This window comes from Glutamicibacter sp. AOP5-A2-18, assembly GCF_052446055.1.
GTDB lineage: Bacteria > Actinomycetota > Actinomycetes > Actinomycetales > Micrococcaceae > Glutamicibacter.
The window spans coordinates 398935-510496 of sequence record NZ_JBQSVW010000001.1; the positions used below are offsets into that span (position 1 = coordinate 398935).

At 56.3% G+C, this 111562-nt stretch carries 111 protein-coding genes, 3 tRNA genes and 2 pseudogenes (2 of these 116 running past the window's edge); 60 read left to right on the forward strand and 56 right to left on the reverse strand.

Translation table 11 applies throughout. The features are described 5' to 3' along the window. A protein-coding gene (locus tag ACT3RW_RS01935) for a glycoside hydrolase family 3 N-terminal domain-containing protein (RefSeq protein ID WP_444612641.1) crosses the window boundary here: on the forward strand, positions 1–25 show its end. It extends 1229 nt beyond the left edge of the window; only the last 25 of its 1254 coding nucleotides appear in the window; its start codon lies beyond the left edge, outside the window; it ends in the stop codon at positions 23–25. 89 nt (positions 26–114) lie between these two features. Here ACT3RW_RS01935 and ACT3RW_RS01940 read toward each other — a convergent pair whose 3' ends face one another. The 5 genes from ACT3RW_RS01940 to ACT3RW_RS01960 form a co-directional block, all read right to left on the reverse strand. Further along, positions 115–3402 carry a S8 family serine peptidase gene (locus tag ACT3RW_RS01940; RefSeq protein WP_444612642.1) on the reverse strand — a complete coding sequence of 1096 codons (3288 nt, stop codon included), beginning with the start codon at positions 3400–3402 and terminating at the stop codon, positions 115–117. Positions 3403–3771: 369 nt separating this feature from the next. After that, a complete protein-coding gene (locus tag ACT3RW_RS01945; protein ID WP_131090497.1) occupies positions 3772–4260 on the reverse strand; it encodes an FBP domain-containing protein in 489 nt (162 codons plus the stop codon). A gap of 372 nt (positions 4261–4632) precedes the next feature. Beyond that, positions 4633–5454, reverse strand: a complete 822-nt coding sequence (locus ACT3RW_RS01950; RefSeq protein ID WP_444612643.1) for a hydroxymethylpyrimidine/phosphomethylpyrimidine kinase — start codon at positions 5452–5454, stop codon at positions 4633–4635. Positions 5455–5488: 34 nt separating this feature from the next. Then, a complete protein-coding gene (locus ACT3RW_RS01955) occupies positions 5489–6103 on the reverse strand; it encodes a hypothetical protein (RefSeq protein WP_444612644.1) in 615 nt (204 codons plus the stop codon). 124 nt (positions 6104–6227) lie between these two features. Then, positions 6228–6884 carry a TetR/AcrR family transcriptional regulator gene (locus ACT3RW_RS01960; protein WP_165477392.1) on the reverse strand — a complete coding sequence of 219 codons (657 nt, stop codon included), beginning with the start codon at positions 6882–6884 and terminating at the stop codon, positions 6228–6230. 404 nt (positions 6885–7288) lie between these two features. On the opposite strand from ACT3RW_RS01960, the gene ACT3RW_RS01965 reads away from it, so the two are divergent. The 4 genes from ACT3RW_RS01965 (at position 7289) to ACT3RW_RS01980 (ending at position 10816) form a co-directional block, all read left to right on the forward strand. Beyond that, positions 7289–7999, forward strand: coding sequence for a queuosine precursor transporter (locus ACT3RW_RS01965; protein ID WP_444612645.1), 711 nt, complete (start codon positions 7289–7291; stop codon positions 7997–7999). A 65-nt stretch (positions 8000–8064) separates the two neighbouring features. Continuing rightward, positions 8065–8760, forward strand: a complete 696-nt coding sequence (locus ACT3RW_RS01970) for an ABC transporter ATP-binding protein (protein ID WP_131090492.1) — start codon at positions 8065–8067, stop codon at positions 8758–8760. Next, a complete protein-coding gene (locus ACT3RW_RS01975; protein ID WP_444612646.1) occupies positions 8750–10351 on the forward strand; it encodes a hypothetical protein in 1602 nt (533 codons plus the stop codon). The genes ACT3RW_RS01970 and ACT3RW_RS01975 overlap by 11 nt, the downstream gene beginning before the upstream one ends. Positions 10352–10360: 9 nt before the next feature. Further along, a complete protein-coding gene (locus tag ACT3RW_RS01980; protein WP_131090490.1) occupies positions 10361–10816 on the forward strand; it encodes a GNAT family N-acetyltransferase in 456 nt (151 codons plus the stop codon). Between the two features lie 72 nt (positions 10817–10888). Here ACT3RW_RS01980 and tgt read toward each other — a convergent pair whose 3' ends face one another. After that, complete coding sequence (gene tgt / locus ACT3RW_RS01985; protein WP_131090489.1) at positions 10889–12184, reverse strand: tRNA guanosine(34) transglycosylase Tgt; 1296 nt, start codon at positions 12182–12184, stop codon at positions 10889–10891. 133 nt (positions 12185–12317) lie between these two features. On the opposite strand from tgt, the gene ACT3RW_RS01990 reads away from it, so the two are divergent. Further along, a complete protein-coding gene (locus ACT3RW_RS01990) occupies positions 12318–13409 on the forward strand; it encodes an FUSC family protein (RefSeq protein WP_444612647.1) in 1092 nt (363 codons plus the stop codon). Between the two features lie 2 nt (positions 13410–13411). Here ACT3RW_RS01990 and ACT3RW_RS01995 read toward each other — a convergent pair whose 3' ends face one another. Next, positions 13412–13951, reverse strand: a complete 540-nt coding sequence (locus ACT3RW_RS01995; RefSeq protein WP_131090487.1) for an NUDIX hydrolase family protein — start codon at positions 13949–13951, stop codon at positions 13412–13414. A 208-nt stretch (positions 13952–14159) separates the two neighbouring features. On the opposite strand from ACT3RW_RS01995, the gene ACT3RW_RS02000 reads away from it, so the two are divergent. The 7 genes from ACT3RW_RS02000 to ACT3RW_RS02030 all read left to right on the forward strand — a co-directional run bounded on the left by ACT3RW_RS02000 (position 14160) and on the right by ACT3RW_RS02030 (position 19413). Next, positions 14160–15608, forward strand: coding sequence for an MDR family MFS transporter (locus ACT3RW_RS02000; RefSeq protein ID WP_444612648.1), 1449 nt, complete (start codon positions 14160–14162; stop codon positions 15606–15608). A 154-nt stretch (positions 15609–15762) separates the two neighbouring features. Continuing rightward, positions 15763–16539, forward strand: coding sequence for an SDR family NAD(P)-dependent oxidoreductase (locus ACT3RW_RS02005; protein WP_444612649.1), 777 nt, complete (start codon positions 15763–15765; stop codon positions 16537–16539). 369 nt (positions 16540–16908) lie between these two features. Beyond that, positions 16909–17340: a GNAT family N-acetyltransferase gene (locus tag ACT3RW_RS02010; RefSeq protein WP_131090484.1), complete on the forward strand. Its 432-nt coding sequence runs from the start codon at positions 16909–16911 to the stop codon at positions 17338–17340. Between the two features lie 63 nt (positions 17341–17403). Then, positions 17404–17838, forward strand: coding sequence for an NUDIX domain-containing protein (locus tag ACT3RW_RS02015; protein ID WP_444612650.1), 435 nt, complete (start codon positions 17404–17406; stop codon positions 17836–17838). Positions 17839–17953: 115 nt separating this feature from the next. Then, entirely contained in the window at positions 17954–18391 is a 438-nt protein-coding gene (locus ACT3RW_RS02020) for an NUDIX hydrolase (protein ID WP_444612651.1), read from the forward strand. 111 nt (positions 18392–18502) lie between these two features. Beyond that, positions 18503–18799 (forward strand): hypothetical protein, encoded by a 297-nt coding sequence (locus ACT3RW_RS02025; RefSeq protein WP_444612652.1) that lies wholly within the window; start codon positions 18503–18505, stop codon positions 18797–18799. Positions 18800–19128: 329 nt separating this feature from the next. Then, a complete protein-coding gene (locus ACT3RW_RS02030; RefSeq protein WP_131090481.1) occupies positions 19129–19413 on the forward strand; it encodes a hypothetical protein in 285 nt (94 codons plus the stop codon). Positions 19414–19462: 49 nt separating this feature from the next. On the opposite strand, the gene ACT3RW_RS02035 is transcribed toward ACT3RW_RS02030, so the two are convergent. From ACT3RW_RS02035 to ACT3RW_RS02045, 3 genes are read right to left on the reverse strand one after another with little or no spacing between them, the layout of a single operon-like run. Continuing rightward, positions 19463–20476: a pseudouridine synthase gene (locus ACT3RW_RS02035; protein WP_444614601.1), complete on the reverse strand. Its 1014-nt coding sequence runs from the start codon at positions 20474–20476 to the stop codon at positions 19463–19465. Positions 20477–20514: 38 nt separating this feature from the next. After that, positions 20515–21339, reverse strand: coding sequence for a DNA-formamidopyrimidine glycosylase family protein (locus ACT3RW_RS02040; protein ID WP_444612653.1), 825 nt, complete (start codon positions 21337–21339; stop codon positions 20515–20517). Between the two features lie 25 nt (positions 21340–21364). After that, on the reverse strand, positions 21365–26029 hold the full coding sequence (locus ACT3RW_RS02045; protein WP_444612654.1) for an ATP-dependent helicase: 4665 nt from the start codon (positions 26027–26029) through the stop codon (positions 21365–21367). A gap of 306 nt (positions 26030–26335) precedes the next feature. Here ACT3RW_RS02045 and ACT3RW_RS02050 point away from each other — a divergent pair, with 306 nt between their 5' ends. The 3 genes from ACT3RW_RS02050 to ACT3RW_RS02060 all read left to right on the forward strand — a co-directional run bounded on the left by ACT3RW_RS02050 (position 26336) and on the right by ACT3RW_RS02060 (position 28361). Then, positions 26336–26743, forward strand: coding sequence for an SRPBCC domain-containing protein (locus ACT3RW_RS02050; protein ID WP_444614602.1), 408 nt, complete (start codon positions 26336–26338; stop codon positions 26741–26743). Positions 26744–26956: 213 nt separating this feature from the next. After that, the gene (locus ACT3RW_RS02055; protein WP_444612655.1) at positions 26957–27646 is read left to right on the forward strand and encodes a M24 family metallopeptidase; all 690 of its coding nucleotides are present in this window, start codon (positions 26957–26959) and stop codon (positions 27644–27646) included. Positions 27647–27791: 145 nt separating this feature from the next. Further along, the gene (locus ACT3RW_RS02060; protein ID WP_444612656.1) at positions 27792–28361 is read left to right on the forward strand and encodes a GNAT family N-acetyltransferase; all 570 of its coding nucleotides are present in this window, start codon (positions 27792–27794) and stop codon (positions 28359–28361) included. 647 nt (positions 28362–29008) lie between these two features. Here ACT3RW_RS02060 and ACT3RW_RS02065 read toward each other — a convergent pair. After that, positions 29009–30316, reverse strand: a complete 1308-nt coding sequence (locus ACT3RW_RS02065; protein ID WP_441665189.1) for an ISL3 family transposase — start codon at positions 30314–30316, stop codon at positions 29009–29011. A gap of 102 nt (positions 30317–30418) precedes the next feature. Next, a complete protein-coding gene (locus ACT3RW_RS02070; protein ID WP_444612657.1) occupies positions 30419–31261 on the reverse strand; it encodes an MFS transporter in 843 nt (280 codons plus the stop codon). A 52-nt stretch (positions 31262–31313) separates the two neighbouring features. Between ACT3RW_RS02070 and ACT3RW_RS02075 the strand changes: the two genes are divergently transcribed. Beyond that, on the forward strand, positions 31314–32348 hold the full coding sequence (locus ACT3RW_RS02075) for a GlxA family transcriptional regulator (RefSeq protein ID WP_444612658.1): 1035 nt from the start codon (positions 31314–31316) through the stop codon (positions 32346–32348). A 99-nt stretch (positions 32349–32447) separates the two neighbouring features. Continuing rightward, positions 32448–32903, forward strand: a complete 456-nt coding sequence (locus ACT3RW_RS02080) for a GNAT family N-acetyltransferase (RefSeq protein WP_444612659.1) — start codon at positions 32448–32450, stop codon at positions 32901–32903. Positions 32904–32960: 57 nt separating this feature from the next. On the opposite strand, the gene ACT3RW_RS02085 is transcribed toward ACT3RW_RS02080, so the two are convergent. Continuing rightward, positions 32961–33440, reverse strand: coding sequence for a GNAT family N-acetyltransferase (locus ACT3RW_RS02085; RefSeq protein WP_444612660.1), 480 nt, complete (start codon positions 33438–33440; stop codon positions 32961–32963). 201 nt (positions 33441–33641) lie between these two features. After that, positions 33642–34016: a MerR family transcriptional regulator gene (locus tag ACT3RW_RS02090; protein WP_444612661.1), complete on the reverse strand. Its 375-nt coding sequence runs from the start codon at positions 34014–34016 to the stop codon at positions 33642–33644. A 193-nt stretch (positions 34017–34209) separates the two neighbouring features. On the opposite strand from ACT3RW_RS02090, the gene ACT3RW_RS02095 reads away from it, so the two are divergent. From ACT3RW_RS02095 to ACT3RW_RS02110, 4 genes and pseudogenes are all read left to right on the forward strand, one after another. Continuing rightward, entirely contained in the window at positions 34210–35151 is a 942-nt protein-coding gene (locus ACT3RW_RS02095; protein WP_444612662.1) for an aromatic alcohol reductase, read from the forward strand. Between the two features lie 147 nt (positions 35152–35298). Beyond that, positions 35299–36101, forward strand: a pseudogene (locus tag ACT3RW_RS02100) (IS5 family transposase). A 189-nt stretch (positions 36102–36290) separates the two neighbouring features. Next, complete coding sequence (locus ACT3RW_RS02105; RefSeq protein ID WP_181148610.1) at positions 36291–36689, forward strand: SgcJ/EcaC family oxidoreductase; 399 nt, start codon at positions 36291–36293, stop codon at positions 36687–36689. Next, entirely contained in the window at positions 36686–37120 is a 435-nt protein-coding gene (locus tag ACT3RW_RS02110; protein ID WP_444612663.1) for a MarR family transcriptional regulator, read from the forward strand. The genes ACT3RW_RS02105 and ACT3RW_RS02110 overlap by 4 nt, the downstream gene beginning before the upstream one ends. Positions 37121–37494: 374 nt before the next feature. Here the strand turns inward: ACT3RW_RS02110 and ACT3RW_RS02115 are convergent. From ACT3RW_RS02115 to rlmH, 6 genes and pseudogenes are all read right to left on the reverse strand, one after another. Beyond that, positions 37495–38094 (reverse strand): annotated as a pseudogene (locus tag ACT3RW_RS02115) (GNAT family N-acetyltransferase); the annotation flags it as partial. Beyond that, a complete protein-coding gene (locus ACT3RW_RS02120) occupies positions 38091–38618 on the reverse strand; it encodes a GNAT family N-acetyltransferase (RefSeq protein ID WP_444612664.1) in 528 nt (175 codons plus the stop codon). The pseudogene ACT3RW_RS02115 and the gene ACT3RW_RS02120, both read right to left, overlap by 4 nt. Positions 38619–38706: 88 nt before the next feature. Continuing rightward, complete coding sequence (locus tag ACT3RW_RS02125; protein WP_444612665.1) at positions 38707–39903, reverse strand: Fic family protein; 1197 nt, start codon at positions 39901–39903, stop codon at positions 38707–38709. 236 nt (positions 39904–40139) lie between these two features. Next, complete coding sequence (locus ACT3RW_RS02130) at positions 40140–40439, reverse strand: transcriptional regulator (RefSeq protein ID WP_444612666.1); 300 nt, start codon at positions 40437–40439, stop codon at positions 40140–40142. Further along, on the reverse strand, positions 40423–40896 hold the full coding sequence (locus ACT3RW_RS02135; RefSeq protein WP_444612667.1) for a hypothetical protein: 474 nt from the start codon (positions 40894–40896) through the stop codon (positions 40423–40425). The genes ACT3RW_RS02130 and ACT3RW_RS02135 overlap by 17 nt, the downstream gene beginning before the upstream one ends. A gap of 61 nt (positions 40897–40957) precedes the next feature. Beyond that, complete coding sequence (gene rlmH, locus ACT3RW_RS02140; protein ID WP_264276767.1) at positions 40958–41416, reverse strand: 23S rRNA (pseudouridine(1915)-N(3))-methyltransferase RlmH; 459 nt, start codon at positions 41414–41416, stop codon at positions 40958–40960. 63 nt (positions 41417–41479) lie between these two features. Here rlmH and ACT3RW_RS02145 point away from each other — a divergent pair, with 63 nt between their 5' ends. Next, positions 41480–42193 carry a phosphatase PAP2 family protein gene (locus tag ACT3RW_RS02145; protein WP_444612668.1) on the forward strand — a complete coding sequence of 238 codons (714 nt, stop codon included), beginning with the start codon at positions 41480–41482 and terminating at the stop codon, positions 42191–42193. On the opposite strand, the gene ACT3RW_RS02150 is transcribed toward ACT3RW_RS02145, so the two are convergent. After that, positions 42162–43133 carry a D-2-hydroxyacid dehydrogenase family protein gene (locus tag ACT3RW_RS02150; RefSeq protein WP_444612669.1) on the reverse strand — a complete coding sequence of 324 codons (972 nt, stop codon included), beginning with the start codon at positions 43131–43133 and terminating at the stop codon, positions 42162–42164. The two genes, ACT3RW_RS02145 and ACT3RW_RS02150, sit on opposite strands and share 32 nt — an antisense overlap. Positions 43134–43350: 217 nt before the next feature. On the opposite strand from ACT3RW_RS02150, the gene ACT3RW_RS02155 reads away from it, so the two are divergent. Together ACT3RW_RS02155 and ACT3RW_RS02160 are read left to right on the forward strand one after the other, a co-directional pair. Beyond that, entirely contained in the window at positions 43351–43647 is a 297-nt protein-coding gene (locus ACT3RW_RS02155) for a type II toxin-antitoxin system RelE/ParE family toxin (protein ID WP_444612670.1), read from the forward strand. A gap of 11 nt (positions 43648–43658) precedes the next feature. Next, the gene (locus ACT3RW_RS02160) at positions 43659–44756 is read left to right on the forward strand and encodes a HigA family addiction module antitoxin (protein WP_444612671.1); all 1098 of its coding nucleotides are present in this window, start codon (positions 43659–43661) and stop codon (positions 44754–44756) included. A 110-nt stretch (positions 44757–44866) separates the two neighbouring features. On the opposite strand, the gene ACT3RW_RS02165 is transcribed toward ACT3RW_RS02160, so the two are convergent. Together ACT3RW_RS02165 and ACT3RW_RS02170 are read right to left on the reverse strand one after the other, a co-directional pair. Then, a complete protein-coding gene (locus ACT3RW_RS02165) occupies positions 44867–45679 on the reverse strand; it encodes a GIY-YIG nuclease family protein (protein ID WP_444612672.1) in 813 nt (270 codons plus the stop codon). 188 nt (positions 45680–45867) lie between these two features. Beyond that, complete coding sequence (locus tag ACT3RW_RS02170; protein WP_444612673.1) at positions 45868–47715, reverse strand: calcineurin-like phosphoesterase C-terminal domain-containing protein; 1848 nt, start codon at positions 47713–47715, stop codon at positions 45868–45870. A 173-nt stretch (positions 47716–47888) separates the two neighbouring features. On the opposite strand from ACT3RW_RS02170, the gene ACT3RW_RS02175 reads away from it, so the two are divergent. Continuing rightward, positions 47889–49016, forward strand: a complete 1128-nt coding sequence (locus tag ACT3RW_RS02175) for a hypothetical protein (protein WP_444612674.1) — start codon at positions 47889–47891, stop codon at positions 49014–49016. A gap of 51 nt (positions 49017–49067) precedes the next feature. After that, positions 49068–49514 (forward strand): acyl-CoA thioesterase, encoded by a 447-nt coding sequence (locus ACT3RW_RS02180; protein WP_255165525.1) that lies wholly within the window; start codon positions 49068–49070, stop codon positions 49512–49514. Positions 49515–49576: 62 nt separating this feature from the next. Here ACT3RW_RS02180 and pcaC read toward each other — a convergent pair whose 3' ends face one another. The 8 genes from pcaC to ACT3RW_RS02220 all read right to left on the reverse strand — a co-directional run bounded on the left by pcaC (position 49577) and on the right by ACT3RW_RS02220 (position 56940). Then, positions 49577–49975, reverse strand: coding sequence for a 4-carboxymuconolactone decarboxylase (gene pcaC / locus ACT3RW_RS02185; protein ID WP_131090468.1), 399 nt, complete (start codon positions 49973–49975; stop codon positions 49577–49579). Between the two features lie 17 nt (positions 49976–49992). Further along, positions 49993–50790, reverse strand: coding sequence for an alpha/beta fold hydrolase (locus ACT3RW_RS02190; protein ID WP_444612675.1), 798 nt, complete (start codon positions 50788–50790; stop codon positions 49993–49995). Next, positions 50772–52178 carry a lyase family protein gene (locus ACT3RW_RS02195; protein WP_444612676.1) on the reverse strand — a complete coding sequence of 469 codons (1407 nt, stop codon included), beginning with the start codon at positions 52176–52178 and terminating at the stop codon, positions 50772–50774. The genes ACT3RW_RS02190 and ACT3RW_RS02195 overlap by 19 nt, the downstream gene beginning before the upstream one ends. Before the next feature lie 63 nt (positions 52179–52241). Continuing rightward, positions 52242–52820 (reverse strand): protocatechuate 3,4-dioxygenase subunit alpha, encoded by a 579-nt coding sequence (gene pcaG, locus ACT3RW_RS02200; RefSeq protein WP_444612677.1) that lies wholly within the window; start codon positions 52818–52820, stop codon positions 52242–52244. After that, a complete protein-coding gene (gene pcaH, locus ACT3RW_RS02205; protein ID WP_444612678.1) occupies positions 52820–53626 on the reverse strand; it encodes a protocatechuate 3,4-dioxygenase subunit beta in 807 nt (268 codons plus the stop codon). Before pcaH ends, pcaG begins: the two co-directional genes overlap by 1 nt. Positions 53627–53662: 36 nt before the next feature. Then, positions 53663–54859, reverse strand: coding sequence for a 4-hydroxybenzoate 3-monooxygenase (locus ACT3RW_RS02210; RefSeq protein WP_444612679.1), 1197 nt, complete (start codon positions 54857–54859; stop codon positions 53663–53665). Between the two features lie 128 nt (positions 54860–54987). Then, a complete protein-coding gene (locus ACT3RW_RS02215) occupies positions 54988–55737 on the reverse strand; it encodes an IclR family transcriptional regulator (RefSeq protein WP_131090462.1) in 750 nt (249 codons plus the stop codon). 9 nt (positions 55738–55746) lie between these two features. Continuing rightward, the gene (locus tag ACT3RW_RS02220) at positions 55747–56940 is read right to left on the reverse strand and encodes an MFS transporter (RefSeq protein ID WP_262198518.1); all 1194 of its coding nucleotides are present in this window, start codon (positions 56938–56940) and stop codon (positions 55747–55749) included. A gap of 209 nt (positions 56941–57149) precedes the next feature. Between ACT3RW_RS02220 and ACT3RW_RS02225 the strand changes: the two genes are divergently transcribed. From ACT3RW_RS02225 to ACT3RW_RS02240, 4 genes are all read left to right on the forward strand, one after another. After that, on the forward strand, positions 57150–58361 hold the full coding sequence (locus ACT3RW_RS02225; RefSeq protein ID WP_444612680.1) for a thiolase family protein: 1212 nt from the start codon (positions 57150–57152) through the stop codon (positions 58359–58361). An 18-nt stretch (positions 58362–58379) separates the two neighbouring features. Continuing rightward, positions 58380–59051 (forward strand): 3-oxoacid CoA-transferase subunit A, encoded by a 672-nt coding sequence (locus ACT3RW_RS02230; RefSeq protein WP_444612681.1) that lies wholly within the window; start codon positions 58380–58382, stop codon positions 59049–59051. Beyond that, entirely contained in the window at positions 59051–59707 is a 657-nt protein-coding gene (locus tag ACT3RW_RS02235; RefSeq protein WP_444612682.1) for a 3-oxoacid CoA-transferase subunit B, read from the forward strand. Before ACT3RW_RS02230 ends, ACT3RW_RS02235 begins: the two co-directional genes overlap by 1 nt. 75 nt (positions 59708–59782) lie before the next feature. Then, the gene (locus tag ACT3RW_RS02240) at positions 59783–60568 is read left to right on the forward strand and encodes an IclR family transcriptional regulator domain-containing protein (RefSeq protein WP_131090457.1); all 786 of its coding nucleotides are present in this window, start codon (positions 59783–59785) and stop codon (positions 60566–60568) included. Here ACT3RW_RS02240 and ACT3RW_RS02245 read toward each other — a convergent pair whose 3' ends face one another. After that, a complete protein-coding gene (locus ACT3RW_RS02245; RefSeq protein WP_444612683.1) occupies positions 60569–61456 on the reverse strand; it encodes an esterase/lipase family protein in 888 nt (295 codons plus the stop codon). A gap of 274 nt (positions 61457–61730) precedes the next feature. Between ACT3RW_RS02245 and ACT3RW_RS02250 the strand changes: the two genes are divergently transcribed. Next, entirely contained in the window at positions 61731–62369 is a 639-nt protein-coding gene (locus ACT3RW_RS02250) for an alpha/beta hydrolase (RefSeq protein WP_444612684.1), read from the forward strand. A gap of 61 nt (positions 62370–62430) precedes the next feature. Here ACT3RW_RS02250 and ACT3RW_RS02255 read toward each other — a convergent pair whose 3' ends face one another. Continuing rightward, positions 62431–63528 carry an ABC transporter permease gene (locus ACT3RW_RS02255; RefSeq protein WP_131090455.1) on the reverse strand — a complete coding sequence of 366 codons (1098 nt, stop codon included), beginning with the start codon at positions 63526–63528 and terminating at the stop codon, positions 62431–62433. 78 nt (positions 63529–63606) lie between these two features. Here ACT3RW_RS02255 and ACT3RW_RS02260 point away from each other — a divergent pair, with 78 nt between their 5' ends. Then, positions 63607–64038 (forward strand): MarR family winged helix-turn-helix transcriptional regulator, encoded by a 432-nt coding sequence (locus ACT3RW_RS02260; protein WP_131090454.1) that lies wholly within the window; start codon positions 63607–63609, stop codon positions 64036–64038. Position 64039: 1 nt separating this feature from the next. Here ACT3RW_RS02260 and ACT3RW_RS02265 read toward each other — a convergent pair whose 3' ends face one another. The 5 genes from ACT3RW_RS02265 to ACT3RW_RS02285 are packed head-to-tail and all read right to left on the reverse strand — an operon-like array spanning position 64040 to position 66721. Then, positions 64040–64249 (reverse strand): DUF1653 domain-containing protein, encoded by a 210-nt coding sequence (locus ACT3RW_RS02265; protein WP_131090453.1) that lies wholly within the window; start codon positions 64247–64249, stop codon positions 64040–64042. Positions 64250–64283: 34 nt separating this feature from the next. After that, the gene (locus tag ACT3RW_RS02270; RefSeq protein WP_444612685.1) at positions 64284–64775 is read right to left on the reverse strand and encodes a MogA/MoaB family molybdenum cofactor biosynthesis protein; all 492 of its coding nucleotides are present in this window, start codon (positions 64773–64775) and stop codon (positions 64284–64286) included. After that, entirely contained in the window at positions 64765–65241 is a 477-nt protein-coding gene (moaC, locus tag ACT3RW_RS02275) for a cyclic pyranopterin monophosphate synthase MoaC (RefSeq protein ID WP_131090451.1), read from the reverse strand. The genes ACT3RW_RS02270 and moaC overlap by 11 nt, the downstream gene beginning before the upstream one ends. Continuing rightward, positions 65234–66466 carry a molybdopterin molybdotransferase MoeA gene (locus tag ACT3RW_RS02280; protein WP_444612686.1) on the reverse strand — a complete coding sequence of 411 codons (1233 nt, stop codon included), beginning with the start codon at positions 66464–66466 and terminating at the stop codon, positions 65234–65236. Before ACT3RW_RS02280 ends, moaC begins: the two co-directional genes overlap by 8 nt. 3 nt (positions 66467–66469) lie before the next feature. Continuing rightward, positions 66470–66721, reverse strand: coding sequence for a MoaD/ThiS family protein (locus tag ACT3RW_RS02285; protein WP_131090449.1), 252 nt, complete (start codon positions 66719–66721; stop codon positions 66470–66472). Between the two features lie 37 nt (positions 66722–66758). Between ACT3RW_RS02285 and ACT3RW_RS02290 the strand changes: the two genes are divergently transcribed. Both ACT3RW_RS02290 and ACT3RW_RS02295 read left to right on the forward strand, forming a co-directional pair. Beyond that, a complete protein-coding gene (locus tag ACT3RW_RS02290) occupies positions 66759–67940 on the forward strand; it encodes a ThiF family adenylyltransferase (protein ID WP_444612687.1) in 1182 nt (393 codons plus the stop codon). Beyond that, positions 67937–68344 carry a molybdenum cofactor biosynthesis protein MoaE gene (locus ACT3RW_RS02295; RefSeq protein WP_022875540.1) on the forward strand — a complete coding sequence of 136 codons (408 nt, stop codon included), beginning with the start codon at positions 67937–67939 and terminating at the stop codon, positions 68342–68344. Before ACT3RW_RS02290 ends, ACT3RW_RS02295 begins: the two co-directional genes overlap by 4 nt. Positions 68345–68597: 253 nt before the next feature. On the opposite strand, the gene ACT3RW_RS02300 is transcribed toward ACT3RW_RS02295, so the two are convergent. Then, on the reverse strand, positions 68598–69146 hold the full coding sequence (locus ACT3RW_RS02300) for an HNH endonuclease (RefSeq protein ID WP_444612688.1): 549 nt from the start codon (positions 69144–69146) through the stop codon (positions 68598–68600). A 291-nt stretch (positions 69147–69437) separates the two neighbouring features. On the opposite strand from ACT3RW_RS02300, the gene ACT3RW_RS02305 reads away from it, so the two are divergent. Next, on the forward strand, positions 69438–70145 hold the full coding sequence (locus ACT3RW_RS02305; RefSeq protein ID WP_444612689.1) for a GNAT family N-acetyltransferase: 708 nt from the start codon (positions 69438–69440) through the stop codon (positions 70143–70145). A gap of 16 nt (positions 70146–70161) precedes the next feature. Here ACT3RW_RS02305 and ACT3RW_RS02310 read toward each other — a convergent pair whose 3' ends face one another. Together ACT3RW_RS02310 and ACT3RW_RS02315 are read right to left on the reverse strand one after the other, a co-directional pair. Next, on the reverse strand, positions 70162–71355 hold the full coding sequence (locus ACT3RW_RS02310) for a M20 metallopeptidase family protein (protein ID WP_444612690.1): 1194 nt from the start codon (positions 71353–71355) through the stop codon (positions 70162–70164). A gap of 226 nt (positions 71356–71581) precedes the next feature. Then, the gene (locus ACT3RW_RS02315) at positions 71582–72526 is read right to left on the reverse strand and encodes a helix-turn-helix transcriptional regulator (protein WP_444612691.1); all 945 of its coding nucleotides are present in this window, start codon (positions 72524–72526) and stop codon (positions 71582–71584) included. Between the two features lie 104 nt (positions 72527–72630). On the opposite strand from ACT3RW_RS02315, the gene ACT3RW_RS02320 reads away from it, so the two are divergent. Further along, positions 72631–73176 (forward strand): DinB family protein, encoded by a 546-nt coding sequence (locus ACT3RW_RS02320; protein WP_444612692.1) that lies wholly within the window; start codon positions 72631–72633, stop codon positions 73174–73176. On the opposite strand, the gene moaA is transcribed toward ACT3RW_RS02320, so the two are convergent. Continuing rightward, positions 73173–74213 carry a GTP 3',8-cyclase MoaA gene (moaA, locus tag ACT3RW_RS02325; RefSeq protein WP_444612693.1) on the reverse strand — a complete coding sequence of 347 codons (1041 nt, stop codon included), beginning with the start codon at positions 74211–74213 and terminating at the stop codon, positions 73173–73175. The genes ACT3RW_RS02320 and moaA overlap by 4 nt on opposite strands. Positions 74214–74345: 132 nt before the next feature. Between moaA and modA the strand changes: the two genes are divergently transcribed. The 9 genes from modA to ACT3RW_RS02370 all read left to right on the forward strand — a co-directional run bounded on the left by modA (position 74346) and on the right by ACT3RW_RS02370 (position 82204). Next, positions 74346–75116 carry a molybdate ABC transporter substrate-binding protein gene (gene modA / locus ACT3RW_RS02330; RefSeq protein WP_131090443.1) on the forward strand — a complete coding sequence of 257 codons (771 nt, stop codon included), beginning with the start codon at positions 74346–74348 and terminating at the stop codon, positions 75114–75116. Continuing rightward, complete coding sequence (locus ACT3RW_RS02335) at positions 75109–75915, forward strand: ABC transporter permease (protein WP_444612694.1); 807 nt, start codon at positions 75109–75111, stop codon at positions 75913–75915. The genes modA and ACT3RW_RS02335 overlap by 8 nt, the downstream gene beginning before the upstream one ends. Then, entirely contained in the window at positions 75912–76652 is a 741-nt protein-coding gene (locus tag ACT3RW_RS02340) for an ATP-binding cassette domain-containing protein (protein WP_444612695.1), read from the forward strand. Before ACT3RW_RS02335 ends, ACT3RW_RS02340 begins: the two co-directional genes overlap by 4 nt. Then, the gene (locus tag ACT3RW_RS02345; RefSeq protein ID WP_444612696.1) at positions 76649–77902 is read left to right on the forward strand and encodes a molybdopterin molybdotransferase MoeA; all 1254 of its coding nucleotides are present in this window, start codon (positions 76649–76651) and stop codon (positions 77900–77902) included. Before ACT3RW_RS02340 ends, ACT3RW_RS02345 begins: the two co-directional genes overlap by 4 nt. Beyond that, positions 77899–78480, forward strand: coding sequence for a molybdenum cofactor guanylyltransferase (mobA, locus tag ACT3RW_RS02350; RefSeq protein ID WP_444612697.1), 582 nt, complete (start codon positions 77899–77901; stop codon positions 78478–78480). The genes ACT3RW_RS02345 and mobA overlap by 4 nt, the downstream gene beginning before the upstream one ends. A gap of 1 nt (position 78481) precedes the next feature. Next, a complete protein-coding gene (locus ACT3RW_RS02355) occupies positions 78482–78754 on the forward strand; it encodes a DUF6457 domain-containing protein (protein ID WP_444612698.1) in 273 nt (90 codons plus the stop codon). A 94-nt stretch (positions 78755–78848) separates the two neighbouring features. After that, positions 78849–80303 (forward strand): hypothetical protein, encoded by a 1455-nt coding sequence (locus ACT3RW_RS02360; protein WP_444612699.1) that lies wholly within the window; start codon positions 78849–78851, stop codon positions 80301–80303. Positions 80304–80361: 58 nt separating this feature from the next. Then, on the forward strand, positions 80362–80904 hold the full coding sequence (locus ACT3RW_RS02365; protein WP_131090436.1) for a YaeQ family protein: 543 nt from the start codon (positions 80362–80364) through the stop codon (positions 80902–80904). 97 nt (positions 80905–81001) lie between these two features. After that, entirely contained in the window at positions 81002–82204 is a 1203-nt protein-coding gene (locus ACT3RW_RS02370) for a glycerophosphodiester phosphodiesterase family protein (protein ID WP_444612700.1), read from the forward strand. Positions 82205–82266: 62 nt separating this feature from the next. On the opposite strand, the gene ACT3RW_RS02375 is transcribed toward ACT3RW_RS02370, so the two are convergent. After that, a tRNA-Ser gene (locus tag ACT3RW_RS02375) sits at positions 82267–82357 on the reverse strand. Between the two features lie 94 nt (positions 82358–82451). Then, entirely contained in the window at positions 82452–82928 is a 477-nt protein-coding gene (gene tadA, locus ACT3RW_RS02380) for a tRNA adenosine(34) deaminase TadA (RefSeq protein WP_444612701.1), read from the reverse strand. A gap of 124 nt (positions 82929–83052) precedes the next feature. On the opposite strand from tadA, the gene upp reads away from it, so the two are divergent. Further along, a complete protein-coding gene (gene upp / locus ACT3RW_RS02385) occupies positions 83053–83700 on the forward strand; it encodes a uracil phosphoribosyltransferase (protein ID WP_131090433.1) in 648 nt (215 codons plus the stop codon). Positions 83701–83734: 34 nt separating this feature from the next. On the opposite strand, the gene ACT3RW_RS02390 is transcribed toward upp, so the two are convergent. Together ACT3RW_RS02390 and ACT3RW_RS02395 are read right to left on the reverse strand one after the other, a co-directional pair. Then, positions 83735–85249, reverse strand: coding sequence for a sensor histidine kinase (locus ACT3RW_RS02390; RefSeq protein WP_131090432.1), 1515 nt, complete (start codon positions 85247–85249; stop codon positions 83735–83737). Next, positions 85246–85986: a response regulator transcription factor gene (locus ACT3RW_RS02395; protein WP_131090431.1), complete on the reverse strand. Its 741-nt coding sequence runs from the start codon at positions 85984–85986 to the stop codon at positions 85246–85248. Before ACT3RW_RS02395 ends, ACT3RW_RS02390 begins: the two co-directional genes overlap by 4 nt. A 616-nt stretch (positions 85987–86602) precedes the next feature. Between ACT3RW_RS02395 and ACT3RW_RS02400 the strand changes: the two genes are divergently transcribed. The 4 genes from ACT3RW_RS02400 to ACT3RW_RS02415 all read left to right on the forward strand — a co-directional run bounded on the left by ACT3RW_RS02400 (position 86603) and on the right by ACT3RW_RS02415 (position 90971). Further along, positions 86603–87388 carry a winged helix-turn-helix domain-containing protein gene (locus ACT3RW_RS02400; protein ID WP_131090430.1) on the forward strand — a complete coding sequence of 262 codons (786 nt, stop codon included), beginning with the start codon at positions 86603–86605 and terminating at the stop codon, positions 87386–87388. A 69-nt stretch (positions 87389–87457) separates the two neighbouring features. After that, positions 87458–87985 carry a SixA phosphatase family protein gene (locus ACT3RW_RS02405; RefSeq protein WP_131090429.1) on the forward strand — a complete coding sequence of 176 codons (528 nt, stop codon included), beginning with the start codon at positions 87458–87460 and terminating at the stop codon, positions 87983–87985. Positions 87986–88214: 229 nt separating this feature from the next. Then, on the forward strand, positions 88215–89342 hold the full coding sequence (locus ACT3RW_RS02410; RefSeq protein WP_444612702.1) for a DUF1611 domain-containing protein: 1128 nt from the start codon (positions 88215–88217) through the stop codon (positions 89340–89342). Between the two features lie 18 nt (positions 89343–89360). Beyond that, complete coding sequence (locus ACT3RW_RS02415) at positions 89361–90971, forward strand: ABC transporter transmembrane domain-containing protein (protein ID WP_444614603.1); 1611 nt, start codon at positions 89361–89363, stop codon at positions 90969–90971. Here ACT3RW_RS02415 and ACT3RW_RS02420 read toward each other — a convergent pair. From ACT3RW_RS02420 to ACT3RW_RS02430, 3 genes are read right to left on the reverse strand one after another with little or no spacing between them, the layout of a single operon-like run. After that, positions 90925–91536 carry a TetR/AcrR family transcriptional regulator gene (locus ACT3RW_RS02420; protein WP_444612703.1) on the reverse strand — a complete coding sequence of 204 codons (612 nt, stop codon included), beginning with the start codon at positions 91534–91536 and terminating at the stop codon, positions 90925–90927. The genes ACT3RW_RS02415 and ACT3RW_RS02420 overlap by 47 nt on opposite strands. After that, on the reverse strand, positions 91533–93863 hold the full coding sequence (locus tag ACT3RW_RS02425) for a YhgE/Pip family protein (protein ID WP_444612704.1): 2331 nt from the start codon (positions 93861–93863) through the stop codon (positions 91533–91535). Before ACT3RW_RS02425 ends, ACT3RW_RS02420 begins: the two co-directional genes overlap by 4 nt. Further along, positions 93863–94651, reverse strand: a complete 789-nt coding sequence (locus tag ACT3RW_RS02430) for an ABC transporter ATP-binding protein (RefSeq protein WP_444612705.1) — start codon at positions 94649–94651, stop codon at positions 93863–93865. The genes ACT3RW_RS02425 and ACT3RW_RS02430 overlap by 1 nt, the downstream gene beginning before the upstream one ends. A 270-nt stretch (positions 94652–94921) precedes the next feature. On the opposite strand from ACT3RW_RS02430, the gene ACT3RW_RS02435 reads away from it, so the two are divergent. From ACT3RW_RS02435 to ACT3RW_RS02460, 6 genes are all read left to right on the forward strand, one after another. Continuing rightward, entirely contained in the window at positions 94922–96832 is a 1911-nt protein-coding gene (locus tag ACT3RW_RS02435) for an ExeM/NucH family extracellular endonuclease (RefSeq protein WP_444612706.1), read from the forward strand. Between the two features lie 279 nt (positions 96833–97111). After that, positions 97112–98443: an ABC transporter substrate-binding protein gene (locus ACT3RW_RS02440; protein WP_444612707.1), complete on the forward strand. Its 1332-nt coding sequence runs from the start codon at positions 97112–97114 to the stop codon at positions 98441–98443. Between the two features lie 91 nt (positions 98444–98534). Next, complete coding sequence (locus ACT3RW_RS02445) at positions 98535–99659, forward strand: carbohydrate ABC transporter permease (RefSeq protein ID WP_444612708.1); 1125 nt, start codon at positions 98535–98537, stop codon at positions 99657–99659. Continuing rightward, complete coding sequence (locus ACT3RW_RS02450; protein WP_444612709.1) at positions 99652–100539, forward strand: carbohydrate ABC transporter permease; 888 nt, start codon at positions 99652–99654, stop codon at positions 100537–100539. Before ACT3RW_RS02445 ends, ACT3RW_RS02450 begins: the two co-directional genes overlap by 8 nt. Beyond that, positions 100539–101957, forward strand: a complete 1419-nt coding sequence (locus ACT3RW_RS02455) for a GH1 family beta-glucosidase (RefSeq protein WP_444612710.1) — start codon at positions 100539–100541, stop codon at positions 101955–101957. The genes ACT3RW_RS02450 and ACT3RW_RS02455 overlap by 1 nt, the downstream gene beginning before the upstream one ends. Before the next feature lie 95 nt (positions 101958–102052). After that, positions 102053–103072 (forward strand): LacI family DNA-binding transcriptional regulator, encoded by a 1020-nt coding sequence (locus tag ACT3RW_RS02460; protein WP_444612711.1) that lies wholly within the window; start codon positions 102053–102055, stop codon positions 103070–103072. Positions 103073–103150: 78 nt separating this feature from the next. Here the strand turns inward: ACT3RW_RS02460 and ACT3RW_RS02465 are convergent. The 3 genes from ACT3RW_RS02465 to ACT3RW_RS02475 form a co-directional block, all read right to left on the reverse strand. After that, positions 103151–103224: transfer RNA gene (locus ACT3RW_RS02465), tRNA-Arg, on the reverse strand. A 166-nt stretch (positions 103225–103390) separates the two neighbouring features. After that, a complete protein-coding gene (locus ACT3RW_RS02470; protein ID WP_444612712.1) occupies positions 103391–103930 on the reverse strand; it encodes a GNAT family N-acetyltransferase in 540 nt (179 codons plus the stop codon). Between the two features lie 58 nt (positions 103931–103988). Then, positions 103989–104062, reverse strand: a tRNA-Arg gene (locus tag ACT3RW_RS02475). 316 nt (positions 104063–104378) lie between these two features. Here ACT3RW_RS02475 and ACT3RW_RS02480 point away from each other — a divergent pair. From ACT3RW_RS02480 to ACT3RW_RS02490, 3 genes are all read left to right on the forward strand, one after another. After that, the gene (locus ACT3RW_RS02480) at positions 104379–106208 is read left to right on the forward strand and encodes a phosphoenolpyruvate carboxykinase (GTP) (RefSeq protein WP_262198466.1); all 1830 of its coding nucleotides are present in this window, start codon (positions 104379–104381) and stop codon (positions 106206–106208) included. 175 nt (positions 106209–106383) lie between these two features. Next, complete coding sequence (locus ACT3RW_RS02485) at positions 106384–106911, forward strand: PadR family transcriptional regulator (protein WP_131090415.1); 528 nt, start codon at positions 106384–106386, stop codon at positions 106909–106911. Next, the gene (locus ACT3RW_RS02490; RefSeq protein ID WP_444612713.1) at positions 106908–107990 is read left to right on the forward strand and encodes an alpha/beta fold hydrolase; all 1083 of its coding nucleotides are present in this window, start codon (positions 106908–106910) and stop codon (positions 107988–107990) included. Before ACT3RW_RS02485 ends, ACT3RW_RS02490 begins: the two co-directional genes overlap by 4 nt. A 63-nt stretch (positions 107991–108053) precedes the next feature. Here ACT3RW_RS02490 and ACT3RW_RS02495 read toward each other — a convergent pair whose 3' ends face one another. From ACT3RW_RS02495 to ACT3RW_RS02510, 4 genes are all read right to left on the reverse strand, one after another. Further along, a complete protein-coding gene (locus ACT3RW_RS02495; RefSeq protein ID WP_444612714.1) occupies positions 108054–109229 on the reverse strand; it encodes a globin domain-containing protein in 1176 nt (391 codons plus the stop codon). A gap of 145 nt (positions 109230–109374) precedes the next feature. After that, positions 109375–109833: an RrF2 family transcriptional regulator gene (locus ACT3RW_RS02500; RefSeq protein WP_262198459.1), complete on the reverse strand. Its 459-nt coding sequence runs from the start codon at positions 109831–109833 to the stop codon at positions 109375–109377. 77 nt (positions 109834–109910) lie between these two features. After that, positions 109911–110381 (reverse strand): hypothetical protein, encoded by a 471-nt coding sequence (locus ACT3RW_RS02505; protein WP_131090411.1) that lies wholly within the window; start codon positions 110379–110381, stop codon positions 109911–109913. A 12-nt stretch (positions 110382–110393) separates the two neighbouring features. Continuing rightward, on the reverse strand, positions 110394–111562 hold the 3' portion of the coding sequence (locus tag ACT3RW_RS02510; protein WP_444612715.1) for a phosphomannomutase/phosphoglucomutase. It continues 256 nt past the right edge of the window; only the last 1169 of its 1425 coding nucleotides appear in the window; the start codon falls outside the window, past its right edge; it ends in the stop codon at positions 110394–110396.

Sequence of the window (111562 nt, forward strand, 5' to 3'; positions counted from 1 at the left end):
AGCTAAATTAGACCAAGCTGGCTAGCTGAGAAAAACCGTGGCATTAAAAAGGTCCGGGGCACTTTCCTACTCGCTAGGAAAGTGCCCCGGACCCGGTCTAGGGAAAACTGAAGACTAGTTGCTCTTCGGCTTTCCGGTGTTACCGGAAACGATATCCAGTACCTGTGCACGCTTGGTATCAGCGTTGTGCAGGTGCAGCAGCAGTGCCTTGGAAGCCTTGGCGCTGTCGGCTACGGTGACCGGAATCGTGTTGCCCTTTAAGTCGGTAAGCAGTGAACCTTCTGCACCAAAATCAACCTGTGGGGTTGCCACGTTGAAGTTGATCCAGTCGGTCTGATCTACCGGAACCATGGAGCCATCGTCATCGGTGTTGTACCAGGTGTAGCCAAGGACACGGTAGGAGATATCTGCAGCATCTTCATCCAGGCCAAGGGCCGAGAGGGAGACTGGCAGGATTGCCGTATTGGTGTCAAAGGTGTTGGTATCAACATCGCCAAGCACACCGTTCACTGGCTGAAGATCAACCTGTTCGTCGGTCGCCAGATCGAAGGTTGCTGCTAGATCCAGATCAATCTCGTCCATCACGGTGGTGAAGGTGACAAAGTCTGCCTTGCCATCGCTATTGGTATCAATCTCAACGTCCAGCTCGGTGCCACCGGCTAGGTGAGCCCAGTTCTCCCAAGTGGAAATACCGATGTTCAACTGACCATCGGCCACACCGGTACGAGGTGCAGTGCTTGATGCACCGACGTACTGCAGGTCCATGGAACGTGCTGCAGGAATGGCATCCAGCGAAGCGTCGCCGCGATCGCTGGAAGCACCAAGTTCAAAGGCACCAAGCAACGAGGTAACCTCGGTAGCGCCTTCACCAGCGGTGATGTCCTTGCCCTTGAGCTTCAGCGAGGTGGTGTTAGAACCCTTCTTCAGCTTCTTGACCGACCCGGACATATCCGAGGTCAGCTTTGGAGCAGCCTGTACAGGAACACGCAAGGTTGGAGCGTCACTGCTGGTCAGCTCAACGCGACCGGTAGTGTCGGCAATCCACGTGCGAGCCAAACCGGACTGAGTGGTTTCCATCGTTGGATCGATGGTCTTAGTCCACTGCTGCGGATCAACCTTCAGGGTCACCGTCAACTCGGCGGTGCCGCCAGCTGGGACAGTAACGCTGTTTTGATCCAAGGTGTAGCTTGCGCCCGGGATCTGGGTTGCAGCTACGTAGTCAGCCTTGTAGGTCTGAGCCTTGTCGCTGGTGTTCTTCACGGTGATCTTGCGCTGTGCGGAGTAGCCCTTCTTACCGTCAAGCTCAATCACGCCAAAGACCACGCTGGTCAGATCCGGTGCTTCAGAATCGTAGGCAAATGCTGGAGTATCCAATGCAGCATCGGCCATCACTCGGCCAGCACCCACACGGTTTGGTCCATAAGCTTCGCCATTGGCTGCCTTGATATCGGTGGCAGCGGTATTCATGATGACGCTCTTAGCCTGGTACGGGGTGTAGTCGCTGTCCTGAAGAACCAGAGCTGCGATACCTGCAACCAGTGGGGTAGCCATCGAGGTGCCCGACATGACTGCGGTACCGGTGCCGGTTCCGACGCCTACCGAGCTAATCTGCGTACCTGGGGCTGCTACGTCTGGCTTCGCCACACCGTTGGTGCCGTGTACGCCACGCGATGATGAGGAGTTCAGCGTGTCACCTGCTCCTGATTCGCTGGAGGAGGCTCCAACAAAATCAGGGGACAGGGTAACCTTCAACGTTCCGGCTTCAGCAGCTGGACGCAATTTTTCGGACTGATCCAAAGTGAACTGAGCACCTGGGATCGTAGCGTTACCGGCAATGCCAGCGTCGAAGAGGTTAGCCTCGGAATCCAAGAGCACTCCGGTGGCGCCGGCGGCTTCAGCGTTGTTGAAGCGAGCGCCGGATCCACAAGGGAATTCGCCGTTCTCGCTCCACTTGAGCCAAACCCACTTGCCTTCCAGAGAACCTGCTTCGAATGGCTCGCAACCAAATTCATTGCCAGCCGGGGCCATAACTACATCGCCCGAGAGCGCAGCAGCATCAGCCTTGGCGTAGTTGAAGTTTGCGGAGTACTGTCCGGATGCCGAACCGGCAACATCACTTGGTCCATCAATCTGGATTTTATCCAGGGTGACGTGTGAGCCTACCGAGTTGGCTACGGTCAGTGAGGATCGCGAGTTACCTGGCGAACCGCCGACGTCGGTGACATCTCCTGCGTTACCCGAGGCTACTACCGAGAGGATGCCGGCCTTGGTCAGGGCATCAACAATGTCGTTTTCCGGATCCTCGGTAGGTGAGTGATCTGAACCCAAAGACATGTTCACTACCTGGGCGCGGTCGGAGAAATCGCCGTCACCGTTGGGATCCAGAACGTAATCCAGTGCCTGGCCCACTACCGATGAGGAGCCGGAACAGCCAAAGACGCGAATGCCGATGAGCTGTGCTTCCGGAGCGGAGCCGGGGCCAACTTTCATCTCTGATAGGGCCTTGGTATCAAGGTCCGAGTATTTTCCGGTGAAGGTGGAACCATCTGCGTTTACGCCGTAGCCTGCGGTGGTGCCCGCAACGTGGGAACCGTGGCCGGCTGCTTCACAGTCCAATGGGTTGGGGTCTGGGTGCGGAATCGGCTGGTAGGTGTCATCGGCATCGTTAGCGTTGTAGTCATCGCCAACAAGGTCCCAGCCACCAATGAACTTATCGCCGTCGCGCAGTTTTGATTCTGCAGAAGGAAGTTCCGTTGATGCTTGGGCTTGCTTGTAGGCTTCCAAGGTACCTGGCCCACCGAAGCTTGCGTGGGTGTAATCAACGCCGGTATCCAGTACAGCTACCTTGACGCCTTTACCGGTCTTGTCCAAGGACTTCCAAGATTCCAAGGCCCCGGTATCAACGACCGACGAGCGGTTGGAAGGCTTCTTTGGAACGATGGAACTGATTTTTGCTACGTCACTACGTTCAGCGAGCTTTCGCAGATTATCCGCGTCACCGGTCAGCGCCACACCCTGCAATGCATTGTGGGTGGTGTAGATGATTGAAGACTTGGACTCGGCGGCGAGCTGCTTGCCCTTGGCCTTAACGTCCTTGTCCATCTTCTTTACCTTGGCAGCATCTTTTTTCTTGCCTGATTTTTTGACGGTTTCAAATGCTCCGTCGCCCTCAAATTGGACAAAGACGGATACCTTGCCGCTGGCCTTAGCTAGTGGCCCTGAAACCTTCAGTTTTGATAGCGCCTGGGTGTCGCTAATTGGTAGCGAGAAAGCTTGTTCGCCATCTGCTGGTTGGGGGATACCTGCTGCACTTGCCGGTCCTGACAAGGTGACAGCCATTGCAAGTGCAGTGGCTGACCCCAAGATCAGACGCGGCACTCGTTGCGTGCGCCGAGTGACCATGATTCTCCTAGCTGGGCTGGATAGCGGTAGTGCTCCCGTCATGGGCGGGCGAAAATGGCAAAGCGGTGCGAGCTTTGATGATCGTCCGAGGCCCACGTCCGCTAGTACGAGGGCCTATAGCTAGGAATCCTAGGTGACCCACAGCATATATCAAGGGGTTGTTGAATAATTTTCTGTAAACGGTATCGTGCGTGGCTTGGCGGTTTCACAATAAAATCCGCGCACCACCGCGACAAACCCGCCCAGCGTTAGCGACCGAGCGCGTCGATTTTTTAGAAAAAATAGACGCATTGTTACTCAGCAGTTGGCTAATGCTAGGCGGGTTTGTTGTTGGCCCATCGAGGTGAACCTAGATGCTATGAGCCGTGGTTAGAGGCGGTTCAAGAAGCTATGAACTCGCTCGTCGAGTAGCTCGATGCGTTCGGCAACAACCACCATTGGATCCGGGTAGATCGGATTTTTTGGAGGTGGAATGCGCACATTGCGTGAGCATTCGAAGTTCAGGCAAATCAAGGTGCCCAAGGTGTCACCGTCACGTCCGGCCTGTCCAGCTTTGCGTGTGGTCCACATGCCCACGGCAACAGGAATGTTGACGTCTCGGCACATCTCGCACATGGTGACGTTGGTCGGCTTGCGCTCGCCACTTGCTGGGCGCAACAAGATGCCACGGGTGTTTCCTGAACTATCGGTGTGGAACAGGTAACCGCGCTGCTGCAACTTGGAATCTCGCCAACCCAAGTACTCCATGGAATCCCAGTCCAGGGTGGCGAAGTTCTCTGGAAGCGTCAGTCGCTTTGCTTCTTGGCGGGTGGCGTTAACGAAAGATGAGCGAATGATTTTTTCGGTCAATGGCTGCATGATAATCCTCAAATTATCCGCGCACAGAAAAAGGGCGCACGGAAGTTTTAGTCAAAAAAGGGAGACTGAGGTCTGCAACGTAAAAAAGATGCGGGTGCGCCAATCAAAGCCCGCAGGCCTAAACCTTTGGCGGGAGACTTTCTAGCTAACCCCGTTCGACGCGCAGACGAACGGGTGGAGCGTCAAAGTGGCTTGCATAGCCGACCGCCCTTTCCCGTGACCTATTCACGCATCGAAATAAATGTTCTAAAGCAACCGTAGCAAGAGTGATCGAAACTTGCCAATGAGCGTGATCACGCTTAAACGTGGTGCCGGTCGCATTCAATAATGAATGCGACCGGCACCATGGTGAATCAGGTTTTGACCCCGGGCTTAGCGCCGTCCACCCTGCCACAAGGCATCAAATGGGGTGTTTCCCGAAACGCGGTTGCGAATGCCCTCGGTAACAAAGGCCTTAGCCGTGCGGGCAGCTTCCAGCGCGGTAGCGCCCTTGGCGAGCTCCGCGGTCACGGCTGCTGCCAGTGAGCAACCAGCACCTGAAACGGCGACTTCGCCGATCTTCTTTTCGCGAAGAATTTCTAGGGTTGTGTCGTCGTAGAAGACATCAATAGCGTCTTCGCCAGCGATGCGTACCCCACCCTTAGCCAATACTGCAGCGCCGGAGATTTCGTGAATCTTCTTGGTTGCTTCGACCAGATCTTCTTCGGTGCTGATCTTCAGTCCGGAAAGCTGTTCTGCTTCAAAGTGGTTTGGGGTCACGAAGGTAGCTAATGGCAGCAGTTCGGCCTTCAACGCTTCGTCGGTATCCAGTGCGTGGCCAGGTTCCTGACCCTTGCAGATCAAAACTGGGTCCAGCAAAACGTTGTCCCACTTCTGGGACTTCAATGCGGTGGCCACGGTGTTGATGGTTGCTGGTGAACCCATCATGCCGAGCTTGACGGTGCTCAACTTGTCTTCGTAGCAAGTTTGGATTGCTTCGAGCTGATCTGCAATGACCTGCTGATCGACTGGCACAAAGCGGTGGTTCCACGAATCCTTAGGATCAAAGGAGACAATGCAAGTCAGGGCAACGATGCCGTAGGTTCCCAGTTCCTGGAAAGTCTTCAAATCGGCCTGAGCACCTGCACCGCCGGTGGCTTCGGAACCTGCGATAGTCAAGGTTATGGCTGGAGCAACAATGTTTGTATTAGTCATAGTCTCAATTGAATGTAGTACGGATTTCGAACGGTTAGTTGTGCTGCCAGAAAGTCAGCGTGGTCGCTTTGGACCAACCTTCAGGCAAGCTAGCAGCATGCTCTTGCGTAGCTACCATCAGTAGCCAGGGCAGTCCATGGCTGAAAGCGGATCCGGCCAAGTTGGCCAGTACCGCGCGGCGGGCGACATCTGGATCATCGGGAGAGAACAAGTCCGGGTCGCTGAGCAGACCGTACGTTGCACCAAAGTGCATTCGTCCGCGGGCGACCGGGCGGTCAAAGTCGGTCACCTCGACAACATCATAGTTTTCCATGGGAGCTTCAAAAAGCCCTGAGGTGTCCGCCAGCTTGACGACTTGTTCTACATCTTCTGGCTTACCAGCTAGCAAGTGCATGGTTGCACTTTGCTCCCAGCCCTCGCCCTGTAACTTTGCGACGGTGCTGTCATTAGCTGGGCCCAAGAAGATCAAACGCTGTGCATCGGACGGGGCGGTCCATGAATCATCAGGCCAGTAACGAAGGATCTCTACGTCGTCGCCGTTTTGATTCACTGAACGAATTTCCTGCTGGTTAGGGAAAGACGCAATACGATCACGCAATGATGCGTAGCCGCTGGTCCAACCTGGTAGTGCTCGCGCAGTTCCGCTCATAGTGCTGCGTTCTCCTTTTGAATCGCTAGGGGTCACCTATCGGCATCACTGACTTTACGCCTAAAAACTGGGCAATACTCAACTGTGTTTCTAGGATTTCTCTGTCAGCGAGGACAGCCGATATCTAGGAAGCTTTAGACCGCTTTAGCGCCGAGCTCACCGAATGATCCGTTTCCATCTTGCCAGCGGTTTTGGGATCAATGAGAGACAGAATGTCTTCAAAGAGGGAACGGACTACGGGCAGACGGCAAAGCACTGCAAATTTAGCGACCACAGGTGCCAAATTTTTGATCAGCGTATGTGAACGTCGTTGCTCAGGGGACTGGTCAAAGGCCCACGCGGTGAACACCTGCCGCGCAACAAGTAGCAAGAACCGGGGGAGATCTCGGCGGATACCTAGGGGAGGCAAAGGCCGAGCGCCACCAACAGCCTGTTCCCACATCATCAGTTCAATTTTGGTTACTTCTTCATTGGCATGCTCGCCAGAAAGCAAAAGCTTCAAAAACGCCGGCCCGAACTCATGATAGGGAGCCAAGGATTGCACGCCAGCTTCCAGCACGATGCGAATGTTGGTTTCTAAGGTATTGCCCTCATCGAGCCCGTCTTGGCACAACCGCAATTGCTCATTGCGTAGGTTCAGCAGCAGCTGCGCGACGATGTCTTCTTTGGACTCGAAGTAGTAGTACGCATGTGAAAGCGCTACCCCAGCATTGGCAGCGATGACCCGCATGCTTGATGCGCGGTATCCCTCAATGGCAAAACAGTCCAAGGCAGTCGCCAAAAGTTTGGCCTGCGTCTGTCGACCTTTTTCAGTGCGCGGTTGGATGCTCTTGAGCCTTTCGAACGGAAGCTAATGGAGTTGATTCTAGCATTTATTGAACGCGTTCAAAAAACTAAAACTTTCATGCGGATGCAAGCGAGGGCAATCACTAGGGGAGTAGATTCCTCGATTTACTGTTTCGAAGAATGCCAGATGAGATGCGGAATTTTGAGATCTAATGGTTCGAAAACTAAGTTGCACGTTCAAGCGTTCCTAAGTCGAGGGCCGTCAGCATGGGATACTTGCTAGGTAAGTGCTAATACAGCGGAACCGCGCGCTGGCATGAAACTCCACCCATTCCTTTGAGGTACGAGCATGCCTTCGCGACGAAGTTCTGGCGAACCACTTTTGACAAGGACAACTACATGGGCGCGAACAACGCCGAAAACAACCTGACCAAAGCCAATAAAGCGGTCTTCGCTTCAGCGAGGTCACCATACTTTTCCACGGTGCTCACCCTGATGGGTGCCATCGTGATCCTCTCAAACATCGGTGCATCCAAAGGCGTAAGCTTTGGCCCAATCATCACCGACGGAGGATTCTTTCTCTTTCCGTTGGCCTACATTCTCGGCGACGTTATTTCCGAGGTATACGGGCTAAAGGCTGCACGGCGGTCAATTATTCTCACCTTCGCACTCGCCATCTTTGCGGTGTTCTCCTTCTGGATCATGATCCAACTACCATCCGCCGAGTTCTACGACGGTCAAGAAGCACTCGAACGCACGCTGGGCCCAATCTGGCAGATCGTTCTCGCTTCGGCCTGCGGCTTCTTGGTTGGACAGTTTGCTAACTCGTGGGTGCTGGTCAAACTCAAGGAACGCACCGGGGAGCGTGGGCTCATTGGACGACTGATTGGTTCCAGCGGCGTCGGCGAATTCCTCGATACCCTGATTTTCTGCTCTGTCGCCGCACCGGTCATTGGTATTACCGATGCGCCGAACTTCATCAACTACGTAGTGGTCGGTTTTGTCTATAAGACAGCTGTCGAAATCATTCTTGTACCGGTGACTTCGCTGGTCATCAAATGGTTCAAGCAACGCGAACCAGGCTACATCCAAGCCGTAAACGCTAAGTAGTGAACAAAGGGCATCATCCGCGAGGACGATGCCCTTTGTGGTTGTAGCGGGATAACGTTACAAGCATGCAGACAGGTCAGAGCACCAAGATTGTCTTGGAAGCACGCGAGCTGATTATTGGCTACCAACAACGCGTCATTTGTGGTCCGCTAGATCTGCAGGTTTCCGCAGGCGACGGGGTGGGAATCATTGGAGCCAACGGTAGTGGCAAATCTACGTTGGTGCGCACCATCCTTGGACACCTATCGCCGGTGCAAGGCACTGTCGAATTTCTAGGTCTGCCCGTGAACGAGGACTCGCTAGCCTTCCGCCAGCATGTCGCTGTCCAGATCACCGATGGAGCGTTTTTTGAAGAACTCACCGTTGCTGAACACCTTGAATTGGTGGCTCGCGGCCACAATCTGAACTCTTGGAAACAAAGCGTCAGTGAAGAGCTGGAGTTTTTTGAGCTACAACAAGTAGCCGGGCTACTGCCCAGCGAGCTCTCCTCCGGCCAGCGTCGCAAGGTGCTGTTGGCGGCGACACTCATTCGGCCTGCACAGCTGATGATCCTTGATGAACCGGAGCAACGTTTAGATCTGCGTATCCGGCAGAAACTCTATGATCGATTGGCCGTACTCAGAGGTTCCGGGACGACACTTCTAGTAGTGACCCACGATCCGCAGATGCTGCGTCACTGTTTGAACCACGCCTTCTTGCTGAACGAAGATCAAGGTGAAGCCCTTCACTCCGAGGCCGGAGCGCAGTGGCTTGAACGCTAGAGAAAAACTTCTGCAGGAAAACAAATTTGATCCGCAGCAGTTGCTCAACCGCGCAAAGCGACGGCGCAACTTTTCAGAACGCTTTGATCACTTCTCTGATGTCTATGTATGGGTGCTGGCCGCGGTTGTTGCTTTGGCATATCTTTTCAGCGCGATCTTTGGCCTCATCTTTGCTCTTCTTGGGCAGACGGTAGCTCACGTACAGACACCGTGGACGGTATGGAGTTTGCAAGAGCTGTCGCCGGTACTGCTCATACTCAGCGCCATCTGCGTTCTACGGCTGTTTTTATACCTAGGGCCTGTAGGCGTGAATGCTGCCAAGGCGGACTGGTGGCTGCCGTTACCAATTAGCACCAGGCCCATTCTCGGCCGATCGATTCGAAGCGCACTACTGTCTGGATTGCTGACCAGCAGTTTTGTAGGGGTGCTTTGGCTGATTGTCATGTTTGGTTTGGTCGGTGCTTATGAACCGCTGGTAGCCCTTTACGCACTGATTAGTTTTGCATTATCCGGAGTGCTCTTGACCAGCCTTGCGGTTGTGTTGCAAAGCTACGGGCTGCAACCACGTGCACAACGCTGGCTGGGACGCTGCATCGTGGCCGCCATAGTTGTCCTTGCAGCATTCTGGTTCTTGCTTCAGGTGAAGATTCCGTGGGCAATAAGTGTCGTCGAAGGTGCGTCGAGCTCTGTGCTCCGGTTATCTGCATGGGCTCCTGCCGCAATCGGTTTGCTGTGCTTGAGTGTGCTCAGTACTTGGTGGGCATGGAAACGCAGCCCAAGGATCGGGGCGCGCGACATGCGCGTAGCCGGCGAGCATCAACGCTTGGCCTTGGGCTCTGCGATGCAAGCAGATACCAGAGGCGCCGTGGAGCCATCTTCGGCTTCAATTGGTCGCAGGCGACGTCGTGGGAACAAGCTTGCTTCCCGACTGCCGGTGGCCTGGCGCATTCTGGTGTTGCGTTTACTGCGAGGCGGGCGCTGGCATGCAACGCTGGGGTATCTGGTGATGGTCATGGCACTGGTTGCGACTGTTGAACAGGTGGCCAACCCGCTGAGCGCTCTGCTGTTTTACCTCGTGCTGTGTTTGTTGCTGACGATAAACGTAGCTGGAACTATTTCGCCTTTGATCTCGCAGCCGCAACTGACACAACACCTGGGACAATCTGCGGTTAAGCTACAACGAACAGCGGTACTTTTTGCAGTTTTCTATTGCGTGATCGCGTTGACCACGCTCACTGGGGGACTGGCATTGCTGGGCGTCGTTCAGCTGAGCAATTTCTGGTTGTGGGGTGCAGCAGTGATCGTCGGCTCCCTTGGCGGGGCAGCAGCCAGCCTAGGTCATGCGCAACGTAAAGAACGCGACTGGGAGAGCCTGTTAGGTGGCTCCACCAGCGATACAACAGTGGTCATGGTTCTGATGAATGAAGCGTCCACCTTAATTCCAGCGGTGGCCACTTACGCGCCGCTCTTTGCTTTAGTGCTCAGTCCTGAAACCGGAATTGGTTGGCCGCTGTGGGGAATTTCCGTGCTATTTGCTCTCCGGGCCCTACGACCATTTCTCGGACGGGCGTACGCAGGTTTACGCGGATAGGATCAGAAGATGAGCGTAGAAATTTCAATTCATAAGCCGGAAGACCTCAGCACTGAGCAGCTGTATGCGTTGCTCAAACTGCGTACGCACGTTTTTATTGTTGAGCAGCGTTCTTCTTACCCGGATTTGGATGGTCTGGACCTCGTTCAAGGAACCCTGCACCTGGGCGCATGGGAGGACGGCGACTTATTGTGCACCGTACGAATTCTTGATATTCACGGTGAAAACCCGCATATCGGCCGTGTTGCTACGAAGGCGGAAGCACGGGGTCGAGGACTGGCCGGAACGCTGATGAAGCAAGCTGTTTTTATGTGCCGCCCGGACGTTCAGATTCATCTCGGCGCTCAAACCCAGTTGGAAGACTGGTATGGAAAATTCGGATTTGAACGATGTGGCGAAGACTTTGATGATGACGGAATCATGCACTTGCCGATGATTAGACGAGCGGCGACTGCCTCAGCCTAGAACATGACAAAGGGTGCTCATTTCCCGCCTGACGGCGGAAAATGAGCACCCTTTTTAATTGTTATCCGACTACTATGCCACCGGCTGACCCTGGGGATCCGGCTTGCCAGCGTAGTAGCTAGCCAAGACCTTATCCTTGAGATTAAAGAAGGTGCCATCTTCCAACGCCTGGCGGGCAGATTCAACCAAACTAACGGTGAAGTGCTCGTTGTGGATGGAAATCAGCGTGTGGCTGAGTAGTTCCTTGCCCTTGAATAGGTGGTGAATGTAGGCGCGGGTGAAGTTCTGGCAGGTGTAGCAATCGCAGTCTTCAACCAGTGGGGTGAAATCACGCTTGTAGCGGGCACCGGAAAGATTGAAGCGGCCCCACGGGGTGTAAAACGCCGAGTTGCGCGCCACACGAGTTGGCGAAACGCAGTCAAAGGTATCTGCACCGTTTTCAATGGCAGTAAAGATGTCATCCGGCTCGGAGATCCCCAGCAGGTGGCGAGGCTTGTTTTCGGGAAGTTCCTCGGCGCACCAACCTACGATGGTTCCAAGGTTTTCCTTTTCCAAGGCTCCACCAATACCAAAACCATCAAAGGCCATGGCTCCAAGATCCTGGCAGGCCTTGCGACGAAGGTCTTCATACTGTGCACCCTGGATGACGCCGAAGAGTGCCTGATATTCCTTGCCCGCACGGTTATCAGTTAGTGAGAAGTGCTCGGCGATGCAGCGCTCAGCCCAGCGACGGGTGCGCTCCAAGGACTCAATCTGGTAGCCGCGCGAATTCTGCAAAGTGGTCAGCTCATCAAAAGCGAACATGATGTCCGCTCCAATCTGGTGCTGAACATTCATGGAAATCTCTGGAGAGAAACGGTGCTTGGTGCCATCAAGATGGGACTTAAACCAGACACCCTCCTCATCAACGTTAGCCAAGCGTTCTTTGCCTGGTGCTACCGCGTCATCCGGACCTGACTGGTCAACGGACTTCATATCGATGACCTTCTTGAACCCTGAGCCCAAGGACATAACCTGGAATCCACCGGAGTCGGTGAAGGTAGGGCCGTCCCAGCCCATGAACTGACCTAGTCCGCCAGCTTCATCCAAGATGTCCGCACCGGGCTGCAAGTAGAGGTGGTAAGCATTAGACAAAACTGCTTGAGCGCCAAGCTCTTTAACCTGAGCGGGAGTCACCGCCTTGACGGTAGCTTTAGTACCCACCGCAATGAACGCAGGAGTTTTGATTTCGCCGTGTGGCGTGCGGATCACGCCGGTGCGACCCAACATTGGGGAGCCGTCGGGTGCAGTGAGTCGGGTTCCGACTTCAAAGCCAAATTCTTCTTGGCGGGCATGCGGGGAGCTGGGGTCAAAGTTCTTTTCGGGCACGTACCAAGTGTGCCGTATTAACGCGCCGGTGAGGAAAACGACAATGTCAAAGTGCCCACAAACCTAGCCCCTCACATGGCAATGAGCGAATAATGGGTGGTATGTGTTGTGTCCAACACGACGGAAGGAAACTGTGGGTCTGGAGAAACTGAAGGAATCAACAAAGTCGCTGGTAACGCTGGGACCGGCCCGCAAGGACCACTGGATTGGGTTGCGTACAGGCCTAGGCATCTTCGCTCCGCTGATCACGCTCTTTGCCATTGACCGAATGGATCTAGTGGTGTTCGCGGTCTTTGGTGCTTTCACCGGAGTCTACGGACGAGTTGATGGTTACTGGAACCGATTGCGCATGCAGGTTCGTTCAGGTCTTCTCTTTTTTGCCGTCATCGCCTTGGCACTAGCGGCCTCGTATTGGTGGGTTGACCACCAGAACCCAGAGGTCATGAAGTGGCAGATCGTCGGAGCCACAACACTCATTGCTGGGCTGTGTTCGGTGCTGGTCGGGTTTATGCGCCTGCGCCCGGGCGGATCCCTATTCCATATCTTCGCTTTTGCGGCCATCGCTTCGATTCCCCACGCGGCCCCCATGGGCGAGGCATTGTTAGTAGCGGGACTGACCATCGTGCTGGCGTTAGTAATCGGCGCCTCTGGGGCCATAGGTCAGTGGGCTAGTTTATGGAAACGTACCAAGCTTCCACCGCTGTCCGATAACGTGCGTAAAGCCATCTGGTGGGAGGGGCTGTTCCATGTACTCTCCGCTGGTGTGGCCGGAATTCTTGCCAACACTCTGGGCAGTGAGCTTTCTGCCGGACACAACTATTGGGCCATGGTTGCCGCTGTAGTTCCTCTGGTCGGGCATACGACTAGACTGCGAATCCGTCGCGGGGTGCACCGTGTATTGGGAACGCTGGTGGGCATGATCCTGATGGCGCTACTGATCTGGTCGAATCCGCAGATGTGGATCTTGCTCGCCTTTATCGCCGTGTGCCAGTTCTTGGCCGAGATGCTGGTCATGCGTAACTATTTCATGGCGCAGATCTTTATCACGCCCATGGCGTTGGTCGGCGTCTCGCTGGGCACCGGGCTCAGCGGCTCGGTGATGTATGACCGCGTGGTTGAAACACTGATCGGTTGTGCCGTGGGCATGCTCGGCGTGCTCTTGGGAAGTTGGCTCGGCTCGGTACTCAAACGCAAGCAGGGCCTCGTTCCCAAGAGCGAAAGCTGAACTTAGATATTGATACCCACGTGGGCCAACGCCTGACGCAAGATATTTTCGCGGCCACCGGCAAACGCGCCTTGAATATCTGAGCTCAGGGCTTCGGCCGGGGTCAGCCAGGTCAGTTCCAGAGCATCTTGGCGTGGAGTGGATTCACCGCGCACCGGAACGATGTAGCACATAGAAACTGCGTGCTGACGGTCGTCGGTTAATCCGGTTTCACTTGGTGCCGGGAAGTATTCGGCCACGGTGAAAGGAACCGGCGAGGCCGGAAGCTGTGGCAGCACCATGGTGCCCAGGTCCTTCTCGATGTGGCGAATCAGCGCGGCACGAATGGTCTCGCGGTACATCACACGACCAGAAACGAAGGTCCGCAGCATACGACCGTCATCGTCACCGGTGAGCAGAAGCCCCACTTCATTCACATAACCCAGCGGGTCAAGGCGAACCGGGATCGCTTCAACATAAAGCATCGGTAGGCGCTGACGCGCTTCGTAAAGATCTTCTTCAGAAAGCCATCCGGGATACGGATCTGGGGTACGCACGTTCATGCTTCTATCTTCGTACACAAACCCCGCTCCATGGGTGAAGCTGTATCTGTGTTGCGCAACTCACCAACTGCACGCCAGCGCACTCTAGTACCGCCGGAGATCTAAAGATAAAATTAGTTAAGCTTTCCCCAATGCTTGCCCCTTGCGTTCGCCGTGGGCACCGAGAGCATATTTCCTTTTCAATTACTCGTGGAAGCAGATTCCAGCCGTGACGAACGCTCCAGAACGACTGAGCAAAAAGAACTTCACCACGATTGCGGTGCTGATCGTATCCAGCTTCGTGGTCATCCTGAACGAAACAATCATGAACGTGGCATTACCTGTTCTGATGCACGAATTCGACGTAACCGCTGATGCAATTCAGTGGCTGTCCACCATCTTTATGCTCACCATGGCAGTGGTCATTCCGATGACCGGATTCTTGCTGCAACGCCTGAGCGTACGCAATGTCTTTGTCCTAGCCATTGGCATGTTTACCTTGGGCACCATTCTGGCGGCCTTGGCGCCAGGACTGACCGTCCTGTTGGTTGCCCGCGTGGTCCAGGCCTGCGGTACCGCCATCATGATGCCGCTGCTGATGACCACCATCTTGCACCTAGTGCCAGCTGAACGTCGCGGTGTGCTGATGGGCAACGTATCCATCGTGATCTCCGTGGCCCCAGCCATCGGCCCGACACTTTCGGGTTTGATCCTGCAGTACCTGTCGTGGCGCTTCATGTTCATCGTGATCATCCCGATTGCGGTCGCAGCACTGATCATCGGTACCCCGCGTCTGTCCAACGAAGTAGACGGTGCATCCACCCCGCTGTCGTTCACCTCGGTCCTTTTGGCTATCCCGGCCTTCGGTGGCTTGGTCTTTGGCCTGAGCCGACTGTCGGTAGGCGTGAGTGCGCTGAACATTGGCATCCTCGTTGTAGCGTTGCTCTGCTTGGCTGCTTTTGTCTTCCTGCAGCTGCGGTTGCAGAAACAAGATCAGGCGCTGCTGGATCTACGTCCGCTGAACTTCAAGGACTTTACGCTTTCGCTAGTGCTGATGATGTTTGCCATGATCTCGCTGTTCGGCGTGATCATCTTGCTGCCAATGTTCTTCACCAACGTGCTGGGCATTGATACCCTGACCACTGGTTTGATCATGCTTCCTGGCGGCCTGCTGATGGGCATTTTGGCCCCAATGGTTGGCAAGTTGTATGACCGGTTGGGGGCCCGTCCACTGATCGTTCCTGGCGGAATCATCTTGCTGGCCTCGTTGCTGGGCTACGCACTGATCCTGAACGAGAGCACCCCAATTTGGTTGCTGGTTGTGCTGCACCTGGTGATGAGTTTGGGCTTGGCCCTGATCTTCACCCCTGCGTTCACCACCGCGCTGAACCCATTGCCGCACCACCTGCACTCGCACGGTTCGGCACTGCTTTCCACCTTGCAGCAGTTGGCTGGTGCCATGGGTACCGCTCTGCTGGTGGGCGTTGTGGCAGCGACTACCGCCTCCAAGATTGCCGCGGGTAGCGATCAGTTGGCCGCTACGGTTGAAGGCTTCCAGCCTGGATTCCTCATCGGTGCTGGCTGCAGCGTTGGCATCATCGTGATTGGCTTCCTTCTTGGTGGCAAGAAGGAACTGGTCAGCTTAGGCGCGCAAGAGGCCGAAGCAGAAAAGCACTAAACGGTTTAACACCTAAACAGCTGGATACTCAACTACTGAGTATCCAGCTGTTTGTGCATCTGGGGTGTGCCTAGTGCTTTTACCGCAATGCTTTTACCCCAGTGCACTGGGCAGTAGGCTGGCTGGTAAATGTACGCACTACAAAGGGGTAAGCATGCAGCTGCAGGATTCAGTCGCTTTAGTCACCGGTGGACTTTCGGGTTTAGGCCGGGCCACCGCACAAAAGCTCGCGGCAACCGCCAAACATGTTGTCGTTCTTGACCTGGCGCGAGAGGACGGCGACGAAATTGCAGCACAGATTGGTGCCAACGTTCGCTACGCCCCGGCAGATGTCACCGATGCCCAGCAGGTAGCTACCGCCATCGAGCGGTGCAAGGAACTCGGTGCGCTGCGAGTTGTGGTTAACTGCGCTGGCGTGGCCACTCCCGGCAAGGTACTGGGACGAGATGGCGTACTGCCGCTGGAACGCTTTTTAAAGGTTTTAGAGATCAACGTGAACGGCACCTTCAACGTCATCCGCTTGGCTGCTGAAGCGATGGCGCATAGCGAAGCACTGACTGACGCTCAAGGAACCACCGAACGTGGAGTCATCGTTAATACCGCTTCAGTGGCAGCCTTTGATGGCCAGATTGGCCAGCCTGCCTACGCCGCTTCTAAGGGAGCGGTGGCCGCGATGACCTTGCCGCTAGCCCGTGAACTGGCCAGTCACCAGATTCGGGTTATGACCATTGCTCCGGGGATCTTCCACACGCCCATGATGGATTCTCTGCCGCAGGCTGCTCAAGACTCCTTGGGAGCTCAGGTGCCCCACCCTTCGCGATTGGGACGCCCAGAAGAATACGCCGCATTGGCGGAACACATCGTGGCTAATCCAATGCTTAACGGCGAAACCATCCGTCTTGATGGTGCTATCCGGATGGCTCCGCGCTAAAGCGCGATGTGGCGCGGCAGGTCCCATAAACCGTGGGCCTGCCACACTGCGTCCGGTTCTCTACGTGGCTGAGACGGAAACGACCGTTTTAGGCGTCCGTATAAGTCACCTTCACCGGGCAGTTTTGCGGGCGGGGTATATGGGAATTCAAAATTCGTGAGACTTCGATGTTTTGAAATCGTCAGGAGTCAGATCGGAGTCTGTCCCTTATGGCGACCGGCTTACGGGACGTTGACCCACCGCCGTCTCACGGACCCGGGTCCTACTGTTGAGAACAGATCAATGACGCCGCTATGGGGCGAGATTTTCTGCGGGCGGATCCCCTAGGCAATGAGCATTGGTGCGAAGGAGTTGTGATTGGATGGTGGGATGAATTCGACCTACCGTTTCTCTTCCGACGACGCCGATATCGATCGGGAAAAAGTGCATCACTGGCTCAGCGAGGAGAGCTACTGGGCAAAGGGAAGATCCCGCTCAACACAGGATCAGGCGATGAACGGATCCCGAAACTTTGGCGTCTACGAGACAAACTCGGGCAGGCAAGTCGCCTACGCGCGTGTAGTCACGGATGGGGTCACGTTTGCCTGGCTTTGCGATGTATTCGTGGCCCCTGAAGTCCGCGGGCAGGGAATCGGCGTTGCCCTTCTAGAAGGCGTTATTGAGGTATTCGAGCCACTGAACTTGAAACGAATGCTTCTATCAACGGGGGATGCCCACGGCCTCTACTCTAAGTTTGGGTTCGAGCCTCTTGATATCCCCTCGAAGTGGATGCAGAGACTAGCGGAACAAGTAGCCCGGTAAGGGTTCCTCCTATGGATCTGATTGAGCGACAAAGACACCTTGGCGCATTGGTACGATCATTGAATGCCCGAAGTGAAAGATAAAGTTGTTTGCTACGTCGTCCAAGATGGCCACCTCTTGGTATTTACCCATTTGCAGCATCCGATGCACATTACGGGAGTTCAGGTGCCTGCCGGGAGTATAAAAGTCGGAGAAGATCCTCAACGAGCAGCAGTTCGCGAGCTCCTTGAAGAAACCGGACTCGAAGGCGTTGTTAAACGTGAGCTTGGAACATCCACATACGACATTCGCCCCATGCGCAACGAGGTCGCAAATCGATTTTTCTTCGAGCTAGAAGTCACTAAGCGAGACGTTTCGCGTCGCTGGATAGCCGGAGAACACGACCCCGAAAGCGGAGATCAAATCGAAAGTTGGGAATGCTGGTGGTTACCTGTCGAACACGCGCACGTCTTGGCCGCTGGGCTTGGGGCGCAGCTATGGAAGCTCAAAGCGGAATGATGCTGGTGGCGGCATTAAGTGTTGCGAAGAGTTTCCCATCTGAAACTTGGGTTTTCGAAGATAGTTCAGTGACAAGCACTGAAGGTGGTCGGTCACGAGACATATAAAATGAGGCATGGCTACAATCAGGAACCTGGCCGTAGGGCTACCGATTCGCAACGGTCACCTTCTCGCGGAAGAAGGAAAGGACACCGTCAAAGACAGCGCGTACTTGCGCGCAATCGGAGGTGGAATCGAATTCGGAGAGACTGCCGAAGTTGCACTGCGGCGTGAATTTCGAGAAGAACTCGGCATGCAGCTTGGTAATGTCTGGCTACTCGGCGTGGTCGAGAACATCTATGTGCATCAAGGCTTGCCAGGGCACCAAATAGCCCATGTGTTCGCCGTAGAATCTAGTGACATCGACTCGATTGCCCTCGACGCACAACTTCACATATTAGATGAGGGTAGCCCGGTCCGTTGGATCAATATCGAACAGCTAAACCGTCCGCTGTACCCGGAGGGAACTAGCGATCTGTTGCAAAGATGGCTAGCGTCTCCTATGAAATCGTGATGCATTATCTGGCCCCAATTTTTTCCGTCCCGTAGAGGGTTCCGTAAATGAGAACCGAAGGGGTCGTTGACGTTGTCGCGTAGATCCTTGATCTTCATAGAGAATGGCACCATGAATGATGGATTCTATTTCGATCTCGTGGATTACTCTGACGTCGTCAATAACACCGCAGGGATGTATATAGTCCTATGCCACCTGTGGGAGATCACGGACAACAAGCCAGAGGTGAAAGATTCCATCATTCTCGATGAAGCAAGAACACGCGTGCACGCCTTGGGAATGGAAACAACTTTTATCGGTCTTCCTGGGTGGCAGCGAAGATTGAATAATCCGGGAGTGTCTCTTGACTGGTTTTTCAACAACGGCTTCTATGTATTCGAAATAGATGACGACATGATGCAGTCATGACAGTTGACCGTTCTGTTTTCCCTGCCCCGACTTTTGTGTCCCAGTCAAGGTTCCTCTTGCGGGCTGACTACAATGTGCAGGAGTATTGAGGACTTCGGAAAGTGGCACCTTGTTAGTTTCTTGTTTCCTGGTCAAGCACGACCGTTTTCGACCACAAACAATTGTTCAGACCGCGCTGCACACAATTGTTGAGAACCAAGTTGTGATTCGATGCCAACTACCGCTTGCTCACCAGCGCTAGAGTCTACGTAGGGGCGTTCTATTTGCCCCTCATGAGTCTGCAGCAAGGTATTTGCTTACAATGTCGCCACGTGAGAGGAATTCAACTGATGAACGATTGGGTCATATTTCATCACGAGGACGATGCCAAAACATCGGTTGAATATGACTGGGCGTGGATTGACACGTTGATTGCTAGATTGGTCGAGCTGCAAGCAGTCGAGAAGAAGTCCTCACATACCGATGCCTTGGCTGGCTGCATTGAAGAGCTTGAACATGCTATTTCTTCAGCCCTGTCGCATGGAGTTTCCGTTCGTGCGATAGGTGTTCGTACAAATTTGAGTCAAAGCGACGTTGCCCGAATACGGGACACCGGACGTCTATACGAAAGATAGGAATGAAAATTCTTTTAGGCCTAATCCTGTTTCGCTTCCAGTAAGTCGGCTAGATGACCGGCGCTTCGGCCAACTGCTGAGCAGAGCTGAAACTACGGTCAATTCCGGTCAGTGGATCAGTAAAGGAAATGGTGTGCGCCAACAGCTGTAGCGGGCGCTGGTAATCATCCGGAGCCAAGTCCCACAAACGCGGATAAAAAGCATCATTGATAATTCCCAGACCCAATGAAGCTAGATGCACGCGCAACTGGTGGGTTTTGCCCGAATGCGGTTTGAGATCCATCAACGCAACTTCCACTCCTGCATGTTGACCTGCACTGCGGCCTACGGCTTCAACATCAATGAAGGTCTTTGCATTGGGTGCACCATCTTTGACGACGGATCGCAACTGTCCCTTGACCTTGGACATGCGGTTTTCGTAAACCATGGGCATCTGGCCAAGCAAGTTGTGCAGTTGCGCTTCGTCTTTGACCAGTGAATGTTCGCCGTTTGGCTGAAGCACTCGGCCGGTTTCCAGACCCGCTCCGGGCTGCAGTGCGACGACCGCTTTATAGCGTTTGCTGATTTCACGGCGTTCAAAAAGCATCTGATAGTCGCCGCGGGTTGCTGGGTTCACGGCAAAAAGAATGACGCCCGCGGTGGCACGGTCCAACCGGTGCATCGGAACAAGATCATCAATGCCGGTTTGGTTGCGCAAACGAACCAGAGCCGATTCTTGGATGAATCGTCCACCGGGAGTGGTAGGCAAAAAATGTGGCTTATCGACAACCAGCAAGTGTTCATCTTGGTGCAGGATCTTGGCTTCAAAAGGAATTGGCGTTTCTACCGGCAATGAGCGGTAGTACCAGATGAACTCGTGTTCATCCATGGTTGTTTGGCGGTCTAGAGGCACGCCGCCGAGTCCAACAATTTCTTGGTTATCAAAGCGTCGCAAGATGCCTTCAGGATCCACATGGCCAAAGCGTTCCCGCAGATAATCGGCCACGGTGGCCCACGCTCCGTCTTGCGGAAGCCGCAAACGGGTTGCATTAACGCCGTTACGAACGGGGAGCGGGGATTCCATAGCCATAAAGGCTATTCTTTCATCTCTTCAGTAGGGCTTCAGACCGCCGGTTGGCAATGTGGGCACCAGTAGCAATCCCGCTCGGAACCTTCTGAAGTTGATGGGATCTTGAGTAACGCGATAGGGGTGCCGCAGCGAAGGCATGGTTTTCCTGCACGGCCATAAACCCAGAGCGGTTCTCGGGTCCGTTCGGTGCCGGTGGTCACGCGACGAGTCCGGTCCTTATTTACCGTCAGCAGACGGTGGGCCATATGAACTACTGCCGGAAGGTCAGCAATCTGGCCGACTTGGGTCAGTGGATGTAGACGTTTAAGAAACAAGATTTCGCAACGGTACACATTTCCCACACCGGCCATCAGCCGTTGATCCAGCACTGCTTGGCCGATACCTTGCTGCGGATTACTCTGAAGATTTTCAACCGCCACCTGAGCGTCCCAATCCGCACCCAACAAATCGGGTCCCAAATGACCGATGAGTTCAGCCTCTTGTTCGGTTGGCACCAAGCGCACCTGAGCAATATCAAAGCCCACGGCCGTCACCGTAGATGTTTTGAGCACTACGCGTGCAGTGTGCGCTGGTTTCTTCCAACGCTCATTCGCGGCATACAGATCCCAGCGCCCTTCCATCAGAAGATGCGAGTGCAGGGTCAGTGGCTTTGTAGAGAATTCAGAAGACCCAGCTACTGGAGGATGCAGTCGCATCAACAGGTGTTTACCCGCTGGAACTACCTCATGCACAACATAGTCTTTGAGATCTCTTGTCGCCAAGGCCGGAACTCGAAAATCAGAAGACAGTAAGCTCTGCCCTGCCAGGGCTTGGTGGAGCCGTGCAGTGGCACGATAGACGGAATCACCTTCAGGCATGAGAGCTCTTCTTTCTGTTCAGGAATCAGCGCCGGAATCGAATGCCTTGCGGCGTCGAATAGAAACCTGCAGCCAATAGGGCGGCTCCCACCGGATGGTCCAGTACAGGTTGACCGTCCACGGTAGCGATGGCAATTTTCTCCACTTTGGCCGTGCGCAGGGCTGCCACCAGATGCATCGCAATGATGTTCCATGACTCTTCTGGAAGTTCGGTAAAAGTTAGCACCGTGCGGCCGCCACGTTCCAGGTACAAACACAATTGACCATCCAACATCCCAACGATGGCTCCGGCTTTGCGTCCAGGGCGGTGCCCGGTCTGCGTGGCTGGCCAGCCCAGCGCCGCACCATAAGGATTGGCCGGGTCTGTCGAAGCGAGCACCATGGCTACAGGCTGACGGCGAGGATCCTCGGAGAGCTGGTATCCGCGCAAACGGTCAATGGTGGTTGAAGTGGAGAACTGGGCAGCCCCCAGCTTTTCCACGAAGTAACCACGTCGGGCATGCCCTGCTTCTTCCAACTTGGACAACACTCGGTACAACTGACCGAAGCCGCCGGGTACTGTTTCGGCGGCGACCGAGCCGCGGGTGAGTACGCCATAGCGTTCCAGCATGATCTCTGCTGTCGCATGCGCTGAAATGGTGGGATCAGCTACCGGCTGGGGGAGCAAAGACCAACGCGCTGAACCGCGTGGACTACGCATCGGGGAGCCACCGTGATCCTGCGCAAGACGGTTCAGACCCGAGAGCCTGTTGAGCCGTGCGGCACGGGCGCGCGGTGCCGGTTTGGCGATCTTGTGTGCAGTACTTCCGCCGGCCAAGTAACCGCGAATCGGAGCCAAGGTGTCGGGTGAAATATATCCGGCCCAGAAAAGCCTCCAGCATGACTCGGCTATATCTTGGGCACTGACCGGAGGCTTATCCGGATGGTGGATGCGGGCGGCGAGTTCCTCAGCAAAATAGGCGCCGGTTGATTCAAAGGCTTCAAGCACGCGCAGATCTATGGCCTGAAGGCTACTGACATCAGGCGTTGGCAAGGAGAGCGCTGCGTGTTCGGCAGTATGCAACGACAACCAGCCGTCTTTGCCACCGGCTGCACCTGCGCCACACACCAGAATATCTCCCGCGCTGCACAGTTCATCTAGCCACGAGCTTTGATAGCCGTTGAGTCGGGCAGGAAGAATGAAGGACTCCAGCGCGGAGGCGGGCACTTCAGCTCCAGCAAGTTGAGCGATGATTTCATAAACGCCATCGGGGCCACTAAGAGTTGATCCAACCTGCTGCCAGGCGGGAAGGAACCGGGCATAGGTGTTTTGATCAACCGGCTCCACCTCAGCGCGCAGGGCAGCCAAAGACCTGGTGCGAATGGTGCGCAGCACTTGGACATCGCAGTATTCATCACCGCTGATGCCCTCGGGCACAATCTCCACCGGGCGGAAGGCGCCGACCGATAGTCTGCCGGCAGCCACCAGCTGGTCGAGTATTGGTCGCAACACCGCAACACCCAGTGAGAGTTCTGCAGCAATTTCGGTGAGCGTAAAAGGAACATGGGTGCGCGCGTAGCGTGAGATCAGATCTTGGATGGGGTCGGCCACCGGCTCCAAGAACGCCGCCGGAATCCCGGTGGGCAGCGGGGTGCCCAAGGCATCACGTAACTTGCCGGCATCTTCGATCGCGGCGTAGGCCAAGGACCCACTTCGACGCAGGGTGAAAGCACGGCGAGTGGCAACTAGGGCTTCGGCATGTTCCCTTGCGGTAGCCGGATCTATTGGTGCACTGTCCTCATTTGGATCTCGCAGTCGGGCGGCTAAGGCCTCGCTAGTCAGCGGTCCCAAGAGACGCAGCAGGTCGGCTGCGCCTTCCATTCCGGCTAAACGCCGGTTATCTGCTCGATACTGCAACTGTTCCTGCAAGCCGGTGATAACTCGAGGATCAAGGATTTCACGCACATCATTGCGGCCCAGCAATTCACCGAGCAACACCGGATCCAGACTCAGGGCTGCTGCACGGCGTTCAGCCAGTGGCGCATCAGACTCATAGAGGAACTGCGCAACATAGCCAAAGAGCAGGGATTGGGCGAAAGGAGAAGGCAACTCGGTAGTGACTTCGACCAGCCGGATGGCGCGTGAAGAGACCTTGGACAGAATCGCAGACAAAGCCGGCAGATCATAAACGTCATTCAGGCACTCGCGTACGGTTTCCAGGATGATCGGGAAATCCGGGTAATTCCGAGCTACATCCAGCAGCTGGCTCGCCCGTTGGCGCTGCTGCCACAACGGCGTGCGCTTGCTCGGGTTGATCCGGGGAAGCAACAAGGCGCGAGCCGCGCATTCGCGGAAGCGGGAAGCGAACAACGCAGAATTTGCCACCTGCGAGGTGACCACGTCGATGATTTCATCGGCTTCAAAAGCAAAAAGGTCCGCTCCGGGTGCTTGGTCATCCATGGCCGGAATGCGCAGCACAATGCCATCATCGGCGGCCATCGCCGAGGCATCCAGCCCCCAGCGTTCGCGTACGCGCGCACCCACGGCCAGTGCCCACGGGGCGTGGACTGCCAGGCCGAAGGGGGAGTGCAGGATGACTCGCCAGTCGCCGAGCTCATCATGGAAACGCTCGATCACGAAGTTCTGATGGTTGGGCACCTGACCGGTCGCCCGGCGCTGCTCACCCAAATAGTTCAGAAGATTATTGGCTGCAAAGTCATCCAACCCACCGGTACGCAAAACACCTGACGCTTCGCTTCGTTCGCTGGCCAGCAAACTCGTGGTGAATTCACCTAGCGCCGCACCAAGTTCCACCGGACGGCCCAGACCGTCACCGTGCCAGAAAGGCAGTTTGCCGGGTTGGCCAAAGGCTGGGGTGACCAGCACTCGGTCATGGGTAATGTCTTCAATGCGCCAGCTGGTCGCACCGAGCGCAAAGACGTCACCCACCCGCGACTCGTAGACCATTTCTTCATCCAGCTCACCCACACGCTTGGGAGCCTTGTCATCTTCGGCCCCGGCTAGGAAGACACCAAAAAGTCCACGGTCTGGGATGGTGCCACCGGAAATCACGGCCAAGCGTTGCGCTCCAGGGCGCGCTACCAATGTGCCGGCATCTCGGTCCCAAATCAGCCGTGGCTTCAGGGTGGCAAATTCATCTGAGGGGTATTTGCCCGAGAGCATATCCAAGGTGGCCAGATAGGCGCTGCGTGGGAGCTGTTGGTAGGGAGCGGAGCGGCGTACGGTCTCGAACCACTTCTCAACTTCCAAGTCGTCCATGGCCACTGCGGCCAGAGTCTGCTGGGCCAACACATCCAGCGGGTTGGCCGGGATAACCATTTTTTCGATTGCTCCCTGGCGCATACGCGTGACCACCAGTGCGGTGGAGAGTAGGTCCGCGCGGTGCTTAGGGAAAAAGATGCCTTGAGAGACAGAACCGACTTGGTGTCCGGCACGACCCACACGTTGCAGACCAGAGGAGACGGAGTTGGGGGACTCGACCTGGATGACCAGATCCACCAGGCCCATGTCGATACCGAGTTCCAGCGAGCTGGTGGCCACCACCGCGCGCAGCTTGCCCAGCTTCAGATCCTCTTCAATCTGGGCGCGAGCATCTTTGGAAACCGAGCCGTGGTGGGCTCGGGCGAGCAGAGGCGCTTCCGGGTTCGAAGCCGCGGTGGATCCGGCCTGGGCCATTAATACGGCTGGGGAAGAGGTGGAAGTATCCTCGGCGCTGAATCCCTCGCGTTCGGCGTAGATTTCGTTGAGCCGTCCGGTGAGACGCTCGGCCAATCTTCGGGAGTTGGCGAAGATGATCGTTGAGTGGTTTTCCAGCACCAGGTCCACCAGCTGGTTTTCCACGTGCGGCCAGATGCTGGCCGATGCTGCGGGGGAGGAGCCAGGTCCCAGATCGTGGGCACCAGCTGCCGAAGGTAGATCGGTCATGTCCTCGACCGGGACGCGCACCGCCAGCTCCCACTTCTTGGTGGACGGGGGGCGCACGATATTCACCGGTGCTGAACCCGCCAGGAAGCGGGCGACTTCCTCGGGCGGTTCCACCGTGGCTGATAGGCCAATGCGTTGGGCCGGAGTGGGGAGCAACGCATCGAGGCGTTCCAAGGACAATGCCAGGTGGGTGCCGCGCTTGGTATTGGCGATGGCGTGGACTTCATCGATGATGACCGTATGCACTTGGGACAAGGTTTTGCGGGCTTGACTGGTGAGCATCAGGTACAGCGACTCAGGCGTAGTGATCAGGATTTCCGGCGGATCCTTGAGCAGCTTGCGCCGGTCATTAGCCGGGGTGTCTCCCGAGCGTACACCCACCGAAACTGATGGTTGGGACAAGCCCATTTCATGAGCGGTGGCGCGGATGCCGGCCAGCGGGGAACGTAGGTTGCGCTCAACGTCTACGCCCAAGGCTTTCAGCGGAGAAATATAGAGGACCTTGGTGCCGTTGCCTGTCGGATGATCCGCATCTGATTCCAAGCCCGGCAAGGCTGGGGAGTCCAGTTCGGCATGGTGCAACCGGTCTAAAGCCCAGAGGAATGCGGCCAAGGTTTTGCCTGAACCCGTTGGAGCGATGACTAGGGTGTGCTTCCCGTCGGAGATGGATTCCCAAGCGCCACTTTGCGCAACGGTAGGCGCAGAGAAGACATCGGTGAACCACTTGCGGGTGGCCGCACCAAAACGGGAAAGCACATCACTCATGGAATCGATACTACGTTCTCAATAAGACAGTTCGAGAACAGTCGAACTTCAACCACGGTAGCGCGTATGTGAATGATGCGTGCACCCGTTTAGAACTATCCTGCAGCATCGTTTCATGCGTCTCAGAAATGAACGCCATACATGGATCTGCTTCGTGGAGAAGCGACTACGAGGCAAAGATCAGTCTGTTCATGTTTTTCTGCGCAAAAGGTTCATCCTAAAAGGCATACGAACTAGACTTGGCAGATGCCACTTATCGGTCGGTCGATTCAAAAAACTAACGGACGCGTTATCCACGAGTGGGCGATGAATGTTCCTGTGAGCCGGCTTTGGTGGGGCCTCACTGATCCCAACGCGCTACCTCAGTGGCTCGGAACGCTCACGAACGGAACATTCATCAGCGGTGGTGAGGTGACAATCAGGCATGCAGAAAACTATTCCTGCACCAGTCAGATCTTGGAATGTGAACCAGAACAGCTGCTATCTATGACCTGGAAATTCCCTGACGAAGCTCTGTCGAAATTGCAGATCAAACTGGCCCAACGTGATGAGTCTGCCAGTTTGCTTTTGATCCACGATGGGCTTGGGAAAGTTGCAACAAGCTACCTTCCGGGTTGGCACACTCATCTTCTGTATTTAGAAGATCTTCTCTTGGGGCACCCACGCTCAATGAGTGAATTCTGGTCCACGTACGAAGAGCTCCGGGAAATTTGAGAGTTTCAGTACGTTGCATCGGACGTAGCTCACCGAAAAGGTTTCTTTCGGGTGTTTCTCGGCGGTGCCCCATACCTTGAGGATGATCTGCTGTGAGGCGCCGTTTCGGTTCATCCTTGCCACATAGGAATCCGACAGTCATAGCTGTTCACGACGGATAGGATCAAATTGGCTATCCAATGTGCAGACGCAACGGAAGAAAGCAGACCGATCATGCTACATCTACAAGTTCAGGCTATTGCGCGAGAAACGATGGATATCGCTCAGCGAAACATTCAAGCCGGACAGAAGCTCGTGGACGTTCGAGCCCTTTGTGAAGAGACGATGCTTTCCCTTGGCGCTGATTCGTTTTGGTATTGGGGAATTGGTGCGTTCGTTTTCAGCGGGAAAGACACGATTCTTTCGGTGCCGGGTAAAACGTATGAAACCGCGGGACGCGTCATCCAGTCAGAAGACATCCTTACCATCGATCTCAGTCCACAAAAGGATGGCATCTGGGGAGATTTTGCTCGAACTATCATAGTTGAAAACGGCGAAACGCTGCGAGATTCGAAGCAAACGCAGAATGCTGATTGGCGCGGTGGAATTCTTGCCGAAGAGCAACTTCACGCCGTTCTTTTGGACGTAGCTAAGCCACAGATGACCTTCGAGGAACTCCACGCCAGAATGAACAACGAGGTAATCAGGCTTGGTTTTGAGAACATTGATTTCCTTTGCAACCTCGGACACTCGATTGAGCAGAAAAGCGCTGACCGGATTTATATTGAACCGGGTAACGTTCGAAGACTCGATGAAGTTGAATTCTTTACCTTTGAACCTCATATAAAGCGGCCCGGTGGAGAGTATGGCTACAAACACGAGAATATCTACCATTTTCGTGGCGACGTGCTGACGTCTATTTAGGGTTGACCGTAGCTCGCGCAAAGAAGTCCGGCCTCTGCGCCATGGATTGTTCCTAAAGCGAACAATTGCCATCTAAGAAACTGATCACTTAGCGTCTGTTGGTTTTATCAATCAGGTAAATTATGAAGATTGGAAACGTCTGCTCTTGACCGAACCAGTAATACCGGTTGGAAATTTCGCCCGACTGAAGCACCCCGTCTTGCAGCATGAGAATTTGGTGCTCCGTCCTTGGGCTTTGAATGATGTCTCAGTCGTTGTGGAAGCGTACCAAGATCCGGCGATCATGCAATGGCATGGAAAAACTCTGACTGCCGAAGAAGCTAAGACTTGGGTCCTTCACTGGGCTGACCGTTGGAATAGTGAGTCTGGAGCGGGTTGGGCAGTCACTCGTGAAAGAGAGGTGCTTGGCCAGATCAGTCTGCGACGTGTCGATCTGACAAATGGTTCTGGTGAGCTTTCATATTGGGTACTTCCCCAAGGGCGCGGTGCCGGCGTGGCTGCTAAAGCTTTGAATGAGTTATCTATGTGGGCATTTCGAACAGCGGGATTCCACCGACTTGAATTGGCGCATTCCATCAACAATCCTGCTTCGTGCCGGGTTGCTCAGAAGTGTGGTTACTTCCTAGAAGGCATAAAGCGTCAACAAGCTCTTCACGCCGATGGGTGGCACGACATGCATTCACATGCTCGATTGGCCACTGATCCCGCCCTATAGCTTAGATTTGCATGGAACAAGTCAGTGGTTCTGCGTCACCAACTCAAGTCGGCTTTGGTAGGAGGACAGAAACCTGGGGAAGTGGAGTCACTAGAGCTCACCAAATCTCGTAGCTGCCCTGCTGCTAGCGGTGGGAAAGTGTGGATTCTAGCGAAAGCTTTGATACAAGTTACTCGACCGCATGTGGGGTTGCTCCCAACAGAAACTTCAATGCCTATGATTCTGAGGCGACCAATGACGAAGATTGGGCAGCTGCTAATGCATGGGCTCTGCGCGCACGAATACTCAGCCAAACAAGGATCGTTAGGACGCCCGCAACGACCGCGAGCGCCAAGAGGTTTATTCCGTTCCACCCAAGATGCTGCAAAAGCCAAGCAGCCGCAAAAGATCCTCCAGCCGAAATGGCAGCGGTAGTTCCGTCCGTGAAACCTTGGAGTTTCGCTCCTCTGCCTTGAGGATAAGACTGGAGAAGTAACGCCGAACCAGTCACGAATAGAACATTCCACCCAACGCCAACGAGCATCATCGTTGCCGTCATGCCCCAACCCGAGGCCGAAATCAGCCCAATCGCACACCCAGACGCGATGACCGAGACACCAAAGACATTGGTCTTATAAGCGCCATACTTTTTGAGCAATAGTGGCTCTTCACAAATGAGGGTGTAAAACCTTCCTAAATCCACCGGTCTCCAACAATGACCGTGCGACATAGTGCGTCAAATTTCGGAACCCCAAAGCGATACCCCGCAAATGCTCCAACCGCCCATTCAACGCCTCAGTAGGACCGTTCGAACAGCCAACATGGTCAAAATACGCCAGAATATCGCTCTTCCTACGCCGCAGAGTTCCACCGAGCTTCTTCAACTCCGGCAAACCCTTGGGCACCTTCGTTCCTATCTCCTCAATCAACTGCCCCATAGCCCACCGACCGACTTCTGGTTTCGATTGCCGGTACGCATCAACCATCTTCTGATAAACACTCCACACCAGTTCAACCGGCTCATACTCAGGTTTCTTGAACAACGCTTCAACCTTGGCTTTCTGCTTCTCCGTAGCCAATGACAGCCCGGTAGTCAGGGTCCGCCGGCACTGATACAGCGGATCATCTTTGCGCCCTCGATGACCGTGCTGCACCCGTTGAACCCGCTGCCTTGTCTGGTCCAACGCGTCAGATCCGAGCTTGACCACATGAAAAGGATCCAAAACTTCCACGGCTTGAGGTAGCTCTTCAGCGGCAGCGGTTTTGAAGCCTGTGAAACCATCCATCGCGACGACCTCAACAGTGTTTTTCCATGCTTCATCGCGTTCAGCAAGCCAGGTCTTAAACACGGCCTTGGAACGGCCGGGAATCATGTCTAATAAACGGGATGCTCCGGTGTCTTCCATGACGGGCGTGAGGTCCACGATGACCGTTACGTATTTATCCCCGTCGCGGGTATGACGCCACACGTGTTCGTCAACGCCAAGGACTTTGACCCCGTCAAAGCGGGTGGAATCATTGATCAGTAACCGTTGACCCTCGGCCAACACCGCGTCATTGGCGGTATTCCACGAAACGCCTAATCCTTCAGCAATCCGTGAGATTGAAAGGTGTTGGGTGACCAGGCCATAGAGCGCCCAACGCAAACCAGTTTTACTGATTTTCTGTCGTGGTGATACAGCTTGGGTGAGGTCTTCACGCCAGACATGGTGGCATTGCGTGCACCGGTACCTGCGGTGACGGATAGCTAGGGCGGTGGGCCGCCAGCTGAACGGTGCGTGCGCGATACGTCTGATGACGGTATCGCGTGGTATTCCTTGGGCTCCGCAGGATTGGCACCATGGGTTTGGGGTGGTGACTTCGCAGAGAATCTCAGCCCTGGCTGAGGTTATGTGTTGAGCGATAGCCGTTAGTCCTAGACTGTCGAGGCCGGTGAAAGTCGTCAGATCCGCTGGGGAATAGATAGAATGGTGCACAGTCGAGGTCTTTCAAGAATCGTTAGTGTGGTAACTTCCATTCTCGTGAAGGCCTCGACTTTTTATTGATTTATGACATGCCTGTGAGCTGTGGTGTTGGGTTTAGGTATCTACACTCTGAATTCGGAAGAGCCGCAATAGTGCGCTCAGAGCCGAAGGGGCAAACATCCCTACAAGGTGCCACTGGATCATTGCCGCTCCGACGGCAGAACCGTGGCCTGCATGATCGTTTGCTAACGGACCTGATGCCATAACCAGAGTCATTACTAGCCCTGAGCCCGCTAATACGAGTACCGCTTGTTGAAACGTAGGATTACCGATGCGTTCCCGAATCCTAATTGCGGAATTGTGTGCTTCCCTGTCTCTGCCTGTCGCTGGTGGCATGGTCGCGGCGAGGACCAACGCGACGATCCCGAGAATTGCTATCAAGATACATGATCCCAAGTAGGGTTGTTCGGCTGCTTTTGCCGCGACGACGGCCGCGAACGGACCCAACGCCGCTGCGATTATTCCGCCGTACATGACTAGCGCGAGGGCACGTTCGCGCTTGGTTGGTGGCGCGTATTCTGAGGCCACGAATCGTAGGAATCCACCCACTGCCCTGTACCCTCCGGTCAATGCTGTGCCCACGCAAAACAGGCTGAACGAATGCGAAGCGACGGCGATAGCCGACACGGTCCCGCCAACAACAACCGTAAGTGCTCCGGCAACCATGACAGGCCGGTACCCGAAGCGCGCGGCAGCATGTCCGGCGATGAACGAGCAGACCGTACCGATAACGACGATAAGACTCAATGGAAGCGTCATTAGTGCCGGGACAGATGCTAGCGACATTCCAACCAACCCAGTCAAGGTTAGGTCGATGCTGACGATCATGTAATAACAGGCTTGGGCGGCAATAAGTTGAGTCAGGAGAATTCGAAATCGGGGTGGTGATTTGATCATGTTCCAACGATTTCACTGGGCAAAAAAGTACGACAGTGGCAGGATTGTCACTATGCAAAAGAATTCTGCCAATTTGATTCAGGGCGTTACTGCCCAAAGCGGTGGACCGAAACCGATCAAAGTTGCGGTCTTGGCATTGCCCGAAGTTCTAGCTTTGGATTTTGGCATTCCTATTCAAGTGCTCGGGAGAAACACCTCCGGCCTTTACGAGGTAGCAACCTGTGCGGAGGACGGCCAACCGGTACCCGCGACGGGAGGGTATTCGATAGTTCCAGATCGAGGGCTTGATCTGCTGGCAGAGGTGGATACGGTGATCGTTCCAGGATTCACTCACTCCCGAGATCCGCTTTCGCCTGATGTCCTTGAAGCATTGGTCGCAGCACAACAACGCGGAGCCCGCATGGTTTCGATTTGCACAGGCGCTTTTGCTTTGGCGCAGGCGGGAATCTTGAACGGTTTGACAGCAACTACACATTGGGAATCGACTGGTGACCTAGCCCGTCTCTTCCCTCAGATCACGGTGGATGAAAATGTTCTCTTCGTCGATAACGGGCAGGTGCTCACCTCCGCAGGTGTTGCTGCCGGAATTGACCTGTGCCTTCATCTGGTTCGAAAGGACTGGGGCGCGGCACAAGGAAATCTGACTGCGCGATCCATCGTTTCCGCTCCACGCCGCGAAGGTACCCAATCGCAGTTCATTAAGAATCGATCGTTGTTTGGTGCAGCTGAGCATCCGGCGGATGTTGCGGCTGCCATGGAATGGGCAATTAAGCACATGCACCAATCAATCACAATTGCGGATATCAGCGCAGCGACCTCGCTTAGCGAAAGAACGCTCGCACGAAGATTTGAGACGCATGCAGGGACGACCCCGATGAAGTGGCTTGCCAGTCAGCGGGTCGAACGTGCCAAGGAACTGCTTGAAACGACAACGGCATCTGTTGAAAGGATTGCCGCATGCACCGGACTGGGGTCAGGTGCTAACTTCCGCACCATCTTCAAACGGTCTACTTCGCTGACACCCAGCCAATATCGACACGCATTCAATTCCGGAGATGAATCGACAACACAGCTCGAAACGGCATGATCCACAGTTCCGGCGCGAAATGGAAAATCAGTAGCTGATTTGATGCCCCGAGCAGAGTCATAATTCGAGGATCGAACCACTGATAGCTAGCGTTGAAGGATGCTCAAACTTGTTCGTGCGACCAACGCCGACATCGCGGAGATCTCGGAATTCCTCAGCATCGCTGATCTCACCTTGAGCGGGCTGGACTCGCCCAACGTGCATTTATGGATCTCGCGGGATGAAACGACGGGGCGCATTTTCGCCACCACAGGATATGAAAGCAGCGAAGACGGACAGCACGCGCTGATTCGAAGTGTCGCGGTAGCGCCCGAGCTACGTGGCGGCGGAATCGGCTTGGATCTTGCAGAATTTGCGATGCAACGAGCTGTCGAGGCTGGAGCAAAACAAGCGTGGCTGTTTAGCCGCAGGTCTGGTCCGTTTTGGCAGAAAGCTGGATTCAGCTCAGCACACACAGATGATCTTGCGTTGGCCCTAGCTTCGACGCACCAGGTTCAGCTCTTTGCTGAAACCGGTCAGCTTGGACGTGAGGTTGCTTGGAGCAAGCTGCTCTAAGGGACTAACTACGAGACAGTACCGATTTTCGATAGAAGCGTGTCTGCATTCCTTTGGTCAGCGCTCGGCAACGCGACGTAGGTCGAGGGTGAATCCGGGATATTCGGGGAAGTCGCCGACAAAATCAGGCTTGAATCCCAACGATTCGTAGAAGGCGACCGATTCAGGTGTTGCCTGCCAATCCAGAATCATTGGGGCTGGGCGTTGTCTTGCCCAAGCGAAAGCTGACTCAACCAAGGCACGCCCGGTACCGCTTCGACGAGAACCTGGTGCGACAAAGAGGTCGTGTATGCGGCCGACAGAAAACGAACCCCGTAGACCGCGCCCATAGTCTTGCGCTGCGACGTACCCGCTCAGTGAATCTTGTTCTACGGCGACGGCCAGGTGCCAATTTGGGTCCTGTAACAAGGCCCGAAAGTTTGCTCCAAAATCAGTGTTACTTGTTCTCAGCCCCGGGGTAAACAGTCTCGCTAATTCGTTAAGGCGATCTGCATCCGAGGCGACGGCTGCTCTCACGATTATTTCGGCGGTAGACATCTTAGCGACCTTTCAGGTGAGCGGTCCGATTACTGACGGTGGAACTGCCACCGTAGGCATCAGCATTGCCCATTAATGCCAACGCTTATTGCGCCAAGTATAGGTATGAAAAATCTAGCGATACGTCTGTGGTCTGAATCAATGACGGAGGCAAACATGACGTCGTTGATACAAAGGGGTCTTCAACGACGCAGCTTCCGCTCACCTTCTAGTCAGCAAATCAGCGTGGCTTGTTCTTTGGAGGAACTCGATAACTGAATCACGGCTCTTTTCCAGGCAGACGATTCGCTCTTCTACTGCGCGCAGTTCTTCGACAAGATCTACGGCAAGTTCTCGACTGTCTTTTTGGACGTCGGGTGATTCGATATTCAATACGATCTTGATCATCCTGGACGACAAGCCAGCCGTGACCAATGCGCGAACGTGACGGGCATGCTCAATTTGATCAGCCGAGTACTCGCGGTATCCATTGGCTGAACGATCCGACTGGATCAGTCCTTGCTGCTCGTAATAACGCAGCATACGGGGTGGGGCACCGATTTCCTGGGAGGCTTCACCGATTTTCATTGCGATCATCACACCTATTCACGCGGCCTTGACTTTGACACTGATGTCAATGTTTAGGGTATCAAACGTGGCTAAGGATAAACCTCAGAGCCAGATTCGAACCAAAGGCAATCGGTACTGCCGCCGCTGGTGCAGATGTACCGATTTTTTGGTTCACGAGGGCCAAGCCCACCAAGGATTTGAGAACAATGAAGGAGAATTCATGAGCAAGGACAAAGCACCTGTAACTTCACGGGACATACTTGTTATCGGCGCCGGCGAACTCGGCATGCCGGTACTACGCAATGTAGTGCGTCGAGCCCAAGGCGTTGGCGACTCCAGCGTGAGCGTTCTGCTTCGAGCCAGCGCTGTGGAATCGACCTCACCGCAGAAGCAGCGCGACGTCGCAGAGCTTCGAGAACTCGGCGTGAAAATCATCATCGGTGATCTGGTCGCCAACACCATTGACGAACTTGCCGAGATCTTCACCAACTACGAAACCGTGATCGGATGCACCGGTATCACCGCCGGACTTGAAACTCCCATGAAGGTTGCCAAGGCTGCTCTGCAGGCAAACCTTCTGCGCTACTTCCCTTGGCAGTTCGGCGTTGATTTTGACGTGATTGGCCGTGGTGGACCACAGGACATTTTTGATTCTCAGCTCGACGTGCGTGACTTGCTTCGATCGCAAGATGAGATGGAATGGGTGATCATCTCCACCGGCATGTTCATGAATTACCTGTTTGAACCGGACTCCGGCATGGTTGATCTTCCCAACAACACAGTTAATGCGCTGGGCAGCTTGGACACTGCCGTCACCGTGACTACGCCAGAAGATATCGGCGCTCTTACCGCTGAGATCCTGTTTGCTGAGCCACGAATTCGCAATGAAATTGTTTATGTCGCCGGAGAAACCATCACCTATGGTGAATTGGCGGACACCCTTGAATCCGTGCTTGACCGGCCGATCCAACGAGTCGTGTGGACGGTTGAGAAGCTCATGGCAGAGCTAGCCGCCGATCCGGATAACATGACGCGCAAGTACCGTGCCTCATTTGCGCAGGGACGTGGCGTTGCTTGGCCGAAGGAACAAACCTACAACGCTCGTAACGCAATTCCAGTCACCGATTTGCGTCAGTGGGTTACCGAGAACCTCGCTAACTAGCAAGAACTTGAGGGGCCTGCTCGCTCAGTGTGAGCAGGTCCTTTTTACACTTTCAAATTTGCCGATGAAAGTCGGCGGTCCGGCTAGCGTTCCTTCGCTAGGGCGTGTCTTATAAAGGTTGAGCGGTCTGGCTGAGACTCTGGAGGGGTGTCGCGCTTCCAGCTCCTCTCCGATGATCAGTGGGCGTTGATCGCGCCGTTCCTTCCGTCCCGAACGGGCCGCCAGGGCCGCCCGTTCTCGGACGCGCGGGCGATCGTGGAGGGCATCATCTACCGATACCGGTGCGGGATTGCGTGGCGCGACCTGCCGCGAGAGTTCGGCCCATGGCAGACCGTGTGGCGGTGGCACCGCAACCTCGCCGGCGACGGCACCTGGGACCAGATCCATCAGGGGCTGCTGGCCGCCGCTGATCGGGACGGGAAGATCGGCTGGACAGTGTCGGTGGACTCGTCGATTGCCCGTGCGCATCAGCACGCGACCAATGTCACGCGCCCCACAGGGGCTGGATTGAATTACACGGATCCGGCCGTCGAGTAGCCTGATCACGCGGTCGGACGCTCCCGCGGCGGGCTGTCGACGAAGATCCACCAGCTTGTCGACGACCATGGGCTCCCGATGGTGGTCGCCGTTGCGCCCGGCCAGTCCGGCGATGCGCCCGCGTTACTGCCACTGCTATCCAGGCTGCGTGTCGCGCGCCCACTCGGGCGTCCCCGCAACCGCGCGATCAGCAGGCTCACCGCAAACGACGCGGGTCGCGCGGCGGGCGCCCTCTTGGCTTCGACGCAGTCGAATACAAGGGGCGCAACGTCGTGGAGCGGCGCTTCAGTGATGTGAAGCAGTGGCGGGGGCTCGCGACGCGCTACGACAAGCTCGCGATCGTGTTCCGCGCCGCCGTGGTGCTCAACGCGGTGATCGCCTGGACCCAGCGATGCTTACAAGCCATGTCCTAGAGAGCGCGATCGACCACTGAGCTTCACATTGGAACGACGACCCCCAACCGTTCATGTGGACTGAGACCGTCGAGGACATCATAATCAAGATCACACGAGCACGAGCCACCCCCAGCGATGCATCACACCACTTGAATGCTTCATGCGCGTGAACTACTATGGAGACAACTACTCGGGAGGATGACGGAAATGGATACACCTGAAGCATGCTTGGACCGCATCCGCGATGCATGGAACAACGCAGATGCCGAGGCGTACGGTGCCGAGTTCGAAGAGGATGCGACTTACGTGGCCTGGTCCGGCGAGCTGCAGCACGGCCGCCAGCGAATCGTCGAGGGCCACGCGGAGATTTTCTCGAAGTGGCTCGATGGAAAGAAGATGCGGGTGACGCCGATCCGGAAGGTGCAGCTTTCGGAGACCTCGGCAGTGTTCACCACCGTCGGCGGCTTAGGTGCCGAGGATACGCCTCACGACAAGTTTCAGACGTTCACGTTCGTGCGTCGTGGACAGCGGTGGTTCTGTACCGCCTACCAGAACACCAAGATGGATGAGTCGGCAAAGGTAATGTTCAACGCTCCGCACCTATGACCGACGACGCAAATCTCGCTGCGCTGTTCGTGCAAGTCTCGGACCGGGTGCGCAGCGTTCGCCGCGGTGATCTGGCGGTCCTCGACGCAGCGTCGGTGACGGCAACCCAGGCGGTCCTGCTTGATCGAGTGGCGCGCGGCGCGGCATCGACTCCCTCGACGATCGCTTTCTCGCTCGGGCTGTCACAACCTTCTGCGACGCAGATGATCGATCGTCTGGAAACTGCGGGCTACCTACGCCGTACTAAGAGTCCCGTCGACCGGCGGAGCAAGACGATCACTGTCACTGCGAAGACCAGAGCCCTGTTGGAGCGGCTCGCGCGCGCGCGCTACAACGATGCCGAGGCTGAGATGACCGCACTGTCGCCGGCGACCCGCCAGGCGTTGGCTCATGCGCTCAGCGCGGCACTCGATGAGCTCGCCTTGCGGTGAGAACCGAGAACCAGCCTTCGAACATGTTCAGTCACGACGCGAACTGAATCGCTCTGAGTTTCGTCCCTATCGGGTTCCCTATCCAGCGAGCGTTCGCTGGGCTGATTCGGTCGCGGCGCTCATACCGAGCAGGCCGAGGCGGCATGCCGCACCGCGGACATCAGGTTCGGTCGACCGCCGCTCGCGCGCGCTTCATCGAGCATCCGGAGGGCGCGCTCGCGCATCTCGGGAGAGCATCTCTGGTTCGGATCCATCCTTGCATGAAGAACGGAACGAAACCCAGGGCGGTTCACTCCGACAAGCTCGCGATCGTGTTCCGCGCCGCGGTGGTGCTCAACGCGGTCATCGCCTGGTCCCAGCAATGTTTGTGAGACACGCCCTAGATGCAAGTCCAGTCCGCTGCGAACCTGGGGCCATTCGGACGCGATGATCGAGAAGTAGACGGTATCCCGAAGAGATCCGTCGGCCATGCGGCTAGTTGCGAGTAAGACGCCATCTTGTTTTGCACCTAGACGAGAAATAGCGGTCCGGGACTGCATATTCATCCAGTGCGTGCTAAAGACTACCGCTACGCATCCCAACGTCTCAAAGGCGTGAGTGAGCAGCAGCCGCTTGCTGTCAGGATTTGTTCCGGTTCCTTGAGCACTGGCTGCATTCCAGGTGTACCCGATTTCCACGCGGGGAAGCTCAGCGTTGATGTCGCAGTAGGTAGTCATTCCGATGATCTTTCCGGGGCGACCGGTCATCGGATCATTAAGGCGAGTCGTGAAGGGAAGCATGGAGCCCGCTTCTTGCATGGCCAGACGACGCCGAATTTCGGCGCGCATTTCTTCGGGCCGTGGCACAGAGGTGTACCAAAGATTCCAAAGCTCACCGTCGCAAGCGGCCTCTACGAGTCCGTCATGATGATCTTCGTTCAGCGGTTCGAGAGTGACGTACTTTCCGCGCAGAGTGACGGGGCTGATGTGTGTCATGTGTTACCTACTTCTAGAGCGTCGATTGGTCTTTGCCAGAGGATTACGTCGTTTAGGCCGATTGAGAGTTCTTTGTGCCCAACTGCTCTGAAACCTCGCGAGGCGTAGTAGTCGCGAAGTTCCTGATTCTCTGCTGCGCAGTCGAGTCGAAGAAAGCTTTTCCCTCTGGCGGCACCTTGTTGCGCGGCCCAGTCCAAAAGACGTTCGCCGATTTTCTGCCCTTGGTAGCTTCGGTCGCACATCAGGCCGTGAACGTAGACACTTGTCGAATCATCTGGACCCCAGAATTCTGGATCGGACCAAAGCACGCGCATTCCGGCGGCGACGCCGCCCTGGCGTTTGTAGACGTACCATTCGCCAGCGTTAATCTGATTCTGAACCGTCTCAATAGGCACCTCACCTGGGCGCCATTGGTTTAGACCTTTAGAAAACAACCAGTCTTCGAGTTGGCGACGAAGCCGCCAAATCGGCGCTGCGTCGGGCAGTACAGCAGGTACTGGCCTGAGAGAGATCTGTTCTTTCATGAAGCCTTCCCGAGTAACTATGGCAGGTGCTGTTTTAGGTCGATGCTCTCTGCCCTAACCTAGGTCGAGAGTGGGCCTTGGGCGGGTTTTATCGACGACTTTTAGCTCTGGCCGCGAATTCGTCAAGTACTCTCACGACATCCTTGGCTACCCATATGCGATTGCGATTCCCATTTGTAATTTGGACGAGGATCTCCGCTTCAACGAGGCGGTTAATGGCGACCTGCGCGTTGACCGTTGTGATCCCCAGTTCGGTGGCAGCGGAGGCGCTGTCGATGACCGGTTGGCGAAGCAAGACGCTCACTAACAGATGCGCTGCCGAGTCCCGTCGGGCCTTGACCCGTTCACGCCATTGCTCCTGGACAGTTTCCAGATCTTTCACCAGATGCCGACCGTTGTGAATTGCCGCGAAACAAGCGTTGGCGACTGCAGTTACTATCGGCGCGATGTCTCCCGAACGATAGGAATTTAGCGCGTCAAAATAATGGGAAGTGTCATTCAATAGGCCGGCTGAAACTGGAACTGTGACGTTGCGTGTCAGCTGAGTTCCGCGCAACATGGCCTGAATGAGTGCTCGACCAACCCTGCCGTTGCCATCAGGGAATGGGTGGATCGTCTCGAATTGGGCATGTGCGATTGCAGTCTGCACGAGAACGGGAACATCGACGCGATTGGCGAACTCAAGGAGGTCGTCCATGAGGGCCGCGACGCGCTCATGATGCGGAGGAACGAATTGGGCGGTATGTGGGCTTAGGTTCCCTCCGCCAATCCAGACCTGCTGATCGCGCCAACGTCCTACGATGTCGGGATTGCTATCTTCCAACAGAGCGCGATGCATTTCCAAGATCGCGTGGTGGTCCAAGCTTTCCGAGAGAGACAGTGCTGCTTGCATGGCCCTGACATTTCCAACGATCAATTGCGCATTCCTCGATGCGTGTCCGCCAAGCTCAGCTAAAGCAATCTGTCTCGCTCCACTGGTCAGGTTTTCTATCTCAGAGCTCGAAGCGCTTTCTGTGCGCAAGAGAATGGAGGCGAATGGCGCAGCGATGTGCCCTACTTCGGCATCAAATCGGGAAAGTTCGCTGGCGGCTTCTTCACCCAATGCTTGAAGTTCGCCATTAACATGTACGTCTAGGCCGGCGATGAACGCAGGTAGCGCCGCTTGATATGTTTCTACTGCTCGGCGTCGTTGCGTACGGGAGACATACTCGTCTTGAAGGCCGTGCCATGGCCGATCTTCGTATGAGAGCCGTGGCCAATCGGAACCCTGCCCAAACGGTGACATGATCTCACCATACCAATGCTTATTGAAATAAGCATTGGTATGGGAATCTCTTACTATCACTTATTTAACTGAGCTTCACTGTGAAGTTCAGCGTGGTGTCCTTGATTCAGGTGCGTTGGTGCTCGGATTTTAGTCGAGAAGTGATCCGTCGTACCTGATGAAAAATCCTTGTGTACATTGATTCGGATTGGAGCGGGCGCCGTGATGCCGATATTCATTCGCGGTCCGAGAAGTTTTTATCCTGCAGTAATCTCACGCAATGCAGCAACATGGCCAACATACGCTCGACGGCCGATCCCGGTCAGTGAAACTCGCACATGGCTGCGGCCCAGTTTCGTGAACCGTTCAATATCAACGTACCCAGTATCGCTCAGTTGCTTCAGATGCTTGCTGAGCACCGAGTCCGCAACGCCTAGATTCTGCTTGAGCTGCGCGAATTCAACCCATTCAACAGGGGCCAAGCTTGCACAAATCCGTAACCGCAATGGAGCATGGATCAGCTCATCAAACTGAGCCTTGCTAGTTGGCTTGGTCATTGCCGTCCTCGACGTGTGCCTTGTTATAGGCCGTTTGCATCTTGGTCACCAAGAACATGCCGCTGATGAAAGCGACTAGTATTTTCGCAAGGATTTCTTCGAGATGGGTAGCGTCCCAGAACCTGAGGCAATTGATCAGCAGGATGCAAAGAATGAAATATCCTGCGTAAGCGCCTGTCGTTAGACTTGGGGTATTGATCAATGGGCGTGGTTTTGCACGACCCCGTTGAGCCAAAACATACCAAAGGATTATTGGAAGATAGAGCAGTGCTAGCCAAAAAGCCTGTGGTGGATAGGCCTGGAACAATGTAAAGACCACAGCGGAGACCGCGACGACGCTGGTGAGCAAACCACGCGGGTTTCCAGAGGTCTTGACCATCTGTTCTGATTCTTGCGCTACAGATTGCAGCAGTCCCGCTGCGTCATCTTGTCCCGGACGATCATTTGGCGAAACCATGGCACCCACTTTCCGTTATGGAAAGTCTTGTCTTTCCGAGTTGGAAAGTCAATCGGCGTGTTTACACGTGATGGTATTTTCCGCCAGCCAAGATGTCCTGCGCACGGTACAGCTGCTCGGTCAGAATCAAGCGCACCAGCTGATGCGGGAAGACCAGCTTGGAAAGCGACCAAGTGAAATCTGCGCGGGCGTGCACCGTGGGATCAACGCCGTAGGCTCCGCCGATGATGATGACAACATTGCGTGAAGAATCGATAGGGGAGCGCAGCTTGTTTGCCAGGGCGGGAGAATCGATGTTCTTGCCTCGTTCGTCGAGGAGCACCACAAAATCGCGGTCATCGATCTTCGCCAGAATGCGTGCCGACTCCTCGGTGCGGGCGGCGTCGTTCTCGCGTGAAGAGTGATTCAGCAACTGCCAGGTGAGGTTAAAGGGCTTCTTGAGTCGCTTCTCGTAACGGGAAATTCCTTCGTCTACCCACGACTCGTGTTTCTTGCCAACTGCCAGCACCTTGATTGTCATGCTTCTATTGTTCCGCATTCCTCGGTTGGATGCTTTGAATCATGCACCGATACGATGGAGGACATGAGAAATCTGAGACCCCTTCCGTCAGGCCAACGACCTAGCGGCGTGCAGGTGCTCTGGATGATCTTCGGCATCGTCGTTGCCATCTTCTACTTCACCCGACGTGTACTGGTATCACTGCATGCCGGAGGTTGGGCCACGGACCTCGATGCACCCACCTACCAATGGGTTTTGGACAACCAGTCGCTGGTCCTTTTCGCAATCTCTGATTTCTTGTACTTCTGGGGATCAACACCCGGCATGAGCATCATCATGGTGCTGATTACCGGACTGCTGAGCTGGAAAACGCGAAGTATCTGGCCCTTTATCGCAGTGGCCCTAACTGCACTCGTATCCGTCGGGCTGACCATCCTGCTCAAGGCGAGCCTGCAGGTGCACCGGCCAGAAGGAATTCCCGGCGGTCCAACGCCGCCACTGTCTTACTCATTTCCCAGCGGGCACACGCTGAATTCCGCAGCGCTCATTGGCATTTCCAGCTACCTGGCCATCATTTACGGGCTGCGCCGCTACGCCTATCTCATCTCGATCGTGGCAACACTGTTTGTTCTGGCCATGGGCGCATCACGGATCTACATCGGGCATCATTGGGTCTCAGACGTGCTGGTGGGACTGCTGATTGGAGCCGCGTGGGCCGCCGTAGTGGCGATCCTCCATTACTTCTTTGTCCCTCGGCGCAAATTGCCTAGCTCAGCACGCGGATCGGTGAACCGCTAGCCCACGCGCGGATATCTTCAACCGCGTCACGGTAGAACATCGAAAACTGTTCAATGGTTACGTAGCCAATATGCGGGGTCGCAATCACGCCACGAGTGCCCAGCAAACGATCCTTGGCCGGCAATGGTTCGGTGTCGAAAACATCGAGCGCTGCCAGATAGAGCAGCTCGTTTTCAAGGGCTGCGATGAGCGCGTCGGTCTGCACAATCCGGCTCCGCGACGTATTAACCAAAATGGATTCCGGCCGCATCCATGCCAACTGCTTTGCGCCAATGGCGCCGGTGCTTCGCTCCGAGAGTTTCAGATGAACGGTCACTACGTCGCTGGTGGCAAAAAGCTCCGCCTCGGATACCAATTCCACGCCGATCTCGGTAGCCCGGGCCTTGGTGAGGTTCTGGCTATAAGCGATGACCCGCATGCCGAAAGCCAGACCGACCTTCGCCACCTTGGAACCCAGATTGCCCAAGCCATAAACGCCAAGGGTTTTGCCTGACAAGCCCATGCCGAAACTCGTTTGCCACGGCTCAGCTTCGGAACGCGGGTTCGCTGAGGAGAATAGTTCCACGTCCAATCGGCGGGTGGCGGCTAAGATCAACGCCCACGTATGCTCCACTGCATCGGTGGGGACGTAACCGGTGTGCGAGACTACGACGCCGTGCGCGGCCGCCGCTTCCAAGTCGATGGCTCCGTTGCGTCGGCCTGTGGTGACCAGGAGCTTGAGGTTAGGCAGTAGCTGAAACCTCGATGCCGGGAACGGCGTGCGCTCACGCATGGCCACGATGACATCAAAGTCTTTCAGCGCCGCGCAGACAGTTGCATCATCATGCCCGAGGTGCTCATTAAAAACTGTCAGCTCGGCGTCGAGCTCGGTCGCCAGGCCCTCAAAATCTGCGAGGTCAGTAGCGACGTTCTGGTAGTCATCCAAGATGGCAATGCGCATGAGTTCATCCTATGCGCGATATGGCAGCACCGTCTCCTTTCCGTCGCATATTGATTTTGCTTCTGAGTAATAAACATCTGGCGACTGATTCCAGGTTCGACCTTCAACCACATGAGTTCATCGGAGCGGGGCTGGTTTGCTCTTTCTCTGTCAGGCAGGATCTAATTCACAATCTTTAGTTCTATGCTGTAACGAAGTTGGTGACATAAAATTGAAGGTGAGGTTCAAAGGAAACAAGCTTGAGAAGTTATGCACCGATGAAAACGAAATGCAGAAAAAGCGTCCTGATCTCAAGAAGAAACTCAGGCTGCGGATCAAGGCATTGGAAACTTCGGAAACGTTGGCCAGTCTGCCTCAGGACGACCCGGGAGGCAGATGGCATGCCCTGCACGGGGAGCGAGCGGGAACTTGGGCAGCAGAGCTGAGCGGAAGTTGGCGACTAATCATTGAGCCAAAGCCCAACCAGCTGCACGCCCATGAGATCACCGTTATAGACATCACCGATTATCACTGAGAGGAGCCAACATGAATGCCACCAACTACGCCGTTGCACCGGGTGATTACCTAGAGGAATGGATAGATGATCAGGGCTTCTCGCAGCAAAAAGCGGCCGACTTACTGGGCTGTAGCCGCAAGCAGGTCAATGAGATCATCAACGGCCATGCTCCGATCACTAGCGAAACGGCGCTACGGCTCGAACGAGTCGTAGGTATTCCTGCGACAACGTGGCTTAGGTACGAAGCAATGTACCGAAGCGATCTCGCGCGAATCGCTGACGAAGAGAACCTGGCGCAATTCGCAGCTCAGATTGCACCTGCAGCGGCAAGTTATCTTCGGCGCATCGGTGCGACCAAGGCGAATATGCGAACTCCGGGCAAGCTTGTCTCGGATTTCCTTGCGTTTCATCGTTGCGGAACCTGGAAATCCTACGAGCAACTTCATGCGGAATTACACAAAGGCGACTTCGCCCTTGCGACACTCAAAGACTCCCCAACCGAACTAGATCAGACTTTGTTGAGCACCTGGTTGCGTGCCGCTGAAATGGCGAAGCCCTACGAGCTCGGACGTAGCTATGAGTATGCGCCACGCAAATTACGCGCCATCATCCCTGAACTGCGAAAGCGCGCCCTCCGCCCCGATTCATCAATGTTGAATGATATTGCGAGGATGCTTTCGGACGTCAGCGTTGTCTTCATGGTTGTCGATCCCCCGAAAGGGCTCCCTCTGCAGGGAGCAACACGATGGATCGATAAACGTGTTCCAGTGATCCAGCAGACCGGTCGCTGGGGCATGGACGGGTTTGCGATTTGGACGCTTTTCCACGAATTAGGCCATATCCTCAATGACCCGCGTGGCCAGACCCATCTGGAGTACAGCACTGAAAAACAACGCGGTACCGCTACCGAAAAATCTGCCAATGAGTTCGCAAAAAACGTTCTTTTCGGGGCAGAAGGACTGGCACCTTTCCATGGGATGACCAATGATGCGCAGATCGCAACTAAAGCGCGGGAGATGGGAATTGCTCCTGGAGTGGCAGTCCACCAAATGCACCGTCGCCGGATGCTCGACTACAAGTACGGTAACTCGCTGTTCGTGAACCTGGACGGAACGTTCACTGCATAGGCGGTGCGAAGCCATGGCTACAGGTCTCTATGACTGGCTCATTACGCTTGCTGCTTGGACCCAACGAATTCTTTAATACTCGACGTGACGGGAGTGAGTATCTAGACCGCCTAATTCCTATTAAGCCCGTGGTTTCTGGAGTCTAAAGCTATTTTGAAGTGGCTCTCCGATTTATCGATGGTTCTCGTGGGTGTGGACGGATCGAATACTCGGAGCAAAGAAAAACGAAAGTTCTCTGGATCTAAGCCGCGCAGCTCTACGTTGCCGCCATGTCCATTAGCCACATATGTGCTCCAACGCTGACGTATGCTGTCACTACCATCTGCTTTACCCACATAGTGCCGACCGCTAAGCGTATCGGTGATGAGGTAAATCCCGATCACCGATGAAAGAGCTGTTCGCCACGAAGCGTATCGGTGCTCGCGCATTATCGCCTGCAGATTCGGGTAATCGAGCACTAGGTTGTCGAAACCGGGAAACGGAATAGGTTGAGAATCCGCAATTTCAATTACCGGATACTGTGACGCTGTTGGACCATTGAGGCGCCACGCGCGCGGGGAGCGCCAACCGATGACAAGACGATTCTTGAGATCTGAAAGTTCGTTCGAAACTTCAAGATTGAATTGTCGTAATGGACCCTCAGTAGAGACTTCGCCGACGTTCCGGACGACGGCCCAAAACCTTGCTCGATCCCCACCTTCCTTGATGAATATGACCCAAACTGTTGGTGGGACAGCAGGAAAAACACGGGTATTCGAAGACTGTCGAGCTGTGTACGCCAAGATCTCTTCGTCGGACGAGTCCGCATGAATGCCCCGAAGACCTGAGTCTTCATGTTCACGCACGAAAGAATGCCGGATAACTTGAATTTGAGCGGGATCGATCTCCGCGCTTCGAAATATGGCATCCAGGGTAAGTGTCATAGTCGATACCTTATCCGTTATTAATCCCTCGGTTAGCACTGGATGACTCTGGAACGGACGGGGATCGTTGGGCATCGAAGCCTAGGAGGGACGGACGGATATGTTCTAGTGTTCGCGACGCCTTGCGCTCTGGAAGACAAAATGGTGGCCGGCGCACAAGGCGCCAGCCACCACTCACAGACTGAAAACTAGTCGGTGACTTCGAATTCGAGCTTGTCGGTGAAGGAGCGACCATGAACATCGGTGGCCGTCACTTCAGCGGTATGAGATCCGGTCTTCAGATCATTTGGCAGTTCAAGACGCCACAGGTGGCTGGTCTTCTCGGGCAGGCCGCCACCGTAGACAAACTGCTCGGCGATAGCCACCGGGTCTGAATACTTGGCACCGGTAAGCGCCGTTTCTCCGGTGAGTGACTGGGTACGAGTCGACTTGACTGGATCCTGGCCGTCAATGGAGACCTCGACCTTGGAGCCCGTGCTGCCCATCCAGAAGTTGGTGGTCAGCCAGGTGTCCTTGGCAAGACCATTACGGCTCACCGACAGCGGGTTCTCCAAAGGCTGAATGGTGCCGTATTCCTTGTCGACGTTCTCCTCGTACCAATCGCGGTAAGCAGGAGTGTTCAGGCCGACAGCCATCTGATCGCTCTCATCCGCGCCGGTGGGAGTGAACCGCTCGGTGATCTTGGTGTTCTTGATGTCCAAGGTCAAAATACCTGGAGGGGTGCCATCCTGCTGGAGGGACGTCGGGTAACCGGTTTCGGTGACTCGTCCGCCGTACCATTGGCCGGCAACAGCCGGAACGGTCAGGTGGGTGAATGGCAGGCCGGCTTCGCCTACTTCGTCCAGCCAGCCCTTCATCAAATCGCCCTTGCGAAGGTTTTCGGACATGTGGGTGTGGCCGCCCAAGGAGACCACTTCACGGCCCTTGAGAATCTTGTAGATGTCCTTGACCTCTTTGGTGGTGTGCTCATCGTTGAAGAAGTATTCCAGCAATGGGCTGTGGCCGGCCAGGACAATGGCCTTGTTCTTTGGCACCTTGGCGATGTCTGCGCGCAGCCATTCAAGCTGCTGCTTGCCTAGCTGGTAGGTGTAGTCGCTGCGCTTCGCTGGAACCTTGGTGGGGTACTCGATGGTGCTCAGCGCGACCACGTGGGTCTTGCCGGTGTCATAGGAGTAGTACTCAGGGCCGAACTGAGCGCGGTAGGTATCAAACTCGTGCACTCCGTCCAGGGAATCAAAGTCGATGTCGTGGTTGCCTGGGAGGAAGCGAGCCGGGCCGTTGAGCATGGAAGTCAGCTCGCGGGTCTGGGCGAACAGCGACAGGTCATTGCCCACGAGGTCGCCGATGAACAGCGCGCCGCAGCCGGTGTAGTCGGTGCGTGCGGCAAGGTCGGCGAAGGCACCCTTGCGAGCGTATTCAACTTCCTTCTGGTTATAGGTCTGCACATCGGCACCGATAGCGCAGCTCTGATCCGGCGACTGAGTGGCGGCACTGCGAGTCAGCGGGAAGTTGACCGCCGCAGGCAGTTCGCCGGTAGGCGCGATGCCACCGTATTTCAGCTTGGGGGAGCCTTCTGGCAGGTGGATGTAGGAGAACTGTGCGACATTGTTTTCATCCACTGGCACCTGGAAGCCGCGAGGCTGGGTGACAAAGGCGGTCATGTTCTCAAAAGCGGGAAGCTCGTAGCGTCCCTGGCCGTCGGTGGTGACTACGTCGCGGCTGTTGGAAACGGTGACGTTGGGCAGGCCTGGCTCATTGGCGTCCTGCTTGGAATTCTTGTTGCTGTCCTCGAAGACAACGCCTTCGAGGGTCTTGTCTTTTGCTGCTGCTTTTTCATCTTGTGCACGGACGACCTGGACTGATCCTCGGTAAGCGGACGAGTTCCAGTCTGCAGTCTTCTTTGCTGCTGGTTCTGGATCGGGTGCGGAATTGGCTGCGGTGAGACCGGCCGATGCTGCCAGGACAACGAGTGCGCCTGCAGTAGCTCGTAGTGGGGTGATGTGATTGGTTTTGCCGGGTCGAGCGAAGAATTTCACGTACGTTCCTCCGGGGTGGTGACAATCTGCCGGCCCTTTAGCCGACCTTTGCCAACGCTGTCAACCTAAGGTGAATAACAGCCCCCGCTCAGGTAATGTCGAATAATCGATTCCGTTAATACTTACAAGGTGTCTTGGGCGTATTTAGCTATCAATGATCAGAGAAAGCGGTTGTGAGCATGGAGATTGTTGACGCACTGCTGCAAGGGCAGCGCGGACGGCGGCTGTTGTGGGAATTTGCCATCGCCAGCGAAGAAGAATCGCTCCCTGAATATTCCCAGCACCAGTTGCATGAGGTGATGTACTACGCCTCAACCAAGATCGATGATCTGCAGCGTCAGAGACGTGCATCTGCCGACCCGATCATTGGGACCGTGCAGGTATGGGCGCAGAAGCTCGCTGAGTCGCTGGAACGAACCGAACTTTTCGATGTGAAGCCGCATCTTTTGCAGGCGGCATTGGAAAATTCCGTTGACTCGGCGATGTACTGGCAACCACCATATGGGCAAGAAATTGTCCTTGCGTCCCCGATTCTCAGAGTCCAACTGGAACGAATTGCAAAACACATCGCTGCGTCGAGGCAAATAGATTATTGGTTTGACCCGCTGGATGTGGCAACGCAGCACCGGGTGAACTTCGATCTGACTGGAATCGTTGATCCTGCTACAGATAAGAAGCGGACTGGTCTTGAATCATTAATCGCGTGGAAGGATCATGTGCTGCGAACCGAAGCGCGCGATGCCCGGGAGAACCAGTCGCGCCCGCTGGGGAATTTCAGCGGCGTTTGGTGGTCTGCGCCAAATATGTACCTAGAAGAAACGTGCGGGCAGTTTTCTGATGGGCAACCGATAGGTCTGAGTTGCGTGGAAGATGGGTTTGGATGGGAGAAAGCAACCACCACAATGGTGGACATCCCACGTAGTGCCAAGGTCCTGGAAATTTCCTCAGCGGAGCAATGGGTCAAGCTCTGTCAGGACCATGGCATCGAGGTCACAGCGCAGAAACGTCACGACTGGTATCGCGTCACGGGACGTGATGGCGCGTGGGTCATTCCAGATTGGCTAGCGGTAGCACGCAATTATGACGGGGTGCACTTGAGCATCGGCGCCTATCTTGCGCTCGCCGGAGAATGCCTGTCGGTGGATGCTAAATTCGCTACGCTCATCGCAGGGTGGGATCCGGACAAAACATATTGGTTCATCGATGACGTCCGTGAGAGTGAGCATTCACAAGACTGGAAATGCCTGGATGCTCATAGCAACGATGCGCACTGGGTTATAGACGAAGAATCTTCAAGTTAACGCTCTGTCACGCTGGGGGATGTGGCTCTGGAAGTTTGATCCAATGAGTTCATGAGCAATGAAGCAACAAACGAACTAAACGCTGCAACTGAAATGGTGTTGCAGCTGCGTTGGTCGGATCAGGATGCATTGGGGCACGTGAATAACGCCCGCATTGTCACACTGATGGAAGAGGCCCGAATCCGCTGGACTCGCGAAGATGGCAGGACCGGTCGATTCGAGTTCGGAACGGTCGTGGCTTCCATCCAGATCGACTACAAACGGCCACTGTACTACCAGCCTGAAATGGTGATCCGTATGGGGATCAGCCGGGTCGGCAATAAGTCATTCACCGTGCGGGGTATCGGCTATCAGGACGGCCAGCCGGTGTTCGACTCGACCACTGTGATGGTTCCGTTGGATGCTGACGGGGTGTCCTCACGAGTGCTTAACGATCAGGAACGCAGCTGGCTGGAATCGTCGCTGATTCCAGCCGCTGGCGTACGATCAGGAAACTGATCTCGTCATCTGGCCCCGCATCGTTGGCGAGCTGGCCGTCATGCGAGCAGTAAGAGCAGTCCTTACTGCGCTGCGTATTCGTCCAGAACCTTCTTGCCGATCTTGAAGGCAACATTGGCGGCAGGCACAGAGCAGTAGATGGCGCACTGAAGGAAGACTTCCTTGATTTCCTCGGGCGTCATTCCATTGCGCAGTGCCGCGTGCACATGCATTTCTAGTTCCTCCCAGTAGCCACCGGCAATCATTGCGGTCAGGGTGATGGCGCTACGGGTGGTGCGCGGCAAACCGTCGCGGGTCCAGATGGTTCCCCACGCATAGCGGGTAATCATTTCCTGAAATTCGTCGGTGAATTCGTTCGAATTATTGGTGGAGCGGTCAACGTGCTCGTTACCGAGTACTTCGCGGCGCACGCTCATGCCTGCATCGTAAGTGTCGCCGGGCAGGCGCTGTGAGTCGGTCATCGTAGTCCTGTCCTTTCTTAGTTGGAGAGGAAAAAATCTGCCAGCAATGTTGCTGTTTCTTCTGGTGCTTCGGCAGGAGCCAAATGGCCTGCGGATTCCACAATGGCAGAGTGGCCCTTAGGTGCAGACTCGGCGATGAACTGCGCGTCGGCCGGTGGGCACACCTGATCTTGTGCGCCGTTGATAGCCAGGATCGGATCCGTGGTGGCCTGCAACTGTTCGCGCACATCAAAGTCGACCAAGGCGCCACAAACGTGGGCATAGGCGAAGCGGTCCGCGTCCTGCAGGCTGTGCAGCAGGCTGGCAGAAATCTCTGGTTGCTCTTCGATGAACCCGGGCGCGAACCAGCGTTGGGCAGAACCTGCGACCATGGTCGGGGTTCCGGCTTTTGCCACGAGTTCTGCGCGCTCGGTCCAGCCTTCAGGCGTACCAATTTTGGCAGCCGAGCAGATCGAGGCCAAAGCATTGAAGAAGCCAGGATGATCCACGGCTACCTGCAACGCGGTGGCACCGCCAACCGAAACTCCGGCGTAAAACAGCTTGGTGTTCTCGGCGATAACCCCATCAGTTCGTAACGCTTCAACCATGGTGGTGACGCCGGCGGCCAGCTCGGCCAACGTGAACTCTTGCGTTGATGGCTTGCTGACGCCGTGCCCGGGAAGATCCCACGCGATGACCTGGAAATGGTCTTTAAGATAGGGCAAGGCCGGACCCCACAACGGCAGGGCCGCGGTGCCCAGCGAAGGGCCAGTAATGAGGGTAGGTAGCTGAGCATCGGTATGAAGTAGCGACGGAGTTAGTTCTGGGACTGCCATAGTTCCTTCCGTGCCGAGTAGTCGGCTAATACAGTTTCGGTGAAACGATCCGCGGAACCAAGGTAACCGGCAGGATCAAAAAGTTCGTTCAACTTGGTATCGCTGAAGTCTTCCGCGGGAATTTCTGAACGCAAAAGTTCGTGCAAAGGCCGTTCTTCACGCAGGCTGCGACGCACCAAGTCCTGGATGGCAGGCTTGCCTCCGTCAACCATTGGAGACAACACGGTAGCCAAGCGTTCGGACAGCACCGCAACTCCACCCAGCGCGAGGTTGCGATTGATGGCTGGAAGATTCACGCTCAAGCCATTGGCCAGGAATGATGCATGGAATGCTGCTCCCGCGGCCAGCCGGGTCAGTTCGCGTAGCGCGCTCCATTCAGCATGCCAACCACCGTCAGGGCGTTCATCCACCGCGGTACCAGCAGCGGTGAAAAGCGTTGAGAGTAATCCAGGGGAGCTGAAAGCAGCATTGCGCAGCAACACCGAACGCACCGGGTTTTGCTTCTGCGGCATGGCCGAGGAACCACCCTTGCCTGCTTCACGTGGTTCGGATAGCTCGCCGATTTCCGGGCGCGAAGAGGTGAGTACATCGGCGCCAAAGGTACCCAGTGCCGCGATGGTCGCACCCAGAGCAGAGCCGATCTGAAGGATGGGCATGCGGTTGGTGTGCCATGGTGCGCCGGGATCCTTCAGCCCTAAACGGTCTGCGAGCTGAGAACTAAGCTGCCCGGTGCTCACCGAGGCATCGCCATGACCTTCAAGGAATTGTTCCAAGGAAGCTAGGGTTCCTGCCGCGCCGCCCCACTGCAGTCGTAGCTGCTGCAAAGCATCATCAAGCTGCTTCTCGGCATCCAGCACGGCCGAGAGCCAGCTGGCTGCTTTCCAACCGAAAGTTGTTGGCAGTGCATGCTGGGTCAGAGACCGGGCAATGCACACCGTTTCTCGGTGGGCCCGGGCGAGGCCTGCTAGTCCGTCGGCAGTACTGCGCAAGTCGCTCAGGGTCTGGCCGATAGTTTTGGCCAGGACCAGCATCAGTGCGGTGTCGATAATGTCTTGGCTGGTGGCCCCGCGGTGTAATGCGGTGCTCGCGGACTTGGGTGCACGATCAACAGCGAGCTGTTCTCGCATCATGCCCAATAGTGGGATCAGCGCATTGGCACCATCGGGAGTTTTTGAAGCTAAGACCGTGAGGTCATAGCGCTGAACGTCAGCCACCGTGTTAACCGCCCGCGAATCGTCGGTACTGCACAAGCCGGCATCGGACTGAACCTGCACCCAAGCAGCCTCAACATCAAGCATGGCTTGGATAAAAGCCATGTCGTTGGACAGCGAAGCTGCCGCGGTACCGGCCCAGGTTGGAGCTAGCACGCCGTAGTCTGCGCCATCCATCAAGTCCCTCGATTCTTCACTGTTTTAGTTTGTCTCTCGCTCTAGAACTGTAGTCCTAGACGCCTAGCTTTCGCGCGGGTAGGAAAGGAACACGGTTTCATCCTCACCCTGCAAACGAACATCAAAGCGCAGTGATCCATCCTCTTCGCGGGTAGCAATCAACGTCTTGCGCTCTGCCGGGCTCAGCGAGGCCAACAGTGGATCATTGGCCAGTGCTTCGGTATCCTCGGGCAGATAGATCCGGGTGAACAGCCGGTTCAGGAGCCCGCGGGCGAACACCGTGAGCATAATGAACGGCGCCTTGTCCGCCTCGGTGGCTCCCGGGTTCACGGTGGTGAAGGTGTAGTGTCCGACATTATCTACCGCCGTGCGACCCCAACCGGTGAAGGTGTATCCGTCACGAACCAGCGAACCTTCGCGCGAAACTACCGTGCCGTTCTCGTCGGCCTGCCAGATTTCCAGCAGCGCATCGGGGATGACCTCACCCTTGCCGTCATAGACCACCCCGTGCAAACGCACCGAGTTGGGGTGCGCCTGGTTGACCAGCTCATTGTCCTTCTCATAGGGCAGTGCGTAGCCATAGAACGGGCCAATGGTCTGACCCGGGGTGGGAGCCAGTTTTAGTTCTGGAGCCTTTGTCATTAGTGCTCGCCCTCTTCCTCTTCCATCCAGGTGCGATTTGACCCGGTCAGTACGATGTCCCAGTTGTAGCCGGTAGCCCACTCGTGGGAAGTAATTGAGTGGTCGTAGGTGGCCACCAGCCGATCGCGCGCATCAGAATCGGTAATGGACTGGTAGATCGGATCCAACGCAAAGAGCGGGTCACCGGGGAAGTACATCTGGGTGATCATGCGTTGGGTGAAATCGGTGCCGAACAACGAGAAGTGGATATGCGCCGGACGCCAAGCATTGTGGTGGTTCTTCCACGGGTACGGGGCTGGCTTAATGGTGGTGAAGGAGTACTCGCCGTTGGGTCCGGTGATCGTTCGGCCGACCCCGGTGAAGTTCGGATCAATCGGAGCTGGATGCTGATCGCGCTTGTGCACATAGCGGCCGGCGGCGTTGGCCTGCCAGATCTCCACCAGCTGTCCAACGACCGGATGACCATCTCCATCAAGCACTCGGCCGGAAACTACGATGCGCTCGCCGATCGGCTCGCCATTGTGCTGAATGGTGAGGTCCGATTCCAAAGCGTGTACATCGCGCTGGCCGAAGGCTGGGGAGTACAGTTCGATGGTTTCCGGATCTGCATGGTGCAGGTTCTTGGTCGGGTGGCGAAGCAGCGAGGAGCGGTAGGGAGCGAAGTCCACTCGGGGCTGGGTTTCGGCCTTTTTGCCGGCAACAAGTTGTTGGCGGTAGTCCTCGTGGATGTTGGAGATTTCGGCGCTGATATCTTCCTGCGTGGCCGTGGTGGCTGCTGGATCCAGTGTCTTGCTGTTGGCGCTCATCTCGGCTCCTTTCTGAAAATTTGTGTGGGTGCGGTGTTATGCGTGGGGCCAGCCGGTGTAGGACTCGGCGAGATACTGCTGGCCGAAGCGTGAGGAGGTGACGGTTTCCAATTCACCGAGGGCACGCTTGGCCATGAACGGGTCGCCGCCCACCGGGGTGTGCAGCATGGAAGTCATCCAGTAGGAGAAGTTCTGTGCTTTCCAGACTCGTTTGAGTGCCAAGTCCGAGTACCCGTCCAACAGCTTGTCGCTGCCGGTGGAGAAGAATGAATCCAGCGCTTCGAAGAGTACTTTGACGTCGGCGAAGGCCAAGTTCAGGCCCTTGGCCCCGGTGGGTGGGACGGTGTGTCCGGCATCGCCGATCAGGAACATCCGTCCATGCGAGAGTGGTTCGCGGACAAAGGAGCGGAAGCCCAAAACGGTCTTATCAAAGATGGGTCCGGTTTGTAGCTGGAAGTTATCCGGTCCGTCCACGCGCTTTTGCAGCTCGGCCCAGATGCGGTCATCGCTCCACGCGTTGACGTCCTCGTTGGGATCACATTGGAAGTACATGCGCTGTACGGTTTCGCTGCGCTGGGAGATCAGCGCAAAGCCGTGCGGCGAGTTTGCGTAGATCAGTTCCGCTGCGGACTTTGGGGCCTCGGTGAGGATTCCAAACCAAGCGAAGGGGTAGGAGACTTTAAAATCCTGGGCGAGCTTTTGTGGCATCTGGCGTCGGGCGAAAGAGCGGGAGCCGTCGGCCCCGACGATTACATCGGCGTGCACCTCGAAGAGCTCACCTTGCGCATCGGTGAAGCGGAACTTCGGGGTGGAGGTCTCCATGTCCAGGATCTCGGTGACTTCGCACGAGTACCGTACATCTCCTCGATCGCGTTTACGAGCTGTAGCCAAATCCACGAACACCTCGTTCTGCGCGTACAAGGTCACGGTGGCATCAACTAGGTCACGGAAGTCTAGGGGATGGGATTCGCCGTTGAAGCGTAGGTCGATTCCTGCGTGCTCGTCACCTTCGGTGAGTACTCGTCCATTGACCCCGGACTCGGTGAGCATGGTGACTGCTTGGGCTTCGAGGATGCCAGCACGGTGGGTGTTGCGGATCGTCTCGTGATCGCGCATTTCCACCACGACGTTCTCGATGCCCGAGGTAGCCAGCAGGTGCGAGAGCATCAGCCCGGCGGGACCGCCGCCGATGATGCCAACCTTGGTCTTCAGGATGCGTGGCGCCTTTGCCATGGTTCCTACCTGTCAGTGCCGGGAAATGGGTCTTGCACAATGATGCTTGCGTCACAGGTGTGAATTCAGTTCGCTTCTCATTGAATGAGAAAAGTGCATCAGGTACTTCAACTGACCCAGTCCTCGTCCTAGGCGGTTCCACCTAGCTGCAGTGCTCTAGAAATTCCTCGCGCCGCCGTGCGTAGTGCCAGCCCGGCCGATTGCACCGCACGAGTCTGGCGGGGGAGCACCACGGAAATGACCGCGACTTGGTAGCCAGCATCATCAAGAATTGGCGCGGCAACGCCGGTAGTTTCCGGATCGATGAAGCCATCAAATGAGGCATAGCCGGTACGGCGAATCTCAGCCATTTTCGCCCGGAAATCTGGATGGGAAGCGGTCATGACAGCATCGTGCCGGGACAGATAATCGCCGATGATTTCCGGGCGGGAGAACGCGAGAAGAGCCATTCCCATGGAAGTGCGTTGAACCGGCATGCGGCCGGCCACGTTTGCCTGATTAACTACCGAGCCGGGCCGCGAAAGACGCTCAATGATCAGCACTTCGTCCTGGTGCAACACCGAGAGTTGAGTGTTCTGCCCAAGAAGCTGGTTGATGTCTTCCATGAAGGGAAGAGCCGCCGTACGCAGGTCTTGAGTGGTGGCGCTACGGTTGGCCAGCTCCCATAATCGCAAGCCCAAGCGAACCTGCCCGGACGCATCGCGGCTGAGCAGATCATGGGCCACCATTGAGTCCAGCAGCCGATACATGCTCGCTTGGGGGATATCTGCCCGGCGCGCCAAAACGCTCACGCTGAGCGATTGGTTGTTCGCGTCAAAGGAATCCAAGATCCGCACCAAGCGGTCCAACATTGAATCCCCACTAGGAGAATTGGCCATGGAACAACTCTAACTACGCTGTGGCTTTGGAATTTGAGCAATGACCAACACGGCGAGCAGTGCGGCGCCACCGTAAAGGAAAAATGCTCCCGGGTATGCGGTGCCAGCAGCCACCATCAGGCCGGTGATGTATGGGCCAATGATGGCGCCAAAACGGCCGATGCCCGAGGCTAGTCCAATGCCTGTGGCCACCAGGTTGCGCGGGTATACGTGCCCTGCGTAGGCATACATCAGGCACTGGGCGGAGAAAACAAAAACGCCGGTGACAAAGAGGACTGCGGTCAAAAGAACTTGGCTTCCAAAAGGTACTGCCAACAGAAGCAACAGTGCTGCCGAGGCGGCAAACCAGATCAGCGAGACAAGCTTGATGCCCTTGCTATCAGCTGCGTAGGCGCTAATGAACAGCCCTGCGATGGCGCCCAAATTCAATACAAAGAGCATGGTCAGCGAATCGGCCACCGGGTAACCAGCAGCTCCCATGATCTTAGGAAGCCAAGCGTTGAGACCGTAGACCAATACCAGACCCATAAATGCGGCAATCCAAAGGCCGATTGAGGTGCGCAGGTATTTCGGTTTGAGTACATCGGAAATTGAGGTGCGCTCACTACTGGCGATCACTTCGCTTTCGGGAAGCTTGAACCACAGCAGCGCCAGCAGGGCCAGGCCCAGTCCGCCGCCGAGGAAATACAGTACCGACCAGTGCACCCCGGCGGCCTTGCCTGCCAGCGATGCCAGCACTGCACCCAGGTGGTAGCCAACCATCGGCAGATTATTGGCCAGTGCGCGCCGCCCTACCGGGGCATTTTCCTGCATCAACGCCAAGGCCACAGGCATGCAACCACCAAGTCCTAGGCCTGCAATAAAGCGGAAGGTGCCCATCAAGAAGGCGCTGGGCAGGAAGGGGAAGAGCAGGGTGAAGATCGAGAAGACGAGGACTGCAATCAGTAGTGGGCGACGTCGTCCAAAGCGGTCGGCCAGCCGTCCCATTGTTGCGGCTCCGACACCGACGCCAATCAGTGAGAAGGTGTTGACCCAGTTCATTTGGCTCACGCTGAACCCGCCGACATTTGGGTCGGTCAACACTGGAATGGTGGCGCCCAGGGCAACAATGTCGTAGCCCTCGAAGACCACGATGAAGAAGCAGAGTGCGGCGATCCAGCCGCCGAGTTTGAGTTTTTGCGTGTCACCTTGTGGTGAAGACATGAGTCGCCGCTTTGAGGTCTCTGTTGGCATAGCCAGTGATGCGTGTCACGGCGATGTGATCGTAGCACCACTTTCGTAGAGCGCACCAATGTTCAAGAAGTGAACAAATCAAAAGGTTCTCTTGATTAGATTCTCGGCGGCTAGTAAAGTTCATCTTACGAACTTAAGTTCACACAGTGAACATCTTTCAGCAATGGAGCAGTGAGACTATGCAGCAGGCCTACCTGTACGACGCAATTCGCACCCCTTTTGGCAAGATTGGTGGCGCGCTATCTAGCCACCGCCCGGATGATCTCGCCGCGCATGTGGTGCGCGAACTTGTTGCACGTTCGCCAAAGCTTGATGTGAACACCATCGATGAATCCATCTTTGGTAATGCCAACGGAGCCGGCGAAGAAAACCGAAACGTAGCCCGCATGGCAACGTTGCTCGCCGGTCTGCCAACCTCGCTGCCCGGCACCACCATGAACCGCTTGTGTGGTTCCTCGTTGGATGCCTCGATTGCCGCTTCACGTCAAGTCGCCACCTCGGACGCGGACCTTATCTTGGTTGGCGGCGTTGAGTCGATGAGCCGTGCCCCGTGGGTACTGCCAAAAACCGAGCGTCCCTTCCCGATGAACAACTTAGAGCTGGTCAACACCACCCTTGGCTGGCGTCTGGTTAACCCAGCCATGCCGGGCGAATGGACCGTCTCACTCGGTGAGGCCACCGAACAGCTGCGCGAAAAGCACAACATTTCGCGTGAAGATCAGGATGAATTTTCCGCTCGTTCGCACCAGCAGGCTGCGGCCGCCTGGGACGCCGGAAAGTATGACAACCTAGTTGTTTCCGTACCGCCAGCCAATAAGCGTGGCACCGAAGTAACCCGCGATGAAACCATCCGCGCTGACTCCACCGCCCAGAGCCTTTCGCAGCTTCGCACGGTATTTCGTACCGGAGAGAAGGCCACGGTCACCGCAGGCAACGCCTCACCGATGAACGATGGTGCCTCGGCAGCCTTCATCGGTTCCGAAAAGGGTGGTGCGCTGTTGGGCCAAGATCCCATCGCTCGGATTGTCTCCAACGGCTCATCGGCTTTGGAGCCACAATTCTTCGGCTTTGCCCCGGTGGAAGCGGCCAACAAGGCGCTGAATAAAGCAGGCCTGAAGTGGTCTGATATTGCAGCGGTGGAACTGAACGAAGCCTTCGCCGCACAGTCCCTTGCTTGCATTCGTGCCTGGGATATCGACCCAACAATACTCAACGCTTGGGGAGGGGCTATCGCTATCGGTCACCCACTGGGCGCTTCGGGACTACGGATCCTGGGCACACTGGCCCGACGCCTGCAGGAATCCGACGAACGTTATGGACTGGCCGCCATCTGCATCGGCGTAGGCCAAGGTCTTGCCGTGGTCATCGAAAACGTCAACGCCACCAAATAGCTTCGAGAGGAAATCATCATGGCACCACGTATTGCCAGCACCGCTGCGGACGCCGTCGCAGAAATCAGTGACGGCTCCACCATCTTGATTGGCGGATTCGGCAATGCCGGACAGCCCATGGAGCTCATTGATGCGCTCATGGATTGTGGCGCCACCGATCTGACGGTGGTCAACAATAATGCCGGCCAAGCCGATGCTGGTCTGGCCCTGTTGATCAAGGAACGCCGCGTCAAAAAGATCATCTGCTCCTTCCCTCGCCAGTCCGACTCGTGGCATTTTGACCAGGCTTACCGCGCCGGGGAGATTGAACTGGAACTTGTTCCGCAGGGCAATTTGGCCGAACGCATTCGCGCCGCGGGAGCCGGCATCGGCGGCTTCTTCACCCCTACCGGCTATGGCACGTTGCTCGCTGAAGGCAAGGAAAGTCGGATTATCGACGGCAAAGGTTATGTCTTAGAAACGCCCATCCATGCCGACTTCGCCCTGATCAAGGCGCTGAAGTCCGACACCTTCGGCAATCTGGTGTACCGCAAAACCGCACGAAACTTTGGGCCGATTATGGCCACCGCGGCCAAGGCCGCGATTGTGCAGGTTGATGAAGTGGTGGAGATTGGAAGCATCGATCCGGAGCACGTGATCACCCCGGGGATCTATGTTGACACCGTGGTAGCTCTTGGAGGAGAAAAATAATGACGAATGTGCGCACCACCGAAGCAAAGTTGACCCGCGATGAAATGGCGCAGCTGGTAGCCCGCGACATTCCTGCCGGAGCCTTTGTGAATTTGGGTATTGGCCAACCGACCAACGTTTCCAACTTCCTTACGGCGCAGCAGGGCGTCACCCTGCACACCGAAAATGGCATGCTCGGCATGGGCCCAGAAGCCACCGGTGAAGACATTGATGAGGATTTGATCAATGCCGGCAAGATCCCGGTCACCGAACTAGCTGGTGCAGCCTACTTCCACCATGCTGACTCTTTCGCGATGATGCGTGGAGGGCACCTGGATGTTTGTGTACTTGGCGCCTTCCAGATCTCGCAGGCTGGCGACTTGGCCAACTGGCACACCGGCGCCGAAGGCGCGATTCCCGCAGTTGGCGGCGCCATGGACCTGGCCATCGGAGCCAAAGCGACGTGGGTGATGATGAGCCTGTTCACCAAGGCAGGTGAATCAAAGCTGGTGGAAACCCTGAGCTACCCGGTCACCGGGCTGGGTTGTGTTTCGCGGATCTACACCGAGGTTGCGATCTTCGAACTGCGCGATGGCAAGGTCTTTGTGCGCTCGACTCACGGCATCAGCTTCGATGAATTGCAGGCCAAGGTCCCAGTTGAGCTGACCTGGGCCTAGAGACACAGTAGATTAGTGGGGTGCCTTCCATCTGGTGGAGGGCACCCCATCAGAGTTTTTACGCATGCAAGGAGTATGGTGAGCGAGCAGGCAACACCTTCAACGTCGGTCCAGTCCCTGGCCCGCGGTTTGGCCGTCATCAGCTGCTTTGACGCGGAGCATATGTCGATGACTCTCTCCGAGGTCGCCGCACGCACCGAACTTTCACGGGCTACCGCCCGACGCTTTTTGCTCACCTTGCAAGAGCTGGGCTTTGTGCGTTCAGACGGCAAGCATTTTGAACTGACCTCCAAGGTTCTGCAGCTGGGTTATGCCTATCTGTCCAGCGCCACCCTGCCGCAGCTGATCGAACCAGTGCTTGAAGATCTCTCCGCGCAAGTGCATGAATCAGCCTCTGCCTCGGTACTTGATGGCACCGACATTGTTTATGTTGCCCGCGTGCACACCCGCTCGATTATGCGTGTTGGCATTTCTGTCGGTACCCGATTCCCTGCGGTCAACACCTCCATGGGTCGAGTGCTGTTGGCCTTTGGACCCGATGAGCTTCGCGAAGAAGTTTTGGCGCAGGGCTTTGAATCTCGCACTGGCATGGGCCTGAAAACGCCGGCAGCCCTGCGCAAGGAACTAGAAAAGATCCGTACGCAGGGCTACGCGGTAGTTGATCAGGAACTGGAGATTGGATTGCGCTCGGTAGCGGTACCAATCTTCAATGCAGACTCCACCGTGGCGGCGGCGATGAACGTGTCTATGAGCGTGCATCCGGCCAGCGAGCAGAGCGCTCAAGCAGCAGCCCAAGCGATCTTGCCTCGATTACTTCAGGCTGCCCAGCAGGTGCGCGAAGCCTTAGCCACTAGCCGATAGTTAGATGGTGCACGACGGTCGGTAGGCCGGATTGGCTGGCCCATCGGTGCTCAGTGCGTTGAGCACCAATCGATGCATTACCGGGTCATGGTTGATCGTCAGGTGACCGGAGAGATCTAATGGACACTTTTCTTGTATGAGAACATTGGTGACCTTTTGATCTGGACCGTCGAGGAACTGCGAACCGTATGGCGTGACAATTTCGTCGTACTTGGTGGTGATCACCGTGTAGTCCGGACCATTGACGGTGTCACCGATGGAGTTGAGCTCGGTCAAGAACTCACTTCCGGCCACCTGATCAATACACGCGTCGCAGGCGACAGCTCCAACAACACCGATCAGCTTCATCCCGGTGCTCGACGGCGCGATGACTCCTTGGGTGCCATGGTTTGAAGGTGAAACGGCAACAAGGTCGTTGACGTACTTGGCTCCGCCCATGTGGCCCATGTACCAGCGAGGCATCATTCCGCCTTGGCTGTGCCCCACGATATCTACTTTCTGGGTTCCGGCGGCCGCACGCACCCGATCCACAAAATCACTGAGCTGTGCTGCGGATTCGCGGATATCACCGGTGCCCGATAGCCCACCTTCAAGCCCATAGTTCAAGGCGTAAACGCAGTACCCCTGGCGTTTGAGGGTTGGTGAAAGGGTGAGCCAGTTGTCGGCCATGGTTTCAAAAGTTCCGTGAACTAGAACCACTGGGGTGGGATGTTTTGCGCTTGGCACGCAGCTCCAGTTGTTGGCCCCGATGGGGCTGACATTCAGTGAAGCGGTGCTGGTGCTCTGAGCTTGAGCGGTATTTCCTGAACTTGGTGCGATGGCTGGTGCTGCGAGTGTAGCCGCGGCAAGGCATAGCGCAGCCAGGCCGGAGAAAATGCGTCGTTGCATGATGTCCTTCGGTGGAAGTGATGGAATACCACCCGTTACTTCCGAGTAGCATGTGATCATGATCACAATACTTTTACCGATTGTCTAGGGTTAGTGGTCGCTTACTTGGTTGATGACGTTGCATGTCGACGCGGGATAAGAGTGGACTCGCGTGCGCTGACAAGCTCGTTTGATTCAGTAGTGGATCTACCTTTAAAAAGTAGTTGTAGCTTCAACTAAATACGTTATGCTGTTTTTGGAAGACTTTTCAAAGATCAGATGAGGTACCGCGAGCATGGCTCAACAGCTAAATGACGTACGCTCCACGCAATGGAGCGAGAGCCCTGAATCGGGTGCGGTGTTGCTCTTTTTGCACGGGTTCGGCTCTAATGAGCATGATCTGAGCACCCTCGCGGAACCACTTGGGCTGTCTCTGCCGTGGGCTTCGCTGCGTGCGCCTCTGGAATTGGGGCATGGCGGGGCTGCGTGGTTCGAGATCGTTACCCCTGGGGTTCCTGATGCGGCGCCGGTCGAAGCTGCGACCGAGCTGATCTGGGCATGGGTTGAGGAAAATCTTGCCCCTGAAATCAAGATCATCCCCATCGGATTCTCGCAGGGCGGGTTGATGGCAAGTCAGCTAATGCGAACCCGCCCTGAACGCGTGGTGGCTACAACAATCCTTGGTGGTTTTGTACTCGACGCTACCCAACCCGGAGACGCGTCCCTTGCTAGGCAGCGTCCGGCCGTTTTCTGGGGCCGAGGCCAGCAGGATCAAGTCATTGCCCCGGTAGCTATCCAGCGGACCAGTGAATTCTTGCCTCAATATTCCACATTGACCGAACGTATCTATCCGGGTCTAGCCCATGGAATTAATACGGACGAACTGTTGGATGTTCGCTCGCACGTGGCCAGCCAACTGGACGCTGCAGAATAAAAAAATCGCCACTAGCTCACCTTTCGGTGAGGCTAGTGGCGACTCGGAATTAGTAGGCGAACTAGGCGGCCACGGTCCGTTCTACTTCTTCAATCTTTGCGTTCTCGTTAGCTAGACGGGTCTTGTGTGCGCTCCAGATGTGAGTCGCGACCATCAAGGCTGCGCCGGGAATTAGCCAAATGATCAAGCGCAGGATATCCATGCCGATTCCTTGTCCTGGGAAGTAGACCATGGTCTGAACGGCATGTAGCCACCCGGCGCCATTCCAGAAGGTGTTCAGTGCGCCGAAGAATCCTGGCTGCATGGCTGGCTGGAAGATGCCACCGGAGCTGGTGAAGTTCAAGGCCACAAAGCACATGGTCAAGATCGGTGTGGTCCAGTGGCGAAGCATTGGGTGTAATCCCATGCCGAGCATGATGATCGAGACGGCGTAGACCCACGATGTTAGCCAAATGGCGGCGTAGTGATTATTGATGACGTGGTAGATCGGACCGGAAACAACCACGGCGATGGTCGAGATAACTGCTGCTGCTAGTGCTGCCAAAGCAAAGCGAACTGATAGTTTGACCTTGCCCATGAACCCGGCCAGTGGCACGGCGCTGGCGTAACCACCAATGCTCAGTGCGACGAGTAAGAAGAATAGACCCTGTCCACTAGTGTCGTTTTCTCCGGTAGGAACCACATCGGCAACGTGGAATGGCTGCCCCTGCTTATAGGCCACGTTCATGAAGACTTTTTGTGCGACGTTCACCGACGTTTCTGAAGCGGCGCTCGAAACGTAAAGCGTGGCCGAATCCTTGGTTGATTCGTAAGCGGCTACGATTTCACGATTCTCCACCAACTGCTGTGCGGACTGGTTGTCCTGGACGGTGCGCACATTCAGTGCTCCATCCGATTCATCTTGCAAAGTCTGCGCAAAAACCTTGGTGGCTGCAGAATCTCCAACCACTGCCACCTGCACATTGTGCGGGGTGGGCTGATGGAAAGCTCCGAGGTAGAACAAACCCATGATGGCGCACAAGAAGAACGGAATCAGCATGGTTCGCGCCAGCTTTCCCCATCCCTTCGGTGCAGGCTTAGGGGGCGTAAGTTTGTGCGGCGTGGAGTCGGAATGCTTGGCAGCGGGGGTACTGGGGGCGGTGGTGTCGGTGGCAGTCATATGTTTTAAGGATACCGCTTGTGTTGCATTGTGCAACATAAAATCTTGAGTTCTCCGCCACGTACTAGACTCGGGGTTATGGGCAGGAAAGAACGGGAAACAGACATCGAGTCCGTCTACCATCACATGCAGATGATCACTCGACGAGCAAACTCACGCTCACGGCAACTTGCTGAGCCCTTGAGCACGGTGGAGCATTCGTTGTTACGGTTCATCGCCGATACGCCGGGGTCTCGGGCCACCGATATCGCCGAAGCGTTCTCACTGAATCGTTCAACGGTCTCGCGCCAAGTCGGTACGCTGCTCGATTTGGGCTACGCGGCTTACGACGATTCAGAAGCCGGACGAGGCCGCATTCTGGAGCTCACCAAATTAGGTCAAGAACGACTAGATGCTTCGGCTGCCGTACATCGAGCCGCGGTCATTGAGCGGTTGGAAGGCTGGAGCGCGGAACAAATTAGCGACTTCGCCGCAGCGCTTGAGCGCTACAACGAGGCAGATTCACAGTAGTCTAAGCAACCTTCACAAACCGTGGCCCACTGTAGCCGTCGCGGTCCACGGTCTCTTCGAACATTTCCAGCGGACGGGCCCAGAAGCTGTAGTCATCGTAGAGCTTGCGGTAGAAGACCAGTGGTTCCTCGGTTTCGCTGTGTTTGCCCACGGCCAGCACCTCGTAGCGTTGTCCTTTAAAGTGTTGGTAGATTCCAGCTTCGACGCTCATATTTCAGTCTTTCTGATCAAAGTAAGTAGTGTTTTTAGCGCGGTCCGTGGCCGGTGCCGCCACTGCGCTGAGTGAGCAAATGTTCCAGGACGGTATCCAGCACGGCCAATCCGTCTTTGACCCCGCCGGTGGAACCGGGCAGGGTGATCACAAAAGTCTTGCCGGCAAAGCCGGCCACCCCACGAGTGATAATCGACAGCGGAGTTGAAGCCTCACCACGACGTCGGATGGCCTCAATAATCCCCGGAAGTCGCACATCCAAAAGTGGTTCGACCATCTCGGGGGACCGATCATCGGGGGAGACCCCGGTGCCACCGGTTACGATCACTACCGAGGTACCGGCGGCGAGCTGTTCTTGAACGGCATCGTGCACCGGTTGCCCATCGGCTACGACCAAGGGGTCTACCACTTGGAACTCGCGCTCACGCAGCCACCGGCGGATCAGCGGGCCGGTTTTATCCACAGCAGTTCCCGCAGCAGCGCTGGTCGAGGCAACCACCACCGCGGCCTGACGGTTAGTCTTCACGAACCCAGTCGCCACTTTTGCCACCGGACTTTGCCAAGACCTTCACGGAGCGAACCTCGGCGTGCTTATCTACGGCCTTGACCATGTCGTATAGGGTCAATGCGGCTACGCTGGCCGCCGTCAACGCTTCCATCTCCACCCCGGTGACGCCCTTGGTGGTTACCTGCGCGATAACACGCACCGCGGCATCCTGGGCCTCGAAGTCAATGGACACCTTGGAAATCGGCAACGGGTGGCACAGCGGAATCAGTTCCCAGGTGCGCTTGGCCGCCATGATGCCCGCAACCCGAGCAGTGCCTAAGGCCTCACCCTTAGGAAGATTGCCGGTCATCAGCATCGGAACCACGTCTTCGCGGGTGACAAAGATGGCCTCTGCGGTAGCAACACGCTTGGTGACAGCCTTGTCGCTGACATCAACCATGTGGGCGCTGCCGTCTTCACGCAGGTGAGTAAGTTTTTCAGACATTCATGCTCCAAGTTTCAATTTGCTGCCCAGCAGTCAGTTGGCTGACACCCACCGGGATATGTACTAGCGCATCGGCGCGGGCCAGGTCGTGGACCAGATGCGAGCCCGGATCCAGGATTTCCACTTGGCCCTCGCGGATCACCGCCCGGCGTACCTGATGTTTATGCTCGGGTGAGCTGACATTGGCGGCCAGTGGGTAATGCTGCGATACCGGCTCGGGCAAAACGTTGAACGTGCGCAACAACGGAGCCAAGAACAATTCAGCCGATAACAGCGCACTAACCGGGTTACCGGGGAAGCACAGCACCGCTGCCTGAGGCAGTTGGGCGAAACCTTGCGGGCCACCAGGCTGGATGGCCACATGGTGGAAGGAACCACCCAATGGCGAAAGAGCTTGGCGGACCACCTCATAGGCTCCGGCACTGATGCCGCCCACCGTCAGAATTAGATCTACCTGTTCTTGCAGCGCATCAATAGCCAGTGCAAAGCCTTGAGGATCATCAGGTAGTTGCAGTGTGCGGACCTGCACCTGATAGCGGCGCAACCAAGCAACGAGCATGGGGGAGTTGGAGTCCGGGATCTGACCTTCGGAGCGCTGATCATCGCTGAGTTCGTCCCCCGTGGTGCACACCGCCACCTTTAGGTCACGGCGTACACAAACTTCCCGCAGTCCACTGGAAACCAGCGCGGCAATCATGGTGGGGGTCAGCCGGGTTCCGGCTTTGGCTACCAACGCGCCGGCTTCCAGATCAACACCGACAGGGCGGATGAAGCGCCCCGGTTCACTGGGTGCGGTGAAAGTGGCCTGCCCGCTCGGGGTCCCTTGATTCGCTCGAACCAACTCAGGGAATGTTCCTGTGACGCTCTCTTCTACCGGGATCACGGTATCGGCGCCGAGCGGGATCATCGCACCGGTCATCACCGGGCTGACGGTACCTTCGGCCAAAGTGATTTGCTGATCGCCAGCGGCAGCGGTGAATCCGAGCGGCAACGTCACCGGGGAGGCGGCTGTGGCAGTGGCCAAGTCGGCGCTACGTGCAGCGTATCCATCCATCTGCGAATTGGTGAATGCAGGGATAGGTAACTGGGCGTACAGATCCTCGCTAAGGATCCGATCAGCAGCCTCGGGGCTATCAGTGGGCAGCACTTCGCTGTCTAAGGAAGCAAAGACCGGGGATAGCAGCGCAACAAGTTCGGCTTGATGGTTTTCCAGGGTGCAGGTCATCGGTTATCCGCCAGCAAATGGCGGCAGTACGTCCACCGTAAGATTTTCGGCTGAACCAAGCTCGCCGGCATCGCGGCGCACCACGCCGTTGATCAGGAAACTTCCGGCACGCAATACCTGTGCCATTTCTGTCCCGTAGGAATTGATCAGTTCACTACGTAGCGTCGCGAGCGTTTCGGGGCGTTCCCAGCTCTCCTGCTCGCAGCCCGCTGCTGCCGCCGCGGCAGCGAAGTAGCGTATCGTAATCTTCGACATGACTTCATGCTATCGCGCCACAGCGATAAGGAGCACGATGAAAAGTGAACGCGACTTTCCCGCGCTTGTGACCCCCGGGCCAGCACTCAGCGCCGATCAGGCTGCACGAGCCGCGCGCCAACTGAGCCTGCCCGGATTTGATGACACCGCGCAGCGCAGACTAGCTGCTGCCCGTGTACTGGTCATCGGGGCCGGAGGACTGGGCAGCGCCAGCGTCCCCTATCTAGTCGGAGCAGGCGTAGGCACCATCGGCATCGTTGATGATGACGTGGTGGAGCTATCCAACCTGCACCGCCAGGTCACCCACACCACCGCGAATATCGGCCTGGCCAAGACCGCTTCCCTGGCCCAAGCTGCCACAGCGCTGGACCCAAATGTGGAAATCATCGAGCATAATCTGCGCTTGGATTCATCCAATGCGCTGGAGATCTTTGCGAATTATGACTTGGTTATCGACGGAAGTGACAACTTCCCGACCCGGTACCTATCCAATGACGCAGCCCAGCTCACGGGCATTCCGCTGATCTGGGGTTCCATCCTGCAACACCACGGACAAGTGTCTGTGGCCTGGCATGAACACGGGCCCGGCTACCGTGACCTCTTCCCGGTGCCACCGGCCCCGGGCACCGTGCCCGACTGCGCCGCCGGGGGAGTGCTGCCCGGATTGTGCGGAACCGTCGGCTCGCTGTTGGCCACCGAAGCGATGAAGTTGATCGCCGGAATCGGCACCCCGCTGGTGGGCAAGGTGCTGATCTATGATGCGCTGGCCGCCAACACCCGAACCCTCGAATTCTCCCGGGACCCGGAAGGTGTCAAGGTCACCGAGCTGATCGACTACGTGCTCTTCTGCTCCGGTTCACTGCCCGAGGCCCAAAGCATCGATGCGACGGCGCTCGCCGAGGCGCTGGCTGGTTCTCGGGCTCCGGTCTTGTTGGATGTACGCAATGATGACGAACGCGCACATCAGCACATCGCTGGTTCCTTGCACCTGTCACTGCCTGAATTGGAAGCAGCCATTGAATCCGGCGCAGCTCTAGATAAGATCCCAGAGCAGGTAACGGTCTACTGCGCTCGTGGTCCGCGTTCACAACGCGCGGCTTCCTTGCTTGCCGGTCGAGGCATCACCACCAATTACCTTGAAGGCGGGCTTCCCGCACTGGCTGAGGTGGCCCCGCAGCTACTGGCCGAACCCGCACCTACCGAAGGAGCCCGCTCATGAGCTACGCGCTGATCACCGAAGAACCCATCGACGAGGCCGCGGTCCGAGACGCAGTGCAATCCGATACCGCCGGCGCGGTAGTGCTCTTCCACGGAATCATTCGCAACCACGACGGTGGTCAATCAGTGAATTCATTGGACTACTCGCATCATCCGCAGGCACAGGACTTCCTGGAGAAGATTATCGCCGAGGAAGAAGAGCGCACCGGTCTGAAACTCTCGGCAGTGCACCGTGTGGGTCCGCTGAAGATCGGTGATGCCGCTTTGGTCGCTGCCTCGGCCGCCGCGCACCGCAAGGAAGCATTTGATGCGATTGAGAACCTCGTGGAACGCATCAAGGCCGAGGTCCCAATCTGGAAGAAGCAGCACTTCACTTCCGGCAGTTCAGAATGGGTTGGGCTGTAGAGCTGAGGTTGAAGGCGGCGGAACTTCACGATTTCCAATTCAGTTACACACTGCCACAGCATCAGTCGCCAGAGTGTCACATCCGTATTTTTGGAGAGCGATACTTCAGGAAAAACGTGTGCCTGCTGAACCGCTGTTGAAAGATAAGCACTGTGTCAATCTTAAGTCGGCCTAAATATCGCGCTACAAGTGGAAAGTCGATTTGAATTCTTTGGGAGCTGGAATCAGCGCGATGCGACTAGCCGCTGGCCGGCTAATCCAGCCTTCTTACAGTTAGATTCGCGCCTTTCGATCTGTTGCACGGCCCGCATAACAATTGTAGGTTTTCTGCGTTGCTACTGCCCCCGCGTGAGAACGGAATGATGTGATCAAATTGGAGCTCGACGTTCGACCCACAGTGGCAGCATTTCCCGCCGTCACGATGCATAACAAGTAGTTTCACGGCATCTGGAATGCCACGTCTAACAACAGGACGCTGCCGTTGATCTTGAAGAGCTACAGCGTTTTCCACTTTCTGTTGTTTCTTTAAGCGATCCATTTCGAGAAGAGCATAGATCTCACTCGCTTTAAGTCCGTCTGCATCGGAATAGAACTGGTTACGGAACAGCCAGTAGACCCTTCCTTTGACGCGCGCGAGCAGTTTCGGCTGTTCCAGCTGACGCGCCATAAGATGCTCAAACTCGGATTTTTTGATCTTCCGAAGCAGATAGTCCTTTTTCCCTAAGCCGAGAATGAGCTTGCCTGAGTTTCCCCAGAAACCCTTATCGAAATGAATTCTCGCGGTAGGAACTCTACTAACCAATTAGGGGCCTCTTCACTGTCTTGATCGCTTTATTGAAGTATACGTTTGTGGTCATGACCGATTGCCCACGTCTCCGCGATATGGCTGGTGTCTGACGTATCGGATACCTTCAAGTGCAAAACAAAAACGCGAGACTATCGCCCGGACTGCAAGAATCTGAGTGCGACGTCGAAACCAGCTTTCTATGCTTCAGTCGTAGCGACCGCATATTAGGTCGAAGGTATTCAGACTGCATTCGATGCTGCGGGGTGCGCCGAATCCTTCTTGAATGAAATCCGCTAATCTTTCAGCATGACCTTGCACCCCGAAACCATCGCGACTATTCGAGACTCTTGGGCATCGATACTCGGCATTTCGGCCGAAGCACTGGAGCGGGGCGAGAATCGCGTTTATCGCGAAAAGAACGATAGCGCCGTACTCATGTTCGTTTCGTTGTTCGGCACAGGGATCTTGGTTGGCCCTTCATGGGCGATTGAAGCCGGACGAAATTTACCCGATTCAGATCTGGTCAATCACGCGAAACTTCTAGAACTCAGTGCTCCCTATGGAGGAAAACCTCTAGGGGAAGCGAAGTTGTACTACAGCGATACGGCCCCAATATTGCCTACCCCCAATGCAAAGGTGAGCCGTCTGCGAGAGCACGCCATTGATCTCGAAAAAGCCTGCCCATCCAAAGACATCGCAGAAATCGGCTTGAGCGAGATGGAAAATACCTTCATCATGCTTAGCGAATCTGAGAATGAGTCGGCGCCTATGGCAGGTGCTGGCTACGACGTGTGGGAAGAAAAACTGGCCCACCTCGGCGCGCTCGTCGCACCTGCCAATCAGCAAAGTGGACTCGGTTCTCAGACAGTTGCCATCGCTCAACAGCATGCACTCGACGCTGGCCTGATTCCTCAGTGGCGTGTGCACGTCGACAACGCAGCGTCCATCCGAACAGCTATGCGCGCCGGATTTGAGTATGCAGGGACCCAAACCACTGTAATTCTCAAGAGCTAGCGCGCAGCGCACATGGTTAGCTGGCGGTGCGCTTAGAGGCAATAGCTGCCAGTGCTGCGGCCTGATCTCCGAGTACCTGGTCATCAAAAATGACGAGCGGTGAGTGATTCCACTCAGTTTCCTCGGCCGTCATTTCAGGCGGTGAGGTGAGCAGTCCGATAAACGTGCCTGGAACTTCATCGAGCACAAAAGCGAAATCCTCAGAACCCATCATTGGTGAAGGCATCACCGCTACGCGCTGTTCGCCGTAGATTTCGCGCATCGTTTCCAGCGCAGCGTCGGTCTCAGCCGGGTCGTTCACAGTCACCGGGTACAACGTTTCAAAGCTCACATCCGCGGTGAGCTCATGGGCTGCTGCCACGCCTTGGATGACTCGTGGCAACCCTTCTTCTAAGACTGCAAGGGATTCGTGGGACATGGTGCGGATGGTGGCCGCCAACTCGACACTTTCCGGGATGACATTGATTGCGCCGTCGCCGGTGTTCATGCGGGTAATCGAGAGGACCACCGGGTCGAAAGCGTTAAACCGTCGAGTGACAAAACTCTGCAAGGCCAGGACAAGCTCTGCTGCAGCGGGAACTGGATCCAGGGTCTGATGTGGTTGTGAGCCATGTCCGCCGCGTCCACGCAATGTCACGCTCAGCTGGTTTGAGCCGGCAGCTACCGGACCGCCGCGAGTGGCGAAGAGCCCGCGTGGACCGGGGCCCACATGGATGGCGTAGGCGGCAACCGGAGGTTCTCCGGCTACCGAGAGTAGTCCCTCTTCGAGCATGATCTTGGCTCCACCGTGGCCTTCTTCCCCTGGCTGGAACATGAAGATGACTGAGCCATGAAGTTCACTTTTCCGGGCCGACAATAATTTGGCTGCACCAACAAGTCCCGCGGTATGCAGATCGTGGCCGCAGGCGTGCATGTTGCCATTGGTGGATGCAAAGTCCAGGTTGGCCTCTTCGACGATCGGCAACGCGTCCATGTCGCCACGAAGCAGAACGCTCGGACCGGGCAGCTCTCCTCGAAGCACGGCGGTGACCGAGCTGGTGCGTGTGCCGGTGGTGATTTCCAGCGGTAGCCCTTCGAGGGCGTCGAGTACCTTTTGCTGGGTTCGAGGCAGAGTCAGTCCCAGCTCGGGGTCCGCATGCAATGCGCGGCGCAGTTCGACAAGTTCAGGAAGGATCGTTTGCGCGTCAGAGGTAAAGTCGGCAGGGGTCATGAGGCAGCCTTTCATGGGAAGTGTTCGGCGCGATTGCAAAGGCCATCGGAAGGGCTTCGTGATGATAAATATGACCGTGCTGATGGTTAAATCTTTAAGTATTCTCTAGTGAGAGCTTTAATCTGAATGATTTGAATGTGATCAGCACGCCAGCGACTATACTCCCCGGGATTGCCTCGCGAGCACTTCTCAAGGCTGTTTTTGTTGCATCTCACAACTTTCGCAATCAGGAGCTGAGATTCTCCGTCCACGAATCGAGGAGCGTGCGCAGTTCTGCTGGCTGGATGTCGCTGACTTTGGCCTGGCTCATCGCGAGTCCAAATGCGGCCCAATTCAGATTCATATTCTCGGTGCGTACCAGGCAGCTGTTGGCATCGATTGCTTCGATCTGGAACCAGCGGCCGATCAGTGGCTCGACCTTTTTGGCACTGGCATGGATGCGTGCGCTGATATCTTGCGGTTCAGTCCCGCGCAAGCCTGCACGGACAAACCCCGCCGCATCACCACCTGGCGCCGCGCGGGGCGCAAAGCGCAAGGCTCTGGGTGAAGCGTTCTGTGCGCGGTCTACGCGGAAACTGCGCCAATCATCGCGGTCCAGATCAAAGGCCACCAGATAGTAGCGGTTGCCCACGTTCACCAGTTGGGCCGGCTCTACCCTGCGTGAACTCTTTGCTCCTTTGGCATCTTTGTAATCAAAAGCGATTCGTTCATGGTCGCGGCAAGCCTGGGCAAAAGCCACCAGTACTTCAGGATTTACCGGATCCGGTGCGGAGTACTGCGAATTCAGTGGCACGGTGCTCGCAGTCAGTGCCTGCGCGCGCTTGCGTAACCTGGCTGGAAGCACGGGCACAATTTTTCCCATCGCCCGCAAGGCCGCCTCGGCCAGTGTGGAAGATCCGCCGTGCACGCTGGACTGCAGGGAGACCACCAGTGCTACGGCTTCCTCATCATCGAGTACTAGGGGAGGCATGGCGGTGCCGGAAGCCAACTGATAGCCACCGCCCACGCCACGATCGGCCTGCACCGGATACCCCAGATCGCGCAGTCGGTCGATGTCTCGGCGAACGGTGCGCAGGCTGACGTCTAGGCGTTCGGCTAGCTCGTCTCCGGACCAATAACGATGGGTCTGCAGCAGTGAGAGCAAACGAAAAAATCTGGTGCTGGTACTCATGGAATAAGTCTGCCTTGATTTAGGACAGGAACTGGCACTTTTCACTTCTACTGTGGTTATTACCAGCTGGAAATACCGGCTGCAGCTTATGCCAGGAGGCAATCATGAGCACCATGGCCATTACCAACACCACCCTGAATGGCGAACGCGCCGACCTATTCCAGGCACTGGCTAACGCACGGCATTTCCTGCGTTTCACTGTGCAGGGTTTGAGCGACGAGCAGGCTGCACAGCGCACTACCGTCAGTGAATTGACCCTTGGTGGTTTGATCAAACATGTCAGTGCCGTGGAAGGGCAGTGGCAAGAATTCATGGTCAAAGGCCGGGCTGCGATGGCTTGGGATGGCGCAGACTTCAGCGATATGCCTCCCGAAGCGCTTGAAATGTTCCTCAACGAATTCCGTATGCAACCCGGCGAAACCTTGGAAGCGCTTCTGGAGAACTATGCGCAGATTGCTTCTCGGACCGACGCGCTGCTTGCCCAGATAGATCTAGACACCGTGCAGGAGTTGCCTGCCGCTCCGTGGTTTGTTGACTCCCAGTGGTCGGTTCGCCGAACGCTGTTGCACATCATCGCCGAAACTACCCAGCATTCGGGACATGCGGACATCATTCGTGAATCGCTGGACGGGCAGAAATCGATGGGCTAGCCCCCTATGTAGGACATCTCGATGCGCTTGCGGTTTCCCGGGGTCAGCGCAGCACGCAACTCAGAATAATTATCATCGCGCTTACGCCAGTGGCCGGTCAGTGCTTTAGCCAAGTCCTCGTCGCTGATCCCTTCCCTCATCAGCTTGCGCAGGTCATAGCCGGAACCAGCAAATAAGCAGGTGTAGAGCTGTCCCTCGGCGGAAACTCGTGAGCGTGAGCAGTTGCCACAGAACGCATTGGTCACACTGGAGATCACGCCTATTTCACCGGCACCATCGGCGTAGCGCCAGCGGTTGGCGGTTTCTCCCGGTTCGGTTTTGGTCACCGGTTCCAGCGCCCAGCGCTCGTTGATCATTGAGACCACCTCAGCTGAGGGAAGAACCTCATCAACCTTCCAGCCGTTGGTGGTGCCCACATCCATATACTCAATGAAGCGCAGGATGGCCCCGGTGCCACGGAAATGCTCAGCTAGGGTCAGGATTTCATCGTCGTTGACCCCGCGTTTGACGACCGTATTAATTTTCACCGGACCTAAACCAACCTGGCGGGCCACCTCGATTGCTTCCAGCACACGGGCGACAGGGAAGTTCACGTCGTTGATGGCTTTAAATTTGGCATCATCAAGTGAATCCAGCGAGATGGTCACACGGTTCAGTCCGGCATCTTTCAGCGACTGCGCCATCTTGGGCAGCGCCGAACCATTAGTGGTCATCGCCAAATCCACTGGTGCACCTTCAGGGGTGCGTAACTTTGCGAGCATCGAGACCAGCTCGGTGATGCCACGGCGCAACAAGGGTTCGCCACCGGTCAGCCGAAGCTTGGTGACGCCAAGGGTTACGCTCACGCGTGCCAAGCGTTCAATCTCTTCAAAGCTGAGTAATTCCGACCGCTCGCGGAAGGCGAAGTCGCGACCGAAAATTTCCTTGGGCATGCAGTACACACAACGGAAATTGCAGCGGTCGGTCACCGAGATCCGCAAATCATGCAGGGGCCGCCCACGGGCGTCGGTGATATCCCCTGCCGGTAAAACTGTCATAACTACCAGCGTAACTGCCGCGGACTAACGGTGGAAGATCGGCGGGTAAAACAGCAAATCAACACGTAAAATAACGTATTTGAACGGACCGCGGTTGTAGCATGGGCACAAAGCTTAAGTACTGGAGAATTCATGCGTGTAACCTGGCCGCTGGCTGCCCGATGTGTGCTGGCAGGCACCGCTGCCGCCCTGGTCCTCTCCGGTTGCAGCAGTGATAAACCAGCTGATCAGCAAAGCATCACCATCTCTGCAGCAGCATCACTGCACGGTGCCTTCGATGAAATCGCCGAAGAATTTCGCAGCGAACATCCCGAAGTAAAGATCAACGGCATCAACTATGACGGCTCCTCAACTTTGGCCACACAAATTGTTGAAGGTGCGGACGTAGACGTGTTTGCTTCGGCTGACGAACGTAATATGGACGAGGTAACCGAAGCAGGATTTGGCCACGAACCAGTGATTTTTGCCAGCAATACCCTGGTGATCGCGGTGCCAAAAGATAACCCCGCCAACATCAAGTCGCTGTCCGATTTGGCCGGAGCCAGCACCGTACTGTGCGCCTCGCAGGTGCCGTGCGGTAACGCCTCACAGCAGTTGCTGACAAAGGCCGGGGTGAAGGTTAAGCCGGTCAGCGAAGAACAAAATGTCACCGCGGTGGTGCAGAAGGTAGCTGCCGGCGAAGCTGACGCAGGGCTGGTGTACGCCACCGACGTGGAGGATGAACCCGATCTGGCCGCTATCGTGCCCGAACGGGCCGATGAAGTGGTCAACAGTTACCCGATCGCCACCCTGGACGATAATCCGGCCGCCCAAGAGTTCCTCGACTTTGTCACCGGCGAGCGCGGCCAGCAGATCCTGACCGACTACGGATTTGGTAGTGGGGCTGCGCAGGGCAATGGCTAGCGACACTGGGCTGCGCGTCCCGGCTTTCACCCTCGCCCCGGCGGTGCTGGGGGTAGCCCTACTGATCTTGCCGCTGTTGGCCTTGCTGGGTCGGGCCAGCTGGTCCACCCTGCTTGCCGATGCCACCAGCGAACAAGCCCTGTCGGCCCTCTGGCTTTCGGTGCGCACCGGGGTGGCGGCCACCGCGTTGTGCGTTGTGCTCGGGGTGCCGCTGGCCCTGGTGATCGCCCGCAGCAGCCCGAAGATCGCGCAACTACTACGTGCACTAATCGCCGTACCCTTGGTGCTGCCACCGATGGTCGGTGGGGTGGCGCTGCTTTTCCTTTTTGGTCGCACCAGCCCGATCGGGCAACTGATCGATTCACTCTGGGGGATCACCCTGCCCTTTTCCACCGCTGCCGTGGTGATCGCGCAAAGCTTTGTGGCGCTGCCCTTCCTGGTGCTCTCGGTGGAGGGGTCGCTGCGCTCGGTGGGCACCGGGTACGAACAGGCCGCTGCAACTCTGGGCGCCGGGCGCTGGATGGTGCTCACCCGTATCACCCTGCCGTTGGCCGCCCCCGGGCTGGTGGCCGGGGTGATCTTGTGCTTCGCGCGGGCCATCGGCGAATTTGGGGCTACCGCGCTGTTTGCCGGCAATGCTCCCGGGGTCACCCAGACCATGCCGCTGGCGATCTACACCGCGTTTAATGGGGCCGGCGCCGGACGGGATACCGCCGTGGCGCTGTCCCTGTTGTTGCTGGGAACCGCGGTGCTGGTGCTGTTGTGTGTTCGCGCTTGGCGTCCGGGGGCCATCAAATGAGACTGCTTGTTGATCTGCAGGTGCCACGCGCCGGCTTTGACGTTCAGGCAAAATTCCAGGTGCGTTCGGGCAGTACGCTGGCGATCATGGGGCCCAGCGGGGCTGGCAAGTCCACCATCGTGAACGCCATCGCCGGAACCGAGAAAATTGCGGGCGGGCGGATCGAACTTGATGGCACCATTTTGGCCGATGTGCGCCGGCACCTAGCCCCGCACCTGCGCGGGGTGGGGCTGCTGGGTCAAGCCCCGCACCTGTTCCCGCATCTGGACGCGGTCAAAAATATTGCCTTTGGGGCCCACGCCTCGGGGTTGGGTAAAACTGCGGCGCTGGCTAGCGCCCACGAATGGCTGGCCCGGCTGGGACTAGAAGAACTGGCTGCTGCACGCCCGGCGGCGCTGTCTGGCGGGCAACGCCAACGCATCGCCCTGGCCCGAGCGTTGGCCGCCCGGCCCAAGCTGTTACTGATCGACGAGCCCTTTGCCTCACTGGATGTTGAGGCCGCCATGGATATGCGCGCACTGGTGCGCGAAGAGCTCACGCGCACAAATACCAGCGCCATTGTCATCTCGCATTCGGCCGCCGACACCTTGGCGCTGGCCGATCAACTGTTGGTTATGGAGCGCGGCCAGATCATTGACTCGGGCAGCGTGCCCGAAGTTTTTGCCAACCCGGTCAACCGGTTTATGCGCGCGGTGGTGGCCACCCTTCCCGCCAACCCACCAGGAGAACAGCGATGAAACGCCAGCCCGAAGAAGCTATCAGCGTGGCCGAACACAGCGCCCGGCTGTTAAGCCTGGTTCAGCCATTGGCACCACAAACCCTGCCGGTGGGCCCGGTACTGCACGGCGCGGTTCTGGCCAGCGACGTATTGGCCAGCCACCCGCTGCCCCTGTGGGATAACTCGGCGATGGATGGCTTTGCGGTGCGTAGCGCCGACACCGCGATTCTTACTTCAGGCAGCCCGGCCACCCTACAAGTCATCGGCGAAGTTCCCGCCGGCAGCAGCTGGGACCCGCAGCTGTTGCCCGGTCAGTGTGTGAAGATCATGACCGGCGCTCCCTTGCCCACCGCTGCCGACGCGGTGGTGCGCATCGAGGACACCAGTGCCGCGGTGGCCGGCTGGGACGTGTCCAGCGTGCGGATCAACGTGCCGGTGCCTAAAGGCAAAGATGTGCGTCAACGAGGTGAAGACCGCAGCACCGGCGAGCTGATCGCCCGCGCCGGAGATGAGCTCGGCGCAGCCCGACTTTCGGCCTTGGCCGCCGCAGGGGCGAGCGAACTGTTGGTGCGCACCATGCCCAAGGTGGCCGTGTTGGTCACCGGCGCCGAGCTACGCCCGCCGGGCCAAACACTGTCCCGCGGACAGATCCCGGAAACCAATTCGCTGCTGATTGCCGGGTTGCTCGCCGAGTCTGGCATTACTGCGGCCACGATCGTGCACTGTGTTGATGACCCGCAGACCGTGCGCGCGAAGCTTAATGAGCTGGCGCCCACCCACGACGCGATCCTGAGCACCGGTGGGGTCGGCCCCGGCGACTATGACGTGATGCGCAAGGTGTTGGCCGACGAGCCCGGCGTGTACGCCACCCGCGTGCGCGTACGCCCAGGCCAGCCGCAGTGTGCCGGACGTTTGGCTAAAGGCGCGATGATGTTCGCGCTGCCCGGCAACCCGGTGAGCGCAGCGGTCAGCTTCGAACTTTTTGTCCGCCCTGCCCTGCGTGCCATGCAAGGCCACAGCGTATTGCAGCGTCCCCGGCTCAAGGCAGTCGCCGCACTTGGGTGGAGGGCCGCCGGCAACCGCTTGCAGGTTTTGCCCATCGTCTTTGAGCATGGCGAGCAGCTGCGCTGCGCCCCGGCGGTTGCGGCCGGTCGCATCTCCCACTCGGTCGGTGGGTTCGGCTCCGCCCAGGGATACGCGCTGATTCCGGCCGGCGTTGAAGAGATCCACCCGGGCGATACCGTTGATGTACTGCGGACCGGGCTATGACGGACGACTTTGACGTGCTTGTGCTGGCCGGCGGGCGCGGCACCCGGCTGGGCGGAGCGAATAAGCCCGAACTGCTTGTTCACTCCCAGCGCTTGGTGGATCGGGTCATTCTTGCCGCCCGTCGTGCCACAGTCGGCCGCGTGGTGGTGATCGGCGATCAGGTCACCGGCGCCTTAGCCGACCTGGTGTTGCGCGAAGACCCGCCCTTTGCTGGCCCCTTAGCGGCCATCGCCGCCGGGATCTCTGAGGTGAGTAGCGGGTGGTGCATGATCCTGGCCTGCGACCTGCAGCATCCCGATGCGGTCATTTCTGCCCTGAGCGACCACGTGGATCAGTGCGCCGCCGATGGGCTGGTGCTTCGTGATGCTCAAGGCTACGTGCAGTGGCTCGCCGGGTACTATCGCACCGCCGCCGTCGCTGAAGCTTGCGAAAAACTGGACGGGCAGTTGGTTAATGCCCCGGTGCGCAAAGCGCTCGGCGCACTAGATTTGGCTGAACTACCGGTGGATGATGAAACCACCGATGACATCGATACCCCGCAGGCGCTGGAACGCTCCCGCCGCAACACAAAGGAATGACATGGCTGTACACCTGCCTCCCGAAGCGCTCAACGAATGGTTAGAAGCTGCGACCAAAGAGTTGGGACTCGACGCCACCGACGTTGACATTGCCACGGTCTTGGATGTTGCCAAGCACGTTGCCCACGAGGTTGCCCGCCCGGCGGCTCCGTTGAGTACCTTCCTGCTCGGTGTTGCCTTGGGCAGCAGTAAGGGCGATCTTTCCGGCCTTGCCCAGCAACTGGTTTCTCGTGCCCACCAATGGTCCGACGAGCATCCGGAAGATGACGCCTAATACGAAACAGTGTTCGAATTTTTCGCTTCAAAGTTCTGATCTCTTGTTGTGGAAAACCCTGTAATCCCGGTTATTTTCGGCGTATAATGAATATATGTTCGAAGACAAAGAAGTGTTCAGCGCTAATGTCGAAGACGGAATTCCTGAGGGATCCAGCTTCGGTAGAACACCATGTCTCACGCCAGAAGAGCTGTCGTTAGTCAATATGGCTCTGCGCAACGATGACCCAACTTTTTCGGTGATCGCTCTTGAGAAAGTTGAATCTCAAATTTCATTCCTCGGTTCGGTTCAGGCTCGTCTTGCAGCCCATATGGATGAAGACAACGAGACATCGCCGGGCAGACCGGCCACGGCAAAACAGCGCGGAACAGCAAGCCAGATAGCCTTGGCACGCAAGCGCTCACCTCATGCCTCCCTGGCTTACGTTCGTCGCATGCGCTTTTTGATCTCGGACATGCCCTACCTGTTTTCCCGGTATCAGCTTGGAGACTTTAGCGAGAAGCTGATCATGTCAATCTTGAGCCCGCTAGAAGACGTCAGCCGGTCAGAGCGACAGGAGTTTGACCGGTTTTTTGCCGACAATCCTTCAATGTTTGATTCAGCTTCTACTCATGAGGCCCATGACATTGCGCAAAAGACCGTGGATCAGATCCGCGGGGAAGAGCGCGATGAAGAAATTGAACGCAAGGCGAAGCGTCGTGGTGTTGCCTTCTTCAAAGGCAAAGACTGCATCAACATGAACGTGAAGTTGCCCATCGAGGTCGGTGTAGCAATTGAAGATGCCCTTGAGCATGAAGCCCAGAAGGCTAAAAAAGGCGGAGATCCGCGCACCATCAAGCAGCTGAAGGTCGACATTCTGGTATCCAAGCTCGCCGGCCATCCCGCCGACATGCCTCTGCCCATCAAGCTCCACGTCAATCTTGTGATGACGGATATGGCTTTGCTGATGGACGGAAAAGATCCGGCGTCAGTTTCTGGATACGGCAGTGTTCCGGCCAAATATGCGGCCCGACTCTTTGATAGCTATAACGAGTTGGATGACCACACTCCAACTTCGGAACTTGATCAGCTACGCAGGCGGATCAGGGCATTTCCATCCATCCGGCGGCTCTACGTTTTGCCTAAAGGTCAAGATTTGGTCGCCATGGACTCCAAGGAACGCCTCTTCAAGGGTTCACTGCGTAAGCTGCTGGAACTCAGAGATCCTTACTGTCGGACTCCCTATTGCAACAACAAGCCTAGACAAGCAGATCACGTTGAGCAGCATTGCAAAGGTGGAAAAACCTGCTCCATCAACGGTTGCATGAAGTGCGGTTACTGCAATCTAGCCAAGGAAGCTCCCGGATGGACCGAAAAAGTCATTCAGGAAACTCCACACAAGATCAAGATCAGTCCACCAGGAGCAGTCGAGTACGAATCTACTGCACCTCCACTGATCGGGTTGGCCAGACTGGAAAGCAAACTCACCGAAGTGATTGAAACTCGGAAAGTTGAAACGATTCCGAGTGATAGTCGTCAATTCATCATCCGGTTCCCGGATGCCTCCTAAGATCTTCACGCACTAGGCGTTCATTGGTGATGCCCTGCCCACGGTAGACTCGACAACTATGGCTATCGGCGCGACTATGCACACTTTTGACGTTCAACTTGCTGATGTAGATCGCGGGGTATACGAGGATCTTTCACTGCGCGTCGCGCAGCACCCCTCTGAGACCGATGCTTACATGATCACCCGAGTACTCACCTATTGCTTGGAGTACGAAGAAGGAATCACTTTCTCTGCTGGTGGCGTTTCAACTGGTGAAGAACCCGCAATTCTTGTCAAAGACCTCACGGGACTCATCACCGCCTGGATCGAGGTTGGCGCGCCAGATGCGCAGCGCTTGCACCTTGGAAGCAAGCGAGCAGACCGCACCGCAATTTACACTCACCGAGATCCAGCAAAGTTACTGGCATCTTGGCGAGGCAAGACGATCCACCAATCTTCTGAGATTCGGTTCCGATCTTTTGACCCCCAATTTGTTGATGAGGCAGTACGTTGCCTGACCCGTCGCAACACCATGTCGGTATCGGTCACTGAAGGCCAGATCTATTTCGAACTGAACGGAACAAATCTGGAAACCCAGATCAGCGAGCACATCATCGAGTAGTAAAGATTAATCTCCGATTCAACTGCTCTTGAATTGGAGGCCATCAGAGCGCGGAAGTATGGCCGGTGTTCATCAATGACACCGAAGGAAGTCCATCATGAAACTGCGCAGCATTACTTTGGGAACTGCAACGCTTTGCTTGGTTGCCTCACTGTCCGCACCAGCAATGGCCGCTGAAATCAAGTCTTCAGATTCTTCGCCGCTGGTGATCGGCCACCGCGGTGCTGCCGGTGTGGCACCGGAAAACACCTTGGAAGCCCTGAAAGCAGGAAGTCAGTCCGGAGCTGAATTTGTCGAAATTGATGTTCAGCTTTCCAAAGATGGGGTGCCGTTCATCTTCCACGACGGAACCCCAGCCCGCACCACAAATGTCGAAGAGGTTTTCCCGGATCGCGCCAACGATCCCATCACCTCGTTCACCTGGGACGAGCTCCAGCAGCTGGATGCCGGATCCTACTTCTCGGGCAAGTTTGTCGGGGCCAAGATTCCACACTTCGATGATGTTCCTAGCGTGCTGACCGGCGGCACCGGCGTCTTCATCGAGATCAAAGATCCTGCCTCATCGCAAGGCGTAGAGCAGGTTGTTGCCGATGCGCTGGCAAAAGACACCGAATGGAAGGCGCTGCTAGCTGCCAACAAGATCGAGGTACTGGGTTTTGACGCGGCATCCAACGAGCGTTTTGCGCAGCTGGCTCCGCAGGTGCCATTGCAGCAACTGACGGGAACTGTTCCTTCGGCACAAGAACTTGAGCACTACGCAACTTACGCTGACGCCTTCGGCACCAGCTACCGCACTCTGGACGCCGCTGGCGCGCAACGAGTTAAGGACGCAGGTCTGGGCTTGGGTGTGTACACCGTTGACTCTGAGGAAGTTGTCGATGACGCTTTGGAACTGGGCGTTGAGCGAATTACCGGTGACTTCCCGGCACAGATCGATCGTCACCTGAATGGCAAGAAAGTTTTCCCAGCCAATAACGGTGTGCTGATTTCTGATGCGTTGAACGATGCTCCAGGAAGTGACGTGACTCCTGAAAACGGCGAGTACGTTGTAGTGGAAAATACCGGTCAGCGGACCGTCGATGTCAGCGGCTACCTGATCCGCGATGCGGCTAACAACAAGCTGCAGATTGGCGATGGCTACGTATTGGAGCCAGGGCAGAAGCTGCGCGTGTACTCCGGTCCAGGTACCAACAGTGACGAAGCGTTCTACGTTGATGGTCCCGGTGTGCTGAACAATGGGGGAGACTCGTTGGCTCTGTGGGATGCCAAGGGCAAGCTCACTGATTTGTTCTCCAACTAGCTTGCAATAGCTTTTTGGGCAAAGCAAAACCCCGTAGATTCAATGAATCTACGGGGTTTTCTTGGCGGTGACGGTGGGATTTGAACCCACGGTACGGGGTTACCGTACACAACATTTCGAGTGTTGCACCTTCGGCCGCTCGGACACGTCACCAGACCTGATAACTCTATACCGAACCAAAGGTGAATACAAAAACGGAGGCCAGATATTCGCGCTGAAGTGGCTCGAAACACACCTGGCTGATGTTTTAGCTTCGTTTGCTCCGGAAGAATTCGCGCAGAAGCTCTGCACATTCTTGTTCTTTGACTCGTGAATAGACTTCGACCCAGTGGTTCAGTCGTGGTTCGCGAACGATGTCGAAGACCGAACCGCAGGCGCCGGCCTTTTCATCCCAAGCACCAAAAACAAGTTTGGGGATTCGAGCCAGGACAATTGCTCCGGCACACATGGCACAAGGTTCTAGGGTGACCACCAAGATGCAGTCGGTTAGTCGCCAACCATCGTCGTCGCCGCGTTCTTCCAAGGCCCGGACCGCTTCACGAATGGCCACCACTTCGGCATGCGCCGTGGGGTCTTTGACCGCTTCGCGTTGGTTGCGTCCGGTGGCCAGAACTTGACCTTCGGGGGAGAGGATCACTGCGCCGATGGGGACATCGTCTGTGGCTAGCGCGGCGCGTGCCTCACCCAGAGCAAGGTCCATCCAAGCTTCGTATTCGTGCACCATAGTGCTTTTACTTTACGTGCTAGCGCGTGATTCCTGTTTCTTTGGGCACATCATTATCGTTTAAGTGCGGAAAATCGGGGATTTCTATCGATTCAACTATGACGGTGCTGATAGATTTCTACTTATGCGCGTACAGGTAGTCGACCACCCGCTGGTGGCACACAAGGTTTCAGTTCTTCGAGATAAGAACACCCCATCTCCGATCTTCCGTCAGCTCACTGACGAACTGGTCACCCTGCTGGCCTACGAGGCAACCCGCGAGGTGACGACCGAAAGCATTCAGGTTGAAACCCCAGTTGCTACCACTATCGGTACTGCAATTGCCAAGCCGACCCCATTGGTTGTTCCGATCTTGCGCGCCGGTCTGGGCATGCTCGAAGGCATGACTCGTCTGGTGCCAACCGCAGAGGTTGGCTTCTTAGGCATGGCTCGCAACGAGGAAACCCTGGACATCATCACCTACGCTGACCGCGTTCCAAACAACCTGACTGGCCGTCAGGTATTTGTTCTGGATCCAATGTTGGCTACCGGCGGCACCCTGGCTGAAGCGATCAAGTTCATCTTCGATCGTGGCGCCGAATCGGTGACTTGCATCTGCCTGATCGCTGCCCCTGAGGGCGTGGCCCGTTTGGAAGAAATCCACGGTGGCGACAACCGCGTGCACATTGTGCTTGCTTCGTTGGACGAGAAGCTGAACGAAAAGTCCTACATCATTCCTGGCCTTGGTGATGCCGGTGACCGCCTGTACGGTGTCACCCCACCGATCGTCTAAGTAGTTTTCAGCAGTAGCCCACAGGCCACGGTCACTAGACCGTGGCCTGTGGTGTTTGCTCGTCCGACTCGTCGACGTCGGCTAGCGGCAGTCGTACTTCGAACACGGTATTGCCCGGTTCAGAGGTGACCGAGATGCTGCCACCGTGCGCCTCGACGATGCTCTTGGCAATCGGCAAACCTAGACCGGTGGTGCCGTCCGAACCCGAGCGTGCGGTGTCTGCCCGGGTGAAACGTTCAAAGACCCGAGGCAAGAACTCCGGTGCAATACCTTCACCGGTGTCATGCACCTCAAGCACTGCCTCGTCGGTCTCGTCATCCTGATCTACCGTCACCGTTACGGTATTGCCTGCCGAGGTGTGTTTACGTGCATTGGCCAAGAGGTTGGTGATCACGCGGCGTAATGACGTGGAGTCGGCAAAGACGATGGTCTGCTCGGCCAGGGATTCGAATTCCCACTGGTGATCGCTGGCGGTCAGTTTGAAATCTTCGGTGATGTCTGCGGTCAGCGTGCTCAAATCTAGGTTGCTGCGCTTAAACGAATTTTCTTCGTCCAAACGAGCCAACAGCAAGAGATTCTCCACCAGCGATCCCATTCGGCTGCTTTGCTGCAACACCCGGTCAACGGAGCGTTGTCCGTCGGGGGAGAAATGCTCGGTGGCGGATAGCAGCTCGGTGTAACCGCGAATTGAGGACAGCGGGGTACGTAACTCGTGCGAGGCATCGGCAACAAACTGTCGCATCTGGGCCTGAGACTTTTCGCGTGCGGTCAGGGCCGTGGAAACGTTGCTGATCATCGCGTTCAGTGCGTTGCCAACGTTCCCCACCTCGGTTCCTGGCACAGCATCCTCAACCGGTACACGTTGGGTCAAGGCCACCTTGCCCGAATCTAGATCCTCGGCGGCCACCGACTCGGCGACTGAAGCAACACGTTTAAGCGAGGCCAGTGAGCGGGAGATAAGCCACGAGCCAGCCAGTCCGGCACCAGCAATCAAGATCAGTGCAATAAACAGGGTCAGCCAAGCCATGCCACGCAGCGCCATATCCGTGCTGTGCAACGGCAGACCGACGATCAGGATCCCATTGGACCCGGAGTCTTTGACCGCGACCAGGTAGTAGTCGCCAACGGTTAGGTGGGCACGTACGGGATGGAATTTTCCGTCTCCGTGGGTATCGCTGAGTTCTAGGTCCACCATCGGAATCGCGTCTTCTTGGCTCAGCTGCTGCAACTCACCGGTGCGTTCGTCGAGCACACCACCGTTGAAGACGTACTTGTCCACAAAGCGTGCGGTCAGCGTACCGGCGGACTGTCCCGGAGCGTCCAGACGTGAGTTCACCGCTGGTGCGCCTTGGGAGTAGTTCAGCGCCCGCTCGGTGGTCAATCGCAGTTGGCTATTGAGCTGGTCCATCAACGTCTGGCGCATGCCGGCGTTATAGAGCACACCCAAAAGTACCGAGACAGCCGTGAGTGAAGTGAGCAGGATCAGCAGCAGTTTGCGCTGCAGGGAGTGTGGCGAACCTACGTTGGTGCTGGGGGAGAAACGACTCATGCCGCCGGCTTCAGGACGTAGCCCACGCCACGTACGGTGTGGATCATTGGCTCTGCGTCAACGTCGATCTTCTTGCGCAGGTAGGAGATGTAGAGCTCGACAATATTTGCCTGCCCGTCAAAGTCATAGTGCCAGACGTTGTCCAAGATCTGGGACTTGGAAACCACGCGACGGGCATTGCTCATCAGGTAGCTGAGCAGATCAAACTCGGTGGCGGTCAAGGAGATTTCGCGTCCCGCGCGGGAGACATCGTGCGAGTCCATGTTCAGCACCAGATCGCCGACCACTAGTTCAGCGGAGTCCGCTGCCGCGGCGCCCGAGCGCTCAACCAAACGGTGCAGTCGGATCAGTACTTCTTCGAGGCTGAACGGCTTGGCGACGTAGTCGTCGGCTCCGGCGCCTAGGCCCTCGATGCGGTCTTCGACGGCATCCTTAGCTGTGAGGAACAGGACGGGGATTTCAGGGAAATGGGTGCGGACCTTGCGAAGTACTTCTGGGCCGTCAAAACCTGGCAGCATCCAGTCCAAAACCAGTACGTCGGGGGCCAGAGAGCGGGCGGTGGCTACGGCTTCTGGGCCGTCGTGAGCCATGGTGGCTTCCCAACCAAGCATGCGGGTACCCATGGAGACCAGTTCGGCCAGCGATGGTTCATCGTCTACAACAAGGACTTTGATGGCAGTGCCATCAGGGTGGGTGAGGCGGGGCAGTTGCGAAGGTGAAAACCGAGAATCGTTCATGTTTAACAGCGTCTCCTATTGCCTTGGGGTAAGAATATGTTTTTACTGTGCGCCAGCTATGACTGTATGTCGAGTTTATGCAGGATTTTTGCTAACGGGAGGTACTTAATTTGGTCAAGGGTAGTGATCGACGAATGATTGAAGTGTGGACTGCGTGTTGTCGTGAATGAATATTCACGCCCCTGAATAGGGTAGTCACTATGTTCGGTCGAAGTAAAAGTCTTGATCATATTGAGTAGTTAAGCGCTTAGATAGTCAAGAAATGTCTAAAGTGGTGTGTATCACCTTTGAACGTATTTGTCTCACTATGTGGACATAGCCATAGTTTGTTACTTGCAAGTTGACAATGTTACGAGGAAACTAGAGGTGTGAGTACGGCGCAGAACAGCAAAAAGCATCCCGACGGACAGTCGTGGTTTGCCGATGCAACTTGTAATCGAATGCTCGGCGTCGGCGGCTAAAAGATGAATTTACGGCTCGTTCGTAAATAGAAATCGGAAAGTCGCTGACGGGAAACCCAACTGCTGAACGTGGACGAAGGCCATGAACGGCGCAAGCAAAACCCGAAGCACGAGCGCCAGACCACTTGGCCTTCGCACTAAAAGAGGAAAACATTATGTCGGCTGGATCCGGATACGTCCACGTTTCAATTCGCAACGCGCAGAACCGCGCAGCTGCTGCACAGCGTCAGGCTGCTGGCAACTATGCACCAGCGGGATATCGTCCCCTGCGCGCAGTTTCTAACACCCCAGAAACTCGTGAACCATCCCATCAGCCGACCACCACTGCCGTGCAGTCCACCGGTCAGGCCACCGCCGACACTTCGGCTCGCGGCTTTGTACTGTACGTAGGACTTGATGAAGCGGCAGCTCAGGCGCAGGGTACTTCGCTGGGCAAGCTGGCAACTCAGGTTCGCGCCTTCCTCGCCACCCTTTCTCCTCAGGCTCAGACCCACGCCGCCGTGGCACTGGCTCCAACCAGCGCGCAGGGTGAGCCAATTGACGTTGTACGTCAGGCGCTGGGAGACCCAACCGTCTCACGCCGTCCACGTGCCGAAGCTCGTCCAAGCACCCCACGCCCATCGGGTGTACTGATCGACCTTTCGCGTCGCGAAGTCTACCTAGACGGCGAAACCTTGAATCTGACTTTCAAGGAATTTGAACTGCTCAACTTCCTGGTTGAAAACGGCACCCGCACTGTGGGACGCGAAGAACTGCTGGAAAACCTATGGCGCAATGCCGAAGAGGTACCCAACGAACGCACCATCGACGTACACATCCGTCGCCTGCGCTCCAAGCTAGGTCGCCTAGCTAATACCGTGCGCACCGTGCGCGGTCAGGGCTACCGCTTCTACGAGCACCCAGAAGTTGTTGTTTGGGCAGCGCCTGAATACTCCATCTAATTGCACCACCTGGCAACGGCGGGCAAACCGTATTCGGTTTGCCCGCCGTTGCTGTCTTAAGCTGGGAAGATGAACACCATGCAATCGCGCAAGCTCATCCTCATGCGTCACGCCAAAGCCGACTACCCGCTGGGTGTGAGCGATCATGAGCGACCGCTGGCATCGCGCGGGCATCGTGAAGCTCCAGCGGCCGGTGCCTGGCTAGTAGAGAACAATCTGGTGCCGGACTATATCCTGTGCTCTGATGCGCTGCGAGCTCGATCCACCTGTGCATGGGTGCTCTCAGAGCTTGGTGAAAAGGGGCCCACGCCCTACGTGGACTCGCGGATTTATGGTGCCGGTGTTGCGAAGCTGTGCTCCATTATCAATGAGGTGCCCGATACGGTCAGCACACTCTTGGTGATTGGCCACCAGCCGGTGCTTCAGGACCTTGCCCTTCGACTTGCCTCGGTGGACTCCGACGAGGAGGCCGTGTACGAGCTGGCCATGGACTATCCAACGCTGGGAACAACGGTGCTTGAAACCAGCCATTCGTACTCGCAGTTGGACTCTCGCGATGCAAATATTACCCATTTCTTCGCACCACGACCCGCATGAGAGTACTCTCACCAAGTTTTTTCTTATCGCCTAGTCACCGGCTAATTATCCGATGATCTGCGGTTATGAGAGGCAGATGAAAGCCGTCTCATCGGATGTAGGTGAACCCACCAGCGGGAGTTCATCTTGGGTTAACCATTACTCGATTCACTGAGAACTGTTGGCGAAAGCGCCAATGCCGGAACACGTTGAACGTGGACCGGGACTCGGGTGAAAAGGAAATGGGATCATGGCCGCCATCGCACAATCGCTTCCGTTGCAGAGCACCGAAGCTCGCAATGAACTACAGCAGCCCATCGACGCACAGCGCGCGAGCCGTATTCGTGCTGCCTACACCACGCGGTTTGTTGCCGCGCAGCTACAACGCAACCCGCAAGACTTCCAGATCGTGCGCCGTGCAAATATGGTCCCCAGCGCCGGGGACGTGGTGATCGCCAAGGTCACCGAGCTGGGCAAACACCTGCGTTTGCAATCTCCGACCTCGCGCCGACAGCTCATGTTTGTCGGTCAAGAAATCATGGTGGCGTACGGGCACCGCTACGCACCGGATCAGTTCCTGGCTCATGTTCCAAACAACCTTGGACCGTGCCAGTTGGTGGCCGGCGGGGGCGTGGCCAGCGGAGTGATCGAACAGCACGCCTCCATCGATAAGGCCACAGCTCTTGAACCGGTGGGGCTGTTGTTGCGGCACGGCCAGGTAGTGAACCTGCGAGACTTTGCTCCGCTGGATATCCATAATGAATCGGCACAGGCCGCGCAGGTTGGAGCCAAGCGGCCTCCGGTCATCGCTGTGCTGGGAACGTCGATGAACTCCGGAAAATCCACCACTTTGGGGTGCCTGGTCAACGGGTTGGTCAACGCTGGGCTGAACGTCGCGGCCGGTAAAGCTACCGGAACCGGCGCGGGCAATGACCCGGATTTGTTCACCGACGCAGGGGCCTTTAGCGTCTGCGACTTCACCGACTTTGGATTCCCAACCACCTACAAACTGGATTACGAAACGGTTCGCTCGCTGCTGGTGGCGATGATCCGTGAGCAAAGCGCTACCGGTGCCGATGCGGTCATCATCGAGATCGCTGACGGGCTTTTCCAGGGTGAGACCTCGCGATTGTTGGCCGATCCGATCTTCGCCGAGCATATCGACAGGGTAGTTTTCAGTGCCCAAGATGCCTTGGGAGCCCAAGCGGGAGAGCGCATCTTATTGGAGGTCGGGCTTGATGTTGCTGCCGTCTCCGGAGTGGTGACCGCCTCCCCGCTGGCCGCCCAAGAGGCGCAGAATCAGCTATCCACCGCGGTGATCGGCACCTACGATCTATGCCAAGCCGAGGTAGCCACCAGCTTGCTGCCTACACGTTAGGTGGCGAAGTTGAGCAAAATGCAGGTGGCGCTGCCGCCATTGCTCGCAGGGAAACGCCGAATACTGCTGGCCGGGCTGCTGAGTCTGGGGATCATTGCCGGCCTGATATCCATCATCATTTCTTGGCTGATCGGACAGCTCACCACCACAGTGAGCAGCACAATGCTTGGGGCGGTAGTGGGGTTGATCCTCGGATTTTTTGCCGCCACATATGCGCAGCGGGTACTGGCCGAGAAGCTGGGGCAACACTATGTGGCGCAGCTGCGCCGCGGGTTGATCTCTCACGCTTTGCGCAGTGCACGGGGGCCTTCGGCGGGTATCACCATCGCCCGATCCACGAATGATCTCTCATCTATCCGTAACTGGATTGTGCAGGGAATGGTGCCGCTGGTGGCAGGAGTGCCGTTGCTGTTTCTCAGCGGGGTTGGGCTGTGGATGTTGCACCCATTGTTGGCCGGGAGCCTTGGGGTGACACTGGTGTTGGAGGTCGTCTTTTTGCTGGCCTTGACACCGGGGACTTTTGGCAGTGCTCGGAGGTTGCGGAAAAACCGTGGTTATTTGGCAGCCCGAATTTCCGACACGGTTGCTGCGCGGACTGCCATTAGCGCTGGGGGAGGCATCGACCGCGAGGTCAGTCGGGTGCAGGACTCTTCACAGAAAGTGATCGATTCCTCGGTGCAGCGCGCCCGATTTGCTGGGGCCTTACGTGCAAGTGCGCTGGCGGTACCGCTGCTGGGGACTGCCTTGATGGTCGGTGCTGCGTCGTTGCTTGGGCTGGAAAGCTCTGCCGTGGCCACGGCGCTGACCCTGATTGGGATCTGCGCCGGGGCGCTGGGGGAATGGGGCAAAGCGGTGGAGTACCGGCAGAACTACAAGGCCGGCCGGCGCATCATTGCTCCCTTGCTACAGCAGGAGGAACAGTGGCGAAAAGCTGATGAACAATCGTTGAGCACTCGTGATGCCAAGGAGCTGCTGGGGCAGCGCGCCGTGGTGCGGATTCAGTTGCCTTACCATACTGACGCCCTTGGTCTGCCACCTTACCCAGTTTTGCGTGCCCAGCCCGGTGAACGCATCGCGCTACAGGGCAACGACTGGCAGCGGGCCGCGTTACTTGAATCAATTGCCACCGGCAACCTTGATCAGTGTGGCGACCCGGATGCTGGAGTGTGGATTGCCGAAGGACGCAGCGAAGATTTGCCCCCAAGCCAGCGACGCAAACTGGTGGGCTCAGCCCTCGAAGCAATGGTGCCCGAACGTGGCACCCTGGCGCGGGCCTTACGTTACCGTCATCCCGGGGCCTCACTAACTAAGGCACTGAAATTGGCGGGGGAGTGTGGGCTTGACCTGACGCAGTTACCAGAGCGGGATCAAACCCGACTTCGTCGTGGCGGAAAGCCACTGGAGCGAAGTCAGCAGGCAGCCCTTTTGGTGGCTCGTGCCTTATTGCGCGAACCGCCGGTGCTGGTGATCGATGAGTTGCTGACCCGTCTACCGCATAGCGCATACCCGGGCGTGGTGCAGCGGGTCAACAACTATCCGGGCGTGGTGATTTATGCCGGAGACTTGCCGGGAATTAATCCGACTAGTTCTTGGCAGACGGCGCAGTTGCCAGCAAGCCATCAACGATGAGCGACACTGAGCGCACCATCTGATCGCGCTCCAGTTCATCGCTGCGCGTCGTGCTCATGCGTGCGTTGAAAAGTGTCGCACCAAAAATGGTGGTGGCTACTGGCAGCTTTTCTGCTTTGGGCAGTTTCACCAAGCGCTCGAGGACTTCGATGAGCAAGGTGGTGACCTGAGAGTGCAACGAGGTGGCTGGGAAGTCGCTGGCGGTGTCGGCGCTGAGCTGCTCTTGCATCCACAGTTGAACAAATGCCGGGTAGCTGGCCACGAAGTCCATGGCGAATTCCAGCATCTTCTTGAGCGCTTGATAGGCATCGGCGTCGGCGGCTGCCTGACTGAGCCCATCAAGGAGTTTCTGCGCACCAAAGTGCAGGATCTGGCTGACCAGTTCGTCCTTGGAGCCGTAGTTGTAATACACGGTTCCTTTAGACACTCCGGCTGCCGAAGCGATTTCATCGACCGACACCGCGTCGGGGGAACGGGTGCCCAGCAGTTTCATGGCAGCTTCAAAAAGCCGTTCCTTGGAACTGGTGGCGCGCAGCCGTTGGCGCTGGGCTGGGGTGGCTGTCAATCTTTCAACTCCGGTTGCAGGGTCTTCAAGGTCCAAGTTTTGTTCTTGCGCACGGCCAGCATGCTTAGCAGTAATCCTAGGGCGGTGTAGGCGAGCAAGGATCCGATGATGCCCGAGAGCACGCCCAGATCGGCACCGTAGACCAGGTGACGCAAGCCCAGTACCACGTTGCCCATGGGCAAGATTTGGTGCAGGAATTGCAACGGTTCTGGCAAGGTCTGCCATGGGAAGGTACCACCGGCGGTGATCAGCTGCAGCACCATGAGCACCAATACGAGGAACTTACCCGCGGTGCCCAGCAGCGCGAAGAATCCTTGGATCAGGGCACTGAAGCATAGGGCCGCGAGGACCAGTAGCAGCCAAGCCATCCATGGGTGCGCCGTGTTCAGGCCCAGACCGAAGTGCACCGCAGCGTAGAGCATGCTGGTCTGCACCACGGCAATGGCTGCAAAGGGAAGCCAGCCGCCGATCGAAATCTTCCAGTTACTACCGTTGGATAGTAGCGCGCGCTTGGTGATCGGGCGCATCACCTGGGTCAGGACCAAAACACCCATGTAGGTTGCCAAGGTCATGAAGAATGGGGCCAAACCGGCACCGTAGGACTGGGCCTCGGCCTGTTTGACGTTATCAAGCGCTACCGGCGAACCGATGGCATCGGCGAGCTTATCGCTGGTCTTTTGATCCGGGTTGGGTACCTGCTTTACACCATCATCAAGACCGCTGGCGAGATCGGAGGAACCGTCTTCAAGCTTGTTAGCGCCCTTGGACAGATCACCAACTCCGTCAGAAAGTTTCACGAGCCCACCGTGCAGTTGATCGGTACCGTCAACGAGGGAAGCGGCTCCGGTATCAAGGGTTTTGGCGCCGTCGGCAGCCTTGGCGGTGCCCTCTAGCGCGGAGGCTTGACCGTCGGCCAGTTTCTGAGCTCCGTCGTTGGCACTGTGCGCGCCGGTGGCCAGCTTGGCCGAACCATCGGCGGCGGTGGAAATACCGTCGACCAAAGATGGTACTGCGGCGTCCAGTTTTTGGGTGCCGGCAGCCAAAGTACCCAGTCCGGTGGCAAGCTGCTTGTTGCCGTCGGCTACCTTCTCGGAGCCATCGGAGAGTGTATGCAGCTTCTGTTGCATGCTGGTCAGTCCGGAGTTGACCTCGTTCACCTTGGAATCCAGGGTGCTGGGCACAGTGGAATTCTCAACACTTTGGGTGACCGTGGATTCAACGGTTGTGGCTTGCTCTTCGGTCAAGGTGCCGTCGGCGACGAGCTTGTCCAGCTGTGCCTGAGTGTCGGTTTTGACGTTGTCCAGCTTTTTATCTGCGTCCGTTTGCAGCTGATCAATTACCGAGATGGCATCATCGGCGGTGGTAGCCAGTTGCTTGTTGCCGTCGGCGACCTGACGGGAGCCGGTGGCGAGCTGATCGGCCGCGCTCTTGGCGCTCTGCGCACCGTCGTTAAGCTGGTCCACCGAGCTTGGCAGCGCCTTGGTTTTGGATTCCATGGTGTTTAGCCCGGAGCTGAGCTTGTCCGCACCAGCGGCTAGTTCACTGGTGCCGTCGGCCAAATCGTTGGTGCCGTTGCTCAGCTTTTTCTGTCCGGCCAGTAGTTCCTGTAGACCGCCCGAGAGCTGGGCGGTGCCGCCCTTGAGCTTAACGCTGCCGTCGGACAGTTCGCTGCTGCCGTCAACTAATTTGGTGGTGCCATCGGCCAGGGTGAGAACACCGTCGCCGAGGCTCATCGTACCGTCGTAGAGTTTTTCGGCGCCGTCGGCGGCTTCGCCCATGGAATCGTGGATGTCCACAAAACCGGCAATCATCGCTGAGGCAGTTTCGGTTCCCACCTCTTCAGAGACGGAGGTGCGCACTTCGCCGGCGAGCGTGCGGGCGAAGTTGGAAACCATGAAGTTATTGGCGTCGTTGGTCAGCAGCTCAAGGTCTGCCTGGTCGGCGTCCTTAAAGTCGCCCGGGGAAACGAGGGCAGCGCTGAAGTTATCCGGCAGAACGAGTGCAAAGGCGTATTCGCCGCTGGCCACCGCGTCCTCGGCGTCTTTACGGGAGTCGAGGTGGGCCCAGCTGAAGGTGCCGTCCTCTTCGAGGTTGTCGACGACGCTATCACCAACGCGGGTGAACTCGCCGTCCTTTTTTGCGCCGTCATCGAGGTTGACCACAGCTGCGGTGACCTTGTCCAAGTTTCCCTGAGGATTCCAGTTGGCGTAGAGGTATAGGGCACCGTAAAGCAACGGGACACAGGTCAAAGCGATCAGCGCCAGTTTAGGCAGGGTGCCACGGGTCATGCGCTTAAGTTCAGAGAGCGCAAGTTGCAAAGTCGTCATTAGTTTTCCTTCGCTTCGCTGGTCTCAGCGGCGATTGGTTCGTCTTCACTGACCGGATCCTCATCGAGAGGAGCTTCTCTGGCTGATTCATCAGCAAGCGGTACCTGGTTCGTGGGTTCGGGAAGATCTAGGTCCAGTTCTTCTTGCACAAATTCTTCGCCGGAGAACTCTTCGTGCATTGGTTCGACCGCCGGAAGGGTCAGCTCAATGGGCTGCGCCGAGAGAGATCCGAGGTAACTCACCGGGCCATCCCAGCCGTAGGGAACATGGCTCACGATGGCCACCACAGCAAATTCGCGTGAGCTGGAAGCAAAATCGGCCAGCAGATCCATCCAGAGTTCGTCTTGCATATCGTGACGGTCTGGTGCATCGAGAACTAGCAGTTCCAACTTGGGGTTCTCAGCAGCCAGAAGTAGCTGTAGTTCCATGCGTTGTGCTGGGTCGATTGCGTCGGCCCATTCGCTGGCAACATCGCTGAAACCGTGCTCTTCCATCCACTTTTTGGGCCGAGGCTTGCGCCAAATGGGACCGGGAACCAATGCAAGGTCTTCGCCGACTAGGTCACGGACCTTTAGGTATGCTTCGGGCTCGTTGACTTCAGGGGAGTCGAGCAATGCGCTGTGCTGTCGCAGGGTTTTCAGTGAGTCTGAATGTCCCCAGGCCACCGTTCCGGTGGTTGGCTGCATCCGTCCGCTGAGCGCGAGGGCCAACGCGGTACGCGAAATCTGCGGGTCGGCAACAACTAAGAGAACTTCACCGCGGTCCACACGTAAAGAGGTGGGCGGCACTAGTTCTTCATGGCGGCCTTTGACGGTGACTGAATCTGCGATAAGCACAAAACCAGACTAATTGAACTGACCGGTCAGTTCAATTAGTGACAATATTCTTTTAATCACCTCTAGACGTAAACCGCTTGATGCCTTTGGATGGTTCTTGGGGTGGTCTCGCTAATGCAGGAGAAAGTTCACCGGTGGTTCACCGAACTTTGATTACCTCGAGACCATAGCCATGGTTGCGATTACCTCGCCGCCTACGATCATCATCAGCTAAGGGAAAACATGAGCAAGAGGTCAACAACTCGCATTGCTGCAGTGTTCTTGGGAGGTGCCCTAGCGCTCTCATGCGTTTCGGTCGCCCAAGCGGACACTGTTGAAATTACCCCCATCGAACAGGTGCAAGGTACTGGAGCTAACTCGCCGATGGTAGGCAAGGACGCGACAGTGCGCGGTGTTGTCACCGGTGCCTATGCCGAGGGCGGGATTCGCGGATTTTATGTTCAGACCCCCGGCACCGGAGGCCAGTTGCCCACAGAAGGCAGCCCAGCGATCTTTGTCTATGCGCCTGATGAGGTTTCTTCGGTCCAAGTTGGAGACTATGTTCAAGTCGCCGGAAATGTCAGTGAATATTACGGGCTGACCCAGATCAAGGCCCAAGAAGTCACGCAGTTGAGCGAACCGGCCGAGAGCGTGAAGCCGTTGGCGGTGCCACTGCCTAATGGCGACGCGGCACGTGAACAGATCGAATCAATGCTCGTGGATCCGCAGGGAGATTTTACTGTCTCGGATAACTACTCGCTGAACCAGTACGGTGAGCTGAGCCTTGCGCAAGGAACCAGCTCAATCTTGCCCGGCGAAAAACTACTGCGTCAGCCTACCGATGTTTTTGCTCCCAATAGCGCAGACGCCAAAGCCTTGGCCGATGAAAATGAGCGGCGAGCCATTGTGGTTGATGATGGTGCCACCTTGAATTTCAGCACCGCCAAAAACACCTCCGTGGCTTTGCCATACATCGATGCCAAGCAGCGCGTGACCGTTGGCGCAAATGCCACGTTCACCTCGGCGATGATCCTGGATTACCGCTACGACCTGTGGCGGCTGCAGCCGCAGGGTCAAGTGATTGGTTCCAATGATGCTGATATCGCGCTGAACTTCGAGCAGATCAACAATGAAGCTCCCGAAGAGGTCGGCGGGAACGTGAGCGTCGGTAGCTTTAACGTGTTGAACTACTTCACTACTACCGGTGACCAGCTCGAAGGGTGCACCTACTACCGTGACCGTGAGGGCAACCCGCTCACCGTTCGTCAGGGCTGTGATGCTCGTGGCGCCGCCAACGCGGAAAACTTCAACCGGCAGCAGTCCAAGATTGTTTCGGCGTTGAGCAAGTTCACCGCGGACGTAGTGGTTCTGGAAGAAATTGAGAACTCAGCGCGCTTCGGCGAAGATCGTGACGCGTCTCTGGCTCATCTTGTTGATCAGTTGAACGCGGCTGCTGGTAGCAAGGTATGGAACTTTGTTCCAAGCCCGGCAACTGTGCCAGCTGATGAGGACGTGATCCGCACTGCGATTATTTACCGTGCTCAGGCAGTGAAACCAATCGAGGAATCTGTGATCCTGCAGGATCCTGCGTTTGATAATGCACGTGATCCGCTAGGCCAAGCCTTCCAAAAGGTTGGTGGAAATCAGAACACCCGCTTTGTGGTGGTCGCAAACCACTTCAAGTCCAAGGGCTCCGGACCAAATGATGGTTCGGGCAACGTGGACTCTGGCGATGGCCAGGGTGCCTGGAACGCGGACCGTGTTGAGCAGGCCAAGGCCTTGGTGAAATTCACCGAGGATCTTAAGATCTCCCGCAATACCAAGAAGGTGCTGCTTGCTGGAGACTTTAACTCCTATGCCGCTGAGGATCCAATCCGGGTTCTCAAGGATGCTGGCTTCACCGATTTGGGAGCTGCAGCTGACTCGCAGAGCTATGTTTATGACGGATTGAGCGGTTCGTTGGACCACATTTTGGCTTCACCGGAATTGGCTTCCAAGGTGACCGGTCAGGACATCTGGAACATCAACGCCATCGAATCTGTGGGCTACGAGTACAGCCGTCACAACTACAACATCACCGACTTGTTCACCGCAAATCAGTACCGCTCATCGGATCATGATCCGGTGTTGGTGGGACTCGAATTGAACAAGTAAGGCTAGTTTCTAGCAAACCGGAACGGCCAGGTGAACCCGCAGGCAGTGGGCATCTGGCCGTACTCGGTTTAAATTTGGGGTTGACAGAAAAATCGCTTCGTGGAGAATTGATGAAGATGTCTTGTGAGAGCGCTCACAAAACGAGAAGCGGAGCTGCTTTCATGACCATGGCAAGCAGGGTTCAGGGATGAACCCTATTCTTTTTGCCGTATTTTGAGAGCGCTCTCAAAATATTGAAGTACCCCACACTCGCACGAACCGAACTTGAATGGAGTCACCGTGAAGTCTTCACGAACATCTCGCCTTGCCAAGGTTGTCGCACTGACCTCAAGCATCGCCTTGCTCGCAGCAGGTTGCTCATCGGGCGAAAGCAAAGATGCCGCCCAGCCAGCTTCGGCGGATAATCCCGTCACACTGACCGTCACCACCTTCGGCACTCAGGGCCTTGACCCGCTGTACAAGAAATACGAAAAAGAAAATCCTGGCGTCACCATCGAAGCCACCAACATCGACACCGGTGGTAACGCACTGACGGACTGGAAGACCAAGCAGGCTGCCGGTGCGGGTCTGCCAGATGTTCAGGCCGTGGAAGAAGGCTGGCTGGGTCAGGTCATGACCGTCTCCGAGAGCTTCACCGATCTCAACGAGTATGGTGCCAAGGACATCTCAGCTGATTGGGTGGACTGGAAAGTTAAGCAGGCTACCGATGAGCAAGGACGACTCATTGGTTACGGCACCGACATCGGGCCGATGGGCCTGTGCTACAACTCCAAGCTCTTCAAAGCGGCAGGACTTCCGAGTGACCGTGAAAAGGTGGCCGAACTCTTCGGCGGCGAAGATGCCACCTGGGATGACTTCTTCAGCGTCGGCGAAGACTACGTCAAGAAAACCGACAAGGCCTTCTACGACCAGTCCGGCTTTGTCTGGAACGCCATGGCCAACCAACTCGATGAGGGCTACTACAAGGCCGATGGAACCTTGAACATCGAGGGAAATACGCAGCTGCGCGAACAATGGGACAAGCTCTCAGCCGCAGCAAAGAAGGGACTGTCATCCGGGCAGACCCAGTGGGACTGGGGTAAAGGACAGGCATTCATTGACGGTTCCTTTGCGGTTATGCCTTGCCCAGGCTGGATGCTCGGAAACGTCAAAGGCCAGGTTGAAGGAGCTGGCGGGGATTCCTCAGCTGGATGGGACTTTGCTGATGTCTTCCCCGGAGGCGCAGCTAACTGGGGTGGCGCATTCCTGACCGTACCTACCACCTCAAAGCACCCTGCCGAGGCGGCCAAGCTGGCCCAGTACCTGACCAACGCCACTTCGCAGGCTACCTCCTTCGAAACTGCCGGAGCGTTCCCGAGCAACGTTGAAGCACAGAAGTCCAAGGCCGTGACCGGTGAGAACGACCTAACGAAGTTCTTCAATGGAGCACCGATTGGTGAAATGTTGGGCCACCGAGCCGACGGAGTCAAAGCACAGTTCAAGGGCGCCGATGATTCGGTGATCCAGGAACAGGTCTTCGGGCCAGCAACCATCGCCATTGATAAGGGCACCGACGGAGAATCCGCGTGGGACAGTGCGCTGTCAACGCTGAAGGAACTGGAAATCAAGTAACTAAGTACCCTTCACCGCTCTGCGCGAGGGCGAAACCAACCACGGATTTCTTCCCTCGCGCAGAGGCACTGCAGCAGAAAAGACAACACAGATGAGTACCACGACACCAATGTCACGGCCCCACCTCAACACCGAACTACCGCGTGTAAGCACCGGTGAGAAGCTGGATGAAACTAAAGCGGAGCGAAGCATCAGACGGCGCCACTTCCGCGGACGGTTGGACTACAAATACTCCCCATATCTTTACATCTCGCCCTTCTTTATCCTCTTCGGTTTGGTCGGCCTCTTCCCGCTGGTTTACACCTTCGTGGTGTCGATTAATGACTGGGATCTGCTAGGCGGCGCCGGAGAATGGGTGGGACTGGCCAACTACAAGGCGGAACTAACTTCTCCACTGTTCTGGAATTCGCTGTTCAACACCTTCAGCATTTTCCTGCTCTCCTCCATCCCGCAGCTGGTCATTGCCACATTCATTGCGGCCATGCTTGACCAGAACCTTCGTGCCAAGACTTTCTGGCGGATGAGCGTTTTGGTTCCCTACGTGGTCACGCCGGTAGCGGTCACGCTAATCTTCTCCAGTGCTTTTGACGAAAAGTATGGGTTGATCAACAATCTGCTCGGCGCATTAAACATTGATCCCGTTGCGTGGAAAACCTCGGTCTTCCCATCCCATATGGCCATCGCGACCATGGTGAACTGGCGCTGGACGGGATATAACGCGTTGATCTTGCTGGCCGCAATGCAGGCGGTGCCGCGCGAACTGCACGAATCGGCAGCCATCGACGGTGCTGGAATGATCCGCAGGTTCTTCTCGATCACGTTGCCAAGCATCCGTCCAACCATGATCTTCGTAATCATCACCGCCACCATTGGTGGACTGCAGATCTTCACCGAACCCAAACTCTTTAACCCCAGCAGCTCGGTACCGGGAGGGCCGGATCGGCAGTATCAAACCACCGTTCTGTACCTGTGGGATCTAGCGTTCAACCGAGGTGACTTTGGTCGAGCATCGGCCGTGGCCTGGATGCTGTTCTTGATCATTATTGTTATCGGACTGATCAACTTCTTGGTCTCCGGATCAATAGCTTCATCTTCAGAAAAGAAAAAGGGACGAGGCACGAGTAAAGTGACCACAAAACGTGCCGGCCGCAATGCCCCACAAGCCCGGATTCAAAGCCCAGCAGGTTCAATGAAAGGAAGCAGCACCGATGAGTAACGCGACCTTACAACGAACCGTACGCACAAAGCCCACTCGGCTAGGGCTTAGCAAAAACTTCACCGCGGACCGTCGCCCAGGATTCCTTACCTATGGCATCTTGCTGGCCTTCCTCATCGGAAGCACCTACCCGCTGTGGTACTCATTTGTCATCGGTTCTTCCACCGGGGACGTTTTCTCCTCGGCATGGCCACCACTGTTACCGGGCGGGCAATTCTGGTCAAATGTTGCCCAAGTATTCGACTCGGTCGATTTTTGGGCGGCGTTGGGAAATAGCTTGATCGTTTCCTCGGTGATTACCTTCTCCGTGGTTTCTTTCTCAACCTTGGCGGGTTACGCTTTTGCCAAGCTGCGCTTCCGTGGACGAGAAGGGCTACTGATTTTTGTGGTTGCTACCTTGGCGGTCCCGACTCAGCTAGGCATCATTCCGATGTTTATGATGATGAAGCAGTTTGGCTGGACCGGCTCTCTAGGAGCCATTATGATCCCTACACTGGTAACCGCTTTTGGTGTCTTCTTTATGCGACAGTATCTGGTGGACAACATCCCGGATGAGCTGATTGAAGCCGCCCGTGTTGATGGCGCTTCGATGATTGGAACCTTCTGGCATGTGGGCGTGCCTGCTGCTCGACCTGCGATGGCGATCCTTTCGCTGTTCACCTTTATGACAGCCTGGACCGATTACCTGTGGCCTATGCTGGTAGCCCCACAAACACCAACCCTGCAGGTGGCGCTGAGCCAACTGCAATCTGCTCGATACGTTGACTACACCATCGTGATGACCGGCGCCTTGATGGCGACGATTCCTTTGCTGTTGCTCTTCGTTCTGGCAGGAAAACAACTTGTATCCGGAATTATGGCAGGAGCTGTAAAGGGTTAATGACTACTCACCTATCGCAACAGTTCGCGTGGCCCAAGGACTTCGTCTTTGGCTCGGCCACGGCGGCCGCCCAAATTGAGGGCGCCGGCCATGCATATGGCAAAGAAGACTCCATCTGGGATGCGTTTGCACGAAAGTCAGGTGCTATTGCCGGCGGAGAAAACCTTGAAGTCGCAGTGGACCACTATCACCGCTATCGCGAAGACGTGCAGCTCATGCGAGAAATTGGGCTGGACTCCTACAGGTTCTCCACCAGCTGGGCTCGCGTGGTTCCCGGCGGACGAACCGTGAATCAGCAAGGCTTGGACTTCTACTCTCGACTCGTAGATGAGCTACTAGACAACGGCATTTTGCCGTGGCTGACTCTCTATCACTGGGATCTTCCGCAGGCTCTGGAAGAGGGCGGGGGATGGACCAACCGCGATACCGCGTACCGGTATTTGGAGTATGCCGAAGCGGTCTACAACAAGCTCGGTGACCGGGTGCGACATTGGACCACCTTTAATGAGCCACTGTGTTCTTCGCTGATTGGTTATGCCGCTGGCGAGCATGCTCCAGGACGGCAAGAACCCGAAGCAGCCTTGGCTGCGATGCATCACCAGCACTTGGCTCACGGCTTGGCAGTACAGCGTCTGCGTGAACTCGGTGCGCAGGAAATCGGCATCACGCTGAACCTGACCAATGCGGTGCCGAACGACCCATCTGATCCAGTTGATCTTGAAGCAGCACGTCGTGTTGATGCCCTGTGGAATCGGATGTATCTGGACCCAGTCTTGCGTGGCTCCTACCCAGCAGATCTCTTGGAAGATGTCAGCCATCTTGGCCTGGCGCAGTTGATTCAGCCAGGAGACTTAGAGCAGATCAATCAGACCATCGACTTCTTGGGCGTAAATCATTATCACGATGACAACGTGTCGGGTCATCCGTTGCCTGAGGGGCAACCGGCTGCTGTGCAGCCTACAGATGCTGCCAAGTCTTCGCCTTTTGTGGGCAGCGAGTACGTGACATTCCCAGCCCGAGACCTGCCACGTACAGCGATGGGTTGGGAAGTGAACCCCGAAGGTTTACGCGTCTTGCTCAACCGATTGACTCAGGACTACGAGAACTTGCCTCCGCTGTACATCACGGAAAACGGGGCCTCGTATACCGACGTGGTGAGTGATGAAGGAACGATCGAGGATACCGAGCGCAGCGAATATATCCTGAACCATTTGGACCAGGTCGCTAAGTCGATTGATGACGGTGTTGATCTGCGCGGATACTTCGTGTGGTCGCTGCTCGATAATTTCGAGTGGGCTTGGGGCTATGACAAGCGGTTTGGAATTATCCACGTCGACTATCAAACTCAGGAACGGATCATTAAGAACAGCGGCAAGGCTTACGCCTCACTGATTGCCGCAAATCGTACAATGGCATAGCACTTGTTGATGATGGCCCGTAGCTCATTACCTGAGGTACGGGCCATCACGCACGCACGATGATCCGCTAACTACTCATACCTAGGCACAAGATAATGAGCATGAACGAATCGCGCAGACCGCAAGCAACACTGGAAATGGTGGCTGAACGCGCTGGCGTCTCGCGAGCTACGGTTTCACGGGTGGTCAACGGTTCGGATCGGGTTAAGGCTGACGCCAAAAAGGCTGTGGATCAAGCGATCCAAGAGCTGAACTATGTGCCCAATCGGGCTGCCCGCTCACTAGCGCAGGGCAGAACCAACTCCATTGCGTTGGTGGTGCCCGAAAATACAGCGAAGTTTTTTGCGGACCCGTACTTTGCCAAGGTCGTCCAAGGTGTCGCTCAATATGTGGCCGGCACCGAATTTATGCTCACCTTGCTGCTCTCTACCGAATCTGATCCAGCCAAAACGACCCGATACTTGCAGGGTGGAAATGTCGACGGCGCCCTGGTTCTTTCGCATCACGCGGATGACCGTTCCTATGCAGACCTAGCTTCCAAATTGCCAATGGTCTATGGCGGGCGCACCATGAGCACAGATCAAAACGAGATCTACGTGGTTGATATCGACAATATTGCCGCCGCTCGTCGGGCAACTGAGGTGATCATCGCTCAGGGGAGAACCAAATTAGCAATGATCGCCGGACCACAGGATATGGGTGCGGGCCTTGACCGGTTGGTCGGGTTCAAGCAGGGAGTTGAGGCTGCAGGCCTTGAACCTGTGGCTATCGAAATTGGTGACTTCACTCCGGCAAGTGGTCACCACATCATGGAACAGCTACTTGCGTCCCAGGTTTCGATTGATGGCTTGTTTACGGCCAGTGCGCAGATGGGTTTTGGCGCTTTGCAGGCGTTGCATGAAGCAGGCATTAATGTGCCGAAGGATATCTCCGTGACGACGGTGGATGATGATTCATTTTCGCGCAGTTCAAACCCGCCGCTCACGACTATTGCTCAATTCCCTGAACGGCAGGGGGAGATTATGGCCGAACTGCTGATCAAAAGGATTCAAGGCGAGAAGGTTCCGGCGTGGAGCATCATGGATACCAAGCTGGTGCTGAGGCAATCGCATTAATTGCGACGCCAAGGCGGTGACAGAAGTTGAAGGAAAGACAAAAAAATTCCCACTCGATTGAGTGGGAATTTCAATTTGTGCGCCCAAAGGGATTCGAACCCCTGACCTTCTGTTCCGTAGACAGACGCTCTATCCAGCTGAGCTATGGGCGCATATTTTATTGTTGTCGTCGTGACGACTTGAATAACTTTACACGAGAATTCAGCAGAGCAAAAACCAAATCGGCCAAAAGTGCCGTGATTCACAAGATGTCTGGTCGTGAGGGCATTGAAGCGTATAGAGATGGCTTAGATCAATGCTGCGTGGCCGGGTTTGAAACTAGCTGTGAAGGATCGTTTGATAGAGATTATGGTCTTGCCATCGCCCTGCAATTTTCAGGTAGTTTGGTGCCATCCCGATCTGGGCGAAGCCGTTGTTCAGCAACACTTTCTGCGAAGCAAAGTTGTGCAAAAGAGTGCTGGCTCCCAGGCGATGCAATCCAATGTTCTCCGCGGCTTCAATGCGCAGTGCGGCCACTGCGCGCGAGGCCAGTGCCTGCCCGGTGAAACGATGGTCAACCCAGTAGCCCAGGCTGGCACTTTGGAATGGCCCTCGAACAACAGACACGATATTAAAGCGACCAATCAGTTGCTGGTCGCGAAACAGCCCGTATGGATACGCCAGACCGTGTTCATTGGCCGCGAGAGTTTGAGAAATATTTTCTGCATGCCAGGCCTGCGTGAAAAAAGCATCTTCGCGTTCCGGATCCCAGGGGCGCAAGTGTTCGCGGTTGCGCACATAGGCTTCTGCGAGCTGGGCGGCGTCCGAAACTTCGAGCAAACGAAGGATCGTGCGTGAGTCGAGGGTCAATGTGGGCATCAACTTCTCCTTGGGATACAAAAAAATTCCCACTCGTTTGAGTGGGAATTTCAATTTGTGCGCCCAAAGGGATTCGAACCCCTGACCTTCTGTTCCGTAGACAGACGCTCTATCCAGCTGAGCTATGGGCGCATATTCTGTTGTTGGCTCGTTCTCACGAACCTCGAATTACTATACAGGTGGATTTGAGCATGTACAAATCGGCGGGCAAAGCTACCGCGTTCAGGTGAACAGACGGTTATGTGAAGCAAGCAAAAGGGTACCGGTCTACGTGACCTTCATCACATCTTTTCGTGTTTTCCACTTTCAAGTTCCCCGGAATCTCGGGATTTTTCAAGTTTTGCGTTTCCTGCCCACGCTTTGTTGCGGTCTCGATCACACCGTGAGCTCTCAGCGTTCACCCTAGCCTTGATTTATTGCTAGTTGAGTCCAATGGAGGGAACACATAATGAGCACGAGCTCGGATCAGACCGTAATCGACGCAGCAACTTCGCACAAGGAGTTGGCAAGCTGGGTCGAAGAAGTGGCCGCCTTGACGAAGCCGGATCGTGTTTATTGGGTAGATGGTTCAGCAGCAGAAGCCGAACGACTGAGTGCTGAACTCGTTGAGGCCGGAACCTTGGTTAAGCTGACCGATCCAAACTTCCCTAATTCTTACGCTGGTTTTTCGGACCCCAAGGACGTAGCGCGTGTAGAAGAGCGCACCTTCATCTGCTCGAAGAAGAAGGAAGACGCCGGCTTCACCAATAACTGGGAAGACCCAGAGAAGATGAAGTCCATGCTCAACGGCCTATTTGACGGTTCGATGCGCGGACGCACCATGTACGTCATTCCTTTTGTCATGGGACCGCTGAACGCTGAAAACCCTGCCTACGGCGTAGAAATCACCGACTCGGCCTACGTTGTTACCTCAATGCGCATCATGGCCAAGATTGGCGATGAAGTACTGCGCAAGATGGAAGCAGAAAACGCATTCTTCGTTCCAGCGCTGCACTCTGTAGGTGCACCGCTGAAGCCAGGCGAAGAAGACGTAGCATGGCCTTGCAACGAGGACAAGTGGATTGTTCACTTCCCTGAAGAGCGCTCCATCATGTCCTACGGTTCGGGCTACGGTGGCAACGCACTACTGGGCAAGAAGTGCTACTCCCTGCGTATCGCCTCCGCCATGGCTCGTGATGAAGGCTGGCTCGCTGAGCACATGCTGATTCTCAAGCTGACCAGCCCACAGAACAAGGCCTACCACGTCGCTGCTGCATTCCCATCGGCTTGCGGTAAGACCAACCTGGCTTTGCTGGATCCAACCATCGAAGGTTGGAAGGCTGAAACCTTGGGCGATGACATCAACTGGATGCGCATCGGCAAACAAGGCGAACTACGCGGAGTGAACCCAGAGTACGGTTTGTTCGGTGTGGCTCCAGGTACCGGTTGGTCCACCAACCCGAATGCTATGCGTGCCATCGCCAAGGGCAACAACATTTTCACCAACGTTGCGCTGACCGACGAAGGTGGCGTGTGGTGGGAAGGCATGACTGACGAGACCCCGGCACACCTGACCGACTGGTTGGGCAATGACTGGACTCCGGAGTCCGGTCGTCCAGCAGCGCACCCTAACTCGCGTTTCTGCACCCCGATCTCGCAGGTCGACATGCTTTCCGAAGACTACTACTCGCCAGACGGCGTGAAGATTGATGCCATCTTGTTCGGCGGTCGTCGTAAGACCACCATTCCATTGGTGACCGAAGCGCGCAGCTGGACCAACGGTATCTTCATGGGTTCCACCCTGTCCTCGGAGACCACTGCAGCTGCTTCCGGTGCTACCGGAGTGATTCGTCGCGATCCAATGGCGATGTTGCCATTCATCGGCTACAACGCAGGTGACTACCTGAACCACTGGGACAGCATCTCGGCCAAGCTCAACCCTGAGCAGATGCCAAAGATCTTCTTGGTGAACTGGTTCCGTCGCAACGCTGAAGGTGGCTTCGCATGGCCAGGTTTCGGTGACAACTCGCGTGTGCTCAAGTGGGCTATCGAGCGCATCGAAGGCACCGCGGATGCCAAGGAAACCATCATTGGTAACGTGCCAACCGGTGAATCCATCGACCTGACCGGCCTGAAAGGCTTCACTCCGGCTGAAGTTGAAGCCGCTGTGGCCGTCAACAAGGACGAATGGGCCGCCGAAGTTGAGGGCATCGAAGAATGGTACGCCAACTTCGGCGATGCACTGCCAGCTTCACTGCGTGCAGAGCTTGACGGTCTGAAGGAACGCCTGAGCGCATAAGTTCTCGAATAGATCAACATCGACCTTGCTCCTGGTTACTGAAAATCCAGTAACCAGGAGCATGGTCGTTTAAGCGCCGAAGGTGCGCGCCAAGCAATTGTCACAATCCGGGCACAGTTTTCCCACGCCGTGCAAAAGTGGGTGCAAAATCAACTAACTGTGAAAAGATAACTCTATGGTTTTGGCACGTTTAATCCTTGGGCTCCTATGCTTGTCGCCGATGACTGGTTATGAGCTCAAAAAGCACTTTGACTCCTCTATTAACCACTTCTGGAATGCAGATAAGGCGCAGATTTATCGCACCTTGGCGCAGCTGGTTGATAAGGGCTACGCCACTGTGCGTACGGTGCCTCAAAGCAATTACCCTGACCGCCAAGAGCACCACATCACCGAAGCTGGTCGCGAAGTACTGACCCTGTGGCTTTCGGACGGCCCGGTTGAATCCCCAGAACGCGACCCTTTTATGGGGCAGGTATTTTTCGCTGCGGAGCTCGAGCGCGAAGACATCGAAAAGTTGCTTGTAAAACGTCGTGAAGCAACCCAATTCATTCTCGACGATTACCTCTCCCAGCGCGAGGGGATCGACATGCGAGCTGCTGCTGACCGACGAAGCTTCCTCATGGCCGCAACCCTCGATAATGCAATCCGACAACAAGCCGCGCAGCTGGAATGGCTCGACGCGGTATTGGAGTACTTGCCATGACTTCTGCCAAAGATTCTGCATCAAAGCCTGCGCAGGGCGCTTTGCGTGATGCCACGGATTATCCTGAGGTCCACCCTGGACGTGCCGGGCAAAACCAACGCCATCCGCAGACCATCGTCTTCCTTCATGGTGGCAACGTGGGTAACTGGAGCTGGGATCCGCAGGTCTTGGCCTTTGGCGACTTTAATGTCCTCACCCTGCACCTTCCAGCCTTCGGTGCGCGGTTTGAAGAGACCTGGGAAGGCCTGGAATCAGCGGCTGATGACGTGGCCGCGCTGATTGCTGACGAGGTTTCAGAAGGTGGAGTGCACCTGGTCGGAATTTCGCTCGGTGGAGTGATCGCCTTGCATGTAGCTGCGCGGCACCCGGAGCTGGTGGACTCGGTAGTGATCACCGGTACGCCGGTGACCGGTGCAAGTACCGCGGCACGTACCTTCCACCGGATGCAGCTGAAGCTGATCGGCAGTGAATGGTACTGGCGCTTCCAAGCCGGCGCCTATGGCATGGTGGATGACGAACGCGAGCTTTTTGCCGAGCATGGTGTGAAACTCAAAGCTGAAAATATGCGTGCCATCATGAATGACTTGGATCCCGGGGGACTGCCTAAAAGCCTCGGAGCTTACCGGGGTCCAGTCTTGGCGCTGGTCGGTTCCAAGGAGCCAAAATTGGTGCAGAAATCCTTTATTGCCTTGCGTGAAGAGCTTCCACAAGCCATCACTCGGGTGGTACCGGGAATGCATCACCAGTGGAACATTGAGAATCCCATCCTGTTCAACTCGGTACTGCGCCGTTGGATCACCGATGGGGGACTGCACCAGATTCTGCTGGACCCGCAGGCCACCAAGCCGGCAAGGAACACCAAATCAACACCAGCGGAACAGGCCGCTGAAGTGCCGGTGAATCAGAGCCAAGAAACCGGAGAATCGACGCCGCCACTTCAAGAGGACGGACAGAAGAAACTTGGCAGGTTCACCGGGAAAAGCAATCCGCGAAAGCTGGACTCGAAGAAGTTCGATCTTAAGAAGAAGGGACCGCAACGGGGCGATACGCCGGAAGATGCTGCGGATACCGGAAAATAGAAACAAAAGTGCTGCAGGTGAATTCGCTGGATTCACCTGCAGCACCGCTCTGCAACTCACAGGCTAGGCGGCGAGCCATACATCCGGGCCGAAGACTTCATAGTGGATACGTTCGGCGGGGATGCCAGCTTCAAGCGCCTGGTTGCGCACTGCGTTCATGAACGGCAACGGGCCGCACAGGTAGACCTGGGCATTCTCGGTCAGTGCGCCAGTGAGGTTCATATAGCCGGACTGGGCGTTCAGGTCCTCTGGCAATTCGCCACGTTCGAACCAGGTGCTGATGGTGGCTTCTGGTAACTTGCCGATGGATTCGAGCATCTGCTCACGCAATGGCCAGGCGGTGACTTCCTGGTCGGCATGCAACACGGTGACCTTGCGGGTGGAGCCACGTGCAGCCAATATCTGCAATGCGGCTGCGCTCGGGGTACATCCAATCCCAGCGGTGGCGATCACCAATGGCGAGCCTTCGTTATCGATGACCAGGTCGCCATACGGATTTGATAGCTCGACCACGTCGCCGAGCTTCAGGTCATTGTGGATCACAGGGGAGAACTCGCCGTTCATATCCAACTTGACGGTGACGGTGCGACGATTGGTCCGCTCGATGTCGTTGCTCAAAGTGTACTGGCGAACCTGGCGGAGACCGTCGGCCATTGGCATGCGGACCGAAACGAACTGGCCAGGTTTGGCGGTGGTGGCTGGGGTTTCGTCAGCTGGCTCGAAGCTGAAGCAGACCGAATCAACGCCGGTTTTGGTACGCTCGACAAGCTTCCACGGGGTGTAGATCTCGGCGTTGGCCTGCTGTGCGTACAAGCCATTCTCGATCTTGATCAGCGCGTGGGCCATCAGCCAGTAGACCTCGGTCCAGGCATCGGCGATCTCCTGAGTCAGCGCATCGCCCAGGTCTTCGGCAATGGCGTCAAAGAGATGCTTGTAGACGATGGGGTACTGATCCTCGGTGACACCGAGGGAAGCGTGTTTGTGGGCTACGCGGGCGAGCATGGTTTCCGGGGTGGTGCCCGGGTGCTTGACCAAGTACGTTGCGAAGACTGCGATGGATCCGGCCAGTGCCTGCTGCTGGGTACCGTTCTTCTGGTTCGAGCGGGAGAAGATTCCGTCGAGCAATTCCGGGTGCGCGGCGAACAAGCGGTTGTAGAAGTTCGGGGTAATGCTTGAAATGCGCTCTGCGATGATGGGCAGCGTGGCTTCAATGACCGGGAAGGACTTGGTGGACAGCATCGGGTCTCCTTGGGAGTTGTCGATAACTTGTATTTGAAATACAAGATTTATGATCCATTTCTACGCCCAGTAGAAAAGGATTGCAAATTCACCAGCTGGAATACGTAACATCAGTGGGCGATGCTACACCCGGGTCGAAGGGGAATCAGGAAAGATTGCGCACCGTCGGGAAGGGAAGCGCCTTGATCGGCATCGCGGATGATGTCGGGCAGATGTCCTGAATGGTCACTGGATCCAGCGAAGCGTAGAAAACTTCACGAGCCTGCCGGAAGACGGCCCGCAAACGGCAGTCGCCCGAGAGCGGACAATTGGTTTGGGCGTCATGATCGGAGCAATCCACAATATCGGTGCGCTTGTCCAATTTGCGCAACAGCCCGCCGAGGGAAAAGCTCAGCGCTTGGCTGCTCAATGTCGCGCCACCGTTGCGGCCGCGAGCGACCTGCAGAATTCCCAGCGTGCGCAGTTCCAGGACGGCCTTGGCAACGTGGTTGTAGGGAACCCCGACGGAATCGGCAATCTCACGGCTGGTCAATTGCCCGGTGCCCGGCGTTGCCAAAACCATAATGGTTCGCAAGCACACGTCGGTGAAGGCACTGAGTTTCATAATTCATACTTTACGTGGGAAAAGCATTTCGGGGTCAGCATAGTCACTATGCTGACCCCGAAATCACCAAGTGAGATCTACTGCGCGTTGGCCCAGATGGCCTCGGCCGATTCGGCAGCAGGCTCATCGAAAATCCACTCGCCACCTGGCTCAGCTGGCATCGTGTATGGCTGAACGATAGCGAGGGCAGCGCCCACGCGGTGCTCGGCAACGATGTGGATGGCGTCGCGGTCGTTTTCCTGAAGTAGAACATCAGAAGCGATAGCGATGGCATCAAAGTGGGTGCCCTGCTGGTTCAAAACCTCAACCAGTTCAGCAGCCATGGCTTCGGTATCGATGTCAGCATCCGGATCTTCTGGATCATCCGTTGGTGGTACTGCGATCAGACGTAGCTCTGGCTCGCTTTCATCGTCTTTTGGTTCCAGCGCGATCGCGAAGGGAAGGAAAACGCCCTGCTCTTCGAGCTGCTCGCGAGCCACGCCTAGCGCGGTGCCCAAGACTTTATTCAGTGCGTCTTTGACGCCCTCATCCAATGATTCGAGATTCATGTCTTCCCCTTGCTAGTTAGTGACGTTCTCTCCGCGCACGATCGCCAAGACGGTATCGCGGAGGGGCTCAATGATTTCTGCGGTGCGGCCTTCACCGTTAAAACGTAGGAACGGCTCGGTGTTGGACGGGCGAAGGTTGATCCACCAGCTGCCGTCCTTTGCCGAAATGGTAGTGCCATCCATGGTCATCACATCAACAGGTTCCCCGTCAAAGTGGGCCAGAACTCGAGCGGTAGCGCCTTGTTTGTCTTCTACCTCGGAGTTGATTTCTCCGGTAGCAACGTAGGGTTCGTATTCGGCGCCGAGTTCCGACAGTGGCAGATCCTGCTCACCGAGGGCTGCCAAAACGTGCATGGCTGCCAGCATGCCGGTGTCAGCGTTGTAGAAGTCGCGGAAGTAGTAGTGCGCCGAGTGCTCGCCACCAAATACCGCGCCCTGACTTGCCATCTCAGCTTTGATGAAGGAGTGGCCCACACGGGTCATCACCGGGGTGCCACCGGACTTGGTGACAAATTCAGGCACTGCTTTGGAGGTGATCAGGTTGTGGATGATCACGGGGTTCTCTTCGCCAGCTGCCTGAACGCGAGCGATTTCGCGAACAGCAACCAAGGCGGTGATTGCCGAAGGGGACAGCGGAAGGCCGCGCTCGTCGATAACAAAGCAACGGTCCGCGTCGCCGTCGAAGGCTAGGCCCATGTCGGCGCCGTGCTCGAGCACCGCAGCCTGAAGGTCCTTGAGATTTTCTGGTTCCAGTGGGTTGGCTGGGTGATTAGGGAAGGCGCCATCCAGCTCAAAGTACAAGGGAACGATATTAAGCGGTAGTGCTGAAAGTACGGTGTCGCCAAGTACTGCAGGGGTGGTCATGCCGCCCATGCCGTTGCCTGCATCCACCACGATCTTCAGCGGGCGGATGGATGAGATATCAACCAGTTCACGCAGGTATGCCGCGTAATCAGCCAAGACGTCGCGTTCGGTGATGCTTCCCTGCGGGGTATCGCCGGAAACCGGCAGTCCCTCGTTCAGGTACTGCTGTGCCACGTCGCGGATATCAAACAGGCCCGTGGCCGAAGAGATCGGACGAGCACCAGAAGTGGACATCTTGATGCCGTTGTACTGGGCCGGGTTGTGGCTGGCGGTAAACACCACGCCAGCAGCATCAAGCTTGCCCGAAGCGAAGTACA

What these genes read in the sequence shown, in the direction of transcription:
- ACT3RW_RS01940 (WP_444612642.1), bottom strand. Translation starts at nt 3,402, where the DNA reads ATGGTCACTCGGCGCACGCAACGAGTGCCGCGTCTGATCTTGGGGTCA.
- ACT3RW_RS01945 (WP_131090497.1), bottom strand. Translation starts at nt 4,260, where the DNA reads ATGCAGCCATTGACCGAAAAAATCATTCGCTCATCTTTCGTTAACGCC.
- ACT3RW_RS01950 (WP_444612643.1), bottom strand. Translation starts at nt 5,454, where the DNA reads ATGACTAATACAAACATTGTTGCTCCAGCCATAACCTTGACTATCGCA.
- ACT3RW_RS01955 (WP_444612644.1), bottom strand. Translation starts at nt 6,103, where the DNA reads ATGAGCGGAACTGCGCGAGCACTACCAGGTTGGACCAGCGGCTACGCA.
- ACT3RW_RS01965 (WP_444612645.1), top strand. Translation starts at nt 7,289, where the DNA reads ATGGGCGCGAACAACGCCGAAAACAACCTGACCAAAGCCAATAAAGCG.
- ACT3RW_RS01970 (WP_131090492.1), top strand. Translation starts at nt 8,065, where the DNA reads ATGCAGACAGGTCAGAGCACCAAGATTGTCTTGGAAGCACGCGAGCTG.
- ACT3RW_RS01980 (WP_131090490.1), top strand. Translation starts at nt 10,361, where the DNA reads ATGAGCGTAGAAATTTCAATTCATAAGCCGGAAGACCTCAGCACTGAG.
- ACT3RW_RS01995 (WP_131090487.1), bottom strand. Translation starts at nt 13,951, where the DNA reads ATGAACGTGCGTACCCCAGATCCGTATCCCGGATGGCTTTCTGAAGAA.
- ACT3RW_RS02005 (WP_444612649.1), top strand. Translation starts at nt 15,763, where the DNA reads ATGCAGCTGCAGGATTCAGTCGCTTTAGTCACCGGTGGACTTTCGGGT.
- ACT3RW_RS02010 (WP_131090484.1), top strand. Translation starts at nt 16,909, where the DNA reads ATGAATTCGACCTACCGTTTCTCTTCCGACGACGCCGATATCGATCGG.
- ACT3RW_RS02015 (WP_444612650.1), top strand. Translation starts at nt 17,404, where the DNA reads ATGCCCGAAGTGAAAGATAAAGTTGTTTGCTACGTCGTCCAAGATGGC.
- ACT3RW_RS02020 (WP_444612651.1), top strand. Translation starts at nt 17,954, where the DNA reads ATGGCTACAATCAGGAACCTGGCCGTAGGGCTACCGATTCGCAACGGT.
- ACT3RW_RS02025 (WP_444612652.1), top strand. Translation starts at nt 18,503, where the DNA reads ATGAATGATGGATTCTATTTCGATCTCGTGGATTACTCTGACGTCGTC.
- ACT3RW_RS02030 (WP_131090481.1), top strand. Translation starts at nt 19,129, where the DNA reads ATGAACGATTGGGTCATATTTCATCACGAGGACGATGCCAAAACATCG.
- ACT3RW_RS02035 (WP_444614601.1), bottom strand. Translation starts at nt 20,476, where the DNA reads ATGGAATCCCCGCTCCCCGTTCGTAACGGCGTTAATGCAACCCGTTTG.
- ACT3RW_RS02040 (WP_444612653.1), bottom strand. Translation starts at nt 21,339, where the DNA reads ATGCCTGAAGGTGATTCCGTCTATCGTGCCACTGCACGGCTCCACCAA.
- ACT3RW_RS02045 (WP_444612654.1), bottom strand. Translation starts at nt 26,029, where the DNA reads ATGAGTGATGTGCTTTCCCGTTTTGGTGCGGCCACCCGCAAGTGGTTC.
- ACT3RW_RS02050 (WP_444614602.1), top strand. Translation starts at nt 26,336, where the DNA reads ATGAATGTTCCTGTGAGCCGGCTTTGGTGGGGCCTCACTGATCCCAAC.
- ACT3RW_RS02055 (WP_444612655.1), top strand. Translation starts at nt 26,957, where the DNA reads ATGCTACATCTACAAGTTCAGGCTATTGCGCGAGAAACGATGGATATC.
- ACT3RW_RS02070 (WP_444612657.1), bottom strand. Translation starts at nt 31,261, where the DNA reads ATGATCAAATCACCACCCCGATTTCGAATTCTCCTGACTCAACTTATT.
- ACT3RW_RS02075 (WP_444612658.1), top strand. Translation starts at nt 31,314, where the DNA reads ATGCAAAAGAATTCTGCCAATTTGATTCAGGGCGTTACTGCCCAAAGC.
- ACT3RW_RS02080 (WP_444612659.1), top strand. Translation starts at nt 32,448, where the DNA reads ATGCTCAAACTTGTTCGTGCGACCAACGCCGACATCGCGGAGATCTCG.
- ACT3RW_RS02085 (WP_444612660.1), bottom strand. Translation starts at nt 33,440, where the DNA reads ATGTCTACCGCCGAAATAATCGTGAGAGCAGCCGTCGCCTCGGATGCA.
- ACT3RW_RS02090 (WP_444612661.1), bottom strand. Translation starts at nt 34,016, where the DNA reads ATGATCGCAATGAAAATCGGTGAAGCCTCCCAGGAAATCGGTGCCCCA.
- ACT3RW_RS02095 (WP_444612662.1), top strand. Translation starts at nt 34,210, where the DNA reads ATGAGCAAGGACAAAGCACCTGTAACTTCACGGGACATACTTGTTATC.
- ACT3RW_RS02105 (WP_181148610.1), top strand. Translation starts at nt 36,291, where the DNA reads ATGGATACACCTGAAGCATGCTTGGACCGCATCCGCGATGCATGGAAC.
- ACT3RW_RS02110 (WP_444612663.1), top strand. Translation starts at nt 36,686, where the DNA reads ATGACCGACGACGCAAATCTCGCTGCGCTGTTCGTGCAAGTCTCGGAC.
- ACT3RW_RS02120 (WP_444612664.1), bottom strand. Translation starts at nt 38,618, where the DNA reads ATGAAAGAACAGATCTCTCTCAGGCCAGTACCTGCTGTACTGCCCGAC.
- ACT3RW_RS02125 (WP_444612665.1), bottom strand. Translation starts at nt 39,903, where the DNA reads ATGTCACCGTTTGGGCAGGGTTCCGATTGGCCACGGCTCTCATACGAA.
- ACT3RW_RS02130 (WP_444612666.1), bottom strand. Translation starts at nt 40,439, where the DNA reads ATGACCAAGCCAACTAGCAAGGCTCAGTTTGATGAGCTGATCCATGCT.
- ACT3RW_RS02135 (WP_444612667.1), bottom strand. Translation starts at nt 40,896, where the DNA reads ATGGTTTCGCCAAATGATCGTCCGGGACAAGATGACGCAGCGGGACTG.
- rlmH (WP_264276767.1), bottom strand. Translation starts at nt 41,416, where the DNA reads ATGACAATCAAGGTGCTGGCAGTTGGCAAGAAACACGAGTCGTGGGTA.
- ACT3RW_RS02145 (WP_444612668.1), top strand. Translation starts at nt 41,480, where the DNA reads ATGAGAAATCTGAGACCCCTTCCGTCAGGCCAACGACCTAGCGGCGTG.
- ACT3RW_RS02150 (WP_444612669.1), bottom strand. Translation starts at nt 43,133, where the DNA reads ATGCGCATTGCCATCTTGGATGACTACCAGAACGTCGCTACTGACCTC.
- ACT3RW_RS02160 (WP_444612671.1), top strand. Translation starts at nt 43,659, where the DNA reads ATGAATGCCACCAACTACGCCGTTGCACCGGGTGATTACCTAGAGGAA.
- ACT3RW_RS02165 (WP_444612672.1), bottom strand. Translation starts at nt 45,679, where the DNA reads ATGACACTTACCCTGGATGCCATATTTCGAAGCGCGGAGATCGATCCC.
- ACT3RW_RS02180 (WP_255165525.1), top strand. Translation starts at nt 49,068, where the DNA reads ATGAGCAATGAAGCAACAAACGAACTAAACGCTGCAACTGAAATGGTG.
- pcaC (WP_131090468.1), bottom strand. Translation starts at nt 49,975, where the DNA reads ATGACCGACTCACAGCGCCTGCCCGGCGACACTTACGATGCAGGCATG.
- ACT3RW_RS02190 (WP_444612675.1), bottom strand. Translation starts at nt 50,790, where the DNA reads ATGGCAGTCCCAGAACTAACTCCGTCGCTACTTCATACCGATGCTCAG.
- ACT3RW_RS02195 (WP_444612676.1), bottom strand. Translation starts at nt 52,178, where the DNA reads ATGGATGGCGCAGACTACGGCGTGCTAGCTCCAACCTGGGCCGGTACC.
- pcaG (WP_444612677.1), bottom strand. Translation starts at nt 52,820, where the DNA reads ATGACAAAGGCTCCAGAACTAAAACTGGCTCCCACCCCGGGTCAGACC.
- pcaH (WP_444612678.1), bottom strand. Translation starts at nt 53,626, where the DNA reads ATGAGCGCCAACAGCAAGACACTGGATCCAGCAGCCACCACGGCCACG.
- ACT3RW_RS02210 (WP_444612679.1), bottom strand. Translation starts at nt 54,859, where the DNA reads ATGGCAAAGGCGCCACGCATCCTGAAGACCAAGGTTGGCATCATCGGC.
- ACT3RW_RS02215 (WP_131090462.1), bottom strand. Translation starts at nt 55,737, where the DNA reads ATGGCCAATTCTCCTAGTGGGGATTCAATGTTGGACCGCTTGGTGCGG.
- ACT3RW_RS02220 (WP_262198518.1), bottom strand. Translation starts at nt 56,940, where the DNA reads ATGTCTTCACCACAAGGTGACACGCAAAAACTCAAACTCGGCGGCTGG.
- ACT3RW_RS02225 (WP_444612680.1), top strand. Translation starts at nt 57,150, where the DNA reads ATGCAGCAGGCCTACCTGTACGACGCAATTCGCACCCCTTTTGGCAAG.
- ACT3RW_RS02230 (WP_444612681.1), top strand. Translation starts at nt 58,380, where the DNA reads ATGGCACCACGTATTGCCAGCACCGCTGCGGACGCCGTCGCAGAAATC.
- ACT3RW_RS02235 (WP_444612682.1), top strand. Translation starts at nt 59,051, where the DNA reads ATGACGAATGTGCGCACCACCGAAGCAAAGTTGACCCGCGATGAAATG.
- ACT3RW_RS02240 (WP_131090457.1), top strand. Translation starts at nt 59,783, where the DNA reads ATGGTGAGCGAGCAGGCAACACCTTCAACGTCGGTCCAGTCCCTGGCC.
- ACT3RW_RS02245 (WP_444612683.1), bottom strand. Translation starts at nt 61,456, where the DNA reads ATGCAACGACGCATTTTCTCCGGCCTGGCTGCGCTATGCCTTGCCGCG.
- ACT3RW_RS02250 (WP_444612684.1), top strand. Translation starts at nt 61,731, where the DNA reads ATGGCTCAACAGCTAAATGACGTACGCTCCACGCAATGGAGCGAGAGC.
- ACT3RW_RS02255 (WP_131090455.1), bottom strand. Translation starts at nt 63,528, where the DNA reads ATGACTGCCACCGACACCACCGCCCCCAGTACCCCCGCTGCCAAGCAT.
- ACT3RW_RS02260 (WP_131090454.1), top strand. Translation starts at nt 63,607, where the DNA reads ATGGGCAGGAAAGAACGGGAAACAGACATCGAGTCCGTCTACCATCAC.
- ACT3RW_RS02265 (WP_131090453.1), bottom strand. Translation starts at nt 64,249, where the DNA reads ATGAGCGTCGAAGCTGGAATCTACCAACACTTTAAAGGACAACGCTAC.
- moaC (WP_131090451.1), bottom strand. Translation starts at nt 65,241, where the DNA reads ATGTCTGAAAAACTTACTCACCTGCGTGAAGACGGCAGCGCCCACATG.
- ACT3RW_RS02280 (WP_444612686.1), bottom strand. Translation starts at nt 66,466, where the DNA reads ATGACCTGCACCCTGGAAAACCATCAAGCCGAACTTGTTGCGCTGCTA.
- ACT3RW_RS02285 (WP_131090449.1), bottom strand. Translation starts at nt 66,721, where the DNA reads ATGTCGAAGATTACGATACGCTACTTCGCTGCCGCGGCGGCAGCAGCG.
- ACT3RW_RS02290 (WP_444612687.1), top strand. Translation starts at nt 66,759, where the DNA reads ATGAAAAGTGAACGCGACTTTCCCGCGCTTGTGACCCCCGGGCCAGCA.
- ACT3RW_RS02295 (WP_022875540.1), top strand. Translation starts at nt 67,937, where the DNA reads ATGAGCTACGCGCTGATCACCGAAGAACCCATCGACGAGGCCGCGGTC.
- ACT3RW_RS02305 (WP_444612689.1), top strand. Translation starts at nt 69,438, where the DNA reads ATGACCTTGCACCCCGAAACCATCGCGACTATTCGAGACTCTTGGGCA.
- ACT3RW_RS02310 (WP_444612690.1), bottom strand. Translation starts at nt 71,355, where the DNA reads ATGACCCCTGCCGACTTTACCTCTGACGCGCAAACGATCCTTCCTGAA.
- ACT3RW_RS02315 (WP_444612691.1), bottom strand. Translation starts at nt 72,526, where the DNA reads ATGAGTACCAGCACCAGATTTTTTCGTTTGCTCTCACTGCTGCAGACC.
- ACT3RW_RS02320 (WP_444612692.1), top strand. Translation starts at nt 72,631, where the DNA reads ATGAGCACCATGGCCATTACCAACACCACCCTGAATGGCGAACGCGCC.
- moaA (WP_444612693.1), bottom strand. Translation starts at nt 74,213, where the DNA reads ATGACAGTTTTACCGGCAGGGGATATCACCGACGCCCGTGGGCGGCCC.
- modA (WP_131090443.1), top strand. Translation starts at nt 74,346, where the DNA reads ATGCGTGTAACCTGGCCGCTGGCTGCCCGATGTGTGCTGGCAGGCACC.
- ACT3RW_RS02335 (WP_444612694.1), top strand. Translation starts at nt 75,109, where the DNA reads ATGGCTAGCGACACTGGGCTGCGCGTCCCGGCTTTCACCCTCGCCCCG.
- ACT3RW_RS02340 (WP_444612695.1), top strand. Translation starts at nt 75,912, where the DNA reads ATGAGACTGCTTGTTGATCTGCAGGTGCCACGCGCCGGCTTTGACGTT.
- ACT3RW_RS02345 (WP_444612696.1), top strand. Translation starts at nt 76,649, where the DNA reads ATGAAACGCCAGCCCGAAGAAGCTATCAGCGTGGCCGAACACAGCGCC.
- mobA (WP_444612697.1), top strand. Translation starts at nt 77,899, where the DNA reads ATGACGGACGACTTTGACGTGCTTGTGCTGGCCGGCGGGCGCGGCACC.
- ACT3RW_RS02355 (WP_444612698.1), top strand. Translation starts at nt 78,482, where the DNA reads ATGGCTGTACACCTGCCTCCCGAAGCGCTCAACGAATGGTTAGAAGCT.
- ACT3RW_RS02360 (WP_444612699.1), top strand. Translation starts at nt 78,849, where the DNA reads ATGTTCGAAGACAAAGAAGTGTTCAGCGCTAATGTCGAAGACGGAATT.
- ACT3RW_RS02365 (WP_131090436.1), top strand. Translation starts at nt 80,362, where the DNA reads ATGGCTATCGGCGCGACTATGCACACTTTTGACGTTCAACTTGCTGAT.
- ACT3RW_RS02370 (WP_444612700.1), top strand. Translation starts at nt 81,002, where the DNA reads ATGAAACTGCGCAGCATTACTTTGGGAACTGCAACGCTTTGCTTGGTT.
- tadA (WP_444612701.1), bottom strand. Translation starts at nt 82,928, where the DNA reads ATGGTGCACGAATACGAAGCTTGGATGGACCTTGCTCTGGGTGAGGCA.
- upp (WP_131090433.1), top strand. Translation starts at nt 83,053, where the DNA reads ATGCGCGTACAGGTAGTCGACCACCCGCTGGTGGCACACAAGGTTTCA.
- ACT3RW_RS02390 (WP_131090432.1), bottom strand. Translation starts at nt 85,249, where the DNA reads ATGAGTCGTTTCTCCCCCAGCACCAACGTAGGTTCGCCACACTCCCTG.
- ACT3RW_RS02395 (WP_131090431.1), bottom strand. Translation starts at nt 85,986, where the DNA reads ATGAACGATTCTCGGTTTTCACCTTCGCAACTGCCCCGCCTCACCCAC.
- ACT3RW_RS02400 (WP_131090430.1), top strand. Translation starts at nt 86,603, where the DNA reads ATGTCGGCTGGATCCGGATACGTCCACGTTTCAATTCGCAACGCGCAG.
- ACT3RW_RS02405 (WP_131090429.1), top strand. Translation starts at nt 87,458, where the DNA reads ATGAACACCATGCAATCGCGCAAGCTCATCCTCATGCGTCACGCCAAA.
- ACT3RW_RS02410 (WP_444612702.1), top strand. Translation starts at nt 88,215, where the DNA reads ATGGCCGCCATCGCACAATCGCTTCCGTTGCAGAGCACCGAAGCTCGC.
- ACT3RW_RS02415 (WP_444614603.1), top strand. Translation starts at nt 89,361, where the DNA reads ATGCAGGTGGCGCTGCCGCCATTGCTCGCAGGGAAACGCCGAATACTG.
- ACT3RW_RS02425 (WP_444612704.1), bottom strand. Translation starts at nt 93,863, where the DNA reads ATGACGACTTTGCAACTTGCGCTCTCTGAACTTAAGCGCATGACCCGT.
- ACT3RW_RS02435 (WP_444612706.1), top strand. Translation starts at nt 94,922, where the DNA reads ATGAGCAAGAGGTCAACAACTCGCATTGCTGCAGTGTTCTTGGGAGGT.
- ACT3RW_RS02445 (WP_444612708.1), top strand. Translation starts at nt 98,535, where the DNA reads ATGAGTACCACGACACCAATGTCACGGCCCCACCTCAACACCGAACTA.
- ACT3RW_RS02450 (WP_444612709.1), top strand. Translation starts at nt 99,652, where the DNA reads ATGAGTAACGCGACCTTACAACGAACCGTACGCACAAAGCCCACTCGG.
- ACT3RW_RS02455 (WP_444612710.1), top strand. Translation starts at nt 100,539, where the DNA reads ATGACTACTCACCTATCGCAACAGTTCGCGTGGCCCAAGGACTTCGTC.
- ACT3RW_RS02460 (WP_444612711.1), top strand. Translation starts at nt 102,053, where the DNA reads ATGAGCATGAACGAATCGCGCAGACCGCAAGCAACACTGGAAATGGTG.
- ACT3RW_RS02470 (WP_444612712.1), bottom strand. Translation starts at nt 103,930, where the DNA reads ATGCCCACATTGACCCTCGACTCACGCACGATCCTTCGTTTGCTCGAA.
- ACT3RW_RS02480 (WP_262198466.1), top strand. Translation starts at nt 104,379, where the DNA reads ATGAGCACGAGCTCGGATCAGACCGTAATCGACGCAGCAACTTCGCAC.
- ACT3RW_RS02485 (WP_131090415.1), top strand. Translation starts at nt 106,384, where the DNA reads ATGGTTTTGGCACGTTTAATCCTTGGGCTCCTATGCTTGTCGCCGATG.
- ACT3RW_RS02490 (WP_444612713.1), top strand. Translation starts at nt 106,908, where the DNA reads ATGACTTCTGCCAAAGATTCTGCATCAAAGCCTGCGCAGGGCGCTTTG.
- ACT3RW_RS02495 (WP_444612714.1), bottom strand. Translation starts at nt 109,229, where the DNA reads ATGCTGTCCACCAAGTCCTTCCCGGTCATTGAAGCCACGCTGCCCATC.
- ACT3RW_RS02500 (WP_262198459.1), bottom strand. Translation starts at nt 109,833, where the DNA reads ATGAAACTCAGTGCCTTCACCGACGTGTGCTTGCGAACCATTATGGTT.
- ACT3RW_RS02505 (WP_131090411.1), bottom strand. Translation starts at nt 110,381, where the DNA reads ATGAATCTCGAATCATTGGATGAGGGCGTCAAAGACGCACTGAATAAA.